Genomic DNA, 101,626 nt, shown 5'->3' with positions numbered 1-101,626 from the left:
TGCGCTATCCGCGCCCACTGTTCGTCCCGAAGGATCAGACGATCCAAAACACCCATGACTGCCTCCAAAAGACAGTCTTGAATCTGATTTGCTCAGCCTTGGAAACCCAAGAGTCCACACCTCCTAGTCTTTTGTGCATGTCGGTAAAATAAAGCTCGCTCCATCCTCTGACGCGCGGACGACGCAGGCCGGAACCTCGAAGGGCGAGGATGGCCTCAGGGGAGCCCATCCTTTTACCGCTGCGGATCGTTTTCCAGCGCGATCGGCTTACCATGCGGCGTCGCCTCCGCGGCACGTTGCCAACTTTGCTGCAGAGCCAGCATCACATCCGCGTCGGCAATGCCTTTCGCGACCAGCAGACCTGACAGCGCAGCCACCCAGCAATCGAAATAGTCGCTGCCATCAACAGCGCGGCCGGGCTTGTGCAATTCGGCCGACAGCCACTCCGCCCATTCGCTCCAGGCAAACAAGCCCTTCTCGTGCAGATGAACGGTCATCGCAAAAGCCTCAGCCGCCCAGGGCTCGGGAAAGACCGGCTCGCCATCGACTGACTTCGGCAATCCCGGCGATTGCGCCAGAGGCGATGCGACCTCACACGCGCTCAAGATAGCTCTCCCAGGCGTCGATCGAGACGGTCAGCGAGGGATCGGCACCCTCGCCCCATATCTCGGCACCATCAAAGACCACCGTGTAGACCCATTGCGGATTTTCGCCCCGGCCATGGGCGTTGTCGTCGGGGAAGACGAAGGAGCCCTGCACCGCTTCGATGACACCCGTCTTGGCGCGGGCGTAGCGCGGCAATCTCGTATGGCCGGTCGGATTGAAGTTCTTGGTGCGGACATGATCGCCGACGGCAAAGAGCGGCGTGGTATCGAGAGGCCGGTCGCAAGGGCCGCCCTTGGCCAATACGCCGTCGACCATTTCAGCCTTCAGCACCCGCTTCGGAACCCTGCCCTGTTCGAGCGAATGGCCAATGCGCAGCTCTTCGGCCGTGGCAAAACCGTGTCGCTCCAGTAGGGTGTCGATGGCGCGGGTCCAGATCTCGTAGTAGCTGGCACCAAGATAATCGGCCGGCGGAATGTTTTCGCGCGTATGCCGGCTCTCGTCGATGGTCCAGGCCCCAAAGGCGCCGCAGGAAAGCGTGATGCCGAGCGCCCTCTTTTCCCATTCAGCATGGAAATAGGGCTCGTTCGGTTCCGGAGCGACAAGGCCGAAGCCCATCTGGCCGCCGAGATCGTGCGGACCGTTCATCGTGCTGCCTCCGGCCTTTTGGCGACTGCCGTTCCGATCATGGCGTCGCGGCTGACGAGATCGGCCAGCGCCGCCTCATCCATGCCTTCCGAACCGGCGGGACGCTCCGGGATTACCAGATAGCGCAGCTCCGCCGTCGAATCCCAGACGCGGATCTTCGTCTCCTGCGGCAGCGTCAGGCCGAATTCGGCGAGCACCCCGCGCGGATCGATCACAGCGCGGGACCGGTAGGCCGGCGCCTTATACCACACCGGCGGCAGCCCGAGCACGGCCCACGGATAGCAGGAGCAAAGCGTGCAGACGATGAGATTATGCGTTTCCGGCGTATTGAAGACCGCGCGCATATGCTCTCCCTGGCGGCCGGTAAAGCCGAGACTGGCGATCGCCGCCGTCGCGTCGCGCCGCAGCCAGTCGGCAAAATCAGAATCGCTCCAGGCTTTCGCCACCACCTGCGCACCATTGCGCGGTCCGACCTTCGTCTCATAGGTCTCGACGATACGGTCAATTGCCGCCGGATCGATCAGCCCCTTTTCCGTCAGCAACGTTTCGAGCGCCTTCACCCGCGCCTGCATGTCCGAATAGTGGTTGTCGTGGTGATGGTGGTGATGATCGTCGTCATCATGCGAGTGTCCGTGGGACATGGCCGTCTCCCGTCTTTCCGGATTACTTTAGCATCGGCCAGAGACTGAGCACCAGCAGGACGGCCATGGTAATGTTGAACCATTTAAGCCGAACGGGATCGGCCAGCCAGTCGCGCAGCACGGAACCGAAGCCGGCCCAAGTCGATACGCTCGGAACGTTCACGGCGGCAAATGCCAGTCCGACGAGGAGAACAGTGAAGAGATAGAGCTGCTCGTTGGTGTAGGTCGCCATGGCGGTAACGGCCATCACCCATGCCTTGGGATTGACCCACTGGAACGCGGCAGCGCTCATGAAGCTCATCGGCTGCGCGGAGCCCTCGCTCTCCGTAATACTGCGCGACGTGCCGATCTTCCAGGCAATCCAGACGAGATAGGCGCCGCCGGCGAATTTCAGCCCGGTGTAGAGCACCGGCACGGTATGCAACAACGCGCCCAATCCAAGGCCGACGCCGAGCAGCAGGGAGAAGAAGCCAACACCGATGCCAAGCATGTGCGGAATGGTGCGCCGAAAACCGAAATTCACGCCCGAGGCAAACAGCATCATGTTGTTCGGCCCTGGGGTGATCGATGTCGTGAACGCGAAAAGTAGAAGAGCCAGAAATGTATCCAGCGCCATGATGCCTCCTGGGACACCGTGCGTGACAAATGGCGGTATCCAAAATTCTTCTCATGCGTGCCAGATGTAGCGACGCATATCCGCGCGACAATAATTCGCTCATAGTCTGAAAGCCATAGGACCTTTGTCACAGTGACATGAAGGGCATCGATTGAAATCCGCCAGGATGGATCTATCCTTCCGTTTTCCGCAGCGAGGACAGACCATGCGCGAGCCCATTCCCACCGTCACCCTCCCCTCCGGCATTGCGGTTCCCGCACTCGGCCAGGGGACATGGAACATGGGCGAGAATGCCGCGAGCGCCAGGGACGAGATCGCCAGCCTCAAGACCGGCCTCGATCTCGGCATGACGCTGATCGATACGGCGGAAATGTACGCCGACGGCGGCTCGGAGGAAATCGTCGGCAAGGCGATCGAAGGCCGCCGCGACGAAGTCTTCCTCGTCAGCAAGGTCTACCCCGCCAACGCCAGCCTCAGGGGTGCGGTAGAAGCCTGCGAACGCAGCCTGAAGCGCCTGAACACCGACCGCATCGACCTCTATCTGCTGCATTGGCGCGGCAACTATCCGCTCGAAGAAACGGTTGAAGCCTTCGAAGGCCTGAAGGCGGCCGGCAAGATCGAAGCCTGGGGCGTGTCGAATTTCGATATCGCCGACATGGATGAGCTGCTCTCTGTGCCGAACGGCGGCAATGTCGCCGCCAATCAGGTGCTCTACAATCTCTCCCGGCGCGGCATCGAATACGACCTCTTGCCCTGGTGCCAGGAGCGCAGCATTCCGATCATGGCCTATTCGCCGATCGAACAAGGCCGCCTGCTCCACCATCCCGAACTGATCCGTATCGCAAAGACCTATCAGGCCACACCCGCCCAGATTGCACTTGCCTTCCTGCTGGAGCGCGACGGCGTGATATCGATCCCGAAATCCTCGAATGCACAGCGCGTTGAGGAAAACCGCGACTCGATCGATGTCGATATCACCGATGAGGATTGGGCCGTCCTCGACGCCGCCTTCCCGCCGCCATCGCGAAAGAAGTCATTAGACATGCTATAGGTTTACGCAGCAGCCTTCTGCTGCGCGACGATCAGCTCGATTGCCCGGAAGACGTCGATTTCTCGCCAGTCGGCGGGATCGCGATAGGTCGGATAAAGCGAAAGGGCGGCGGCGGCGATCTGGTCGATTGTCCGTAGCTTCGTTCGCCGACCGGCAAGTACCGCCTTGGCGTAGACGCCGAAATAATCTTCGGTGATGCCCCAGCCGGCATAAAAGGGTGCGGCATAGCAGCGAACCGGAATGCCGCGCAGCAGCGCATCGAAGCCGAACTGGCTCGAAACCGTCCAGACCTCGTCAACGACTTCGAGGATGGAGGCCACCGACACGGCGTCGTCGAGCAACACGGCAGCGCCCTCGGAAACACCGTTCGTAAGATACCCCTTACGAAGTCCAGCCATGACATCCGGATGGGTGCGGATGAGACATTGCGCATCGCTCGCCAGCCCATCGGCGAGCATCTTCTCGAAGGACGCTTTTGAGCCGAGTGCCCTATCAACGGAAACGTCGCCAACGACCTGATCGACCAGCAGAATACGACGCTTTGTCGTCCGCTCGATGCGCGGCGCCAGATGTGGAAGATGATTGTATTTCGAAAGTTTGTTGAGAACGATCTGTTCGCGGATGGCGCGGCCGAGCTCTCCCGCCTCCCCAGCCTCCTCTATCAGCCGCTCAAGCCGCGACGGCCGGTTTGCATCGACGGGCAGGCCAAGATCGTCGATGACGATGGAAAGAGGAACGGCACCGGCCTTGCCGAGTCCCACGGACCGCAGGAAACCATCCTCCAAGTGCCAATGCGACAGCCGGCGGAGCCGCGCAATCTTCGCCGCCATCTTGGCCGGCGCGCGGCCACCCCACGAAACAATGCCGCCTATACCGGGCGCCAATGCACAAGCCAGCTTCCGCGATCCGAAATAATGTCCGAGCCAGGGAAAATCGCCACGGACGAAGAATGCAGCGCCGAGACGCATATCATCGGGCGGATGCCATGGCTTTCTGCCGATCTCAGGCATTGTTGCCGTGTTTCCCCTTCTCCCCTCGGGGAGAAGGTGCCGTCAGGCGGATGAGGGGGTGTCTGCCAGGAGTACGAAAATTCGTGAATTCAAATCGGAAAGTCCCCCTCATCCGACCCTTCGGGCCACCTTCTCCCCAAGGGGAGAAGGAATTTGGAGCGCCGATTTGCCTCACATGCGATCACCCCTCAACACCGCAGGTTTCTACATCCCTTGCGAGCCGCGGTTCATCGCAGCAATGCCGGTGCGGCAGACTTCGATAAGGCCGAGCGGCTTGATGATGGCGATGAACTGATCGATCTTCGAGGACTTGCCGGTGATCTCGAGAATGAAATGCTCGACGGTCGCATCCACCACCTTGGCATGGAAAGCATCGGCGAGCCGCAGCGTTTCTGCGCGCATCTCACCGCTTCCGGTCACTTTCAGCAGCGCCACTTCGCGCTCGATCGGCCGCTCCTGGCCGAGTTCGCGGGCGCGCACCGTCAGATCGACGACGCGGTGAACCGGAATGATGCGCTCAAGCTGCGCCTTGATCTGCTCCAGCACCTGCGGCGTGCCGCGCGTTACCACAGTGATCCGCGACAGATGCGCCTGGTGCTCGGTCTCCGAAACGGTCAGGCTTTCGATGTTGTAGCCCCGGCCGGAGAAGAGGCCGATGACGCGGGCGAGAACGCCGGGCTCGTTGTCGACGAGTACCGAAAGCGTGTGGCTTTCCGCCGCCGCCGTTTCCGGCGAAATAAAATAGGCGGAGCCCGTGGGTTGAAGGTGTGCGTTCATTATCCTTGTTCCGTTTCCTCTGTTCTTGTTCGATATGCCAGCGAGATCGGCGGCCGGGGCGCAGCTCCTGCTGCGCCACCGGCTAGCGATCAAACCAGCTGGCGACCCTTGGCATCGATGGCGTTGGCGACGGCCTCGTCGGTTGCTTCGTCCGGCAGCAGCATTTCGTTATGCGCCTTGCCAGAGGGGATCATCGGGAAGCAGTTGGCGAGATTGGCGACGCGGCAATCGAAAATGACCGGCTTGTTGACGTCGATCATCTCCTGGATGGCGGCATCGAGATCACCCGGCTTTTCGCAGCGCAGGCCGACGGCGCCATAGGCTTCCGCGAGCTTGACGAAATCGGGCATCGCTTCCGTATAGGAATTGGACAGGCGGTTGCCGTGCAGCAGCTGCTGCCACTGGCGAACCATGCCCATATACTGGTTGTTCAGGATGAAGATCTTGATCGGCGCATTGTGCTGGATGGCCGCCGACATTTCCTGAATGCACATCTGGATCGAGGCATCGCCGGCAATGTCGATGACCAGGCTTTCCGGATGGGCGATCTGCACACCGAGCGCTGCCGGCAGGCCATAGCCCATGGTGCCGAGGCCGCCCGAGGTCATCCAGCGGTTCGGCTGTTCGAAGCCGTAGAACTGCGCCGCCCACATCTGGTGCTGACCGACTTCGGTCGTGATGTAGGTATCGCGATGCTTCGTCAGCTCATAGAGGCGCTGGATCGCATATTGCGGCATGATGACATCGTCGCTCGGCTTGTAGGCGAACGAGTTGCGCGCACGCCAGCGGGCAACATCAGCCCACCAGTCGCCCAGGCGCTCCGTCGCAGGCTTCTGCGGCAGCGCACGCCACAGGCGAACCATGTCTTCCAGAACATTGCCGACATCGCCGAGAATGCCGATATCGACGCGGACGTTCTTGTTGATCGAGGAAGGATCGATGTCGATATGGATCTTCTTCGAATTCGGAGAAAAGGCATTCAGGCGGCCGGTAATGCGGTCGTCGAAGCGCGCGCCGATGCAGACCATGACGTCGCAATCATGCATCGCCATGTTGGCTTCGTAGGAGCCGTGCATGCCGAGCATGCCGAGCCAGTTCTTGCCGGATGCCGGATAGGCGCCGAGGCCCATCAGCGTCGAGGTGATCGGGAAATCGGTGAGCTCGACCAGCTCGCGCAGCAGCTTGCAGGCCTCCGGGCCGGAATTGACGACACCGCCGCCAGAATAGATGACGGGACGACGAGCATTCTTCATCAGCTCGATCGCTTGGGTGATCTTGTTGAGATCGCCCTGGATCTTCGGCTGATAGCTCTTCTGGGCATGATGCGCTTCCGGCGGCGTATAGGTGCCGGTCGCGAACTGGATGTCCTTCGGGATGTCGACGACGACAGGACCCGGACGGCCCGATTGCGCGATGCGGAAGGCTTCGTGAATGACGGCCGCCAGCTTGTTGACGTCCTTGACCAGCCAGTTGTGCTTGGTGCAGGGCCGGGTGATGCCGACCGTATCGCACTCCTGGAAAGCGTCGGAGCCGATCAGCGTGGTCGGAACCTGGCCGCTCAGGCAGACGAGCGGGATCGAATCCATCAAGGCATCCTGCAGCGGCGTAACCGCATTCGTCGCGCCCGGGCCGGAAGTAACCAGCATGACGCCGACCTTGCCGGTGGACCGGGCATAGCCTTCGGCCGCATGGCCGGCGCCCTGCTCGTGACGAACGAGAATATGCTGGATGTCGTCCTGCTGGAAGATCTCGTCATAGATCGGAAGCACAGCGCCGCCCGGATAACCGAAGATGTGTTCGACGCCATTGTCCCTGAGCGCCTGCAACACGATCTCCGCGCCTGTCATTCGATTGCCGCTCGCCTGATTATCTGTGCCGGTCATACGTTTGTTCCGCTGTCTGCTGGAGGTTTGGAAAGATGAAATCTCGATTTCGGGCATAAAAAAAGGCCCCTTGGGGAGCCTGTCATCTAGCGCATGGGTGGCTGTCGCCGGATGGTTACACCATCCTGCCCATGCGCTTTCCCACCACGATAAGAACGATCGAGTTTTTCATGGGGCGAAGTGATAGACAGAAAATTTCGAAGCGTCAACGCGTGAAGCAATAAAAAATCGCGGCCCCGCCAAAACCCCATAAGCCTGGACCCTTTAAAAAGCATGGGTGACAGACAGGATTTTGTTAAGCCACCGTCTCTATGCTCCGGCATCGGATAATTGGGGTAGCTGTTTGCTGAATAATGATCTGCAGACGTCCGGCAAAGCTGGAGATTTAGATCGCCGCGATAGACTGAGGCCGGGAAATCGCTTCCTCGGCCGCGTCGTCGCGTGCAACGGCTCGAGAGCAACGATCGCCGCTGTCGCCGAAGCCGGCGGTACCGATCTTACCGAACTCTGGTCGGTCGGCAGGCTGATTTCCATCAGCGTCGGCTCGAACCGCGTGGCCGCCCTCGTCTACTCGATGAATACTCAAAGCGTCGGCTGGGGTGAAGAGCAGGACAACCTCTTCCGCATCGAAGTCGAACTTTTGGGTGAGGTCCATGTCGGGCCGGATGGCCGCGAGGAGTTTTCGAGCGGCATTACCGCCTATCCCTATCTCGGCGCGATCGCGCATCGTATCCGTGCCGCCGATCTCATGCGCATCTTCGATGCAGGCAAGGGCAGCAGCTGCGTCATCGGCAAGCTGACGCAGGATGAAAGCATCGACGCCGCCATACATATTCCCTCGATGCTGTCGAAGCATTTCGCCGTCGTCGGTTCCACCGGCGTCGGCAAATCCACCGCCGTCTCGCTGTTGTTGCACAAGGCGATCAGCGCCGATCCAAAACTGCGCGTGCTGATCCTCGATCCGCACAATGAATTTGCAGCCGCCTTTCCCCGGCATGCCGTCGTCATCGATACCGATACGCTCGACCTGCCCTTCTGGCTGATGCGGCTGGAAGAATTCAGCGAAGTCGTCTTTCGTGGCCGCCCGGCGATCCCGGAGGAGCTCGATGCGCTGCGCGATCTCATTCCAGAGGCAAAGCGCGCCTTCCGCGGCAGCGATTCAAGCCTGATGCGCCGCCAGACGGAAAAATCCTCGGTGACGGCGGATACGCCGGTTCCCTACCGCATGGCCGATCTGCTAGCACTGATCGACGAGCGCATCGGCCGGCTGGAGGGCCGCCAGGAAAAGCCGCATCTGCGCTCCCTGAAAATGCGCATCATCTCGGCGATCAACGATCCGCGCTATCACTTCATGTTCTCCAACAATACAATCACCGATACGATCATGGAGACGATCGCCAAGATCTTCCGCATTCCGGGCGACGGTAAGCCGATCTGCACCTTCCAGCTCGCCGGCATACCCTCGGAAGTGATCAATTCCGTCGCTTCGGTTCTCTGCCGCATGGCATTCGAGCTGGCGCTCTGGAGCGATGGCGCGATCCATATGCTCGTCGTCTGCGAGGAGGCGCACCGCTACATTCCCGCCGATCCGAACCTCGGCTTCTTCCCGACGCGCCAGGCCATAGCCCGCATCGCCAAGGAAGGGCGCAAATACGGCGTATCGCTCGGCATCATCACGCAGCGCCCCGGCGAACTGGACCAGACGATCCTGTCACAGTGCTCGACGCTCTTCGCCATGCGACTTGCCAATGATCGCGACCAGGAAATCATCCGCTCGGCCATTCCGAACTCCTCGATTTCGACGACCAGCTTCCTGTCCTCCATAGGCAACGGCGAAGCCATCGCGTTCGGCGAGGCCATTGCCGTGCCGATGCGCATGCGCTTCTCCCGCGTGGAAGATCATCTGCTGCCGAAAGCCAGCGGCGGCACGGCGAAGGTCAGCGAGGATTCGCCGGATACTGTCGATCTACGCACGATCATCAGCCGCATGCGCTCGATTACGGGTCCCGATATCAGCGCCTTGCAACAGAACTACGGCGCCGCGACGGACGCGGTAACCGGGATCAGGAACGATTTCGACGATCCGACCGTCGAGCAGACGCCACAGCGTGCAGCGGAAGTCGATGCGCCACCGATCGAACCATATCGTCCCGACATGTTGCCCCGCCCGGCCACCCAGCAGGCCGCGCCGCCGCTGCAGACATCGATCGACAGCAGGCTTGCGGACCTGCGCCGCGAATACCGAGGCGACGACACCGACGCACGCCCGATGCCGCCGAGAGAACCCCTGCCATCGCTCAGGCGGGAACCCGGCCTTTCGCTGCGGGACAGCATCCTGAAAAAGCCGCCGAGCAGCCTTTACGACAAGGATTGAAGCGTTGGGCTTACGGGGCTCAGGCGCTCCCAGCTCTCATCCATCTGATTGCGAAACCAGGTCATCTGCCGCTTGGCATATTGCCGAGTTGCCGCCGCGCCGGTTTCGATGACCTCTTCCCGCGTCATCTCGCCCTTCAGCATCGCGGCGATCTGCGACACGCCGATCGCCTTCATGACCGGCATCTCCGGCGGCGAGTCCAATGCCAGCAAAGCCCGCACCTCTTCCTCCGCCCCCATTGCCAGCATCTTTTCGAAGCGGCTGTTGATGCGCTGGTGCAGCAGCGCGCGCTCAGGCAGCACCACGATCTTGCGCGCGCGGTCCGGATCGACAACCGTCTGCCCGGCCTTGCCCTGAAAGGCCGCAATCGATCGGCCCGTCGCCTCGACCACCTCCAGAGCACGCACGATACGCTGCCCGTCCTGTGGGTTCAGCGTATCCGCGACGGCGCTGTCGCGTTCCGTAAGCTCGCGATGCAGAGCTTCCGCCCCCTCCGCCAGCAGCCGACTGCGAAGCCTGCTGCGGATATCAGCCGGAATTTCCGGCATGTCGGAGAGCCCACCGGTGAGAGCCTTGAAATAGAGCCCGGTGCCGCCGACGAAGACAGGCAATCGCCCCTCGCCGCGCAGGCGCTCGACCAATATGCCGGCATCGCGCAGCCAGACGCCGGTGGAATAGGCCTGGCCCGCCGGGACATAACCATAAAGATGATGCGGAATGCCTTCCATATCGGCCTCGGAGGGCCGCGCCGTCAGCACGCGCAGGGTGTCGTAGACCTGCATGCTGTCGGCATTGATGACGACACCATCATGTAAACGGGCTAATTCTACCGCCAGCGCGGACTTGCCGCTGGCGGTCGGCCCGGTTATCAGGATCGCGTCGATATTGCTCATAAGGTTTCTGCTCATGGCCTTCGTTGCCACGCTTATTGCCAATCCGTCAAACCCCGTTCTTGTTCCGGCCATTGCTGAACAGGCTGCTGAGGCCGTCAAGGCGTCCGGGCTTTACTGGCTGGCCGACGGCATTGCCTGCGATATCGCGCTTCGCGACAATACGGACCTGCAGGCCGCGGAAGCCAATATCCTGGCCGTGATCGGCAGCGAGCCGATCGATCTCGTGATTCAAGACGCCGACACCCGCCGCAAGAAGCTTCTGATTGCCGATATGGATTCCACGATGATCGCTCAGGAATGCATCGACGAGCTTGCCGCCGAAGTGGGTCTCAAGGAAAAGGTCGCCGATATCACGGCCCGCGCCATGAATGGCGAGATCGCCTTCGAGCCGGCCCTGCGCGAACGTGTGGCCCTGCTGAAGGGATTGCCCATTTCCGTCGTCGATGATGTCATCGCCAAGCGCATCACGCTGACACCCGGCGGTCCAGAGCTCATCGCGACGATGAAGACAAAAGGCTATTACACCGCCCTCGTCTCCGGCGGCTTCACCGTCTTCACCAGCCGGATCGGCGCGACGCTCGGCTTCGATGAAAACCGCGCCAATATCCTGCTCGAAGAAAACGGCATCCTGACCGGCCTCGTCGAGGACCCCATCCTCGGCAAACAGGCCAAGGTGGATGCGCTGAACGAAATCGCCGAGAAGCTCGGCATTTCGACCGATGATGCTCTCGCCGTCGGCGATGGTGCCAATGATCTCGGCATGCTTCAGCTCGCCGGCTCCGGAGTGGCGCTCCACGCCAAGCCGACGGTCTCGGCACAGGCCAGAATGCGCATCGACCACGGCGACCTGACCGCCCTGCTCTACATCCAGGGCTACCGCAAGACGGACTTCATCAAACCATAGAACGGCGCAATCGCCGGCATCGAGGCCTCCGATGATCATCACTGAAACCGACCGTCTTATCATCCGCAACTGGCGGGAGACGGACCGCGATCTGGCCTACGAGATCAACTCCGACGAGACCGTCATGGAGTTCTTTCCGTTTCGTCGCAATCGTGCGGAAGCGGACGCCTTCTTCGATCGCGTCCGCTCGATGATTTCAGAAACCGGGCTTGGCCTCTACGCCCTCGAGCTGAAAGAAAGCGGCGAAGCGATCGGTTATTGCGGACTGATGCGGACGGATCATCTGGAACCCTTCGTCCCAGTCGGAACGATCGAGATCGGCTGGCGGCTGGTTGCACAGCAGTGGGGCAAGGGATTTGTCAGCGAGGCGGCACGAGCGCTCCTCGCTCACGGCTTCGGAAAGCTCGACCTGGATCAAATCGTCTCCTTTGCCGTACACAACAATATCAGGTCGATCGCAGTCATGGAACGGATCGGCATGCACCGCGTCGAAGGCGGCTATTTCGATCACCCAAACGTCCCCGACACCCATCCCCATCTGCAGCGGCATGTCCTCTACCGCCTGACCGCAGCCGAGTGGCGGGCACAGCAGGCAAAACGAGCCGGGCGCTGAACCTCTACTCCAGCGCGACGGCGATGAAGCGCAAGTCACCGTTTGGAGACGCGACCATCATCTGCGCATTGCGGCGGCCCTCGCGCTTCAGCGAGGCCACCTTCTCCGAGGCGGCACTCGGCGTCTGTACGAATTCCTGCGCCACTTCCACGACGACGTCGCCGGGTTTCAGGCCCTTGTCCGCCGCCGCCGAACCGGGCGCCACTTCGGTGATGACGACGCCATCGACGCTATCGGCGATGCCGAAGCTCTTGCGGTTCTCGGCGGTCAGCGTCGCGAGCTTCATGCCAAGTATGTTCGAGGTCGCCTGGGCTGGTGGCTGAGCCTGCGGCGATTGCTGCGGATCGCCGCTCTGGTCCTGCCCATCCATGCCGTCATCGCCACCCTCATCGCCCTCGTCGGGATTGATGACACCGCCATTATTGCCATTATCGTCGGGCGCAAGCTGCGGCTTCTTGGTCTTGTCGGTGCTGGCGGCCGCCGCCTGATCGCTGTCTTCCAGTCGACCGAGGGTTACCTTGACGGTCTGTTCCTTGCCTTCCCGGAAAACGACGACATCGACTTCCTTGCCGACAGAGCTCTCGGCAACGACGCGCGGCAGATCGCGCATCTCGTCCACATTCTTGCCGTCGAATTTCAAGATGACATCACCTGCCTTGATCGAACCGTTGTCGACCGGGCCGCCCTTGATGACACCGGCGACGAGCGCGCCCTTGGCAGTCGAAAGACCGAGGCTGTTGGCAACATCATCCGTCACCGGCTGGATGCGCACGCCGAGCCAGCCGCGGCGCGTCTCGCCGAAATCCCTGAGCTGGTTGACCACACCTTCCGCCAGTTCTGACGGCACCGCAAAGCCGATGCCGATCGAGCCACCGCTCGGAGAGATGATGGCGGTATTGATGCCAATCACTTCGCCCTTCATGTTGAAGAGCGGGCCACCGGAATTGCCCTTGTTGATCGCCGCATCCGTCTGGATGAAATTATCATAGGGGCCGGCATTGATGTTGCGGCCGCGGGCAGAGACGATGCCGACGGTGACGGATCCGCCGAGGCCGAAGGGATTGCCGATCGCCATCACCCAGTCGCCGATCCGCATCTTGGAGGAATCGCCGAACTTGACCGCCGTCAGCGGATGCTTCGGCTCGACCTTGAGGACCGAAAGATCGGTCTTCGTATCGGTGCCGATCAATTTCGCCTTCAGCTTGGTGCCGTTCGGGAAGATCGCCTCGATATCGTCTGCGCCTTCGATGACGTGATTGTTGGTGACGATGTATCCGGCCGGGTCGATGACGAAACCGGAACCGAGCGAACTCACCTTGCGATTGCTGTTGTCGTCTTTCTTGTTGTTGAAGAAATCGTTGAAGTAATCCTGATAGGGCGAATTATCCGGCACCTTCGGCGTCGCCGGCCCATCGCCCTCATCCTTCACCTTCTGCGATGTGGAAATATTGACGACGGCATCCAGCAATCCCGAAGCAAGATCGGCAACCGAAGCCGGACCGGCGTTCATTCCCGGTGTCATCATGCCCGGGTTCATTGTGCCCGGGTTCATTGTGACGGTCGGCGATGCAGCCGGAGGCGTCTGGTTGTTGGTGGCCGGCGCCTGGGCACCCGCCGTCGCGCCGCTATTCTGCGCCTGCGCATGAGCCTGTTCGGTAACGCCCACAATGGGGCCGGCAATCAATGCCATGCTGGCCAGCAAGGCAAACGAACGGCTGAAAGGCAGGCGATTGGTCGAAGCCATCAGGCATCCTCATCGAGAAAGGGGAAATCTTGTATAAGCATCAACATAAGGCGGAATGATGAAGCGTGAAATCACCTTTTTGCGAAATCCCCGCACTCCGCGCCGACGATGCGACATGGTAAAGGTGATGCGATCTACCATAAGGAAAAGGGCCGCCGTGAGGCAGCCCTTCCATTCCTTGATTTGACGCCTTACTTCGCGGGCGGCGTCGGATTGGCAAGCGCCGGCGCCTCGGAATTGGGCGTAGAACCCAAGGGACTGTCGAAAAACTTGAAGAAAGCCGATTGGTTCGGCGGCAGGACAAGCGTCTTGCTACCCGATACAAACGCCTTGTTATAGGCGGCCATCGAGCGATAGAACTCGTAGAAATTCGGATCGCGCTTCGAGGCATCCGCAAAGATACCGTTGCGCTCCGCCTCGCCCTGACCGCGCAAGACTTCCGAATCCTTCTGTGCATCAGCAACGATCTCGACAACCTGACGGTCAGCGATCGCGCGTCGCTTCTGGCCTTCTTCGTTACCCCTGGCGCGGATGAGTTCGGCTTCCGCCAGACGCTCGGCCTTCATGCGATCATAGGTCTGCTGCGACACTTCCTGGGTCAGGTCGGTGCGGCGGATGCGGACGTCCTCGATGTTGAGACCGAGCGTTTCGGCATCGCGATGCAGATCGTTGCGCACTTCCGTCATCATAGAGGCGCGTTCCTCGGAAAGCGCCGCTTCGAAACCGCGCAGACCGTAAACACGGCGCAATGCGGCGTCGAGGCGGGTTCTCAGGCGTGATTCCGCCGCGTCGCGATCGCCGGAAACGGTCTCGCGGAACTTACGTGCATCCATGATCTTGTAGACGACGAAGGCATCGACTTCATAGAACTTGCCGCCGGAGACCTGGACGCGGATATTGTCCAGATCAAAGCGAAGCTCCTGCAGCTGCACATACTGGACACGATCGGCATCCATGAAGGCGAAAGGCAGCTTGAAGTAGAGACCCGGTTCCGTCTTGACCTCACGGATCTGGCCGAAGCGCAGAACGATAGCCTGTTCGCGGGCATTGACCACGAACACCGACGAATAAACGAGCAGCAGCACTACCGCGAGCGCGATGAGAATGGCTGGCAAACGGCTGGATGTCATTATTTGGCCTCCGGCTGAGTTGCAGCGGCGGGCTTGCCCGCCGGCGCCGTGGACTGCTTGCCGATTTCATTCAGCGGCAGGTAAGGCACGACACCCTGCTTATCGTCGATGATGATGCTGTTGGAATTGCCGATGACGGACTCCATGGTTTCGAGGAACAGACGCTTGCGGGTGACTTCCGGCGCCTTGACGTACTCGTCATAGATCGAGATGAAGCGCTGCGCCTCACCCTGGGCTTCCTTCACCACACGGTCCTTGTAGGCGGCTGCTTCTTCGCGGATCTGAGCCGCGCGACCGCGGGCCTGACCGAGCTTCTGGTTGGCGTATTGATTGGCCTCTTCCACCTGCTGGTCTTCATTCTGCTCGGCGCGCTGCACTTCATCGAAGGCATCCGCCACTTCACGCGGCGGCGAAACATCTTCGATCGGCACAGCGTTGATGGAAATACCCGAACCATAGCGATCCATGGTATCCTGGATGATACTTCTCACTTCGGTCGCGACTTCCTGGCGCTTGTCGCGATAGATGTCCTGGGCAGGACGGCGACCGACAATCTCGCGCATGGCGCTTTCGGCAACCTGCTGCAGCGTCTCGTCGGGGGTCTCGAGATTGAACAGATAGGATTGCGGGTTGGTCACCGTATAAAGAACCGAGAACTGCACGTTGACGATGTTCTGATCGCCCGTCAGCATTAGGCCGGCGGTCGAGCCGGCGGTTGAACGGCCGCCGATATTGCGCTGCTGCTCGGTTACCTTGACGAATTCGATGCGGTCCATCGGCCAGATATGGAAATGCAGGCCGGGCATCGAGACTTCCTCACGCGGCTTGCCGAAGCGCAATTCCACGCCGCGCTCGTCCGGCTGCACCGTGTAGATGCACTGGATCAGCCAGAAAACGGCGATTACTGCGATGATGATAAGGACGACGCCTGCGTTGAAGCCACCGGGCACGAAACCTTTCAATCGGTCCTGACCACGGCGAATGATATCCTCAAGGTCCGGAGGCCCTCCGTTGCCGCTTCCCCGCGGCCGGTTTGGTCCTTGCCCCCAAGGTCCCTGATTATTTCCGCCGCCACCGCCGCCCCATGGGCCACCGCCGCCGCCATTCTGATTGCTCCAAGGCATCAAAACCTCTTTGTTTGTTGACTCCCGAAATCGCGCCGAACCTGCAAAATTCATGTCTCGAAATCTGCAGGCGGCAGCGATTGTTTCCCGTTATAGGTATCGAAGCACCTGCTTTCAACGAGACTTGAGGAAGTTCGTCGGATTCATTGGAAAATATTTGATTTTCGAGGCCAGCTCTTATGCTTTTCGCCTGAAATAGCTGACGAAACGTGTCGGATACGTGTCCTTCTCGCCGGCCGGCACTGCAAGCTCGCTTTCGGCCTGCCATATGGCGGGATCAACCGCTGGAAAGGCGGTGTCACCCTCCACATCAGCCTCCACATGGGTAATCAGTAAACGATCGGCAACTCCAATAGCCTGTCGATAGATCTCACCGCCGCCAAGGATACAGATTTCGTCGACATCGCTCTCGCGCGCAAGACGCGATGCAGCCTCGATACCCTCTTCAAGCGAATGCACCACCGCTATCCCTTCGACCGAGAAACCGGTGTCGCGGGTGATGACGATATTTGGCCGGCCGGGCAAGGGCCGGCCGATCGATTGGAACGTCTTTCGCCCCATGACCACGGGTTTGCCCAGAGTCATTGCCTTGAAGCGCTTGAGATCGGATGACAATCGCCAGGGCATGTCACCTTCGCGCCCGATGATGCCGTTGCGCGATACGGCAACGACGATGGTCTTGATCGGCTGGGTCATGCGTCTCCCTCACTCCATCTCCATGTCGCCGACACCAATCGAGTCGGCGCGGCGACTTTACATCAGGATGGCGGCCACGGGAGATGGAAGACGCCTCGCCGCTCCCGCCTCACACACCATTGTTGAATTTGTCGAGCTGGCCGGCCAGAAGACCTCCGTCGTCCCGATCCTCAGCCATCTTTCGATAGAGCCCGGCCATGCCCCTGAATATCAGCGCAGCGGGATCGTCTTCGCCAAGGAAATCCGAAATCTCCTCCATCTCGGCGACCCAACGATAGGCTTTGGGATACATGTCCGGAAGACCCAGCACGAATTTCGCATCGAGATCCGGCAGACTCTCCTGAAGCTCGCGTTTCAGGGCTGCATCCGCGCCCGAACGGATCGCCGCAAGCAGCATGGCCGTACCGAGACCGGTCACGCCCTTGTTGATGCCGGCATAGCACATCTTCAAGGCCGAAGCCGCGCCGATCGGCCCGTCGATGCGGCGAACCTGAAGTCCATGCTCCACAAGCGCGCCGCTATCGTTGGCCGCGTCGCCGCTGACATAGAGCTTCGGCCCCTTCTGGCCGGGCTTCGGCGGACCGCCAATGATGGAGCCATCGAGAACCACGCCGCAGTCGCTGCCGAAAATCGCCGCAACCTCGGCCATGGTCTTAGGCGAAATCGCGTTGCAGTCCATGAACGTCGTCTTACTGCCGTTTCGGCGCAGCTCGCCGGCGATCTGCTTGGCGACCGCAATCGCCTCAGCCGGTGGTACGATGGAAAGAATAAGAGGGGACGCAGCGACAACGTCCAGGCCGACCGGCTCCATCCCGGCTGCTTTCGCCCGCTCGATGGTCGAAGCCGAGCGTCCCTCGAGATAGGTGACCACCCTCGCCCCATTCTCGGCCAAACGCCGGCCAATGGCACTCCCCATTGCGCCGGCTCCGATGACTGCGATCTCCAAGGTCAATCTCCTTCTCCGCAGAGGAAGATGGCAGCATATCGCCCATCGCTCGGCCGGACGAGCGCAATGCCGCGCGGTAACGCCAAGTTTAACGCCACCCCTCATGCGCTGCGCAGCACGAGGACGGCATAGGTGCAGGGCATTCCGCTTTCATTCCTGAAGATGCAATCCGTCGGCGGCCCGAGCTCGAGGCAGTCGCCCGCCGACATCGAATGTCTCACATCTCCTTCGACAAAGGTCAGCCGCCCCTCCAGCACCCAGATGAGCTGCCGCATGAAGGCATAGGCCGATGCGGGCATCGGAACCTCCGCTCCCGCAGGCAATTCGATGCGCACGAGATCCAGCGGCAGATCGGACTTCGGGGAGACATGCCGCCGCTCGTAACCGGTCTGCGGATCGACCCAGACCGGTTGGTCCTCCTTTTTCAGGAAACGGCCTTGCTGCATCTCCGCACGCGCCATCAAGGTCGACATGCTCAAGCTGAAGGCGCCGGAAAGCTTGCCGAGCAGCGTCGCCGTCGGGCTGCTCTCGCCACGTTCGATCTTGTGGATCATGGCGCGGGACACTGTCGAGCGTTCGGCGAGCTCCGTCAGCGACCAGCCACGGCTTTCCCGTTCGATGCGAATGCGCGAGCCGATACGCCTATCGATATCATCAAGTTGAGACATGTGTTTACTATAGTGGACTTTCACAGTGGTGACAATCGCCGCACGCAGCTTTCCAATTTGAAGCTACACACATACTACCGATAAGCGCCCTCAATATTAGTCAAAAAACCTCCATTATCCGTTGATAATGGTGGTGGATTTTGATACGTCGACCACGACGCAAGCCGCTATCGAATTTTGCCGGCTACAGGATTTTTGTAATAATATAGTAGACAGATATCGAAATCGGTGTATGACAGCATGAAAGAGCAAGACCACACGCTCATCCAATTTAGTGGATAGCCCACGGAGCCGCCGATGCAAATTCGCGATGCGAGAGACGAGGATCTCGCGGGAATTACCGCGATCTACAATGACGCCGTCGCAAATACCGCCGCGATCTGGAACGATACGCAGGTCGATATCACCAATCGCAGACAATGGCTGCGGGATCGGCACAAGCTCGGTTATCCGGTACTGGTGGCGATCGACGATAGTGGCGACACCATCGGCTACGCCTCCTTCGGCGACTGGCGCGCCTTCGACGGCTATCGGCACACGGTCGAGCACTCCGTCTATGTCCGCAACGATCAATATCGCGGCGGCATCGGCAAGGCGCTCATGGTCGAGCTGATCGGGCGTGCCCGGGCGATCGGCAAGCATGCCATGGTCGCGGGCATCGAGGCCGGCAATGAGGCCTCGATCCGGCTGCACGAAAAGCTCGGCTTCCAACAGGTCGGCCTTCTTCCGCAGGTCGGCACCAAATTTGGACGCTGGCTCGATCTTGCGTTCCTGCAGCTTTTGCTTGATGAGCGTATCGATCCCGACTCCAAGCCGACCACCTGAAGGCGCAAGTATCATGCCGATCACGGTGGCAACGCTCATTCTCGCCGGCATATCGCTGGTTCTGCAGAACGCATTGATGGTGCGGATCACCCAGTCAGTATCGACCGTGCTTATCACGCTCGTCATCAACTCCTCGGTCGGGCTGACGGCGCTGCTCGTGATCCTGATTTCCCGCAACGGTATGGCCGGCCTTACGGAAGCGGCCGGTGCCATCAGGCCATGGGCCTTGCTGCCAGGCCTTCTTGGCTCCTTCTTCGTCTTTGCGGGCATACTGGGATATCAGCGCCTTGGCGCCGCACCCACCATTGCCGTGCTCGTCGCCAGCCAATTGCTGGCGGGCCTCGCCTTCGACGCCGCCATCTCCGGAAAGACGATGGCCGGTTTCAGCATGTGGCAGCTTGTCGGCGCCTTGCTGCTCGTCAGCGGCGCCGTTCTCGTTGCCGGCCGAAACGCCTAAACCGCAACCTCGGCCGCGATCGCGGCATGCGGCTCATAACCGACAACCTCGAAATCCTCGATGCGATAGTCGTCGATGCTGTCGGGCCGGCGCAGCAGACGCAGTGTCGGGAACGGCTTCGGCTCTCGGCTGAGCTGTTCGCGGATGGCATCGAGATGATTGAGATAGAGGTGCACGTCGCCGCCCGACCAGACCAGTCCTCCCACATCCATGTCGACCTGCTGCGCGACCATGGCTAACAAAGCCGCCTGCTGGGAGATGTTGAAGGGATTGCCCAGGAACAGATCGCATGAGCGCTGGAACACCATCAGGCTAAGGCGCGGCCGTTTGCCCCCCTCGGCCGAAATGTTCACCACATGAAACTGATAGACCATGTGGCAGGGATGCAGCGCCATGTCGGCAAGCTCTCCGACATTCCAGGCATGGAAAATCATCCGGCGGCTGCTAGGGTTGGTTTTGAGATCCTGGATGACAGAGGCCAGCTGGTCATGCACCCGCCCCTCGGCATCGCGCCACTGCCGCCACTGCTTGCCATAGACCGGGCCGAGATCGCCCCATTGAAGCGCGAAAGCCTCGTCCTCGAGGACCCGCTTTTCGAAGGCTAGCTGATCGATATCCTCTCCGGTGGCCTTGCGATATTTCGCCAGCGGCCAGTCGGTCCAGATCCGCACGTTCTCCTTGAGGAGATTGCGGATATTGGTGTCGCCGGTCAGGAACCAGAGCATCTCCTTGACGGCAAGTTTCCAGTAGACGCGCTTCGTCGTGAAGATCGGGATCTGCCCCTTCGAAAGGTCGAAGCGCATCATCGCGCCGAGGCCGCTCAAGGTGCCGACGCCCGTGCGGTCGATCCGGCGATCACCATGCTCGAGCAAGTGCTCCATCAGGTCGAGATATTGATACTCCGGGTGACGAGCCATCTTCCGCTCCGAAATCGCTTGAAATTTGCCGGCGGCACGGATGCCACCAGCGGCCGATTGCCGCCGTGTCCGGCCGATTCCTTTCTGGCGATTTTAATGACAAGCCGGGACGAAACCAACTGTAGAGAAACTTAATTCAGGCAAATCTCGCGCCCTCCAGCGCAAAGCGATGTTTCGGCGAAGCATTTATGACAATTGCCCTTCCCTTCGCGCGCGGAAAACACTATATCAGCCGTGCCGGTCTTCGGGCCGGCTATGGCGATAAATGAGCGGTGTAATAAACCTATTGGACCCGGGGGCGGTACCCGGCGCCTCCACCAAAAACCGGCCGGCAAGACTGGCGTCAGACCGGCTTTTGATGGGGGCGAAACAGGATCGACAAGGGTGTAAAGATCGACTTTTCGCTCGGCATTGTACCGCCGTTATCGGGCTAAAATTGTAGTTGCAAACGACAACTATGCGGAAGCTCGTCTCGCTGCTTAATCGCGGTGTGACACTTCAAATAAAGTCCTAAGGGGTCGCACTCTTAGGCGGGGTTCGAAGGCACCTGGCAACAGAAGCCTTCACCTTCTTCTCCATTGCTATATTATAGATCGTCAGGCGATGACTCGCGCATAGGGCTTTTCCGGCGACGTTCAGCGTGGCATAAGCCTATAAAAAACATGGCCAACGAAAGACAGGAAAGCATGGGGCAGGATCATATCCGCTACGACATTTTGGCACAGGACGCCTTGCGTGGAGTCATCCGCAAGGTGTTGACCGAGGTCGGCGCCACAGGTCGCCTGCCCGGTGACCATCATTTCTTCATCACTTTCCTGACAGGCGCTCCCGGCGTGCGCATCTCGCAGCACCTGAAGACGAAGTATCCCGAGCAGATGACCATCGTCATCCAGCATCAGTTCTGGGATCTGAAGATCACCGAAAGCCAGTTCGAGATCGGCCTCTCCTTCTCCGACGTTCCGGAAAAGCTGGTCGTCCCCTTCAATGCCATTCGCGGCTTCTACGATCCCTCCGTCAACTTCGAGCTGGAGTTCGACGTGCCGCTGGCCGACGAGGAGGAACTCTCCTCCAGCGAAATCACCGCCTATCCGGTGCCGGTCGAAGGCGAGGAAGCTCCGGCGGCAGCGGCCAAGGACGGCGAGGAAAAGAAACCGGGATCGGTCGTCTCTCTCGACGCGTTCCGCAAGAAGCAGTAGGCATGGATGGGGAGGCATTTGCCTCCCTTCGCATTTCATGGGTGATCGATGAGCGCCGAAATCGTCAATCTGCGTCAGTTTCGCAAGAAGCAGGCCCGCTCGGTCAAGGAAAAGCAGGCAGAGCAGAACCGTGTTACCTTCGGGCGGACCAAGACCGAAAAGAGCCTGACGAAAGCACTCAACGAGAAGAGCGTGAAAACGCACGAAGCGGGCCGAATGGAGACGACGGAGACCGAAGACTAATTTCGGTCCTGAGATAAAAAACTTCAGAAATCAGTTGCTTACTTCCGCGTTTTGAATCACTTTCAGACTTTATCCCACCATTTCCGATTTTTGATCGATCCGCCGATGATCCGTAAACATTCCGCGACGCTGCATGGCCATCGCACAAGCTTTTCCCTGGAAGACGCCTTCTGGACAGAACTGAAGGCCATTGCCAATGCGCGCGGCACCTCGCTCGCGGCACTGATCTCCGAGATCGACGACGGTCGCGAGGCCGGCAGCAACCTCTCCTCCGCACTCCGCCTCTACGTTCTCAAATGGCTGAAGGATCGCAACTAGAGCACATAGCGCAAAAATGCGCAGCGCGTTGCCTCCGGAATTACACAAAACAATTACATAAAACAAAGAGATGGAGCGGTTTGCCGATTCCGTGAAGCGCTGAACCACTCCAGCGAATTTCGCTAGGCCCGACGGTCGCAGACGCTTCGGAGGTTCGGCAGCCCTCGTTGCCCGCGAAGGCGTATGTTATTGCGCAATTCCGGGCAGCTCATTGAAATTCAAGGGGCCATTCGTTTGCGGCGGCTGGCCGTTGGGTGCAGGGATGCGCTGCGTTTCGGCCCTGGTCCTGGCTTCAGCGGCCGCCCTGGCCTTTGCTTCTTCTTCCGCCTGCTGCTTGGCCCTTGCCTCTTCTTGTGCCTGTTTTTGTGCGGCGGCCTGCCGGGCCAGATCGCGCAGGCGGATTTCCTCGGCACGGCGCTGCTGCTCGATGGCAGCATCACGCTGGCGTTGAGCTTCTCGTGCGATAACAGTAAATTTGTAGAGCGCCACCTCGCGCCGGAGCCGCTGCTTCTCGAGCACATTGGCCTGCAAGCGCTCGACACGCCGGCGCTCGCGCTCGAACGCGCGCACCGACAGGAAACTGGTCACATCGGTCACATCCATCGTTCGGCCCGGCGCCGTGAGCGGCCCGGCAAAATCGAGACGCAAGGCAGGCTCGGCGCCGCTCAACGCCTCGGCTCCCGCATTGAAATCGATGCCGAGGGATCCGCGCATGCGCTCGTCCGGCAGGCTCATTTCGGCATTGCCGGAGAGCTTCGCCACATCATTGCCGGCTGCAATATTCGTCGCGCGCGCCACCCCCGCGGAAATATTGAAGGGTATGCTCGTGGCCGGAAGCACCGCTTCGCCATTGTTGAGCAGCGTCTGCACGATCGGTAGCACCTTGGCAGCGGTGATATCGCCCTGGATCTGATCCGTCGCCGAAAGCAGGGGCGACAGGATGGAGAGATTGAGACCGCGCACATGCGTTTCGCCAAGCTTGAGCTCTCCCGAGCCGCTGGCATTGGCCGCAAGCTCGGCAACGCTCCTACCGCTCGCTTCCGCGTTCATGGCAAAGCCGAAACGACCACTGGCGAGCGGTGCGCCATCGCGCTGCCAGGCGACGGCAGCCAAATCGCCATCGATTAGACTGAGCTTGGCCTGCAGCAAGCCTGTGCCATCGGAATTGGCAAGCATGACGCTGCCGTTCAGCGTACCGCCGTTCCAGCCGCCAGCCAGATCATTGAGCCGTAATTCCTCACCCTTATACGAGGCATTGGCGGTAAAGTTCGAGATGGGACCGAATATGCCGGGCCAAACCTGCTTGGCTGAAAGCTTGACGCCGATATCAAGCCCGGTGAAAGCCGGCAAGCCGAGCTTGTCCTTGTCGAGACCCCCCGTCTTCGCGTCCGCGATCGGCCCATAGATCGCCTCCGCCAGCCAGCCGAAATCCGCCTTATCGAGCGACAATTCGCCCGATGCCTTGATATTCGGCGCCTTGCGATCGACGGTAAGCACGCCCGACATGGTGTTATCGGCAAGCAACCCCTTCATGTCGGAGAATACGATCTTGTCCGGGCTCAGCGCGACATTGGCCTGGAATTTCACCGGCAGGCCTGCTCCCATCTGCGGGATGCCGATGCCGTTCATCACGAAATAGGGGTCGAGATCGGTACTTTCGAGCGACAGGGCAATATTGCCGTTGAGGAAGGTATCGGGACGCACGTCGACCTTGCCGTTCGCCGTGAACGAGGTCTTGTCGGTAGCAAAGGTCAGTGCCGCATCGGCCGGATCGGTACCGTTGGCGGATACTTTCAACGTCAGGCGGCCATTGGCATCGGCCTCGACCGGCAGCGGATCAAGGCCGGCCTGGCCGAAGAGGATGGACGTAACGGAGTTTTCCAGCGTTCCCTCGAGCGTCGTCGTGCCCTTGCCCGTGAAGGCCGAGAGATCGGACATACGGTAATCGAAATTGACGCGGCTGCCGTTGGAGACGCCGGCCAGCGTCACCGTCAGCGCGTTGTCCTGGTCGCCGCCAAGCGTGACCGCTCCGCGAAGCGCTGTATTTCCGTACCATGCGGCGTTGCGCACCAATCGATCCATGACGGGATGATGCGGCAGATGCTGGCGCAGCATTTCGAAAAATGGGCCGGGATCGGCGGCCTTGAAGGTGATTTCGCCCGAGCCCTTATAGTGCGAAGGCTCACCGTCGGCGCGGCCGGTGGCGGTGATTTCAGCGCCTGCGACGTTGCGCACGGAAAGCTTGTCCAGTGTCAGCGCGCCGCCCGCTATGGAGAACGACGTGTCGACATTGTCGGCCGGCACGCCGAAGGCCATGAACTTGCCGGCCTGGAGATGCGCGGTGATCCGGTGATCGAACAGAGTTTCGTCGCTGTCCTGGCCGGTGAACAGCCCGGTCAGCGCCCTCAGCGCGTCGAGATCGAGCGCATCGCCGGCGAGATCGACCGCAAGTCTCGGCGGGTCCTTGTCATTCGGCACCTGGCGGTCAAGCCGGCCCTTGAGGATCGCCGAACCGACGGCGATCTCCAGATTTTCGAAACGCTGCTCTTCGTGCCGCAAGCTGACATCGGCGGAAAAACCGGCTTGGCGCAACTGGCGGATCGACGGATCCACGGACCCCACTAGCCAGGATGCCAGCCCCGACGGTTGGTTAGAGGCGACCACCAGATTTCCGATGAAATTCGGTTCGCCCTGCAGCATCAGATTGCCGCGGGCTTCGACCTGCGTACGTCCCGGCAGCGCACCGATCGCATGGTCGATCTTCCACCCCGTTCCCGCCGGTTCGAGATCGAGCTGCACGTCGCGGATCGTCGTGTCGCCGGCAACGATCGCCGGCAGGCGGAAGGTCGCCTTGCCCGGCACCTGCGGCACGGGAACTGCGGCGGCGATCGCAATTAGACTGTTCAGGCGCTGACGCGCGGAGACGGTCGGATTCCGGTTCGTCTTGCCGTTGGAGCCCTTGTTGCTGCCGAGCCGATTGACGTCGATCTGCTGACCATCGGCGGTCAACAGAAACTCCGGCTTGGAGCCCGTATCCAGGGTTGCCTCGCCGGTTACCACATAGGGATCGTCGTCGGCGCCGACTTCGAGGCGATATTCCGGAACGCGAATGCGATCATTCGTGAGCTCGAACCGGCCCTTGATGCGGGGCTCCACCTTCTGATCGGCGGAATCGTGGGCCTGCTTGTCACTGACACCAGCCGTGAAGGAGCCCATGTAGTCCGGCTTGCTGTCGACAAGCTTCAGCTCGCCGTCGAGATCGACATTCACGGGATGGCGGTCGGGCATCAGCCGGGTGCGGACGCGCAGGACGCCGTTGTCGTCGGGCTGGCTGCTGGAAACGGTGAAGTTGCCATGCTCGCCGTCCAGCGCCGCATCGCCTTCCATGCGCCATGGCCCGGCCAGCGACCTCGCCGACATTTGGGCATTGAAGCCGGTGACATGCCGGGTGCGGCCCGTCTGCTCGTCGATGAAGAGGATATCGCCCTCTTCGACGTGGACGCTTTCGAGCACCACCGATTTTGCCGGAATCTCGGGCAGGCTGCCGCGCATCCAGTCGAGCGTCCCATCCTTCAACAGACGCAGACGTACATTCGGCTTCGATACGCGCATATCGAAGATCAGCGCTTCGCCGGAAAGGAAAGGTGCCAGTTCGGCGTCCATCGAGAATTCCGCTATCTGCACCAGCGGCGTCCCATCGGCTTCCTGGCCGACGCGGACATCGTGCAGCGTTACCGACGGAAACGGCAGAATGCGGGCATCGACGGTGCCGTGAACGGTCACCTTCTTGCCGATGATGCGGCTCGCCTGATCCTCGAAATTCTTGCGAAAATCGGTCCAGTCTATGAAGAGCGGAGCAAGCAGCGCCACGAACAGCGCCACCACGAGCAATCCACCCAGAAAAACCAGGACCTTACCTAACAACGCGTATCGTCTCCAATCTTCATTCCCAACTTCCGCCAAGATGTCTCTTGTCAGAGCGCATACACGGCATAACCTAGAATATGCACAGTTCTACCCGATCCCCGCCCGTCACAGCAGCTCTTTTTAAGAGCTATGCCCCATCTAGCGCATACATGTGGCTTTTCATGAAAAAAACCGCCTAAGTGCGGCTGCAGCCTAGCGTCATTCGCACCTGTAGCAAGCCAAGATCATGAAAATATTCCATCTTTCAGTGCCTGCGGAATATCTTGCCGGGATTGAAAATAGCATCCGGATCGAGCGACTCCTTGATCTGGCGCATTAGATCGACCGCATCGCCAAGTTCCTGCTCGAGAAATGCCATCTTCCCCTGCCCTATCCCATGTTCGCCCGTGCAGGTGCCATCCATGGCAAGCGCACGCGCATTGAGGCGCGCGACGAAATCCTCGACCACGGCGATCCCTTCCGGCGTCTTGTCATCGAACAGGACAAGCACGTGAAAATTGCCGTCGCCGGCATGGCCGACGATCGGTGCCAGCAGGCCATGCGCTTCGATATCGGCCTGGGTTTCCGCGACGCATTCGGCAAGGCGTGAGATGGGTACGCAGACGTCCGTCGACAGGGCAGCCAGCTCCGGCGCCAGCGCCCGGCAGGCCCAATAGGCGTCGTGACGCGCCTTCCAGAGCTTGTTGCGTTCCTCCGCATTGCTAGCCCATAGAAACTCGCCACCGCCGCATTCGGCTGCGATCTCGGCAAATTGCGCCGACTGCAGCTCGACGGTCTCGTCCGTCCCGTGAAATTCGAGGAAAAGCGTGGGCTTCTCATCGTAGCTGAGGCCGGAATAGCGGTTGCAGGCCCGCATCTGCATGGCATCCAGCAACTCGATGCGCGCGACGGGCACGCCCATCTGGATCGTCATGATCACGGCATCGCAAGCCGCCTTGACATCCGGAAAGGCGCAGGCGCCGCCGGCGATCTTCTGCGGAATGCCCTGCAGGCGCAGCGTGATCGAGGTCAGCACACCGAGCGTGCCTTCCGCTCCGACGAAGAGCCGGGTTAGATCGTAGCCGGCGGATGATTTTCTGGCGCGGCGGGCGGTGCGGATTTCCTCGCCATTGGCGGTCACGACGGTCAAGGACAGCACATTGTCCTTCATCGTGCCGTAGCGCACGGCATTCGTGCCCGACGCGCGCGTCGATGCCATGCCGCCGATCGAGGCATTGGCGCCAGGATCGATGGGGAAGAACAGGCCGGTATCGCGCAGATAGGTGTTAAGCTGTTCACGCGTGACGCCGGGCTCGACCGTACAATCCAGATCCTCGGCATTGACCTCAAGGACGCGGTTCATCCGGCTGAAATCGATGGAAATCCCGCCTTGCGGTGCATTTACCTGCCCCTCCAGCGAAGAGCCGGTGCCGAATGGAATGATCGGAACCCTATGCTCGGCGCATGCCTTGACGACGGTCTGCACGTCTTCACGCGTTTCGGCGAACACCACGCCGTCAGGAAGCTGCGGTGGGATATAGGTCGTCGTGTGAGCATGTTGGCCGCGAAAGCTTTCACCGGTCTGGAAACGCTCTCCGAAGGTCTGCTTCAGAATGCCGACAACGGCCGATATGCCAGCCTCGTTGCGTGTTCCCGCCTTTGCATCAGCCAAAACCATAGTCCGTATCCCCGATCGCGGTCACCAAGGGCGTTAACCCCTTATTGGTTCTATGAGGCATTTGGGGCGGAACTGTCCAGTCATGAAGTGAACCATTTCCGGCGCATGGGTTCGGCGGCATTCAAACAAGCACGGGAATAGCAATTGCTCATTTTTTAATCACAATTGATCCGGCCGCAGTGAGAGATGAAGCACTCTCATGGCGATATCTGCAGCCGATGGAGCAATATACCATCGACTGGCATAGGTCTTGCCTTCTGCTTTCCAGACTTGAAACGCCACGACTGGAAGGACATTCGATGAAGCGCAGACAATTGCTCATGGCACTCGGTATCGCGATGCTGGCGACGGGGTCGCTTTCCCCGCACGCGGCTCGGGCGGATGCCTTGAGCGACATAACCTCGCGCGGCACCCTCCGCGTCGCCGTCCCGCAGGACTTCCCGCCGTTTGGCAGCGTCGGCCCGGACATGACGCCGATGGGTTATGATATCGATATGGCCAATCTGATCGGCGAAAAGCTCGGCGTGAAAACCGAACTCGTACCGGTCACCAGCGCCAACCGCATCCCCTACCTGCAGACGAACAAGGTCGACCTGGTGATTTCGAGCCTGGGCAAGAATGCCGAGCGCCAGGCGGTCATCGATTTTTCCGATCCTTACGCACCCTTCTTCAATGGCGTCTTCGGTCCGGGCGACGTCGCCGCCGCCAAGCCGGAAGACCTTTCCGGCAAGACGATCGGCGTCACCCGCGGCGCAATCGAGGATCTGGCGTTGACAAAGGTCGCGCCGCAGGACGCCACGATCAAGCGCTACGAGGACAATAACGGCACCATCTCCGCCTTCCTGTCCGGGCAGGTCCAGCTGGTCGCGACCGGTAACGTTGTCGCCGCGGCCATTCTCGCCAAGAACCCGCCGAAGAAGCCGGAGATGAAATTCCTCGTCACCAACTCCCCCTGCTACATCGGGCTCAGCAAGAACGAACCGGCCCTGCAGAAAAAGGTCGATGAGATCATCGCCGCAGCCAAGGCCGATGGAACGCTGAACAAGATATCGCAGAAATGGCTGGGCGCCGACCTGCCGGCTGGCTTCTGATGAAGGCGCGGCCGACTTCACCGTCAGCGGGCGATGCAGTCGGTCCCCGGCAAGGCTTTACCTCATGCGCTATCATTTCGACTTCGGCTGGCTCGCCGACTATTATCCAGCCCTAATCAAGGGCGTTTTCGTCACGGTGGAATTGACCCTGATCGGTGCCGTGTTCGGCATTCTGCTCGGGATAGCCTGCGCCTGGGCGCGCGCGCTCGGTCCGCGCTGGCTGAAACCCTTCGTCGCTGCCTATGTCGAGCTGATCCGCAACACGCCGTTTCTGATCCAGCTCTTCTTCATTTTCTTCGGCCTGCCCGGCATCGGCGTTCAGATGAACGAGATGACGGCCGCCAATCTCGCGATGATCATCAATCTCGGCGCCTATAGCTGCGAGATCATCCGAGCCGGCATCCAGGCGACGCCGCGCGGTCAGTTCGAAGCCGGCGACAGCCTTGCCATGACCAAGTTCGAAACCTTCCGACACGTCGTCCTCGCGCCATCCTTGCAGCGCATCTGGCCGGCGCTGTCATCCCAGGTCGTCATCGTCATGCTCGGCTCCTCGGTCGTCTCGCAGATCGCTGCCGAAGATCTGACCTTCGCGGCAAACTTCATCCAGTCGCGCTCGTTCCGCGCCTTCGAAGCCTATTTTGCCTCCACGGCGATCTACCTCGTGCTGGCGATCCTACTCCGACAGGCACTCGCGGCCGTGGGGATGCTGATCTTTCCACGCAGGACCCGCCAATGATCCAGTTCACCACATGGGATATCCTGCGCGGCCTGCTTCTGGCCGCACGCTGGACGCTATTGCTGTCGCTTGTCTCCTTCGCCGGGGGCGCCATCGTGGGCGCGATCCTGCTGTTTTTGCGCATCGGAAAGGCCAGGGCCGGCCGCATCGCGGTCAAATACTTTGTCGAGCTATTTCAGGGCACGCCGCTGCTGATGCAGCTCTTCCTTGCCTTCTTCGGCCTCGGATTGTTCGGCATCGACGTGCCGGCATGGCTTGCCGCGGGCGCCGCACTCACCCTCTGGTCATCGGCCTTTCTGATCGAAATCTGGCGCGGCTGCGTCGAGGCCGTCGCTAAGGGGCAATGGGAGGCCTCGGCCAGTCTCGGCATGGGCTATCTGCAGCAGATGCGCTACGTCATCTTGCCCCAGGCGCTGCGCATCGCCGTGCCGCCGACCGTCGGCTTCTCCGTGCAGGTGGTCAAGGGCACGGCCCTGACCTCCATCATCGGCTTTGTCGAACTGTCCAAGGCCGGCACCGTCATCACCAATGCGACCTTCCAGCCGTTCACTGTCTATGGCTTCGTCGCGCTCATCTATTTCGCCCTGTGCTGGCCGCTGTCGAAAAGCAGCCAGATCCTGGAGAGGAAGCTCAATGTCGCTCATCGAAATCACTGAAGTCCACAAGAGCTTCGGCGCCAATGAAGTCCTCAAAGGCATCAATCTCGATGTCGAGCCCGGCGAAGTCATCGCCATCATCGGTAAGAGCGGTTCGGGAAAATCGACGCTGCTGCGCTGCATCAACGGGCTGGAAACGATCAATGACGGCTCGATTTCCGTGGCCGGCGCACAGCTTTTGCCTGACGACCTGCACCTGAAGGCGCTCCGGCTAAAGGTCGGGATGATCTTCCAGCAATTCAATCTCTTCCCGCATCTGAGCGCGGGACGCAACGTCATGCTGTCGCAGATGGTCGTCAAGAAGACCGCCAAGGCCGACGCCGAGGCGATGGCGCGGCGGATGCTCGATCGCGTCGGCCTCGGGCACAAGTTCGATGCCTATCCGGATGAACTCTCCGGCGGCCAGCAGCAGCGCGTCGCCATCGCAAGAGCGCTTGCCATGCAGCCGATCGCACTTCTCTGCGATGAAATTACCTCCGCGCTGGATCCGGAACTGGTGGCGGAAGTTCTCGCCGTCGTGCGCGAGCTGGCGGGCGAAGGCATGACGCTGCTGATGGTGACGCATGAGATGAAATTCGCTCGTGACGTCTGCTCGCGCGTGGTTTTCATGCACCAGGGCCGCGTACACGAAATTGGCCAACCCGGCGAAGTCTTTGCCAATCCCCGGACGCCGGAACTCAGGCAGTTCCTCGGCGTTCATTGACGGCCGGCAGGCGCTACCCGGCTCTCTGCACCATATTGTTCCAGGCACCCGGCGCGATGCCGAACGCTTTCTTGAAATGCCGGGTCAGATGGCTCTGGTCGGCAAATCCGGTCGCGGCGGCAACCTCCGCGATCGGCTCGCCCGCGCCGATCATCGCCTTTGCCTGCTGCAGCCGCCGCATCAGCAAGAAGCGGTGCGGACTGGTGGCAAACGCGGCGCGGAAATGCCGTGCCAGCGCAAAACGGTCAAGTCCCGTGATGCGCTCCAGTTCCTGAGAGCGCACGCCGCGCGTGACATGCTCTTCGAGATAGTCCCGTGCAGTTTTCACCTGCCCCCAGGCAATGCTGCCCAATGGCCGCTGCGGCAGGCGGGCATGCTGGACGAGGCCATCGGTCAGTCGAGAGAGGAAATCATCGACGAAGAGGTCGTCCAGCTTACGATCAAGCTCGCCGAGCGCCGCTAGCAACAACCCGGCAAGCCGATCATCCCTCACGATCGGATCATCGACGAAAGGCAGACCGATCCGCGCCGCCTCCAGACATTGAAACAGCACCGAAGGTTCCAGATACAGCATGCGATAGACGAGCCCGTCCTCGGTCGCCGCCCCGCCGTCATGCAGCTCGTCCGGATGAAGGATGATTACCCGTCCCGGCAGGCTGTAGCGCTGTTCACCGCGGTAACGGAACGTCTGCACGCCCCGCATGGTGACGCCGAGCGCATAGGTGTCGTGCCGGTGCAGTTCGAATGCATCACCCCGAAACTGAGCCTGAATGCGCTCGATGCCCGGATAGGCCGGCGCGGACAGGATGCGGTTGGCGTCGGGCGCCACGCACAAACGTTCAAGACCCTCGAAGATCTGTCCGGTTACATCCTCGCGCAACGTCCCATTCCCAGACTGCATGAAAGTGACCACCGATGTTCGATACCAAAATCGCGATCGTGCTGCGAAGCGATCTTCAATCCTGGCAGAAGCTGAATGTAACTGCCTTCCTGTCGACAGGCATAGCCGGACAATATCCCGATATCATCGGCGAACCCTATCGCGATCGCACCGGCAACGTCTACAATGCTTTGTCGATCCAGCCCATTATCGTGCTTTCGGCTGAGCCGGAGAACATTGCCGCCATTCATCGCCGTTCGCTGGAGCGTGGCGTTACTTCTTCCATCTTCATCGAGGAAATGTTTTCAACCGGCCATGACGTCGCCAATCGCGCAGTCTTCTCCGAATTCGCGCCGGAGGACGCCAAGGTGGTGGGCATCGCGCTGCGCGGCGAAAAGAAAATTGTCGACAAGATCACCAAGGGCGCCAGCATGCACGCGTGATCTGTCATACAATAAAAACGGCCGGATCGTGAGACCCGGCCGTCGTCGTCGAAAAAGACTTATCCGTTCTGCGTGATCGGCGCGATCTGGATTTCGACGCGGCGGTTCTGGGCGCGGCCAGCCTCGCTCGCATTCGATGCGACCGGCTGCGACGGGCCGAAGCCGATGGCCGACATGCGGCGCTGGTCGATGCCCTGGCTGCCGAGGTAGGAGGCAACCGATCCGGCGCGGCGTTCGGACAGATCCTGATTATGCTGCAGGCTGCCGGTCGAATCCGTATGTCCGTTGACGTCGATGAGGGTGCGGTTGAACTTGCGCAGAACGATCGCGACGGAATTCAGTGTCGAGAAGAACTCCGGCTTGATCGCATCCTGGTCGATGTCAAAGGTGATCGCCGACGGCATGTTCAGGATGATGCGGTCGCCGGCGCGGGTCACCGAAACGCCGGTGCCCTGCAGCTGCGCACGCAGTTCGGATTCCTGCTGGTCCATGTAGTTGCCGATACCGGCGCCTGCGAGCGCACCGACGCCAGCGCCGATCAGCGCGGCATTGCGGCGTGAGGCCGGCGAATGGCCGATCAGAAGACCGGCAACGGCGCCGACACCGGCACCGAGCGCTGCACCGCCGGCGGTATTGGAGACTTTCTGCTCACCCGTATAGGGATCGGTGGTGGTGCATGCGTTCAAAAAGGCTGCCGCTAGGGCAAGAATGGCAATTTTCTTGATCATGGAATCGTCGCTCTCCGGTTCGATGGCCGCAGCAGATATGAAGCATTAAGGCGATATCATGAAGAGGAATCTTATTCGGACCATTATCCCCTGTGCATAGGGCGGGAAGGAAGCTTTTGATGAAGCCGATTGAAATCCGGATATGAGAAGCCGTCCATCAACACGGCTCCTCCGGACCCCATCGGAAATCAAAAGCTCTTGAAGAGCTGCAGAACCGTATTGTAGCTCGCATTGGCAATCGAGAGCGATTGCAATCCGAGCTGCTGCTGGGCCTGCAGCGCCAGAACCTTACTCGACTGCTGCTCCATATCGGCATCCACGAGCTTGCCGACACCGCTGGTCAAGGAATCGCTGAGGTTCTTGGCGAACTCGGTTTGGAGATTGATGCGCGATTCGAGTGAACCGAAGGCGGATCCGATCGTCTGGAGCTGGTTCAGCATTCCCGTCACGGTGTTGACCATGTCGGCGATAGAGCCTTGCGTCGTATTCGCATCGAGCGAGATCTCCACCTGGCCGCTGGTGTTGCCGTTCTTGCTGTTGAGCAGCACGTAGTTTTTCGCAGCGCCGGCCTCGGTCGCAAAGGCCGTCGAGGTCAGGACGCCGTAACCGCCGGTGCCGCTTGACTGATCGTCTATCAGGTAACGCGCATCGCTCGAGGTGATGGGGCCGGTCGTCGAACTTACGCCTTCATAATTCAGCATGCCGATCGTGATGGTTCCGTTCGTACCGCGAATGAGGGATCCAGGAACCTCATGTGGCGCGGTGGGGTCCGCTCCGTCCTGCAGTACGGTCCAGTTGACGCCATTGAAGGTCGCCGACTCCCCGACGCTGCGCAACTGCTCTTTCAGCTGGGTAAGCTCGTCGTTGAGCTTCGTCTTGTCGACACTGGTTTCATAGGCGCTGACAAGCTTCGTCCTGATTTCGGTCACGACGTCGATTGCACTGCTCACGCCTGTGGAAGCGGTGCTGACGGTCGAGACGGCAAGACCGAGCGCATCCTGCACCGACGAGATGGCCCCGACGTCGGTATGCGTCAAAGTCGAGATTTTCCAGTATGTGGCGTCGTCTTTGACTGACTGCACCCGCAGGCCTGATGACATCTGCCGCTCGGCATTGGTCAATTTGGTCTTGGTATCCCTCAGCACTTCCAGTGCTGTGTTCATAGAGGGACTGACCCTGATGAAGGTCGAAAAAATACTCACGGCACATGAACTCCGGACGCAACAATACGCAACAAATACAAGGAGACATTGGAACCTTGCCGCGAGCGCTCATGCGCGCGGGCCGAGCGTGTCGGCGAACGGGGAGCAAGGCAAAACAACACCTTCGCTCCAGCGGTTACATATCGCTATGATTAGCAAACATGCTTAAAAAAGCGCTAAACGAAACGCCTAATTTACCATAAATAAGCGCAACGCCTGTACGGGCGCAACCTGCCTATTCCGCCGCGCGAAGATTGGTCAGCTTCGAACGCAGCGCCGCATCGGACATTTCGTCGTGCAGACGCTGCTCCTCATGCGTCTGCGGCTTTGCAAAGCGGGCAATCAGGAGGTAGGCGACCGGCGTGATGTAAAGCGTGACCAGCGTCGCAAAACCAAGGCCGCCGACGATTACCCAGCCAAGCGCAATGCGCGCTTCCGCGCCCGCGCCTTCCGCAAAGACAAGCGGCACGCCGCCGAGGATGGTCGCGATCATCGTCATCATGACCGGACGCAGACGCAGCGCACAGGCTTTTTCGATCGCCTCACGCACGCTCTCGCCCTTGTCGCGAAGCTGGTTGGCGAATTCGACGATCAGGATGCCGTTCTTCGCCATCACGCCGACAAGCAGCACCAGGCCGATCTGGCTGTAGATGTTGAGGCTCGATCCTGTGATGACCAGCGCGAAGACAGCGCAGGCGAGGCCGAGCGGCACCGTCGACATGATGATCAGCGACGACAGCACGCTTTCGAACTGCGCCGCAAGCACCAGGAAGATGATGACGATGGCAAAGCCGAAAGTGAGTGCCATGCCGCTGGAATTCTCCTCGAGTGTCGCGGCTTCGGCGAGCGGCATCAACCGCGCGCCGGGCGGCAACAGCGGTGTAGCGACCCGCGTGATTTCCTCGACAGCTTGTCCGAGCGACATGCCGCTCTTGAGACCGGCGGTGATCGCAACCGAGGCCAGTTGCTGCTCACGGGTCAATTGCGGCGCGACGGCATTCTCTTTCAGCGATGCGATGACCGACATCGGCACGATCTTGCCGTCGCCGGTCTTCAGATAGACGTTTTCGAGATCTGTCGGATCGTCGATCGGCCGCATCGTCGAGGTCAGCAGCACCGGATAGGATTCACCTGCGACGAAAACGTCGACGACGGAGCGCCCCTCGAGCAACGACTGCAGCGCCATCGAAAGCCCCGATATATCGATACCGAGATCGGACGCCCGCTCCCGATCGATGGTGACGGAGACCTGGGCCTGCGTCGGCTCGTTGTTGAGCCGCGGTGTGTCGAACTGCCCCGTCTTGTCGAGCTCCTGAACGAGCTTGAGAGCCGCCTCGGTCAGCGCCTCGTGATTGTTTCCGATGAGGGCCATCTGCACGCCGCTGCCGGCGCCGCGGATGCGAAGGCTGTTGGCCTGGATGACATTGCCGCGAAGCGCCGGCACGCCGGCCATGGCACGGTTGATATCGGTGACGATGTCCTGCTGCGTGCGATAGCGCTCGCTCCATGGCGCGAGGGTCAAGACCATGAAGCCGCTGTTCTTCTGGCTGTTCATGCCCGAGATTGCGTAGATATTGCGGATATCGCCGCTATCCATCAGCGGCTGCAGACGCTCCTCGACACGCTGCAGCTGATCCTTCGTATAATCGAGGCCAGCTCCCTGCGGCGTGGTGAGACGCAGCATGACCATAGCGCGATCCTCGCTTGGCGTCAGCTCGCTTTTGACATTCACGAAGGCCAGAACGGCGGCGGCCGAAAACATCACGCAGAAAACGATGACGATAAGCGGTGCGTTGAGACAGGCCCGGAGCGTGCGGCGATAGACGCCGGCAAAAAGCTCGCCGAAACGGCCGAGCACTCCGTGTTCCTCGCGCATTTCCTTGGTCAGCATGCGCGAGGCAAGCATCGGGCAGAGCGTCAGCGCCACGATCGAGGACAGCCCGACGGAGAAGGCGAGCACGAAGCCGAATTCGCGGAAAAGGCCCCCCACCTGTCCCGGCAGGAAAGACAGCGGAATGAACACGGCGGCAAGCGTTGCCGTCGTCGCAATCACGGCGAAGAAGACCTCGCGCGCGCCGAGCACGGCAGCCGCGCGCGGCCCGATCTTCTCCGCCCTGCGCCGCACAATGTTCTCAAGCACGACGATGGCGTCGTCGACCACGAGGCCCGTCGCAAGCACGATTGCGAGCAGCGTCAGGATATTGACCGAGAAGCCGACCATATAGAGCGCGGCAAGCGTGCCGATCAGCGCCACCGGCATGGTGACGACCGGGATCAACGTCGCCCGCCAGTCGCGCAGGAAGAGATAGATGACCACCGTGACGATCAGCGCCGACAGGACAAGCGCCAACACGACCTCGTGGATCGCTCCCTGAATGAACTGGGCGTCATCGCTGGTGACGACGATGCGCGTGCCTTCGGGCAGCGATTTCGACAGTTGCACAACGACGGCTTTGACGCCTTCGGAAATATTCAGCGTATTCGATTGCGCCTGGCGGATGATGCCGAGGCCGACGCCCTGCACGCCGTTCGAGCGCAGCGCAGTCGTGCCGTCTCTCGGCCCGAGCGTCACGGTCGCGACATCGGAGAGCCGCACGCGATTCCTGATGATCAGCCGGGAGAAATCCTCCGGCGTCTGCAATGCGGCCGTCGCTCGCACGACGATATTCTGTCGGGCGCTCTTCAGCGATCCCGCCGGCACATCGAGCGCGGCGGTCGCAAGCGCCGTCGTCAGATCGCCGATCGTGAGGCCTCGGCTGGCGAGGGCAGCCTGGTCGACGTCGATGCGGAAGATTTTCTCCTGATCGCCGTAAAGCTCGACATCGGCGACGCCTTCGACGGAGGCCAGCCGGTCGGTGATCTCCTTGTCGACGAGCTGCGTCAGGTCGTCCATCGTCATCGTACTGGAGGTGACGGCAAGGCGCATGATCGGTTGCGAATCCGAATCCGCCTTGACGATCTGCGGCGCGTCCGCCTGATCAGGCAATTGTTCGGTGATGCGGCCGATGGCATCTCGGACATCGTTGGCCGCAACCGAAAGATCGGTCGCATCGGAAAATTCAAGCGTCACCCTGCTCTGACCGAAGGACGAGCTGGAAGAGACCGATTTCAGGCCGCTGACGCGGGCAACGGCCCCTTCGATGATTTTCGTCAGCTCCTGATCCACCGTCTGCGGCGATGCGCCATCGAACATAGTTCGAACAGTCACGACGGGACGGTCAACATCGGGCAGCTCGCGCACCTCAACACCGAAATAGGCGGCAAGGCCGGCAACGACCATCAACGTGTTGAAGACCAGCGCCAGGATGGGCCGGCGCACGAACAGCGCCATGAAGGATTGCTTGGCGGCAGTCGAGCCGGCATCCGCAGTGTCATCGCCCTGCGTCATCATTGAGTGATGACCTCCCTGGCCTCGGCGACATCACGGGCAAAGCGAACGTCGCCGCCTTCCGTCATGCGCTGCAATCCCTCGATGACGATGAGATCACCATTGCAGAGTTCGCCCCTGACCAGCACCGCATCCGGATTGCGCTGCACGATGCTGACGCGCACCTTCGAGGACTTGCCATCGACGACGCGCCAGACATGCGCACCGGCACCATCCCATTGCACCGCCAGCGGATCGACGGAAGGATAGGTTTCGCCGGAAAAGCGCATGCCGACATTGAAAGACATGCCGGCGCGCAATTCGTCGGAGGCATTATCGATGCGGGCGCGCACGCGCAGCGTCCGGCTGGCGCCGTCGACGCGATTGTCGACCGCCTCGACAGCGCCCGAGAAGACGCGTCCCGGCAGCGCGACCGAGGTCGCTTCCACCGGCTGATCGACCTTCACAGTGTTGGCGAAGCGCTCCGGCACCCAGTAATCCACCAGGATTTCCGAGCGATCGTCCAACATCACGATATTGGTCGTCGTCGTCACATTGTCACCGACGACAACGGGCACGATGCCGACGATGCCGTCTATCGGCGCGACGATATCGCGGCGCTTCAGCGCCAGCTCCGCCGATTGCAGCGCCAGCTTCGCGCCCTGCTCGGCGATCTCCGCATCGAAAACATCGATGCGCGACACGCTGGACTTGATGTTGCGGTAGAGTTGGGATTTCTCGGCCGCGCTCTTCAGCGCCACCTCCGCCTGGCCGCGGGCGATGATCTGCTCGTCGTCGTCGAGACGCGCCAGCACTTGGCCCTGCTTGACCCTGTCACCGGACTTGATGAGGATTTCCCGGATCGTGCCAGCCGCCTGCGGCATGACGACGACCGAACGGATGGCGTCACCCGTGCCGATCGCGCTGAGGCGATCGTTGACGACGCCGCTGACGACGGCTTCCGTCACGACAAGCGGTACATTCCGGCCGCGCCGCGCGCCGTCATTGGCCGTGTCGCCGCTCTTCTCCGCCTTGGCATCTTGGTCGCGCGTGATTGCCGCCACAATCGTCTCGGGAATACCGACCTTCTGCAACAGACCGGCGGCGCTGGGCACAAGAGCCACGACGGCAACAATGCCTGCCGCCAGCAAGAGAAAAGACAAGAAAAGCTGCTTCCAGGCGGTCATGCACGTCTCCGGCTCATTGTGTCAGAGGCGATGAAATCGCGTCGTTGGTTTTTGTACGGCCCCTACACACCCAGCGCACTTACCGGGGCCAAATTCTGATCAGGCGGCTCTATAATGCAAGATTGTGCCCGATTTGCTGCAATATCGTGTTTTGAGCATATGCGGCAAGTTTTGCCGCTGATTATGACAAAGTTGTAATCTTGGGATCGACAACGGGACGTTTCACCGGCGCACCGGCTGATCGATTCCGATATGGAAGACGGCCCTCAAGCGAGCACTATGCCCTGTGAATGTGCACTTTTTGTTCTAGTTTCGGCCCGTTTCTTTTGCCTTTCGGGGTAGAATCATTACATTGGGCCGCATGACCATTGGACATGACGATATTCCCTTCTTTGACGAGGAGCCGGAGCACACTGCGCCGCGCCGTTCAGCGCCGGCTGCCGGCGGCACCGGCGGCGGTATTGCCGCCCGCGCCATGGCGGCGCGCGACAGCGGCCGCCGGCCGGATTATCTCGCAGGCCTCAACTCGGAACAGACGGAAGCAGTCGAGACGCTTGACGGCCCCGTTCTGGTGCTTGCCGGTGCCGGCACCGGTAAGACGCGCGTGCTGACGACCCGCATCGCCCATATCCTGTCCACCAACCGCGCCTTCCCCAGCCAGATCCTCGCCGTCACCTTCACCAACAAGGCGGCCCGCGAGATGAAGGAACGCATCGCGCTGCTCGTCGGCGGTGCGGTCGAAGGCATGCCCTGGCTCGGCACCTTCCATTCGATCGGCGTCAAGCTTTTGCGCCGCCATTCCGAGCTGGTCGGCCTTTCTTCCAGCTTCACCATTCTCGATACGGACGATGTCATCCGCCTGATCAAGCAGTTGATCCAGGCCGAGGGCCTGGACGACAAGCGCTGGCCGGCCAAGCAGTTCGCCGGGATGATCGACACCTGGAAGAACAAGGGGCTCAGCCCCGCCGATATTCCGGAAGGCGATGCGCGGGCCTTCGCCAACGGCAAGGGCCGCGAACTCTACAGTGCCTATCAGAACCGCCTGAAGACGCTGAACGCCTGCGACTTCGGCGATCTTTTGCTGCATCCGATCAATATGTTCCGGCAAAATCCTGATATTCTGAAGGATTATCACCAGCGCTTCCGCTACATCCTGGTCGATGAGTATCAGGACACCAATACGGCGCAATATATGTGGCTTCGCCTGCTAGCCCAGCGACAGAAGGGCGAGCCACAGAACGTCTGTTGCGTCGGCGATGATGACCAGTCGATCTATGGCTGGCGCGGTGCCGAAGTGGACAACATCCTGCGCTTCGAGAAGGATTTTCCCGGCGCCAAGGTCATCAAGCTCGAGCGCAACTACCGCTCGACGGAGCATATTCTCGGTGCCGCCGCGCATCTGATCGCCCATAACGAGGGCCGGCTCGGCAAGACGCTGTTCACCGATCGCTCAGACCCCGACGACATTAAGGTGCAAGTGCACGCCTCCTGGGATTCCGAGGAGGAAGCGCGCGCGATCGGCGAAGAGATCGAGCAGCTTCAGCGCAACAAGCATAATCTGAACGACATCTCGATCCTCGTGCGCGCGTCTTTCCAGATGCGCGAGTTCGAAGACCGTTTCGTCACGCTCGGCCTGAATTATCGCGTCGTCGGCGGCCCGCGCTTCTACGAGCGCCTCGAAATCCGCGATGCCATGGCCTATTTCCGCCTCGTCTGCCAGCCGGCTGACGATCTCGCCTTCGAACGCATCGTCAATACGCCGAAGCGCGGTTTGGGCGACACCACGGTCCGCGCCCTGCACGATTACGCCCGTGCTCGCGATATCCCGATGCTGGCGGCAGCAGCGGATATCATCGAGACGGACGAGATGAAGCCGAAGGCGCGCAAGGCGCTGTTCGATGTCGTGCAATCCTTCCGCCGCTGGCAGGGCCTGCTTGAAAACACGCCCCATACCGAGCTTGCCGAGCAGATCCTTGAAGAGTCCGGCTATACGGACATGTGGAAGAACGACAAATCGGCGGAAGCGCCGGGACGCCTGGAAAACCTCAAGGAACTCGTCCGCTCCATGGATAGTTTCGAATCCATGCGCGGCTTCCTCGAGCACGTCTCGCTTGTCATGGATGCCGAGCAGAACGAAAATCTCGACGCCGTTTCGATCATGACGCTGCACTCCGCCAAGGGTTTGGAATTCGATACGGTGTTCCTGCCCGGCTGGGAGGAAGGCCTGTTTCCGCATCAGCGCTCGCTCGACGAAAACGGCCGCGCCGGCCTGGAGGAAGAGCGCCGCCTCGCCTATGTCGGGATTACCCGCGCCAAGCGCCGTTGCCACATCTGGTTCGTCTCCAACCGCCGCATCCATGGCCTCTGGCAATCGACTATTCCGTCCCGCTTCCTCGACGAACTGCCGGAAACGCATGTTCAGGTTGCCGAGGTCGAGCAGTCCTACGGCGGATATGGCCGCGGCGGCTACGGCCAGTCACGCTTCGACAAGGCCGATCCCTTCGCCAATTCCTATTCCACCCCCGGCTGGAAGCGCGCCCAGGCAAATCGCAACGATGCGACCCGCGACAACTGGGGCAGCCGCTCCGGCCACGCCGTCGAGCGCATCGGCTACGGCGAAAGCGGCCCGAAGGTGCGCACCATCGACGGTGAGCTGGTGGCCAAATCCACCTCCTCCGAACCCTCCAAATTCGCCATCGGCGACCGCGTCTTCCACATCAAGTTCGGCAACGGCAATGTCTCCGAGATCGAGGGCAACAAGCTGACCATCGAATTCGACCGCGCCGGGCAGAAGCGGGTGCTGGACGGGTTTGTGGAGAGGGTTTGATCGGCGAGGCCGATTATCTCGCTTGGGATAAGAGGGGCGGCCCCAATGCATCCGCGAAGACTTGGTTGATTGTGGCTCTCCTTCTCTCCCACACACTCCGTCATCCTCGGGCTTGACCCGAGGATGACGGAGTGTGGGGTATGGCAGGGTGGCAAACGCGAACCCCATTCTTTGCCAACCATAGGTCATCCACCATCCATAGCTCTTGACGGCTATCATCTCCGCCAGCATCCTACACGCATGGGTGGATATACTTACATTATCACCAACCACAAACGCGGTACGCTGTACATCGGCGTCACTGCCGATCTCGAACGCCGCATCTACAAGCATCGTGAAGGCCTGACACCCGGCTTCGCTTGGAAATATGGGTGCACGCGGTTGGTCTGGTATGAAGACCACGCGGACATCGTTTCAGCCATACAGCGGGAGAAATCCCTGAAACGCTGGTATCGCCAGTGGAAGATCGAGCTGATTGAAAAGACCAACCCCGATTGGCGGGATTTATACTACGAGCTCTGGTGACGTCTCATGCTCCCCGAGCAATCGCGCATCCCGATCCTTCAGCCACAGCCCGAACTCCTTGACCACGGCCACCACTTTCTCCAGCCGGGTCCCATCCTTCGTCAGCGAATATTCGACCTTCACAGGAACAGTCGGATAGACCGTGCGCCGGATAAGGCCTGCCTCCTCCAACGCGCGGAGGTCAAGCGTCAGCATTCTCTGCGAAATGCCAGGCATCAGCCGTCGCAGCTCGTTGAAGCGCTTGGGTCCGTCGACCAGATAGGAGACGATCAGCAGCCGCCAGCGGCCTCCCAGCAAATGCATCGCCTCCTCGACAGAGCAACCGGTCACGGTCTTTTTCATCACGCATTCCTCATGCTTGAGGCGGTATAATTTTTGAACCTAGATGTCAAACTTTTCCGTTCTTACGATTCTATACCAAAGGGATTACCTGGTTCGGCAGCCAGCCTTCCAAGGGGAGGCTGGCACTGGAAACACCATGGAGACCTTCAGTGAAACTATACTACATGCCGGCAAGCTGCTCGCTCTCGCCCCATATCGTCATCAACGAACTCGGCCTGGACGTGGAACTGATCAAGGTCGATCACACCAGCCACAAGACCGAGGCTGGGCTGGATTTTCACGGCGTCAATCCGCACGGCTATGTCCCCGTTCTCGAACTCGCCGACGGCAATCATCTGAGAGAGGGACCGGCGATCGTCCAATATCTGGCGGACTTGAAGCCCGAGGCTGGATTGTTGCCGGCCGCCGGCACGATGGCGCGCTACAAGCTGCAGGAAATGCTCGGCTTCCTGTCGACGGAAATCCACAAGGGCTTCATTCCGCTTCTCTATGCTCGGCTGGCGGGAGGTTATGTCGAGACGGCAAGGCCGAAGCTCGAAAAGCGATATCAATGGATCGACGCACATCTTGCCGACCGCCTCTTCCTGATGGGCGACAGGTTTACGGTTGCCGATGCCTATCTTTTTGCGCTGACGGGCTGGGGCCAGGCGGCATGGCTGAAATCCTACTACAAGGCAGGGATCCACTTCGATGAACTCGATCATCTCAAGGCCTGGTATCTGCGCATGAGGCAACGCGATGCCGTGCGTAAATCCATCGTGGAAGAAGGATTGGCATTCGACTGACCACCGCGGCGGCGGGCAAGAGGAATGCCATCGCGAGACACAGACGGTCTCGCGATGGCGCGATTTGATACCATGCTACTTCTGTCGATGGAGGATCATGCCGCCGTGATGGAGCACGTCGTCGATGAAATCTCCATCGGCGGTGAAACCTGTATCGTCCCAATAGTCGATGTGATTGCCGCGAACTTCATAGCGCCCCTGATAGGCGCTTTCGCGCTGGCCGCGCGCTTCGTCATAGCGGCCGTTCGGCAGCAAATTGTGACGCACATAGCCATCGGCGGTAACCCACATGCCGGCATAGGGATGGCTTTGCTGGATGGTCGCGGATGCATTGGGCTTGTTGTTCATGGTGGCGTAAACCTCTGATGTGACGATGAATATGGCGCTGGCGGCAAGAGCCACGGTGAGACTTTGGATTGTGGCCATGTCTCGCGCCGCTAGGTGTTGGCCGTCGGGCGCACGACGATCTCGTTGACATCGACATCCTCGGGCTGCTCGATGGCGAAGCGCACGGCGCGGGCGATGGCATCGGGCTTCAAGGCGATGGCGCGATAGGTTTTCATCGCCTCGGCGGCGACGGGATCGGTGATTGTGTCGGCAAGCTCGCTTTCGACGACGCCGGGATGGATGCAGGTCACGCGCAACGTCTTGTGTTCCTGGCGCAGTCCATCGGAGATCGCCCGCACCGCATGTTTCGTGGCGCAATAGACCGCAGCGGTCGGTGAAACCGCAAGCGCTCCGATCGATGCGATGTTGATGATCTGGCCGGAATTGCGCGCGATCATCTCGGGCAGAACTGCGGCAATGCCATACAGCACGCCTTTGATGTTGACGTCGATCATCCGGTCCCATTCCTCGACCTTCAGCGACGCCATCAGCGACAGCGGCATCACCCCGGCATTGTTGACGATGACATCGACGCGTCCCCATTTCTGTCGAGCGGCGCTGACGGAAGCCTCGAAGCTCCGGCGGTCCGTCACATCAAGGGGATGGGCGAGCACGGTACCGCCTGCCGCGCTCAATTCGGCCGCCAGCGCCTCCAGGCGTTCCACCCGCCTCGCGCCCAGCGCCACTTTCGCGCCGGCGGCGGCAAGTTCGCGGGCAATGGCCTCACCGATCCCGCTCGAAGCCCCAGTAATCAGAATGACCTTATCAATCGGCACGACCTCATCCTTTCTTGGTCTATGTCATGAGGCCTTGACTGTAAGGGTCAGCTATTGTTTCGATAAGCCATCATTCCCTTGCCAGATTGGAAAGAAAAAATAACCAATGGAGCCGGATCTGAATGCGCTTGCCGTTTTTGCGCTCGTTGCGGAGGAACGGAGCTTCCGGGCTGCGGCGACGCGGCTCGGCGTGACGCGTTCCGCCGTCAGCCAGACGATCCGTCGCCTTGAGGAAAATCTCGGCATCGCGCTTGTGCTCCGTACGACGCGGAGCGTCAGCCTCACCGAAGCCGGCGAGCGGCTCTATGAGAGGGTCGCTCCGGCAGTGGCGGACATGCGCGCGGCACTGGAGGGGACCAAGGCGCTGACGGAGCTTCCGCGCGGACGTCTGAGGCTTGCGGTCTCCTCGATTGCCGAACGTTTTCTGGCAGGGCCGCTCCTCGCCGGCTTCGTCCACCAATATCCCAAGGTGGAGCTTGATATCACCGTCACGGACGAGGAATTCGACATCGCCGCCGAAGGCTATGACGCGGGCGTGCGGCTGGGAGAAGTCATCGCGCAGGATATGATCGCCGTGCCGATCGCGGGCGCCGAGCGGCAACTGGCCGTCTGTGCCCCATCCTATCGCGAACACTTCGGCGTGCCATCACACCCGGCAGACCTTGCCGGGCATGCCTGCATCGGCTGGCGCCCTTCCCCGAAATCGGCGCCCTATCGCTGGGAATTCGCCGAAGCGGGCAAGGAGTTCAGCGTCGCGGTGCCGTCGACGATCACCACCAACGACATGGGCCTGATGATCAAGCTCGCCGTCGCAGGGGCCGGCATCTCATTTGGAATGGAGGAAAGCTTCCGCCCCTTCATCGGCCGCGGGGAGTTGCAGCCGATCCTGGAGGATTATTGCCCCTACTTCGCGGGCTTCTATCTCTATTATCCGAGCCGCCGAAACACTGCTCCGAAGCTTCGCGCGCTGATCGAGCATGTCAGGCGCTTTCCCGCCGGCGGCGAAGGACGGGCAAGCGGCAAGTAAACCGGATAAGTCCCTTGCCGTCTTGAGCGATCACCACCCTCAATTGCGCCCGCCATTCGCGCGGATGATCTGCCCATTGATCCAGCCGCTCTGAGCACCGGCGAGAAACGATACGATCTGGGCGATCTCTTCCGGCAGCCCGAGTCGCCCGAGCGGAATATCGTTGATCAGCCGCTGGATCAGCTCCTCGGACCGTCCCTTGAACAACAGTTCCGTGGCGATCGGTCCAGGCGCGACGGCATTGACTGTCACGCCGCGCGTGCCGAGTTCCTTGGCGAGCGTATGCGTCATGGCTTCCACCGCCGCCTTCGTCGCCGCATAGACGCCGTTGCCGGGAGAATAATGGCCGATGATGCTCGTGGAGAGGTTGATGATGCGGCCGCCATCCCTCACCCGCTTTGCACCTTCCCGCATTCCGTTGAACGTGCCTGTGAGGTTGACGGCAATCTGCTGTTGAAAATCCTCATCGCTCACCTGCGCCAACGGCGAGAATTTGCCGATCCCGGCATTGTTGACGAGCACATCGACCTCTCCGAACTCGGCTTCGGCACGATCGAACAACGCCGCAACAGCCGAAGCGTCGGCCACATCCGCACGGACCGCAATCGCGCGGCCGCCCGCCGCTTCGATGCAGGCGACGACGTCCTCAGCCTCTCCCATGCTCGATGCGTAATTGACGATGGTCTGAAAACCATCGGCGGCAAGCTGCCCCGCAATGGCGGCACCGATGCCCTTCGATGCTCCGGTGACGATCGCGGTTTTGATTTCGCTGGACATGCATTTATCTCCATTTGTCTTTCCGGCCCGAACGGCGAGCGTCGCGCACGCATGCGCGCTGGAACACGCCGGGGACTTCAATCTCCGGATGTTGCTGGAACGCTTGTTTCGTTGGGCTACGACCTGTAATATGAGCGATAATTCGCTTTTTACCACTCGCATTCCAGGAACATGTCCGAGAGCCCTCTGAAGAGCCGCCCGGCGCCGAGAAAAACACCGAAGCAAGCCCGTTCGCTCGCGACCGTCGAGGCAATTGTCGAGGCTGCGGCTCGCATTTTGGAAGAGCGCGGCCATGAAGCCTTTTCCACCAATGCGGTGGCGGAGAAGGCCGGTGTCAGCGTCGGCTCGCTCTATCAATATTTTCCACGCAAGGATGCGCTGATCGGAGCCTTGATCCTCAGAGAAACGAGCCGCCTCGTCGAGGATGCGGAAAGCGCAACCGACCAGCCCACCGGCAGTCAAGCCCTGTCGGCACTCATCCTCCCCTGCGTCGAGCAGCAGCTTCGCCGGCCGGCTCTTGCCCGCCTGCTCGACTTTGAGGAAGCACGCCTGCCGCTCGACGACACTACGGAACGAGTGAAGATGCGGTTCTTCGAACTCACGCGCGCAACGCTTCGGCGACCGGACCTGCCGCCGCAGGCCGATATCGATGTTGCAAGCCGCGACGTGGTGGCGATCATCAAGGGAATGGTCGACGCCGCCGGAGAACACGGTGACGGAGATAAAGGTCAATTGGCGCTTCGCGTGAAGCGCGCCGTGTTCGGCTATCTAGCCAACAAGGGCTGATGCCTGCGGATCAGACGCGCCGTAAGGGAGGCTGAATTGCTTCGCTCGATGTCTTCAGCCTTTGCTGCAAACCGCATTGCTGCATTGCAAAATCCGCATTCCTAGCAAGCTACCAATAATGATCCAATCGATTATATCGATTTAAGCGGCTTCGGGATTCCGTGCTTCTTGCGGGCGTCTCGGCAAGCCGCTGCCAGTCCTTCCGGCCCGTTCGGGCTTTTCGCCCGGGTCGAATCTCGAAGCCTGGCAACAACAAGAACCGAGGATAAAAAGTGGCTGGCTCAGCAACAAGCTCTGCGCCCACCAGCGCCCGTGCATCCGCACGCCAAGGCCAGGGCAGTTACCAATTCGCGCTTATCGCACTCACCTCACTCTTTTTCATGTGGGGCTTCATCACTTGCCTGAACGATATTCTGGTCCCGCACCTGAAGAGCGTCTTTCAGCTCAACTACACTCAAGCGATGCTCATCCAGCTCTGCTTTTTCGGCGCATACTCCATCGTATCTCTGCCGGCTGGAGCGATCGTGAAGCGCATCACCTACAAGTGGGGCATCGTCGTCGGCCTTACCATCGCGGCAGTCGGCTGCGCCCTGTTCATCCCCGCCGCCAGCTATCGCGTTTATGCGCTCTTCCTGGGCGCGCTCTTCGTGCTCGCCACCGGCATCACAATCCTGCAGGTGGCCGCAAATCCCTATGTCACCGTATTGGGACCGCCGGATACGGCAGCCAGCCGACTGAACCTGACGCAGGCCTTCAACTCCCTCGGCACGACGATCGCACCTTACTTCGGCGCGATGCTGATCCTGTCTGCCGCAACCGTTGCAGCCGCTAACGCTACCCCGGAACAGCTCGATGCCATCAGGCTTGCCGAAGCCGGCGCGGTCAAGTTCCCCTATCTGCTCCTCGCGGCCGCCTTCCTGGTGCTCGCAGCGGTCTTTGCTGCGTTGAAGCTGCCCGAGGTCGAAGACGAGGAAACGGTCGAGCCGATGCGCGGCGGCGGTTCCGCCTGGCAGTACCGCCACCTCGTGCTCGGCGCCGTTGGCATTTTCCTCTATGTCGGCGCCGAAGTCAGCGTCGGCAGCTTCCTCGTCAACTTCCTGAGTCAGCCCGATATCGCGCATCTCTCCGAAGCCGATGCCGCCCACTACGTCTCTTACTTCTGGGGCGGCGCCATGATCGGACGCTTCATCGGCTCGCTGATCATGCGTCATATCGATGACGGCAAGGCGCTTGCCTTCAACGCCGCTGCAGTCATCATCCTGCTCGTGGTCACCGTGCTGACAACGGGCCATGTCGCCATGTGGTCCGTGCTGGCGATCGGCCTGTTCAACTCGATCATGTTCCCGACGATCTTCAGCCTGGCGCTGCACGGCCTCGGCAAATATACGAGCCAGGGTTCGGGCATTTTGTGCCTTGCCATTGTCGGCGGCGCCATCCTGCCGGTCATCCAGGGTGGCCTCGCCGATACCATCGGCATTCATCTCGCCTTCCTGATGCCGATCATCTGCTACGTCTATATCGCCTTCTACGGGCTCAAGGGCCACAAGCCGGCCTGAGACTGACTAGGCTTTGCGCTCCGCCGGTTTTCCAGCGGAGCGCAAAGGGCTTGATCCGAGGCGCGCCGCTTGGCATCGTGCGGCACAACAAACCTGAAGGACTGGCCTCATGAAAGCACTGCTGCTCATCGACATCCAAAACGGCTTCTGCCCCGGCGGAAATCTCCCCGTGCCGGATGGAGATCAGGTGGTGCCCATCGCCAACGAGCTCATCGACAGCCGCAAATACGATCTGGTTGTCGCTTCGCAGGACTGGCATCCGGCTGGCCACGGCAGCTTCGCCTCCTCCCATCCCGGCAAGAAGCCCTTCGAAATGGGTACGCTATCAGGCAAGCCGCAGATGATGTGGCCCGACCACTGCGTCCAGAACACTAAAGATGCCGAATTCCATCCCGGCCTCCATGTCGCGGCCGTCGATTTTATCCAGCAAAAGGGCCAGAACCCCGCGGTCGATAGCTATTCCGCTTTCCGTGACAACGATCAGACAGCCCTTACCGGACTGGCCGCCTATTTGCGCAATAAGGGCGTCACGGAGCTCGATCTTTGCGGGCTGGCGACCGATTACTGCGTGAAGTTCTCGGCGCTCGACGCCGTCGAAATGCTGCCCGGCGTCACCGTTCGCTTCATTGAGGATGCCAGCCGAGGCATCGACCCGGCCGGTGTCAAGGCGGCGGTCGACGATATGCGAGCCCATGGTGTCGCGGTCATCAGCAGCAAGGATGCGCTTGCCTAAAATCGCGTCGACCGGGCTAAACCTTCTCTAAACAAAATGGTGCAAGCTAGTCCTGATCAGTAAGATATCGGGACCCTTAGCGTGCAGTCGATTGTCATCAATGGGCGTTTCCTTGGCCAGTCCTTGTCGGGCGTGCAGCGCTTCGCGCGCGAGCTCACCCTGGCGCTCGACCGCAAGATCTCCTCAGGCGCCCTGCCCGCCTCGCTGAAAGGCGCGCGCTGGCGTCTGGCCGTACCACGCAATACACCCATCGATATAAGGCTCTCCACCATCGAAATCGATAGTTTCGGTTCCGGTCCCGGTCACGTCTGGGAGCAAACATCGTTGCTTTCGCGCTCGCGCGGCAGCCGGCTTATCGGCTTCGGCGGCAGCGGCCCGCTGCTGCATCGCCGCCAGGCGGTCGTCATCCACGACGTGACGATCTTCCGCCATCCGCAATCCTTCAAGCGCAGCTACCGCCTGCTGCACGGTGCGCTTGGCACGGTGCTGACGCGCACCGCCAAGATCGGCACCGTCTCCGAATTCTCGCGACAGGAACTGGCCTCGGTGTTCCGGGTTCCCTCGGCCGGCATCGACGTCGTCTACAATGCCGTCGATCACTTCGCCGCCATCGAGCCGGACAACGCCGTGATGCACCGGCTTGACCTGAAGACGAACGGCTTCTTCCTGCTTGTGGGAACGATGAAGCCGAACAAGAACCTCGATTTCGCCATCCGCGCTTTCAAGGCGCTCAAGGATGACAACCAGAAGCTCGTGGTCGTCGGCGGCTCCGCGCCGACCGTCTTCAAATCGGAAGGCCAGCAATCGAACGACAGCTTGCTCTTTCCCGGCAGGCTTACGGATGCGGAAATCGCCGCGCTGGAGCGACATGCCACCGCCTTCGTCTTCCCGAGCCTTTATGAAGGCTTCGGCATCCCGCCCCTGGAAGCGATGACGCAGGGCTGTCCGGTGCTCGCGGCCGATATCCCCGCCGTGCGCGAGGCGTCGGGCGATGCCGCGCTCTATTTCGACCCTTTCCAACAGGATGAACTCATCACCGCCATGCGAAGGATCGCAACGGACGACGGGCTACGCCAGGATCTGCGGCGGCGTGGCCACGAGAACGTCACGCGTTTCTCCTGGGACGGCAGCGCCGACCGCGTGCTCTCTATTCTCGAAGATCTCTGAGAGACTTCACGATCGGGCCTGCGGCCGGAACATGGTGACGAAGTAGCTATAGAGGCCAAGCAGGCAAAAGAGCGCGCCGCCGGCGACACCGACCGCCACCGATATCCAGAGCGAACAGCCGAAACCGGTCGTCGCCAGTACCGGCACCGCAAGACCAATGGCGGAGAAGACCACCGGCGGCCAGACGAAATCGAAGGCAAGGGACATCATCACCTTGACGCCGATCGCCGTGGCGCAGAGCGCGCCGATCATGCCACCGGCCATAAGAGCAGCATCGCCGAAAGAGCCGAGGTAACCGCCGATAAGCGTGCCGGCGTTCAGCAATACGCAATCCAGCGCTGCGAGCAGGAAGATCGTCAGCAGCCGATGCTGCAGATGCGCCGGCGTCGGCATCATGTTGGCGGTCAGGGCGCGGCATGTCGCAAGACCGATGACGAAGGGGGCAACGGCAAGAAATTCGTTGCGCAAACCGGCGGCGATCACCAATTGGCCGACCGGCTGCAGCAACGCGAAGATACCGGCAGCCGTCATGAGTGTAAGGCCGGTCAGCAGCGAGTAATATTCCCCAAGCTGCTTGGCAAAAACAGGCGTCGCCCCGTCGCGATCATAGGTCGTGACGACATCGGGATATTGAATGGCCTGCAGGGCGGAGACGATCAGCACGAAGGGCCGTTGCAGCAGGTCGAGCGCCAGCAGCGCACCGGCGGCGGCCCCCGCTCCCAATGTGGCCGTGAGGATGGATTTCAATCCCAGCGGCGTCAGCATGCCGATAACGGAGGCGCTGGCGGCAACGCTGCCATAAACGAAGTGCTTGCGGATCAACGACGGCTCGAAGGGTGCCGCCTCGCGCAGGCTGTCACGGGTCAGAAACACAGCCAATAAACCGTAAGCGATATAACCGGCCATCAGACCTATGACGGTGCAAGTGAAATTGGGGGCAACGGCAGCACCCGCGAGCGTGCCGGCTGCGAGAATGGTGGCGCGTGAACCCTGCAGCCGCGAGAAAACACGAAACTCCTGACGAAAGCGCAACATGGTGAGATGCAGGTCGCTGCCGCCCTGGAAGATCGCGACCAAGCCGCCGAGCACGGCAATCTCCGCCGAAACAGAAAAGAAGATCGAAGCGGACGCGGCAATCAGGCAAATTGCCGAGCACGCCGCAAACTCCATCGTGAGTGCCTTTCGCTCCAGCGCTTCACTTCCAGGACCCTGCCCCGGATAGAAACGGCTGCAAGCAAAGCGAACCCATTCGAAACAGAAAATCGCCGCGAACTGGCTGATCGAGATGAACAGCGAATAGGCTGCGTAATCCGCCGGAGCCAGCAAATGCGCGACAGCGATCAGCAGCCCAAAAGCCACCGCCGCCTGATAGAAATATGCAGCCAATGCCACGATCTTCGCCATTCAGGCAGCTAACAGCAAAAGATTGAGGAAACCGCTAATCCTTCGAAAGGATAGTTATCGTACCAGCCCGAAAAGTAACTATCGCCGGTGGACGGCCGAACCGGCGCAGGCAGGGCCAGCGGCCTTGAATTGCCTTTTTGCACCGCACACGTTAGAAGAGCCGCCAAAATTAAAAGACGAAAGACGGACATGCACCGGGCGGCGCGTCCGGGGAGGAGCATCATGGAGACCATCAATACGATAGCCGCCCTGCGGGAACGGCTCGGCGAACATCGCGCGGCTGGCAGGCGCATCGGCCTGGTTCCCACAATGGGCTACCTGCATGCCGGCCACATGGAACTGGTCTCCCGCGCCAGGGCCGAGAACGGCATCGTCGTTACCTCCATCTTCGTCAATCCGCTGCAGTTCGGCGCCAATGAGGATCTGGCGAAATATCCGCGCGATATCGAGCACGACGGCGCGATGCTACGCGACGCCGGCGTCGATTTCCTCTTCGCACCCGCTGTCGCCGACATGTATCCGCGCCCGATGGAGACCGTCGTCGACGTGCCGAAGCTTGGGGCGGAACTGGAGGGCGCGGTTCGCCCCGGCCATTTCGCCGGTGTTGCCACGGTCGTCACCAAGCTCTTCAATATCGTCCAGCCCGACAGCGCCTATTTCGGCGAGAAGGACTATCAGCAGGTGGCGATTATCCGCCGCATGGTCGAGGACCTCGCGCAGCCCGTTCGTGTCGTGCCGGTGCCGACCGTTCGCGATATGGATGGGCTGGCTCTCTCCTCGCGCAACGTCTATCTCTCGAAAGAGGAGCGCGCAGCCGCCGTTATCGTGCCGAAGACGCTGGCGGAAGCCGAGCGGCTCTACGATCTCGGCGCGGACGATCCCGCCGCCCTCGAGGAGGCCCTGCGCACTTTCATCGAAAAGGAGCCGCTGGCAACAGCGGAAGTCGCCGCCGTTCGTGATCCCGATACGCTGGAGCCGCTGACGAGCTTGCAGGGCCGGCCCATTCTGATCGCGCTTTTCGTACGCATCGGCACCACTCGCCTGCTTGACAACCAGGTCATCGGCCGCAAGCCATCAAACAACGAAAAGGCCGCCTGAGATGAGCACCGTTGGACACACTAAGCGCATCACGCCCGCTGCGATCGAAACCATGAAGGGTACGCGTCTGATCGTCAGCCTGACGGCCTATACGACGCCGATTGCCCGCCTGCTCGATCCGCATTGCGACCTGCTTCTGGTCGGTGATTCCCTCGGCATGGTGCTCTACGGCATGGAAACGACCGTCGGCGTTACGCTCGATATGATGATCGCCCACGGCCAGGCCGTCGTGCGTGGTGCCAAGCACGCCTGCGTCATCGTCGACCTCCCCTTCGGCTCCTACCAGGAATCGAAGGAGCAGGCCTTCCGCAACGCCGCGCGCGTCCTGAAGGAAACTGGCTGCGATGGCGTGAAGCTGGAGGGTGGCGAGGAAATGGCCGAAACCGTGGCGTTTCTCACCTCTCGCGGCATTCCGGTCTTCGGCCATGTCGGGCTCATGCCGCAGCAGGTGAATACCACCGGCGGCTATCGCTCGCTCGGCCGCTCGGACAAGGAGGCAGACAAGATCCGGCGCGACGCCATGGCGGTCGCCGAGGCCGGTGCCTTCGCAATGGTGATCGAAGGCACGGTCGAACCGCTCGCACGCGAGATCACCGCCGCCGTCGCCATTCCCACCATCGGCATCGGCGCATCGGCCGCCTGCGACGGACAGATCCTCGTTTCCGACGACATGCTCGGCCTCTTCAATGATTTCAAGCCGCGCTTCGTCAAGCATTTCGCGGAGCTGGCGCCCCTGGTCTCAAAGGCCGTGGAAGCCTATGCCGAGGAAGTGAAGGCCCGCACCTTCCCGGCTATTGAGCATACGTTTCAACCGAAGAAGTAGCCAAATAGCTGCCAACTTATCCGCGGCCAGTTTTGCTCTTCGGCTCGAATGTTCGATAGAATGCCTTCGGGCAACGATCTGAACGAGGTTAGCGCGATGATCTCCAGCGAACGTGGAAGCCTCCTTGGGGCCGGCAAGGAGGCGGAAGTCTATGAATACGGCGAGCTGGTCCTGAAATTATGGAAGGTCGACGCATCGAAGGCCGCGGCTTTTCGGGAAGCGGCGACCCTCGCAATCCTGGAGAACTTGGAAGTCAATGCTCCAAGAGTCCGAAGTGTTGGCGAGTTTGAAGGTCGCTGGGGCTTGGTCATGACACGCGTCGAGGGCCGAACCTTTGGTGACGCGATCGCCCAAAAGCCATTGCAGGCACTAGCCCATCTGAATGTTTTGGCAGCTACGCATCGAAAAATCCATGAACACAGCGGGGTTGGTCTTCCTGCTCTGAAATCGCGCTTGCATCGTGACATTGAGCGCGCCGTGCAATTGAACGAAGCCCAGCGACAGCATCTCTTGTTTAGGCTTCATCGCTTGCCGGATGGCGACAGGCTTTGCCATGGCGATTTTCATCCGTGGAATGTGCTCGGATCGCTCGAGCGGGTAACCGTGATCGATTGGCTCGATGCTTGCTGCGGAGATCCCTTTGCCGATGTCTGCCGGAGCTATGTTCTTATACATTCCTATGACAACGGCCTGGCGGCGGCCTACCTCGATGCCTACGGCGATGAAAACCGTGCCGCCATTTTGGGTTGGCTTCCTTACGTCGCGGCGGCGCGATTGTCCGAGGGCGTTTCGGATGAAGCGGACAACCTTATGAAGATGATCAGCCGTAACTCACCGGATTGAGCGTATATCGCCTTACGGCTTCGCCGACCGGGAATGGACGCTCTCTTCCTTCTCCAGCAGATAGATTGCCTCACCGAAGTCTTCCATCTTGCTTACCAATGCGGCATGGGCATCCCGAAGACCTTGATTGTAATAATACGGCCCGAACTCGGCGGTGAAGAAATCGAGCAGGAACTCGGTGGGCAACGAGCCGAGCGTCTGGTCCAGTTCATCAGCGAAATAGCGCTGAAGGCGCGCGACCATGGCTGCCTTCTCCTCCTTCGAAAAGGTGATCTTCTTCATCTGTTCATCTCTCATTTTGTGAGCGGTCTCAAAGCGCTGGATCAAAGAAATCAATTGATCCATCAAGTAAATTCAATTGCTGGCCCGGCGCACACGGCTTACACGTCCCGCCATTGAACAGCGCGGAAGCAAATGCGCAAGGGTGCAACGTCGTCGTTCCCCATGCGGGATCCGCGCCCTCGACACCGCATCCGGAGCAAAGCCGGTTTTTCCACGAAGGACAGAGCGGACCATGAGTCGCGCGGAATTTCTTGACGGATTGAAGGGCGGCATTCCCGTCGGCCTCGCCGCAGCGCCTTTCGGCGCCCTGTTCGGTGCGTTGGCGCGCGACCAAGGCATGTCGCTCGGCGAGTTGACCCTGATGAGCGGCACCGTCTATGCCGGCGCCAGCCAGATGGTCGGGCTGGACCTCTTCGGCAACCATGTCCAGGCTTGGCTCATCGTGCTGTCGATCCTGGCGGTGAACTTCCGCCACGTCCTCTATTCGGCGGCGATCGCCCGCTATATCAGGCATTTTTCGGCGGTGGAGAAGTTCTTCACCTTCTTCCTGCTGGTCGATCCGCAATTCGCCGAGACGATCAAGCGCCATGAGAGCGGCAAGACCGTGAGCTTCGCCTGGTATATCGGCTTTGCCGCGGTGATCTATGTTCCCTGGGTGCTGATCAGCCTGATCGGCGGCCTTCTCGGCAGCTTGATCGGCGACCCGAAGGCCATCGGTCTCGATATCCTGCTGCCGGTCTATTTCCTAGGCATCGTCATGGGCTTCCGCACGCGCGACAACTTTCTGCCGGTCGTCGCCGTCAGCGCAGTCGCATCAGCCATCGCCCATCGCTATGTCGGCTCGCCCTGGCATGTCAGCATCGGTGCATTGGCAGGCGTCGCACTCGCTGCAATGCTGCCGCCGGTAAAGGCGAATCGCAAGCCGGATATCGCGCACGAAAGCCACGAGGTCTGACCATGCTCGATTTCAATCCGCATATGGTCGTGCTGATTGCCGCAGCCGCTGTGGTGACTTTCCTGACGCGCATCGGCGGCTATATCCTGATCGTCAAGATGACCCGCATTCCGCCGCGCGTCGAAGCCGCGTTGAATGCCGTGCCCGCCGCCGTGCTGACGACCCTCGTCGCCCCCGCCTTTTTCATCGGCGGCTGGGATACCAAGGTGGCGATGCTCGCGGCCCTTCTCGTCGGGCTGCGCTACCCCTCGACCTATATGCTGGTCGCAGGATGGATCGTCGTCATGGCGTGGCGCCATTCCATCGGCGCTTGAGACCCGAAAAGACCCCATCCCGTTTCGAAGCGGGATGGGGTTCGTGTTTCTCAGTGACTGAGCGCGAGCGTGGCGTTTTCCAGCCATGCCCGGACGTCGTGATCATGGATCAGCGGCATCAGCGCCTCGCGCGTCTTCGCGTGATAGTCGTTCAGCCAATTTAGCTCTTCATGCGTCAGCAGCTCGACCAGAACCAGGCCGCGATCGATCGGGCAGAAGGTCAAGGTCTCGAAACCCAGCATCGGCATGTCGCCGCCCTCGATCTCCTCCGGATCGCGGATATAGATCAGGTTTTCGATGCGGATGCCGAAGTGACCCGGACGATAATAGCCGGGCTCGTTGGAAAGGATCATGCCGGGAAGCAGCTCTTGCACCGCAAGGCGCGCGATGCGCTGCGGCCCCTCGTGCACCGAAAGATAGGAGCCGACGCCGTGGCCCGTGCCATGGGCGAAATCGACGCCCGCCTTCCAGAGGGCAATACGCGCCAGTGGATCGAGATCGCAGCCACGCGTGCCCTTCGGGAAACGCGCCGTGCTGATGGCGATCATTCCCTTGAGCACCAGCGTGAAGAGACGCTTCTGCTCTTCTGAGACGGCACCGATACCGACGGTGCGGGTGATATCCGTCGTGCCGTTGATATATTGCGCGCCTGAATCGATGAGAAACAGTTCGCCGGCCTGGATCAGCCGGTCGCTCGCTGTCGTCACGCGGTAATGCATGATGGCCGCATGCTCGCCGGCGCCGGAGATCGTATCGAAGGAGATGTCCTTCAGCGGGTTCTGCATGCTTTCGCCGACGCGGGCGCGGCAGGCTTCCAGCCGTTCAGCCGCGCCGATTTCCGTCACCGTCCCCGGCTTGCTCGTCTCCAGCCAGTAAAGAAATTCGACCATGGCGGCGCCATCCTGCAGATGGGCGGCGGCCGATCCATTGATTTCAGCGGCATTCTTGCAGGCGCGCGGCAGCTTGGCGGGGTCATTGCCCTCGACGACTTCGCCGCCCTGCTGACGAACGATATCCGTCAGGGCATAGGAGGCGAGATCCGGATCGATCAGGATTCGCCCGCTATTTGCAGCCGCCCCTCCCAGTCGCTTGACGAGTTCGGACGGCGGCAGCTGCTTGCAGATCTGCGTGAGGTAAGCCTCCGCTTCGACCTTCGTCTTGCGCTTGTCGAGGAAGAGTTCGGCCTCGCCTTCCGCGTAAATGATGGCGCGCGCCAGGGGATGCGGCGTGTGCGGCACGTCGCTGCCGCGGATATTGAAGATCCAGGCGACCGAGGACGGATCGGTAATCAGCACCGCCTTGAGGTTCTTTTCCTTGAGATTGGCTGCGATCTTCGCAAGCTTGTCCCTGGCCAGGACGCCGGCCTGGCCGATATCCTGGATGATGACGCCGCCAAGCGGCTCGGCCGGCCGGTCCGTCCAGAGCTTGTCGAGCGGATTGTAGGGGAGGAAAACGAGCTTGCCGTCGATCTCAGCCAATGCCTTTTCAAGCCGGCGTACTTCCGCGCCCGTATGCAGCCACGGATCGATGCCGAGCCGGAAGCCCTTTTTCGCGTGGCGCGGCAACCAGATATGCGGCGGCTCGTTTACCAGATCGCCGCCGGTGAAAACACTTTGGTCCACTTGCTCGGCAAGCTGCGTCACATAACGGCCATCCACGAAAACCACGGCCTGGGAGTGTGTGATAAGCGCAACACCTGCCGATCCAGTGAACCCCGTGAGCCATGCCAGGCGCTCCGAGCATTTGGGCACATACTCGCCCTGATACTCGTCAGCACGCGGCACGAGGAAGCCGTCGATGCCGAGATCGCCGAAGGCGGCACGCAAGCCGGCGACACGCTCGCGACCGAATTGCGGAGTGGAGGTGACGTCGAAAGACTGAAACATGAGCTGATCCGAGACTGATGGAGATCCGTGAAACCGAATGGTGCCAGTATGTTAGAGCATGATGGCCGGAAGCGCGACGGGATTTTCGGTCGTAGCGGCGATATGCGCGGCAGCGAGCCATCGGACCCCTCTCAAGTGCCGCAGCTCCCCTCTTTGCCGTTAACGAATCCGCCCATTTCGTGAGCATCACCGATCAAATATGACAACTTCACGGCACGAAATATGCATATCGCGCATAGCTCCCATGAAAGTGCCCCCCTGCCACGCCGGCGAGCGAGTCGCTATATCCGCCGCATCAAACGGGGTTCACGACGAACCCACTCGAACAAGGACTTGAAGACAATGCCTATCACCCGCTCCGCATATGTTAGCCCGGCGCTGGCTGGCGAGCGTCGCACCGTACGCCACTCCGTCGGTTCGCTTCGTCAGCTCGAAGTCGAAACCTCGAAGGCAATCGGCGCAAGCCGCGGCGGTCGCCGCTAAGAAATTTACGAGCTACGCGTTCTATATCGATCGCAATCCGGTTCTCCTCCTCCCTTCCGGATCGTGACCAGAGCGCTAGAGCCCGCTTGAGCACTCCTCCTCCACACGCTCGCGGGCAAGATCGGTGAAAGCCGATCTTCAAGGCGGTGCCTCGGCACCGCCTTTTTTTATTACCTGCGATCTTATTACCTGCGATTGGGATAGCGGGAAGCGACCGGCTCAAGGCCGGTCGAGATGGATTGTGACCCAGCCGTTGCGCCAGATCGTGCGCACATGGCGCATGTTCGCGCCGTTATAGGCAGCCAGCACCTTCCAGCGCTGCTCCGCCAGGATACCCGATAGGATGACCGAGCCACCCGGCGCCAGATGTGCCACGAGCTGCGGTGCCATCTTGATGAGCGGGCGCGCCAGAATATTGGCGATGACCAGATCGAACGGTCCATGGCGGGAAAAGGCCGTGGAATGAAAGCCCGGCGCCGTCTCCAGCGCGATACCCGAGGCAATCCCGTTGCTGCGGACATTTTCCCGGGCGACGCGAACGGCGACAGGGTCGATATCCGTCGCCAGAACCGGAATGTTGCGCAGCTTGCGCACGGCGATCGCCAGCACGCCGCTGCCGGTGCCGAGATCGAGCGCGTTGCGCACGCGGCGGCTGACGAGAACCTTCTCGATCGTCTCCAGGCAGCCCGCCGTCGTCCCATGATGGCCGGTGCCGAAGGCCTGTCCGGCCTCGATCTCGATGGCGATATCGCTGGGGCCGACCTTGTCGCGGTCATGCGAACCATGCACGAGGAAGCGGCCGGCGCGAACCGGCTTCAGCCCTTCCAGCGACTTGGCAATCCAGTCGATGTCCGGAAGTACTTCCTTTTGAATGGGGAGTTCGGCGAAGGTGGGCTTCAGAAGCGCTTCAAAACGACCGCGCACTTCCTCTTCATCCACGGCATAGAGATAGATCGACGCTTCCCAGATGTCGTTCTTTTCGTCGATTTCCGTCGTTGCGATCGGCAATTCTTCGTCTTCGAATACCGGCGTCATCAGATCCAGGACCTGCGCGGCCTTTTTCTCGGTCGTCGTTACATAAAGGCGGATTTCGCTCAACTCGTCGCTCTTTCTCGTTCTTATTCGGCCCAGTCGATCCAGGGTGGTCTCGGCGTATCATAACCGGCAACGCTTCGAAGCAACGTCCGACGCGCCGGGCGAAAGCGCAGGAATAGCGGCGCAAACAAATTGCGCGCCGCAATTGCCAGCGGATTTCTCATGGTCACCAGTCGCGTCAGGCCGTAGGTCTGCTTCAATACCAGCGTCACGGCGGGAATTCTCAAGGCCGAATACTCCTGTTCGCGGCCTTCCGCAATGAGCCAGGCAAGCCAGCAGGCATCTTCGATGCCGAGATTCATGCCGCGTGCGCCGGCTGGCGAGTGGATATGCGCGGCATCGCCGGCCAGGAAGACATTCCCTTTCGCCATCGGCTCGACATGACGGAAACTGATGCGAAACTGCGAAGCCCAGGTCCTCTGTGCAATGGTGGCCGGATGGACGATGCGGCTTTCGAAATCCTCCAGCGTCGAGATATAGCGGAGGATCTCGGCCGCAACAGGCAGGCGCCCAATCATGCCGGGATCGAAGAGCGAGATTTCGCCGTAATGGGTATCGACCGGCTCCGCATAGCGAAAATCGGCAAGATAGAAATAGGCCTCCAGAGCCTCGCCCGGGAAGCCGGCGCCCATCGCCTTGCGAACGGCCGAATGCGCGCCGTCGGCACCGATCAGGATATCCGGTCGCACCGTCTCCGGCATGCCGTCGCTCCGGCGCAGTGTGACCTCCGGCTTCCGGAAGTCCGATATGGCTTCCGCAACCACGGCCGTCTGCCATTCGGGTGAGATGCCGTAGGCCGAAAGCGCCTCCATCAACAGGCACTCGGTGGCGCCCTGCGACAAGGCTTGAATTGCGCTGAAGCGGCCCTTCACCTCTCGGGTATCCAATTGGACAAGGATTTTCTCGTCCGAGCGGACGCGAAAGCGCTCGATCGGCTGGGCGGCGGCGAGGATGCGTTCTGCAACGCCGGAGGGAGACAGCAACGTCAGCGTGCGGGCATTGACACCGAGCGCCCGGCTCTCTTCCGTGGGTGTCGGGCCGGCGCCATCGTCGACGATGCGGGGCCTATAGCCGCGTCGGGCGAGTTCAAGCGCGGCGGTCAGGCCGACCGGCCCTGCCCCTGCAATCAGGATGGATCTGGATTTTCCCTGTTCGCCACGCCCCTCGCCCATGCAGGCCCTATCCCTTCTTGATCAGGTTCTCCAGCTTCTTCGTCGCCACGTCCGGGTCTTCTTCATAGGCGATGGTTCCGGCAAAGCGGCCTGCCGAATCCAGCAGGAATACGGAAGCCGTGTGATCCATCGTATAGTCGCCGTTCGGCTGCTTTTCGTCCGCCGGCACTTTCTTGGCGTAGACGCGGAATCCCTTGACCATGTCCATCACCTTGGCGGGATCGCCGGAAATGCCGGTAATCCGCTTCGACACATTGGAGACATACTGATCCATCACGGCGGGCGTATCACGCTCGGGATCGACGGTTACGAAATAGGCGTTGAGTTTGCTGCCATCGGGATCGACCTTCTGCAGCCAGCCGTTCAGCTCGAACAGCGTCGTCGGGCAGACATCCGGGCAATGCGTATAGCCGAAGAAGATGGCCGACGGCTTGCCGCGAAACGCCTGTTCGCTGATCGGCTGACCGCTTTGAGAAACGAGCGTGAAAGGCACGCCATAGGGACCGGATGCCGCCACCTCGGGCGACTTGCCTCCACCAAAGCTCAGCCAGCCCAATATTCCGGCCACGATCAACACCGCCACCCAAATCGCAATCCGCACGTTTCTCATGACTGCCTTTCCTCATCATTTCCGGCGACCGCACTCGACAGGCAGCGCGATCCGCCCTCCAGCCGATGTAACGGCTCGACGTGGAGGACGCAATTCAAGAAGATGTTCGCAAGGGACCGAAATCGTCGCAGCATGCGCTTTGGGGTTTCCCAAGCCTTGCTTGCTTTGTTTCTTGGCTTCACTCAGGCTCGGCGAAACAAAATCTGCGATCATGTTAAACCAATCCTAACCTGTCCGCGCCAACATCTCTTTCAAAGGTCGAACTCGACTTCGCCCGCCGCCCGAAACGCGGCAAACTCTTTGTTTCAGAAGGGCATGACGCCCGCCGGAAAGCCAGGCGTTTTCGCGCCGAAGCACCGGATGCTGCCGCTGCCCAAGCCGCTCCAGCCGATCTCTTTTTCAATCGCGAGCGTCGCTTGCCGGCGATGCCAATCGGGAAGTCCTCGAACATGACGAACGCCATCACGCAATCGGGCGCCTATCTGGAAATCGTCTCCTTCCACCTCGGCGATCAGGAATTCTGCATCGATATCATGGCCATCCGCGAAATCCGCGGCTGGGCGCCGGTGACGCCGATGCCGCATACGCCGCCTTACGTGCTCGGCCTCATCAACCTGCGCGGCGCAGTGATCCCGGTCATCGACATGGCCTGCCGCCTCGGCATGAAGATGACGGAGCCATCCGAGCGTTCGGCCATCATCGTCACGGACATTGCCGGCAAGCTCGTCGGCCTTTTGGTCGAGCAGGTCTCGGACATGATGTCGATCAAGAGCGAAGACCTGCAGCCGGCGCCGGAAATCGTCCCGGAAGCACAGCGCGCCTTCTGCCGCGGCATCGTGGCACTGGAAAAGACCATGGTCTGCTTCCTCAACCTCGATACGGTTATCGCGGATCAGCTGGCCCAAGCGGCCTGATTTCAATAAGTTAGAAGTTGGTCCTGAAAGAAGATCGCCCTGAAGCTCGGCTCCAGGGCGATCGTTTTTCATGTAACCGGCTTTGGCAGGGGTGTAGCCAATGATGCCGGTCTAGCAGGCCGTGAACAGGGGCAAGAGTCGCCTCCGTGTTCGCTTTCAAAATTGCATCAAAAAGATGCAAACCGAAAGCAACCAGAAGCAATTCGACAACCCAAGAGTATGACTTTTTTTGGTATTACCTCTTCGCGAGTTGTGATTGCGGTATCCTGGTAACGACGAAGCACCTCATGCAAAGTCGCGGTCCGCTTTAGTTGGGCTTGCCCTTCTTCCATGTAACCTGTTGACCAAACAAGGGTATCGTCGAAATCGCCATCTTGGCCGAACCGTCCACTAGCTGGCGTGAATGGATGAGGTAGATCAACGTGTCGTTCTTCTTGTCGTAGATCCGGGTGACGACCAGCTTTTTCCAGATGAGCGACAATCCTGCGCGAAACACCTCCTCGCCGCCTTGCGACAGGTTGATATCGCCGATTTCGATCGGTCCGGTCTGGCGGCAGGCGATGGAATTGTTGGAGGGATCCTCGAACCAGTTGCCCTTGCGCAGCCGGTCGATGACGCTGCGATCGAAATAGGTCACATGGCAGGTCACGCCGGAGACTTCCGGGTCCGGCACGGCATCGACCAGAATGTCATTGCCCGTCCAATCCACGCCGACCTTACCGACGACCTCGGCGGAAGCGGAAACGGGCGCCATGGCCAGAAGAGACGCGGCAATGGCGGCAAGCAATTTCGGTGAACGCATCAATCATCCTCCAACAGCGGCCGCGGGGAGCGAAGCGGCATGGCTAAGGTAAGGTGGCCGATGAACGATGCAAGATAAGGCCGGCAATCCGTATCGGATGCAGCCGGGACGCCACCGCCAAAGCGCCGGCGTCCCAACGAAAACTTGAGGCGTTGCAGCTTACTTCTGGCTGATCGTAACGGCTCCGGTCTCCAGCAGCGACTTGAGGTTCGACAGAATTTTAGGCCAGCCGCCCGAAACAGCCTCGATGAACTTGGAGTTCTCCACATCGATCGCATGGGTGACGGTCAGCTTCACGGCGTTATCCGCGGGCTCCAATTCCATTACGCAGCGCGACCAGCCCTCGGCTTTCAACTCGGGGCGAAATTCGTTGCGCCATTTGAAAGCCAGCCGGCGAGGCGGATCGAATTCCGCAATCTCTCCGGTGTCGGCGACGCGACCATCCGGAAAGAGCATTTTCCATGGCGCACCGACCTTCCACTCCGTGTCATGGACCATGTCGAACCAATATTGCTTGATGAATTCCGGCGTGGTCAGCGCCGACCAGAGCTTCTCCGGCGTGGTGCGGATGAAGGTGACGTAGACGAATTTGCTTTCAGCCATGTCATTTCTCCTTGTTTGAATATCTGTGCCTGTCGCGGTTACTGACCGCCCTCCTCTTCCAGCGCTTTCTTCAAGGCCGAAAGCGCGCCCAGATGACGGCGTTCGAACTTGCTGATCCAGCGCTCGGCAATACCGTTGATCGGCACCGCGTTGATGAAATGCAGCTTCTCGCGGCCATGCTTCTCCGAGGAGACCAGGTTGGCCTCTTCCAGAATGGCAAGGTGCTTGGCCACAGCCTGGCGGGACATCTCCAGATCTTCGCAAAGTGCGCTCAGGGTCTGCCCGTTGCGCTCGTAGAGCCTGTCGAGCAATTGCCGCCGGCTGGCATCCGCCAGCGCCTTGAAAACTGCATCATCATTCACGGATACGGAACCATCTAGTTGCCTATTTGTTATATATAGGCAACTAGATGGTTGCCTGTCAAGTTGCCGATGGAAGGCAAGCAGAGGGAATTCCGCCTGGAATGATTGACAATAGCGCCACCGCATCGGATCATTCGCGCATGATCGCAAACCGCACCGTCACGATGCACCTTCACATCATCTCCCCCCTTGCAGGGCGAGTGGAAACTGTGTTGCGCTGAGCTAACCGCGATCCATCTCAACCCTGCCGAGGCGAGCAGGGTTGAAGCCTCCTTGCTCTCCTCCCCTTGACATCAAAGGAGAGCCCATGAATTCCGACCAAGACGACCCAAGCAAGCGACGACCGGGCAAAATCGGTCCGATCGAGATTCGCGCAACGCGGCCGTCGGATGCCGAAGCAATTGCGGCGATCGCCAATCTCCCCGGTTTCCGCGCCGGCACCTTGCGCCTGCCCTTTCAAAGCCTCGAGGAAACGCGGGGATGGCTGGAAAAACCCGCCCCAGACTCAACACGCCTTGTCGCGGAGGTAAACGGGCAGGTCGTCGGCAATGCCGGCCTGAACCGCCTTGCCGGCCGGCGGATTCACACCGGCAATATCGGTATGGGCGTGCATGACGATTTTACGGGCTGCGGCATTGGGTCGGCACTGTTGGGCGCCCTCGTCGATACCGCCGACAACTGGCTTGCGATCAAGCGTCTGGAGCTGAGCGTCTACGTCGACAACGCACCGGCCATCCGGCTCTACGAAAAATTCGGGTTCGAAACCGAGGGCCGTTTGCGCGCCTTCGCATTCCGCAACAGCGAGTATGTCGATGCATTCACGATGGCGCGGCTGAAATTCTGAGCGATAAGGGCGGCGGATTACGATTCCGCCGCCATGCTTAACCGCCGATAAGCTCGAGCCATTCGTCCTCGGTCATGACCTGGACATCGAATTCCCGCGCCTTGTCGAGCTTCGAGCCGGCGCCCGGCCCCGCCACGACGATGTCGGTTTTTTTGGAAACCGAGCCGGATACCTTCGCACCCAGGCTCTCTGCCTTCGCCTTGGCCTCGTCGCGGGTGAACTTTTCAAGCGAGCCGGTAAACACGACCGTCTTGCCTGCCACCGGGCTGCCCGAGGTCACCGGCTGCTCCGCTTCTTGGGGGCGAACCTCCTCCAGCAGCTTTGCGATCACCTGCGTATTGCGCGGCTCCTTGTAGAATTCGACGATCGCGCGCGCCACCACTTCGCCGATGCCCTCGATATTGTTGAGGTCGTTCCATGCGTCGCCCGCAAGCGGCGCTGCCTCCTTCATGGCAGTCTCGAAAGCCTCATAGGTGCCATAGGAGCGCGCCAGCAGCTTGGCCGTCGTCTCACCGACATGGCGGATGCCGAGCGCAAAGATGAAGCGATGAAGGGCGATTTGCCGCCGCTCGTTGATCGCGGCGTAGAGCTTGCCGACACTGACCTTGCCGAAGCCGTCGATATTCTCGAGCTTCGCAAGCGACGACTGCTGACGTCTCTCCAGGGTGAAGATGTCGGGCGCGGTCTTTATCTGCAGTGCCGGATCGTCGCTCTCGAAGAAGAAATCGATCTGCTTCGAACCCAGACCCTCGATGTCGTAGGCATTGCGCGAGACGAAATGCTTGAGATGTTCGGTCGCCTGCGCGCGGCAGATGAAGCCGCCGGTGCAGCGCGTGACGGCGTCGATCTTGCCGGTCTTCTCGTTGATGTCGCGCACCGCGTGACTGCCGCAGACCGGGCAGACCTTGGGAAATTCGTAAGGCGCGCTCGACGCTTCGCGCTTTTCCAGCACGACATCGACAATCTGTGGGATGACGTCGCCTGCCCGCTGCACGATCACCATGTCGCCGACACGAATATCGCGGCCGTCGCGGATCGGCTCGCCCTTGTTACCGATGCCCTTGATATAGTCGGCATTGTGCAGCGTCGCATTGGTGACGACGACACCGCCGACCGTGATCGGCTCGAGCCGCGCGACGGGCGTCAGCGCCCCAGTGCGGCCGACCTGGATGTCGATGCCGACCAGACGCGTGAATGCCTGTTCCGCCGGAAACTTGTGCGCCGTCGCCCAACGCGGCGAGCGAGAGCGGAAGCCGAGGCGGGCCTGCAGCTCCAGGCTATCGACCTTATAGACGACACCATCGATGTCATAATCGAGATCGGGGCGCTGCAGGCCGATCTCCTCGTAATGCCCGAGAATATCGGCAACCGAACTCAGGCGCTCCATGAGCGGATTGACCGGGAATCCCCAGGATTTGAAGGTCTGCACCATGCCATATTGCGTATCAGCCGGCATGTCTGACATCTCGCCCCACGCATAGGCAAAGAATTTCAGCTTGCGGCTGGCCGTAACCTTCGCATCGAGCTGACGCAGCGAACCCGCCGCCGTGTTGCGCGGATTAACGTAGGTCTGCTTGCCTTCCGCCTCCATCTGGGCGTTAAGCGCCAGGAAGTCGCTCTTGGCCATATAGACCTCACCGCGCACCTCGACGACCGAGGGCGCACCTGCAGGCAAGGTCTGCGGTATCTCCTGGATGGTCCTGATATTGGCGGTGACATTCTCACCGGTCGTGCCGTCGCCACGCGTCGCGGCGCTCACCATCCGGCCATTCTCGTAACGGATCGACATCGAGAGCCCATCGATCTTCGGCTCGGCGGTAAAGGCAATCGAATTGTCCGGAAGGCGGCCAAGGAAGCGATAGACGCTGGCGACGAAATCCTCGACGTCTTCCTGCGAGAACGTGTTGTCGAGCGACAGCATCGGCCTTGCGTGGACAACAGGCGCGAAGGTTTCCGACGGCGCGGCACCGACCCGGCGTGACGGGCTGTCGGCGCGAATGAGTGCCGGAAACCGCGCCTCGATGGCATCGTTGCGCCGCTTCAGCGCGTCGTAATCCGCATCCGAAATCTCCGGCGCATCCTTGCCATGATAAAGCGCGTCGTTGCGCGCGATCTCCGCGGCCAGATAGGCAAGTGCCGCGGCCGCTTCCTCTTCGGTCAAATCTTCGACGGGCTTCTGTTCGGTGCTCATGAATCGACACTCCCCGATTTTGGAGATGTTTTAGAGCAGTTAGAGCAAAAGTGCGAAGCGGTTTTTCCGTCCGGCCCGGGTAAAATAAAGAGAAAAATCAGACGGTCAAAGGAGCAGCGATCAGCCGTTGCCGGCCAGCAAGCGCTTGGCGGCCGCCCTCGCCTCTTCGGTCACCGACGCGCCTGCGAGCATGCGCGCGATTTCCTCGGTGCGGTCCTTCGGCTCCATTGTCGCCACGCGCGTGGAAATCTTTTCGGAACCGTCCGCAACCGGTCCCTTGGAGATCAGGAGATGCGTCGCGGCGCGGGCGGCGACCTGCGGTGCGTGGGTGACGGACAGCACCTGCACGCGGTCGGAGAGGCGCTTCAGCCGCTGACCGATCGCATCCGCGACCGCGCCGCCGACGCCGGTGTCGATTTCGTCGAACACCAGGGTCGGCGCCGAACCGCGATCGGCGAGCGCCACCTTCAGCGCCAGCAGGAAGCGCGACAGTTCGCCCCCGGACGCAACCTTGGTGATCGGCCCCGGGCGTGTGCCCGGATTGGTCTGCACATGGAATTCGACGACGTCGATGCCATCAGCCGTGCCGGCTTCGGGATCGCTTGTTATCTCCACCATGAAACGTGCTCGTTCGAGCTTCAGCGCCGGCAATTCCGCCATGACGGCCTCGGCAAGGGCTTCGCCGGCATGGCGGCGCTTTTCCGAGAGGCTGCGCGCCGCCGCGTCATAGTCCGCCTTGGCAGCGGCAAGCTCGGTGGCGAGCCGCGCCAGCCGCTCCTCGCCCGCATCGAGATCAGCGAGATCCGAAACCATGCGCTCGGCCAATGCCGGCAGTTCGGTGACCGGCACCGAATATTTGCGCGAGGCGGCCCGCAGCGCAAACAGGCGCTCCTCGACCCGCTCCAGTTCGCGCGGATCGTACTCCGTCTTGCGCAGCGCCGCCTCTACTTCCATCTGGGCGTTGGAAAGCTGGTCGAGAGCGGCATCGAGCAGCGCCACCGTATCCTCCAGCAGCCCCGGCGCTTCATGGCTCTTGCGCTCCAGCCGACGCACAAGCGAGGCAATATGCGGAACGGGCGATGCATTGCCGTTCAAGAATTCCGAAGCCTCAGCAATATCGCCGGCAATACGCTCGGCCTTCATCATCCGCGAGCGCTTTTCAGCCAGCTCATCCTCTTCGCCATCCTGCGGCGAGAGCTTTTCCAATTCCTCGACGGAAGCGCGAAGATAGTCCGCCTCGCGCGCGGCCTTCTCCACCTGCTCCTTGTGCCTCTTCAAGGTGCGGTCGGTATCGCGCCAAACCTTGTGAAGTCTGCCGACCTCTTGCGCCTCTTCGGCAAGGCCGGCGAAGGCATCGAGCAATGTGCGGTGCGCGTCGGTATCGACGAGCGCGCGATCGTCATGCTGCCCATGAATTTCAACGAGAAGCTGCCCGATCTGGCGCATGAGCTGGACGCTGAGCGCCTGATCGTTGACAAAGGCCTTGGTACGGCCGTCGGCCGACTGGACGCGACGGAAGATCAGGTCGCCGTCATCGTCGATGCCATTCTCGCGCAGGAGCTTGCGGGCGGGATGCTGCGTGCCGACGTCGAAAACCGCGGTCACCTGGCCGCGGTCCTCTCCATGACGTACGAGATCGCCATCGCCGCGCCCGCCAAGCGCCAGCGACAGACTGTCAAGCAGGATGGATTTGCCCGCGCCGGTCTCGCCGGTCAGTACCGAAAGCCCGGACTCGAAGGCAAGATCCAGCCGCTCGATCAAAACGATATCGCGGATCGAAAGCTGGATCAGCATCTGCGCTCAATCTCACGTCCCAAGAAGAAGTTTCTTACCCGCTCTGGAAATCCAGGAGCCCGAATTTTCGCTCGGCTCTACGCCACCCTTCTGCAGCAGCTGATAGGAATCCTTATACCAGCGGCTGTCCGGATAGTTGTGGCCGAGAACGGCGGCTGCCGTCTGTGCTTCCTGAACGATACCCATCGCGTAGTAAGCCTCGACCAGGCGCGCCAGAGCTTCTTCGATCTGGTTGGTGGTCGGATATTGCTCCACGACAATGCGGAAGCGCGAGATTGCCGCTAGGTAATCCTTGCGCTCCAGATAGTAGCGGCCGATCTGCATTTCCTTGCCGGCGAGCTGATCCTTGGCGAAGCGGATTTTTTCCTGCGCGTCGCTGACATATTGCGACTTCGGATAGGTGTTGACGAGCTTGGTCATCGCCTCGATCGTCTGTTGTGCCGCGCGCTGGTCCTGCGTCACGTCGACGATCTGCTTGGCATAGGACGAGCCGACCAGATACTGGACATAGTCGGCGTCTTCCGAGCCGGGATATTGCTTGAGGTAGCTGTTACCCGTCTGCACCGCATCGTCGTAACGACCCGTGCGGTACTTGACGAATGTGCTCATGACAAGCGCTTTGCGAGCCCATTCGGAGAATGGCTGCTGCTGGTTGATGGCGTCGAACTTCTTGCCGGCTTCCGTCATGTTGCCGGCCTTGATGTTGGCCAGACCCTGATTATAGAGCATTTCCGGAGGATCGGTCTCGACACCGAGCTTGGTGATGTCGATATCCTTTTTGGTATTACAACCCGTCACCACCGCACCGGTACCGGCCAGAAGGAGCGATACGAGCAAAGCCCGTGCTGTAATATTCATGCGTTCAGACCTTGCAAAACCCATCGGATAACTGTCCCACTAGCCGTCGTTGCGGAGACGGCGTTCTCTCGCTGGCGTTTCTAGCCGCAAAAACACCATCAGGGCAACGCATTGATGATGCATTAACGCATTTTTGTGGCAAGGCCGCATATCCGCAGTCTTTAATCACTGTTTTGACAGGGAATTCTCATATCAGCCCCCGCAGCCTCGCCCTCGCGCAAAGACTGACGGCAACCCGCGTGAGTCGCCTGTCAAAAAAAGAGCCGCTCCTCATCGGAGCGGCGGCTTTTCTCATTCAAATTCCGCAGCGTCACGCCGACCAGGGAGCGAATTCAGGCGCATTGACCGGCACGAATTCGCGGCTGTGGGCGCGCTGGCGCGGCGCCGACGTTTCGACGACATCATAGGCGCTGGGGTCGCTGAGCAATGCCTTCAGGGCATTCGCGTTCATGCGATGACCGCCGCGATAAGAGCGGTAGCAGCCGATGAATTGCGCGCCGGCCAGTGCCAGATCGCCGACCGCATCCAGCGTCTTGTGACGAACGAATTCGTCCTTGGCGTAACGCAGACCCTCGACGTTGATAACGGTATTGTCGTCGGAAATGACGACGGAGTTTTCCAGCGACGAACCCAGCGCATGACCCGACGCCCAGAGACGTTCGACATCGCGCATGAAGCCGAAGGTACGAGCGCGCGACAGTTCGGTCTTGAATGTCTCGGCGGTCAGGTCGCCTTCCCACTTCTGCCGGCCGATCAGCGGGCATTCGAAATCGATCTCGACTTCGAAGCGCGTGCCGTCATACGGGCGGAATTCGCACCAGGAACCGCCGGCTTCGATACGAACCGGCTTGGTGACGCGGATATAGCGGCGCTTGACACCAAGCGACACGACGCCGGTCTGCTCGATCGCTTCGATGAAGGGATAGGAGCTGCCGTCCATGATCGGCATTTCAGCACCGGTCACTTCGACGACGACGTTATCGAGACCTATCGCATAGATGGCGGCCATCACATGCTCGACCGTGGCGACGGAACGCGCCGGAGAAAAACCGAGGACGGTGCAGAGATCCGTATTGCCAACCTGCGAGGAAACGGCGCGCAGTTCGGTCACATCGCCATTGTCGTGCAAGCGCTGGAAAACGACACCGGTGCCGGCTTCGGCCGGATAGAAGGTGATCGACACATTGGCACCGGAATGAACGCCGATACCCGAAAGTGTCACAGGGTTTGCAATGGTGGTCTGAAAACCAAGCAATCCGATTGCCATATAATTCTGCCTTCGTCTGTCTGATCCAGGCCGGGCGGTCATCTTCGGACGCTTACCCTTATTGCCGGTTCAGTCTGTTAACTATGCCGCGCACACCACATACATTCGTCATTGAATGTGAGTCCGCAGGCTTGCTTGGTATCTACATACGCGCCGAGGCATCGCATTCCAAATCACTGTTTCTTTCGTTTTGTTACGAAAGCAGCCAATTGAATTTGTTGGGTAATTTCAAATATAACAACAGGTCTAAAATAAGGAAATCCGGGGCCTTTCGGCCCCGGATTTCATCAAGATGGTTAGCAACCTATTAAAAGGCCGTCCAACATCGGGTCAGTTCGATTGCCGGCGCAGGAACGCCGGAATCTCGAGCTGATCATCTTCATGGCTCGTCATGCGCGCCTGCGGAACCTGCCGGCCCTGATCGTCCAGAGTGCCGCGACGCGGAGCGTAGAGGCTCGCTTCCGGCGACGGTGCGCGGCGCTGCGGAGCCGCGTTGTTCGTCGAAGCCATCATGTCGTCGAAAGCCGGGTCTTCTTCGCGGCGGCCGAGCGAATTGGTGATTCGCTTCAGCAAGCCCATCGGCCCCCGCTCTTCGGAAGCCTGACCGGCGGCCGGCTGGGCGCGGTGTTCCATCTCGGCCTTAACGACCGGCGGGAAATCCTCGACCTTCGGCATGCGGACCTGCTCGGGAGCCTGACGGATGACCGGCTGCTGATGCATGACCGGCGCCTGCTGCTGAGGCTGCGGCAGAACCGGAGCCTGACGGACGGGCTGGGCTTCCGGGGCGGCTGCGAAGATGCGGCTCTGCGGACGGAAGTTATCTTCCGGCGCTGCGGCCTGCGGCATCACCGGCTGCTGCTGGACATGGGCCTGGCGGCCCATCTGGAATTCCAGTTCGCGCTCGAGATCGGCCTCTGCTGCACGAATGGTCTGGGCAACCGGATCGACAGTGCGTGGAGCCGGAGCGGCAGCCTGTGCGGTCTGGGCCTGCGCGACGTGGGCAGGCTGAGCTGCGGCCGCTGCCGGAACGGCGGCCGCGGAAGGACGCATAGCGGGCTTCGTGGCCGGGCGGAATTCCATGCCTCTGTCGGCCGCCTCGTTCATCGCGCGGTCGATACCGGTTGCGACGACGGAAACGCGGATGATGCCCTCAAGCGATTCGTCGAAGGTGGCGCCGAGGATGATATTGGCGTCGGGATCGACTTCTTCGCGGATGCGGGTCGCAGCTTCATCGACTTCGAACAGGGTCAGGTCACGGCCGCCGGTGATCGAGATCAGCAGGCCCTGAGCGCCCTTCATCGAGGTTTCGTCGAGCAGCGGGTTGGCAATGGCGGCCTCGGCGGCCTGCATTGCACGGCCCTGGCCGGAAGCCTCGCCGGTACCCATCATGGCGCGGCCCATTTCGCGCATGACCGAACGGACGTCGGCGAAGTCGAGGTTGATGAGACCTTCCTTCACCATCAGGTCGGTGATGCAGGCAACGCCCGAATAGAGAACCTGGTCGGCCATCGAGAACGCATCGGCGAAAGTCGTCTTGTCGTTGGCGATGCGGAAGAGGTTCTGGTTCGGGATGACGATCAGCGTGTCGACCGACTTCTGCAGTTCCTGGATGCCCATCTCGGCGAGACGCATGCGGCGGCCGCCTTCGAAGTGGAACGGCTTGGTGACGACGCCAACGGTCAGAATGCCCTTGTTGCGAGCAGCCTGTGCGACGACGGGAGCGGCACCCGTGCCCGTACCGCCGCCCATGCCGGCGGTGACGAAGCACATATGCGTGCCGTTCAGGTGATCGATGATTTCATCGATGCATTCTTCTGCAGCTGCACGGCCGACTTCCGGCTGCGAGCCGGCGCCGAGACCTTCCGTGACGTTGACGCCGAGCTGGATGATCCGCTCCGCCTTCGTCATGGTCAGTGCCTGAGCATCCGTGTTGGCGACGACGAAATCGACGCCCTGCAGGCCTGCCGTGATCATGTTGTTGACGGCATTACCGCCACCGCCACCGACACCGAACACGGTGATTCGCGGCTTAAGCTCGGTGATATCTGGCTTATGCAGCTTGATAGTCATTGTACCCGTTCCTTCTCTTTATGGCCGCATCGCCACGCCGGCCAATTCACTCGATTTCACTTGCCTGACGCTTGCCCCGGAATGAACTCCGGGATCAGGCACTCAAAAACTCTCTTTCAGCCATTGGCCGACGCGGCCGATCCGGCTGTTATTGCCTCCAAACGACGAGAGCAGACCGCCGCTCGGCGCATGTGTTTCCATGTCTGCGACCTGCGGATAGATCATCAGACCGACCGCGGTCGAAAAAGCCGGACCCTTGGCTGCCGTCGGCAAACCAGACACGCCCATCGGACGACCGATGCGGACATTGCGGGCAAGAACACGGCGCGCCACATCGGGCAAACCGGTCAGCTGGCTCGCGCCGCCCGTGAGGACGACGCGCTTGCCGACGATTGGGCTGAAGCCCGAACGCTGGATGCGATCGCGAATGAGCTCGAGGGTTTCCTCGATGCGAGCCTTGACGATGCGCGACACCAGCGCCTTCGGCACTTGTGTCGGCTGGTCACGCTCGTCTTCGCCGATCGGCGGGATGGAAATCAGTTCACGCTCTTCCGAAGAATTCGCGAGCGCCGAAGCATGGACGACCTTCAAGCGCTCCGCATCCTCGATGCGGGTGGAAAGGCCGCGGGCAAGGTCCGTGGTGACATGATGGCCGCCAAGGCTGACGGCATCGGTATGCACGAGCTTGCCCTCGGCAAAGACCGAGATCGTCGTCGTACCGCCGCCCATGTCGATCGCGGCGCAGCCGAGCTCGACTTCGTCATCGACGAGAGCTGCAAGACCGCTGGCATAAGGTGTCGCCACCATGCCCTCGACCGAAAGATGGGCGCGGTTGATGCAGAGCTCAAGATTGCGAAGGGCTGCGCGCTCCGCGGTCACCACATGCATGTCGACACCGAGCGCGTCTCCGAACATCGCCAGCGGATCGCGAATGCCGCGCTCGCCATCAAGGGAGTAGCCCGTTGCCAGCGAGTGCAGCACGGCACGCTCCTGGCGGACCGACTGCTGGCAGGCCGCAGCCAGAACCTTCTTGAGATCGTTGGCTTCGACTTCCTGACCGCCGAGATCGATGGTCGCGGTGTAGATATCGCTGCCGAGGCGTCCGGCCGAAACGTTAACGATCAGGCTGTCGACGGTAAGGCCGGCCATGCGCTCGGCCGCATCGACGGAGAGCCTGACGACGCTTTCCAGCGCGTCGAGGTCGGCGATGACGCCGGTTTTGATGCCGCGTGAGCGCTGGTGGCCGATGCCGATGATCTCGATATTGTGGGTGCGGTTCGGGAGAACCTGGCTCTCCTCGCGCGGCGTCAGCCGGCCGATCATGCAGACGACCTTCGTCGAGCCGATGTCGAGGACCGACACGATGTGCGACCGCTTCGAAGAGAGCGGCTTCAACCGAGGCAGGCCGAAATGGGACGAACCGAATAAGCTCATGTATCCTGCCCTGCTTTCTTCAAAGCCTTGTTTCTCGCATCGACGGCGGCCTGACGACGAACTGCGGCATCCGGGGTGAGTTCTATTGCTGTACGATCATCGAGACGGAGATCGATGGCGGCGATGTCGCGCTGCAAAAGATTCTCGTCCTTGTCGAGCTTGGTCAGCCGCGCGAGCGCGCCGTCGACGTTGTCTTCCGGCAGTTTGATGATCACGCCATTGTCGAGGTAGAGATCCCAGCGACGGCCGGCGACGCGGACGAAGGCCTTCACATGACCACGGACATCCGGCCACTTGGCAAATGCATCCTCGACCGAAGCGGCTGCTGTTTCGGCATCGCGACCGACGAAGAGCGGCAGCTTGGCGAACTTGTTGTCACGTAGCGGCGCGATCACGCTACCGTCTTTCTGGATCAGCGAAAGCTCGGAGCCGTGCTGCCAGATGGCGTAAGCCCTACGCTCCGTCAGCTTCACCTCGACAGCCCTCGGATAGACCTTGCGAACTTCCACATTTTCGACCCAGGGCAGGTTCGCGATTTTCAGGCGAGCCGCGTCGGCATCAAGGGCAACGAGCGAGGTCGTACCGTCAAGGCCAAGCAACTGCAGGATCTCGATTTCCGAGGTCTCGTCATTGCCCGAAACCTTGACATCCTCGATCGCGAAGCCGGCGGCAGACGTCGTCGCCTCGGCGACAGCCTGGGTGTGCCCGCCGAGCGACATGCCGTAAAGACCGGTCGCGGCGAGAAGCATGAAGACGGACACCGTGCCCGTATGCGCGGGGATATTGACGCGACCCGAGCCGAGACTGACCAGGAAGCGCACCGTACGGCGCAGCGGACGCGGCAGGACGAATGCGTCCTCGACATCATCGATGGCAAGCGGGACGCGATGACGGGACCGCCTCATATTTTTGACCGTCAGCGCAAACAAGACGCGTCCTCCACCATCCACCGGAGAAATTCACCAAAAGAGTAGCCGGCATGCGCCGCCATTTCAGGCACCAGGGAGGTAGGAGTCATGCCGGGCTGGGTATTGATCTCCAGCCAAACAAGTTCGCCCTCTTCGGAAAAGCGATCGTCAAAACGGAAGTCAGATCGACTAACACCGCGGCAGCCGATAGCCTCATGCGCCCTTAACGATAATGTTTGTATCTTTTGGTAAAGATTCGGTGAAATTTCCGCCGGCAAGACATGTTTTGACCCACCCTTGGCGTACTTGGCGTCATAATCATAGAAGCTGTGACCGAGCGGCACGATCTCGGTAACGCCAAGAACCTTGCCATCCATGACCCCGCAGGTCAGCTCCCGACCGTGGATATAGCGCTCGACCAGCACCTCGTCGCCGTAGCGCCATTCGGATGAGGTGACGATCTGCGGCGGATGCGCCTGATCCTCCTTGACGATCACAACGCCGAAGCTCGAGCCCTCACGCACCGGCTTGACCACGTAAGGCGGCTTCATCGGATGCTCGCCGACGATGTCGAAGCGGTCCATGACGATCGAGCCCGCGACAGGAATGCCGGCCGCGGCGGCAACCGTTTTGGCGCGGGACTTGTCCATCGCAAGAGCCGATGCAAGCACGCCGGAATGCGTATAGGGAATCTGCAGATATTCCAGAATGCCCTGAATTGTTCCGTCTTCACCAAAGGGACCATGCAGCGCGTTGAAGACGACATCAGGCTTTAGCTCGGCCAGACGACTAGCAACATTATGCTCTACATCGACACGGGTAATCCGGAAGCCTTCAGCTTCGAGGGCATCGGCGCATGCCTTTCCCGAAGAAAGGCTGACAGGCCTCTCCGAGGAAAATCCGCCCAAAAGGACAGCCACATGCTTGCCACCCATTAATACCCCCGACTTCACGGTCTTTGCTCTGCGTTTGCGGGCCTCGCCTAACAGCGATTCTCGCCCCGCTTTCAATAGGCTGATTAGAACGACATTAAGGTTAATGAAGCGTTTACTTTCGTTAACTTTCGGCCGCTCCGCCGATGATCGAATGGTTCGAATCAAACCGACCTAAAGAATTCTGCCATTAGAATCAGAGAGTTGCTACTTTTGAAATCGCTACATTTAGATTTTTTAAACAAAGAGGCCCGCATCGAGGGACTCGATGCGGGCCTGAAGGTATTAAAATCGTTGTGATTTCACTCGCTGTCGTCGACCAGTTTCCAGACGAGTCCGCCCAAGGCGCCGCCGACGATGGGAGCGACCCAGAACAGCCAAAGCTGCTGCAAGGCCCAACCGCCGACGAACAATGCCTGGCCTGTCGAACGCGCCGGGTTCACCGACGTATTGGTGATCGGGATCGAAATCAGGTGGATCAGCGTCAGCGCCAGGCCGATGGCGATCGGCGCGAAGCCGGCCGGCACCTTGCTGCTCGTCGAGCCCAGAATCACGACGAGGAAAAACAAGGTCAGCACGATCTCGGCCACCACTGCCGAGACCAGCGAATAGCCACCCGGCGAATGCTCGCCGTAACCATTCGCCGCAAAGCCGCCGAGTTGGAAATCGGCCTTGCCGCTGGCGATCAGATAAAGCGCGGCTGCAGCCACGATGGCACCGACAACCTGCGCGACGATATAAGGAATGAGCTGCCCGCCCGGAAAGCGGCCAGCCACCGTCAGCCCCACCGAGACGGCTGGGTTGAAATGCCCGCCTGAAATGCCGCCGACCGCATAGGCCATCGTCAGCACGGTCAGACCGAACGCAAAAGCAACCCCCAGAAAACCGATGCCGAGGCTCGGAAATGCCGCCGCGAAGATTGCGCTGCCGCAGCCACCAAATACGAGCCAGAACGTCCCAAGAAACTCAGCAATGAGTTTTTTCTGCATGAAAGCCTTCTCCTTTGCCCTCAACCAAAGCGAAAATCGACCATCTATGAAAAAACTCCGGGCAAGGACTCGCCTGAAGCACGCCCACTTAACGGCAAACGTTCGCCCAACTGTTTGCGAATCAACAATTGCGGCTAAATAGTAGCACACAACCGCTGATTTCTTGCGCATTTGGCGTTTGCGCCGAACGAAAATTACGCTAAGGACACGCCTTACCTAATAAGGAAACCTTAGCACCTTCTAAATTGGTGGGATTATGACTGACGCGATATCTCCTTTATCGCCGACCCCCTCGTCATCGAACAATGCTGTTGCCAATTCCCCGGCACGTGTTCTGATCGCGAGCCTTATCGGCACAACGATCGAATTTTTCGATTTCTATGTTTATGCAACAGCAGCGGTTATTGTCTTCCCGAAGCTGTTTTTCCCCGCGAGCGATCCGACCTCGGCAACGCTGCAGTCCTTCGCGACCTTCTCCATCGCCTTCTTTGCGCGTCCGATCGGCGCGATGATCTTCGGCCATTTCGGTGACCGGATCGGCCGCAAGGCGACGCTTGTCGCGGCCTTGATGACCATGGGTCTTTCGACGGTCGTAATCGGCATGCTGCCGACATACGAATCGATCGGCGTTCTCGCACCCGTGCTGCTGGCGCTTTGCCGCCTCGGTCAGGGCCTCGGTCTCGGCGGCGAATGGGGCGGCGCGGTGCTTCTGGCGACGGAAAACGCACCTGAAGGCAAGCGCAGCTGGTACGCCATGTTCCCGCAGCTCGGTGCCCCGATCGGCTTTATCCTGTCGGCGGGTCTTTTCCTCATCCTGCGCGAAACCATGGCCGATGCCGATTTCCTCAACTATGGCTGGCGCGTCCCCTTCCTGATCAGCATCGTGCTTGTCGCCGTCGGCCTCTATGTCCGTCTGAAGATTACGGAAACCCCGGAATTCCAGCGCGCCATCGAAAAGGAAGAACGCGTTTCCGTCCCGATCGCGGTCATCTTCCGCTCGCATCTCCGCAGCCTGATTCTCGGCACCATCATCGCGGTGGCCACCTTCGTGCTGTTCTATCTGATGACGGCCTTCACGCTGAGCTGGGGCACCAGGCCTCCGGGCAACGGTCCGCTACCGGCAGGTCTTGGCTACTCGCAGGGCCAGTTCCTCGTCGTCCAGCTCGCCGGCGTCGTCTTCTTCGGCCTGATGATCCCGATCTCCGGCCTGTTGTCGGACCGCTATTCGCGCCGGCTGGTTCTGATCCTGACGACGATTGGCATCCTCATCTTCGGCCTGTTCTATTCGTCGCTGCTAACGGCCGGCCTTGCGGGCGCTTTCGCCTGCTCGATCATCGGTCTTGCCCTGATGGGCTTCACCTACGGTCCGATCGGCGCCGCGCTGGCGGCACCCTTTCCGACCACCGTGCGCTATACCGGCGCCTCGATGACCTTCAATCTCGGCGGCATCGTGGGTGCATCCTTGGCTCCCTACATCGCCACATGGCTCGCGACGACCTACGGCCTGGTCTATGTAGGCTATTATCTGGCGGCCGCCGCGCTGCTCTCGCTGGTCGGTATCCTGCTCTCGGGCAACGACGAAGTCTGAGGACTTCACGATAACCAATTGAAAAGGCCGGGTGAAAACCCGGCCTTTTTGTTGAATCATTGCCTGAAGTTCGAGCGTAGAGCGGTTCACTTTTTTGCGGACTCTGAACCGCTCTATCTCTTTGCTTATCGCAATTCCGGACGGAAAACCGCTGCGCACTTTTCCTGGAATTGCCCTATGACAGCGTAAGCCTACTCGGTCGTGACACCCTGGAACGGGCGAACCTCCCGGCCGGACATGAAGTAGCCGAGGCGCTTGATTTCCCACTCCAGCTTGATGCCGGAATTCTCGAACACTTCACGGCGCACCTGCTCGCCGAGATATTCCAGATCGTAGCCCGTCGCCTGCTCCATGTTGATCATGAAGTTGCAATGCAGCGACGACATTTGTGCGCCGCCGATGACGAGACCGCGGCATCCCGCCTCATCGATCAATTTCCAGGCGGAATGACCTTCCGGATTCTTGAAGGTCGAACCGCCGGTCTTTTCCCGAATCGGCTGCACGGTTTCGCGATGGGCGCGCACGGCATCCATCTCGGCGCGAATCTTGGCGCGATCTTCCGGATATCCCTCGAAAAGCACATGCGTGAAAATCAGATCGTCAGACGCATCCGAATGCCGGTAGCTGTAGCCCATCTCGGCATTACTAAGCACATGCTTGTCGCCCTTGCGGTCGACCGCATGCACTTCGACGACGCGCTCGCGCGTCTCGGCGCCGTTGGCGCCCGCATTCATCCGCGCGGCACCACCGATGCTGCCTGGAATGCCGTAGTAAAAATGGAAACCGCCGATGCTGTTGTCCATCGCCATGGCCGCGACATGCTTGTCGGGGCAAATGGCGCCGGCCAGGATACGATTTTCGCCGGCAAGCTCGACCGCGCCGAATCCCTTGGCGGAAAGCCTGAGGACGACGCCTGGAATGCCGCCGTCGCGCACCAATATGTTCGAACCCACGCCGACGACCGTCAGCGGCACCTCTTCCGGCAGTATCTTCAGGAAGGCGACGAGATCGTCCGTGTCATGCGGCTGGAACATCAGTTCCGCCAGCCCGCCGGCGCGGAACCACGTAACACGATCCATCGGCGCGTCTGGCGTCAGCCGGCCCCTGATGTCCTTTACACTGTCGCCGAGCGACGCCAGAAGCTTTTCCCCATTTACCTGTTTCATGCGGACTTACCCGAGAGGCCTTCCAATTCCTTTGGCAATGATGCTGCCCAATATGTGATACTGCCAGCCCCCAACAAAACCACAAAATCACCCGGTTGCGCAATCTCTGCAACCATGGCGGCAAGATCTTCCTGCGATGGCAGATAGCGCGCATCCCGATGACCGCTAGCCTTGATGCGCGAAATCAGCGCCTGCGAATCGATGCCTTCGATCGGATCCTCGCCAGCCGCATAGACGGGCGCCAGGAAGATGCTGTCGGCATCGTTGAAGCAGGCGGCGAACTCTTCGAATAGGCTCGACAGACGCGTATAGCGATGCGGTTGATGAACGGCGATGATGCGGCCCTTGCAGGCTTCACGCGCCGCCTTCAGCACCGCCTTGATCTCGACGGGGTGGTGGCCGTAGTCGTCGAAGACCTTCACGCCGTTCCATTCGCCGGTCAGCGTGAAGCGGCGCTTGACGCCGCCGAAGGATGCCAGCCCCTTGGCGATCGCCTCGCTGGAAATGCCAAGCCGATTGGCAACGGCAACGGCCGCCGTCGCGTTGGAAATATTGTGACGACCGGGCATCGGCATGACGAGATCCTTGATCTGGATCACCTTGCCCGTACGGCGCCTGCGGATTTCGATATCGAACAAGGAGCGCGTACCGTCGATGCGCACATTCGAGAAACGCACGTCCGCCTGCGGGTTTTCGCCATAGGTGATGACCTTGCGATCCTCGATGCGCCCGACCAGCGACTGCACTTCCGGATGGTCGATGCAGAGGACGCCGAAACCGTAGAACGGCACATTCTCGACAAACTGCCGGAAGGCGGCGCGGACGGCATCGAAATTGCCGTAGTGATCGAGATGCTCCGGATCGATATTCGTAACGACGGCGACGTCGGCCGGCAGCTTCAGGAAGGTGCCGTCCGATTCGTCGGCCTCGACCACCATCCACTCGCCGGCGCCCATGCGCGCATTCGTGCCGTAGGCATTGATGATGCCGCCGTTGATGACCGTGGGGTCGAGCCCGCCGGCTTCCAGAAGCGTCGCTACGAGGGACGTCGTCGTGGTCTTTCCGTGCGTGCCGCCGATGGCGATGGCGCTGCGGAAGCGCATCAATTCGGCCAGCATTTCGGCGCGACGCACAACCGGCAGCAGCTTTTCGCGCGCGGCGGCGAGCTCGGGATTGCTCTTCTTGATGGCGGTGGAGACAACAACGACTTCTGCATCGCCGAGGTTTTCCGCCTTGTGGCCGATATGGACCGGAATGCCCTTGTCGCGCAGCCGCTGCACGTTGGCGCTTTCCGATTGATCGGAACCCTGCACGCGATGACCGAGGTTATGCAGCACCTCGGCGATACCGCTCATTCCGATGCCACCAATACCGATAAAATGCACAAGGCCGATTGCCTTCGGCAGCTTCATGCGCCCGCCCCCTTGAATTGCTGAATTGAACGTCCCGCGGCAATAGCCTCAACCATGTCGGCAAGCAAGTTTGCCGCATCCGGCTTGCCTGCCTGCCTGGCGGCCGCAGCCATCTTTGCGAGCTTTTCCGGCATGGTCATGGAGCCGCGCAGGATGGTGGAAAGCTTTTCCGGCGTCAGCTCCGATTGCGCGATCACCTTGACGCCGCCGGTCGCCGCCAGCGCGGCCGCATTGGCGGCCTGATCGTGATCGAGCGCGTGCGGATACGGCACGAGGATCGCCGGGCGGCCGATGACGGCAAGCTCCGATACGGTCGAGGCCCCCGAGCGGCAGAGAACCAGATGCGCGGCGCCGATGCGCTCGGCCATATCGGTGAAGAACGGCGCGACATCGGCGCCCATGTCAAGCTTTCTCGTGCAGCTGTTGACCGTCTCCATATCCTCGGGGCGCACCTGCTGCGTGATCCGCAGGCGCTTGCGCAGCGGCTCCTCAAGCAGGCTGATCGCCGTGGGCACGGCCTTCGAGAAATACTGAGCGCCCTGGCTGCCGCCGAAGACGACCAGATTGAACGGATCATCCGGCCCCGACGGTATATACGGCCGCTTCGCGGCCTCGATGACGGCCGGGCGCACCGGGTTTCCCGTCGTTACCGTCTTCTCGGCAAACGTACCGTTATCCGTGAGGAACCCGCCCGCAATCGCGCGGACGCGCGTCGCCAGCATCTTGTTGGCGCGGCCCATGACAGCGTTCTGCTCGTGCAGCATGGACGGCACGCCCATGCGCGTAGCCGCCAGAAGCGGCGGAACCGTCGGATAGCCGCCGAAGCCGACGACGCAGACGGGCTTCAGCCTCTGGATCAGCTTGCGGGCGGCGCGCATACCGGTCCACAGCGTCCAAAGCGCGCGCGCGACCTTCAGCGGGTTCTTCGAACCGATCGTTGCCGAGGGCACGACATGGATCTCATCGGCCGGAAACTTGCCGGCATAGCGTTCGGCGCGGCTGTCGGTGACGAGGTGCACGGAATAGCCGCGCTCCTTCAGTTTATAGGCCAACGCCTCGGCCGGAAATACGTGGCCGCCGGTTCCGCCGGCGGCTAGAAGGACAATGCCTTTACTCATAATTTTCGCTCCCGCGAATACCCACTACTCGGGGCATTTCCCTAATATAGGAAGTCGCCCCGACCGCGTCATCGGCGCGGACCAAAGCCTCCTCATAGACCGCTGCTTCCTGAAAAGCGACCGAAGAATGAGAGGGAAACGGGAGATGGAATAACGGCAAGTCCACGATGTCACTCCGCCGGCAAACCATGCGTCACGCGGAATTGGCTGCGGTCCTGTGCACGCTTTTCCGGGCGATGACGCGTCAGCGCCAGAATGAAACCGGCGGTCACGCAGATCGCGGTCATTGACGAGCCGCCGTAGGAGATCAGCGGCAAGGTCATACCCTTGGCCGGCAGGAGCTGCAGGTTAACGCCGATATTGATGATCGACTGAATGCCGATCTGCAGCACCAGGCCGGCAACGGCGAAGCGGTTGAAGTCGTTCTTCTCCTTGTAGGCATGCGACAGGCCGCGCAGCACCAGGAAGCCGAAGATGCAGACCAGAACCATGCAGAAGATCACGCCGAATTCTTCGGCTGCCACCGAGAAGATGAAGTCGGTATGAGCATCAGGAATGATGCGCTTGACGATGCCCTCACCGGGACCGACGCCGAACCAGTTGCCGTGAACGATCGCCTCCTTAGCGGTATCGACCTGGAACGTGTCGCCCTCGCCCGTCATGAACTTGTTCACGCGTTGCGCCACGTGATCGAAGACGTAATAGGCCGCGACGAAGCCGCCGGCGCCAAGGCCGCCGAGCACGATGATCCACAGCCAGGGCATGCCCGCCATGAAGAACATGCCGCCCCAAACGGCTGTCGTCAGGATGGTCTGCCCAAGATCCGGCTGGGCCACGAGCAATGCGACGACGATGCCGAAGAGGATGATGGCGAAGAGATTGCCCGGAATTTCCGGCTGGCGCGCATGTTCGGAAAACAGCCAGGCGCAGACGACGACGAAAGCCGGCTTCATGAATTCGGATGGCTGGATCGACAGCGCCGCGATATTGACCCAGCGCCGCGAGCCCTTGACCTCGATACCGAAAAACAGGGCAAAAAGCATCATCGCCAGCGAAACAATCAGCAGGATGCCCGCCGTGCGCCTGACCTGTCGGGGCGTCATGAAGGAGATGCCGATCATCGCCGCGATCGCCGGGACGAGGAACAGGGCGTGACGCTTGACGAAGTGGAACGGCTCAAGCCCGATGCGCTCCGCCACCGCCGGCGACGCCGCAAAGGAAAGCATGAAGCCGATACCGATCAACAGGATGAAAAGGGCAAGAAATACACGGTCGATGGTCCAGAACCATTCGGCCAAGGCCCCACGTTCAACGCGGCTTACCATATCATTTGCCTCCAGCTGCTGAACCGATCAGCATGGTGATGCCCTCGATCGCAGCTACATGGCTGACGAAGGCGTCGCCCCTGACCTCGAAATTCTTATACTGATCGAAACTTGCGCAAGCCGGTGACAACATCACCGCCGCGGACGCATGCTCGTCCTTGTCCGCATCGGCTGCCGCATGCGCGACGGCTCGTTCCAGCGTACCGGAAATTTCGTAGGGCACCTGCTCGCCGAGCGTTGCGGCAAAAGCGGGTGCGGCCTCGCCGATCAGATAGGCCTTGGCGATACGCGGAAAAAGTGGCGCAAGGGTCGTAATCCCACCCTCTTTCGGCAAGCCTCCGGCGATCCAGTAGATATTCTCGTAGCTCGAAAGCGCAGGCGCTGCCGCATCCGCGTTGGTCGCCTTGGAATCGTTGACGAAGATCACCCGGCCCCGCTTTCCGACCGGCTGCATGCGATGCTTGAGACCGGGGAAGGATCTCAATCCGGCCCGAATTTCATCGGCTGAAACACCGACGGCGAGACAGGCGGCAATTGCCGCCGCTGCATTCTGTGCGTTGTGGCCGCCGCGCAAGGTCTGGATGCCGCCGAGATCGGCAATCTCGCTTGCCGCACCGCTCGATGCCTGCATGATATGGCCGCCTTCGGCATAGAGGCCATCCGCCAAGGCATGTCGGCGCGAAATCCGCATCACCTTGCCGCCCGCCCTTTCGATGCGATCGGCAACCAAGGAAGAATGACTGTCGTCGATGCCGACAACGGCAACATCGCTGCCCGCGACCAGCCGCTCCTTGATGTCGGCATAGTGCTGCATCGTGCCGTGCCGATCGAGATGATCAGGCGTCAGGTTCAGCAGAATGCCGGCGGAAGGATTGAGCGTCGGCGCCAGATCGATCTGATATGAAGAGCACTCGACCACATAGAAGCGTCCAGCCTTCGGCGGATCGAGCGTCAGCACGGCTGTCCCGATATTGCCGCCGAGCTGCGTGTCGCGCCCGCTCGATTGCAGGATATGGGCTATCAGCGCCGTCGTCGTCGATTTGCCGTTCGTGCCGGTAATGGCGATGAACGGGCAATCCGGCGCATGAGCCCGCCGTTCCCTAACGAAAAGTTCGACATCGCCGATGATCTCGACACCGGCGCCATGAGCGAGATCGACGGTCCAATGCGGTTTGGGATGCGTCAGCGGCACGCCGGGCGACAACACGAAGACCGACTGGCTGTTCCAGTCGATCGTCCTGAGATCGGCAACCGCTATTCCTTCTGCAGCCGCCTTGGCCACGCTGTCCGGATTGTCGTCCCAGGCCGTGACCTCGGCGCCACCGGCGACGAGCGCCCGCGCCGTGGCGAAACCCGAGCCGCCGAGGCCGAAGAGAGCGACCTTCTTTCCGTTCAGCGTGGTGACTGGGATCATCGTTGCCTCACCGCAGCTTCAGGGTGGACAAGCCGACCATCGCCAGGATGACCGCAACGATCCAGAAACGCACGACGACCTGGCTTTCGGTCCAGCCCTTCTTTTCGAAGTGGTGATGGATCGGCGCCATCAGGAAGACACGGCGCTTGGTCATCTTGAAAAAGCCGACCTGGATGATGACGGAAAGCGCTTCCAGCACGAAAAGACCACCGATGATCGCCATGACGATCTCGTGCTTGGTGGCGACGGCGACCGAGCCTATCATGCCGCCGAGCGCCAGCGAACCGGTATCGCCCATGAAGATAGCGGCCGGTGGCGCATTGAACCAGAGGAAGCCAAGGCCCGCCCCGATAACCGCGCCGAGGACCACGGCCAGTTCGCCCGTGCCGGGCACGAAATTGATCGCCAGATAATCGGCGAAGACGAAGTTGCCGGCCAGATAGGAAATGACGCCGAACGAGGCTGCGGCAATCATGACCGGCACGATGGCAAGCCCGTCGAGTCCGTCGGTCAGATTGACGGCGTTGCCGGCGGCAACGATGACGAATGCACCGAAGAACACGAAGAACATGCCGAGATTGAGCAGCAGGCTCTTGAAGAAGGGGAAGGCGACGGACGAGCCGAAGGTCGAGCCGGCCGGCCCGGAGGACAGCGCGGTCGTCATCATGAAGTAGACGGCGATAGCGGCGATGACGAACTCGATGCCGAGGCGCGCGCGGCCGGAAAAGCCCTTGTCGCTCTGCTTGGTCACCTTGAGATAGTCGTCATAGAAGCCGATCGCCCCGAAGCCGAGCGTTACGAGCAGGGTGGCGACGACATAGACATTGGCAAGATCCGCCCAAAGCAGCGATGAGACGACGATGCCGGCGAGAATCATCAGCCCCCCCATCGTCGGAGTGCCGGCTTTCTTGAAATGCGTCTGCGGACCGTCGGCGCGGATCGGCTGTCCCTTGCCCTGACGCACGCGCAATGAGGAGATGATTCGCGGCCCGAAGAGGAAGACGATGAACGCTGACGTAAACAGGGCGCCGCCGGTGCGGAACGTGATGTATCTGAACAGATTGAGGAATCTGAAATGAGTACTGAAAAAATGAATATGGTCCGACAGTTCGGCAAGCCAGATCAGCATAAGAGCCCTTTCTAAAGCCCCTGGTGGGCGTGATGGCCCATGTCGGAAAATGCGGGAAACTTGTCAAGCAAGCCCGCCACTATCTTTCCAAACCCCAATCCCAGCGACGATTTCACCATCAAGACGTCGCCAGGTGCGACTGCATTGAGCGCGAATTCCGAGAGCTCCTCCGTCGTCTCCCGATATTCGACATGAACACTTTCCGGCAGCTCATCCCTTAAAGCCGCCATCTCCGGACCCGCCAGCCAGACATGCTCGATACCGGCCGCCAGCAGCGGTCCGGTAAGGTTGGCATGCACGCGCTGGGCATAATCCCCCATTTCCAACATGTCGCCGAGCACGGCGATCCGCCGGCCCTGCCGTCCGCCCAGCCCTGCATGTGGCGAGGTCGTCGCCAGCAGCTCAATGGCCGCGCGCATGGATGCTGGATTGGCGTTGTAGCTTTCGTCGATCAACGTGAAGTAGCCATTGCCGATCGCGCGCTTGTGGCGCTGTCCCCGGCCCTTTTCCGGCCGCAGGTCCGCCAATGCATCGACAGCTCCGTCGAGATCGGCTTCCACGAGCATGACCGCGCCGAGCACCGCAAGCGCGTTTTCGGCGATATGGCGGCCCGGTGCGCCGAGCGCCACTTCCATGGTCTCGCCGCCGATCGTCAGCCAGAGCGTCGAATTTTCTTCCGAGGCGTTGAATTCGGCGAGCCGCACATCCGCCTTGGCATGCTGGCCGAAGCTGTGCACATGCTCGATACCGGCCTCCAGCGCCGCATGTTCCAGCATTTCGAACTGGTCGCTGTCATGATTGAGAATGGCGTGGCCACCCGGCACAACACCCTCGAAAATTTCCGCCTTCGCGGCAGCGATTTCGCTGATGCTGTTGAAATTGCCGAGATGAGCCGGAGCAACCGTTGTGATGATCGCCACGTGCGGCTGCACCATCTTGACCAGCGGGCGAATTTCCCCGGGATGGTTCATGCCGATTTCGAAAATACCGAAATCCGTATCTTCAGGCATGCGCGCCAGAGTAAGCGGGACACCCCAATGATTGTTGAACGAGGCGACCGAGGCATGCACCTTGCCCGAAGGTGTGAGCGCCCGCCGCAGCATTTCCTTGGTGGTCGTCTTGCCGACCGAACCCGTAACAGCGATGATCTTGGCCTGTGTGCGCTCCCGGGCGGCGACGCCGAGCCGCGCAAGTGCGGCCAGCACATCGTCCACCACGATCTTCGGTACGGTCAGCCTGCCCATTGCCGGCAGGCGCCCCTCGCTGATCACGATAAAAGCCGCACCATTCGCCATGGCCAGATTGGCATAATCATGGCCATCGACGCGATCGCCCTTGATCGCAAAAAAAGCCTCGCCGGGCTGAATGGAACGACTGTCTATGGAAATGCCCGTGATGCCTTCCGGCAGCGCTCCGAAAGAGCGACCCGAGATCGCGGCGACCATATCCTCAGTTGTCCATAACCAGCTCAAGACTTCAAATCCTCCAATGCTTTGCGCAATTCGGCATGATCGGAGAACGGCAGCGTGACACTGCCGATCGTCTGACCTTCCTCATGCCCCTTGCCGGCGACGATCAGCGTGTCGCCGGATGTCAGCATGCCGACCGCCGTGCGGATCGCTTCGGCGCGATCACCGATCTCGGTCGCACAGACAGCTGCCGCCATGATCTCCGCGCGGATCGTTGCCGGATCCTCGGATCGTGGATTGTCGTCGGTAACGACGACGACGTCGGCAAGACGGCAGGCAATCTCGCCCATGATCGGCCGCTTGCCGCGATCGCGATCGCCGCCGCAACCGAAGACGACAATGACGCGGCCCGTCGTGAACGGCCGCACCGAATTCAGAACATTTTCCAGCGCGTCCGGCTTGTGAGCGTAGTCGACATAGGCCAGCGCGCCGTCATGTGTGTGACCGACAAGCTCCAGGCGGCCGGATGCACCAACAAGCCTTTCCAATGCCGCCATGGCGACCGGCGCCGCTACGCCCGTCGAGATGGCAAGACCGGCCGCGACAAGCGCGTTGGCGATCTGGAAGTCCCCGGCCAACGGAATGTGAATTTCGAAGATATCGTCGCCGACATGTACCTCGGCGATCTGCTTGTGGCGGAAATGCTCGACGCGCTTCAACGTCAGGAAATCACCCTTGCGCCCGACGGTGCGCACATCCTGCCCGGCCTCGCGGGCGGCGGCGATGGCCTGAGCCGACCAGGCGTCATCGGCAAAGATCACAGCTGGAGAACCCTTCGGCAGCAGATCCCGGAACAGCCGCATCTTGGCGGCCATGTAGTCCTCGACCGTCGGATGATAATCCATGTGGTCACGGCCAAGATTGGTGAAAGCGGCGGCAGCGAGCCTCACGCCATCGAGCCGGAATTGATCGAGGCCATGGCTGGAGGCTTCCATGGCTGCATGGGTCACCCCTTCCCCGGCAAGCTCGGCCAGCAGCTTGTGCAGCGATACCGGATCAGGAGTCGTCAGGGCACCATATTCGTTGCGGGTCGGCGATACAACGCCGGTCGTGCCGATCATGGCGGCCGGATGACCGGCATAGGCCCAGATCTGGCGCGTAAAGGAAGCAACGGAGGTCTTGCCGGCAGTACCCGTTACCGCCACCATCGTTTCCGGCTGCCGTCCGTAGAAGCGCGAAGCCGAGACCGCAAGAAACCGGCGCGGCTCGGAAACCGAGAGCACGGGCACACTGCCGGCATCGGTCTCATGGCCTGCAACCACAACCGATGCCCCGCGCGAAACGGCATCGGCGATAAAACTCGCCCCATCGGCTTTGGTACCGGCCACGGCGACAAATGCCATGCCGGGCAACACCTTCCGGCTGTCGGCGGAAATGCCGATTATCTCAAGATCGCCAAGCGTCCCGCCAATCTGTGTGTTGAGTTCCGGAAATACATTTCCGGCAATATCCCGCAAGTTCATCGAATGTACTTTTCGCCTTCTCGATCAGTCCGCCCCTCGCGAATCGACGTGTGTATTCTTTCACGCTTAATAAGACACCAGCAAGGCCGAGTTGCCGTTTCCAAAACTTGGCTGAATGCCGAGGATCGGTGCGGCCCGGGCGATGATGTCGCGCGCGATCGGCGCGGCAGTATAGGCCGAGATCGTCCCGCCATGCTCACCGGTCTTCGGCTCGTCGCAGAAGGTCATGATGATATATTGCGGATTATCGATCGGGAACGCGGCCATGAAGGTGTTGAAATTCAGCGTATTGGAATACCGACCGTTGACCACCTTGTCGGCCGTACCGGTCTTGCTGCCGACATCGTAGCCCGGCACGCGAGCAGCGCGACCGGATCCCTTCGAGCCGTTGAAATCGAGGAGGAAGCGTACGTTGTCGCTCGTGCTTTTCTTGACGACGAGCTTGGCGATCTCATCCGCCTGGTCGAGGGTGCGAGGCAAGAAAGTCGGCTCGATCAGCTTTCCGCCGTTGACAAGCGCCGCACCGGCAACGGCCGTCTGCAGCGGCGTCGTCGAAACACCGTGGCCGAAGGAGATCGTGATCGAATTGATCTTCTTCCAGACGCGCGGCTGCGTCGGCATCTTCACCTCAGGCAATTCGGTCTGCATCTTGCTAAGCAGGCCGATACGAGTGAGGAATTCCTTATGCGCATCGATACCGACAAGGTCGGCAATCTTCGCCGTGCCGATATTGGACGAATATTGGAAGATTTCCGGAACGGTCAGCACGCGATGCTGACCATGGAAATCCTTAATGGTGAAGCCGCCGATACGGATCGGGTTGGTGGCATCGAAGGCATCGCGCAGCGTGACCTTGCCGGAATCGAATGCCATCGCCATGGTGAAGGTCTTGAAGGTCGACCCCATTTCGAACGTGCCGTTCGTCATGCGATTGAGCCAGCCTTCGGAAGCACCTTCGTTCGGGTAGTTCGGATCGAAATCGGGCGCGGATGCCATGGCAACGACTTCGCCCGTGTGAACATTGATCACCGCCGCGCCAGCACCCTTCGCCTGGAAATTCTTGACGGCGTTGACGACGGCATCATGGACGATGTCCTGGACGCGCAGATCGATCGACAACTTCACCGGCTGCAGCGGCTGGTCGTTGGTCATGCCCGCGGCAGCGAGATCGGCGAGCCCCTGGTCGTCGATATATTTCTCCATGCCGGCAACGCCGCGATTGTCGATATTGACGTAGCCGAGAATGTGAGCCGCGGTGGAGCCACCGGGATAAAAGCGGCGCTTCTCCGGACGGAAGCCGATACCGGGAATGCCGAGCGCCAGGATCTGGCTTTGTTGTTTCGGCGTCAGTTGCCGGCGCAGCCAGGCGAAGTGCGAGCTCTTTACCGAAAGCTTCTTATAGGTGGATTTGGCATCGAGATCCGGCAGGACCTTGCGCAACTCCTCGACGGCTTCATCCGGATCGATGATCTTGTTCGGCTCGGCAAACAGCGAGACGGTGCGGATGTCCGTTGCCAGAAGAGCACCGTTGCGATCGACGATGTCGGGCCGCGACGCCATAAGGCGATCCGGCGGCAAAATGCTTGACGTCGTATCCGGCGGCGTCATGGCGAACTGCGCAAGACGAGCACCGATCACGCAATAGACCGCGATGAAGCTTGCTACCAGCAGAACGACGCGGCTCCTGGCCTGAGTAGCCTTGCGCTTGCGAGCGCCTTCAAAAGTCGAGCGCGAAAAGCCGTCGCTCGGTCGATTGTTGCCGTCGGTGGAGAAGTGCGCCTTGCTCTTCAGGACCATGATACGAGAAAGAAAAGACATTATTCCTCCACCGATCCCGTTGCGATGTTGTCGACATTCGGCTTCTTGCGCTTCACCAAGGCGGGCGCCTTCGGCCGCGGCGCGGGAGCGGCAGCCACATCAGCAATGGCCTTTCTGATCTGCGCGTCGGTCGTATCGCCGTTCTTGGCGGCAGCAGATACATTGCCCTTCACGGGTTTGCCGCTCTTCGGATCGTTGGATGCGGTCACCGTCGGCGGCGGAAGCTGCGAGCGCAGCATCGGCAATTCGCTCGGCTGAACGATCGCGGTCGAAAGGGTCGGCTGCAGCTGTAGCTCGCTACTGTAGTTGTTGACGAGCTTTTCAAGACGGTTCGGCTGCGAGACCAGCGCCCAGTCCGCTTTCAGAAGCTCGATCGTATCCCTCTCCAGCTTGATTTCGGATTCGAGACGTCGAACCTCCTCCAGTTTCAGCTCGGCGCGATGCTTGATCGTATAGGTCACGCTGGCCATGGCCGTCATGACGCCGATCAGCACGATGTCAAAAGTTTTCAGCATCTCAACCCCCGAGCTTTCCGAGACTGGCGAGATTGGGCAGATCGAAAATCGAAAGATCTGCGGCCTCCGCCGGAGCCAAAGTGCGAACCCCCGCGCGCAATTTGGCTGAGCGAGCGCGCGGATTGGCTTCCGCCTCGGCATCGCTCGCAGAAATCATCGACTTGCCGACCGGCTCGAAGGTGGCGGGCCGCTCGCTCACGATCGGCATGTGACGCGACCCGGCCGCACGGCCCGAGCGATCGGCAAAGAACTTCTTGACGATCCGGTCTTCCAGCGAATGGAAAGTCACGACGACAAGGCGCCCGCCCGGCTTGAGGGCGCGCTCGGCGGCAAACAATGCCTGAGCCAGCTCGCCGAGTTCGTCATTGACGAAAATGCGCAAGGCCTGAAATACCCGCGTCGCAGGATGAATTTTGTCCTTCGCCTTCCGCGGCGTCACGATCTCGATCAACCCGGCCAGATCGCGGGTGGTCACGAAAGGAGCTTCCGCACGCCGTTTCTCGATCGCATGCGCGATGCGCGGCGCCTGCTTTTCCTCGCCTAGGAACACAAAGATGCGAATGAGATCGGCCAGCTTGGCGCGATTGACGACATCGGCGGCCGATACGCCGCTGGCCGACATGCGCATGTCGAGCGGGCCGTTCTTGTTAAAGGAAAAGCCTCGCTCGGCCTCATCGAGCTGCATGGAGGAAACGCCGATATCGAGAACGACGCCATCGAGGCCGCGTGCCGGCACATGATCGGCCAGCTGGGAAAATTGCGACTGAATGAGATTGAGATGACCGGCATGAGCAGAAACGAGCGCCTGCCCTGCCGCAATCGCCGTCGGATCGCGATCAAGCGCGATCACATCGGCGCCGGCGGCAAGAATGGCCGACGTATAGCCGCCCGCGCCGAACGTTCCATCAAGGATGATCCGGCCGGGCGCGGGAGCCAGCGCCTCGAGCACCTCGGAAAGAAGAACCGGAATGTGGCGAACTGGTCCGCCACCGGCATCAGAAGAACCTCCGCCTGAATTCGCCGCCATTCCGTTTCCCCATTCTATTCCGAGCGCCTGCCCGCCAGCCTGCGCTCCTCTCGTGCCTGCGCCTGCAAAGCCAGGAAGGCCTCCGGTCGCCACAATTGAAAATGATCCGCCCGTCCGACGAAGGTCACTTCGCCCGAAATTCCGGTGAAATCGCGGATGAAATCCGTGACCATCAACCGCCCTTCCGCGTCGAGCTTCATAAAGACCCCGCCCCCATGAATGAGGAGCGACATCTGATTTGCCGCCGGCGAAAACGGATCCTCCGCCGCAATCTGCCGCTCGAAGCGATCGAGCAGATCGAGACCGCCGACACTGATCGCCGGGAACACAAAATCCTGGAAGCAGTACAGCTCCTGAATATTGCGCTCGGCCAGCACGGAACGAAATACCGCCGGCACGGAAACCCGCCCCTTGGTATCGATCCGGTTGGTCGCATTTGACAGGAAGCGGTTCATGACGCGAAACACCCGTCCCCCATGACCCGCAAGCAGCTACACACTGGCAGGCACAGCCAAAATCGGACACAGCTTCGCAAGCCGAAAGAGCCAACGCCCCTTCGACACTTCCAGAACGGAAGCAATCACGGCCTTGCGATGATTGGGCACTGATTTGCCCGTATGCAGTGTTCTTTTGGGATACCATGGGACCATATGGGCGTCAATGGGATGAAGCCACGTCCGGCATGGCATCAGCTCGAATATTCATAAGCCGTTAAGTTTAACGAAAGGTTAGGATTGGCTTCAGCCGACGTGTCGAAACGGATTGTTTTCATAGGCGAAAAGCCTCATTCGCCAAGGCCTCAGCCCCCGGAAATACGGGGCATCCCGCTCCCCTTGAAATTATTTGCGGAAAGCGGGAAACACGCCTTTCGGACAAGCGTGATGATTTGCCAGTTGGCCTGTAAGCCGGGTTCTGTATGGCTCCGGCCGAGACCGGAACGTGGCAGCCATTCATCTGGGACGGCGCTTGCGCGACGCCTCATGCAACCCACCCGGATGACCGGCCCGGAAACGGGCTGGAGCGCTTGCGCGCCCCGCGTCATCCCTATTCGGTTTTGCTCCCGGTGGGGTTTTCCGTGCCGTCGCTGTTGCCAGAGACGCGGTGGGCTCTTACCCCACCCTTTCACCCTTACCCGGCGCGAAGCCGGGCGGTTTGCTTTCTGTGGCACTTTCCCTGAGGTTGCCCTCGCCGGACGTTATCCGGCACCGTGTTTCCGTGGAGCCCGGACTTTCCTCACCCCATCGCCTTTCGGCATTGATGAAGCGCGGCTGCCCGGCCAACTGGCACTGGCTCATTAACCGAGACCGCCCGCAATTGCCACCGAAATATGCGGCTACATGAAGAGCGGATGTCAGTTGCGGAAATGCGCTGAGAAATCCGTGCCGTAGCCCTCGTCCTTGATTCGGCCTGCGAGCAGCAGCTCAGCTCCCAGGCGGCCGATTTCATCGGAACTCTTGGCAGCCGTGCCGCAGCCGCCCGTCAGAACAGCAACGCGCGGCGACGACGTATAACCGATCATCGGATAACCCGTCGGCGAATAGGAAACGGCACAGGAATTGGTGAAAGCCGGAGGGCGCTTCACCCCGGGGACGAGCTCGTGGAAAATCCGCACTAGGTGTTCGCGGGCTTTGTCGCGCCCAGCCGTGCGAAACCAGGCGCGCAATTCCGTCTCGGTCTCGAATTGAAGATCATCGGGATCGCCGCCGATCTTGATATAGTGCCTGCCGTCGGGATAGCGGATCGGCGGCAGCATATAGATGCTGTCCACGTCATCGGGCGTCACGGATATCAGCGAGGGCATGCCGGAAAGAGCCTCTGCTTCCGCTTCGCTGACCTCGAAGAAAGTGACGGTGCGGCCATAAACCTTCATCTCAACAGGTCGCGGCAAGAGATTCTCCGCAATGGAGAAACCGCCGGCGGCCAGCAGGATTTTTTCCGCGCTGAAGGTCTCTCCCTCTGCGGTCGTGACGACCGCCAGACCACCCTCTTCGCGGATCGACAGCGCCGTCTGCTTGATGACCCGGGCGCCGGCTTTTTCCGCCAGCAGCGACTGTGCCTTCACCAGCCGGCGCGGACTGATGTGACCTGCGCCACGCGGTTCAAAGACGCCTTCGCTTCCCGATACGAATGAGAAGAAGGGGAACTTCTTCCTAAGCTCCGCGTCGGCGAGGATTTCCGTTTGAACGCCGAGCCGCTCCGCTGCGTCGACGACATCTCCGACATAGCCGTTGCCGCCGCCGCGCTTGGGACCAACGACCAGGCAGCCGACGGGCGCATAGAACTGGATGCCGCTATCCCGTTCGATTTCCGCATAGCGGCTGATCGAACGGTTCGCGAGGCGGGCCCAATCGGCATCGGGATCGATCGTCCGAGTAATGCGGCCTTCGTCGTAATGGCTGCCGAAGACACCCCGATGGCTGGCGCGATCTTCGGGTTCATCCGGCCCGATGACGGCAACGCCGTCGGTTTGCCTGGCCAGGTGACGGGCAGCGGCCGCCCCCATCATGCCCCGGCCGACGACGATGAATTTGAAATCCGCTGCCATGCTATGATCCTCGCAAACAATAGCGGTTCGATAGCATGAAAAGCGATTCCGCCCTACCCGTAATCCCTGGCTCCGTGGATGTCAGTCCAGAAGCGCCAGTACCTTGCCGCAATAACGCTTCGAGATCGGATTCATGCGCGTGGCGCCGTGGCCGGCATTGTATTTGAGAATGGTGTTGCAGGTCGGACCGCCGCCGAGATCCTGCGCCATGGCAAGATATTTCATGCCGAACTTGATGTTCGTCTCGGGATCGTAGAGCCCCTTGGCCCCTCCGGCATATCCCATAAGCCGCGCAGTTGCCGGCTTGATCTGCATGAGGCCGATCTCGCCTGCACTGCCCCTGGTTTTCGGATTGAAATTGCTTTCGATCCGAATGACGGCGGTCGCCAGTTCGACAGCAACGCCGTTCTGCTTGGCATATTTGGCAATCAGGGCGGAGTAACGATTTTGTCGTGCGAAGGAGGTGTCAGCGTCACGCAATTCGGCGGGAACGTTTGGCATCGGAAAGCCGGTGGTGCGGCTGACGATCTTGAGTGGAACTGTTTTCTGCTTTGCGTCACGCTGGCCCGCAAAGGCGCAATCATATCCCGCCAGCAGCACGCCCACGCATGCTGCAGCCGCAACAATCAAATTTTTCATGTAGTCTTTTGTCTCCAGGGGCGGGACCGCGGACGGCACAAGCCGTCACGTCCGGCTGGAGGCAAAAAGAGCCGCCGGAATGTACAGTCCCCATTAGTCGTCTACGGCCGCGCGACACACAAACCCAGACGGCGCGACCGCCGTTCAGCGAGCGTCGTTAGACCAATGCAATGCGGAGATAATAGGGAAAAGATGTGGCGTAGCAGGGGGTTACGCATTTTCTCATCAATAGCCGGCTATAAACATAAGCAGCGACGGCCGCGAGGCTACGAATAGCGGGGCAGCGCGGACAGGAGGCGATGAAGCGTATCGATCGTGGAAAAATCGGCAATGCCATCTACGCGCTCCTGGCGGAAATGGCGCTGAAAGGCTTCGACGTCCCCCTTCAGCTTCTCCGAGAATTCCCCCGTTATTTCAGTGCTGTAGCCATAAAGCGAAAGCATGGACTGCAGCGCCTCGATCGGTTGGCCGACATCGCCCTTCTGGAAGAACCTGCCGCCGGTGATCGGCGTCGGTTCCACCCAGTGTCCCACCCCTGCCTTAGCCAGCTCCGCCCAAGGAAATTTCTCGCCCGGATCCACCTTCCGCACGGGCGCCACATCGGAGTGTCCGAGCACGCGTTCAGGCGCGATTGCCCAGCGTTGGCCGCAATCGCGACACAGTTCGACGACCGCTTCGACCTGCGCATCGGGGAAATCCGGCAGCCCGCCCGGATGGCCGGCATTGGCGATCTCTATGCCGATCGACCGCGAATTGATATCGATATCACCATGCCAGGAGCTCTTGCCCGCATGCCAGGCACGACGCTCTTCCGGAACGAGCTGCACGATACGGCCGTCCTCGAAAACGAAATAATGGCTCGACACCTGGCTCTCCGGGCGACAGAGCCAATCGAGAGCACCCTCGGCGGTACCCATGCCGGTATAGTGCAGAAGAATGATGTCAGGCCGACGCCCATCCCGCCGCTCGCCATGGTTCGGCGAAGGCTGCACATGGGCGCGAGTGAAATCGGCCTTAAATGCACTCATGCGGCGCGGCGTTCTTTCTCGATCTCGGCATAAGCCGCATTCAGGGCTGCCATGCGCTCATTGGCGATGGCATGAAACTCTTCCGGAACCCCACGCGACACGAGACGATCCGGATGGTTCTCATAGACGAGGCCATGATAGCGGCGGCGGATCGTCGGAAAATCGTCCTGCCGCGATACGCCGAGCACCTTGTAGGGGTCACGGCCGCCGACACTCACATGGCGGGCCATGATCTGCTCGAACCGCTCTTCGCTCATATGGAAGATTTCGGCGACATGCTGAAGGAATGCCGTTTCCTTCTCATGGATCAAGCCGTCGGCCTTGGCGATATGGAACAGGCCGTCCAGCACGTCTTCCAGCACCGGGCAGTTCTTCGTGCAGGTCTCGCAAAGCGAAGACAGTCGCTCCGCATAGGCCTCGTAGCCGGCCACGTCCTGACGCGCCAGATTATAAAGGCGTGCGACATTCTTGGCCTGGTCGGGAGGAAATTCGAAGATCTCGCGAAACGCATTGATCTCGTTTTCCGTCACCACGCCGTCGGCCTTCGCCATCTTGGCGGAAAGCGCGATAATGGCGACGGAAAAGGCCACTTTGCGCCGGGTTTCCGGGTCGCCTTCGAAGACGGTGCGAATAGCCTCGACCACCGCGGACAGGGCATTGCCGGCAGTGCTACCGATAGCATTCAGCAATTTTTCCCAAAACGACATGGTGGTTCCAGCAGCCTCTAAACAGTAGAACACCTTGATCAAATTATGGTTGCCATTGCAAGCAGTCCATTCGTCGCAAGGCGGAAAACTCTTTTCACAATTTGGTAATGATTGCGTACTTCGCACCTCATCCAATTGTGCACGATCTGCCGTCCAACGGCCAAACAAACCGCGGATTTCTTAAATTCTTTACTTTACACCCATGCCCGCCTGTCGCATCCATTCCCACCGCAACCTTTGAAATGAAGCAGCTTGACTGCAAGGAGGATCTCCATGGCCAAACAGAAAGTCGCAATGCTCACCGCCGGCGGATTGGCGCCCTGCCTTTCTTCCGCGGTTGGCGGGCTGATCCAGCGCTACAGCGACGTGGCACCCGATCTCGACATCATCGCCTATCGGTCCGGCTACCAGGGCGTCCTGCTGGGAGACAGCGTCGCAGTGACCCCGACCATGCGTGAACAGGCCTATTTGTTGCATCGCTATGGCGGCTCGCCGATCGGCAACAGCCGCGTCAAGCTCACCAACATCGCCGATTGCGTCAAGCGCGGCCTGGTCAAGGAAGGCGAAAACCCGTTGCGCGTCGCGGCCGAGCGACTGGCTTCCGACGGTATCACCATCCTTCATACGATCGGCGGCGACGACACGAATACCACCGCGGCCGATCTCGCCGCCTATCTCGGCGCCAACGGCTACGATCTGACCGTCGTCGGCCTGCCGAAGACTGTTGATAACGATGTCGTGCCGATCCGCCAGTCTCTTGGCGCCTGGACGGCAGCCGAGGTCGGCGCGCATTTCTTCGACAATGTCAGCAACGAACAGACTGCCGCGCCGCGTACGCTGGTTATTCATGAAGTGATGGGCCGCCACTGTGGCTGGCTGACGGCCGCAACGGCGCGCGCCTATATCCAGAAGACCAGCGCCAACGAATATGTCGAAGGCTTCATGATGAATGCCGAATTGAAGCGCATCGACGGTCTTTATCTGCCGGAAATGGTATTCGACATCGAGGCGGAAGGCGAACGCCTGCGCGCCATCATGGAAAAGACCGGCCAGGTGACGTTGTTCGTGTCGGAGGGCGCCGGTCTCGACGCCATCGTCGCCGAACGCGAAGCCGCCGGCGATGCCGTCAAGCGTGATGCCTTCGGCCATGTGAAGATCGATACGATCAATGTCGGCGGCTGGTTCCAGAAGCAGTTCGCCGCGATTATCGGTGCCGAACGTTCCATGGTGCAGAAGTCGGGTTATTTCGCGCGCTCCGCGCCCGCAAATGGCGAAGATCTCCGCCTGATCCAGGGCATGGTCGATCTCGCGGTGGAAAGCGCGCTCAACAAGGTATCGGGCGTCACTGGCCATGACGAAGGTCAGGGCGGCAAGCTGCGTGCCATCGAATTCCCCCGCATCAAGGGCGGCAAGGCATTCGACATCACGCAGCCATGGTTCGCCAACGTGATGGACCATATCGGGCAGAAATACACACAAGCCTGATTGATCGGCGATCAATCGGACTGATCTGGGACCAAGCGGACTGATCTGTGATCAAGCGGCCTGATCTTCGATCAAGCGGATTGACGGATCGCAAATCCGGTGTCTTTGCTGACGGCGGAAGAGGAATAGAGGAGGATTCCATGTCCATCGAAACCTGGCTCGCTTTCGCCGCCGCGTCCTGCATCATGCTGGCCATACCGGGTCCCACCATTCTCCTTGTCATATCCTATGCGCTGGGCCACGGCCGCAAGACGGCCTTGGCAACCGTGACGGGCGTCACTTTGGGCGATTTTACGGCGATGACCGCCTCCCTGGCTGGCCTCGGCGCCCTTCTCGCCACTTCGGCGGCATTGTTCACGATTCTTAAGCTGATCGGCGCCGCCTACCTCGTTTTCCTCGGAATCAAGCTGTGGAGAGCGCCGATCGTGACGGGTCCGCTGGGCGACAATGACAACCTCCCCGAGGAAAAACCGTTAAAAATCATGTTGCACGCATATGTTGTAACGGCGCTCAACCCAAAGAGCATCGTGTTCTTCATCGCCTTCGTGCCGCAGTTTCTCGACTTATCGAAGCCATTTCTTGAGCAAACGCTTATTTTGGAGGCGACATTTCTCACTTTGGCGGCATTGAACTCGCTCATCTACGTGTTCGTTGCCGACATGGCCCGCGGCTTCATCCGCAAGGCAAGCGTGCAACGTGCCGTCAACAGAACGGGCGGCACCCTGTTGATTGCCGCCGGTGCGGTGACCGCCGGATACCGCCGGATGGCCGCCTGAGGCGTTGCAGGGTTGCGGGCCGATCACGGATAGGTTAATGGGGATTCATAATTTTATCGATCCCGTGACCGAATTTGGCGGTCCTGTGGCCGAATTACATCGAAATTACGTTTGGCTTTTCGAAAGTGACAGAATGGTAGCGATCGGATTTCCCAGCCTGAAGCGCAGCGTTGCCTTGTCGGCGATGATGTGCGGCGCGCTCGCCGGGTGCGCAAGCACTCAGCAGCAGACGTCTCAGGCAGAACTCCCGTCGGCACACATCAACGTGCCGCATCCGAATACAACCCTGACCGCAACCGGCACTCCCTCGTCGACGGGCGGCACGGTAATCGCCGCAGCGGCGCCGACATTTATCGGGCCGCAGCAACCGCAACAGACGGCACTGGCAAAATCCGGCCGTATTGCCCCGGGCACGGTAAACACCGTTGCCGGCACCGTGAACCAGCAGCAGGTCGATGCAGCGCAAGCGCGTTTCGGCACCCCGGCGGCAAACGCGCCCAACCAGGGAACGGTCGCAATTGCCGCGGCAACCGGTGCGCCTGCCGCCAATACCACGACAGCCGCGGCCTATGCCGCATCCGACGTGCCGCTTGTGCCTTCCGTGGTCGCGATCCCGATGCCTAATCCGGCACGCCCCGGCGACGCCGCCCTGACGCCGGTCTCGGCCTCCGCCGCGCAAGGCGGGCCGACCATCCCGATGACCTCGGATGTTGCCGCTATTCAGGTTGCCGTGCCGACGCCGCGTCCCGGATCTCAAGCGCAGGCCGAAGTCGCTTTCGCGACACCGGCACAGATCGGCCAGCCACGCTATGCGGACAACCGCATGCATTATGACTTCAATTTCGACACCAGCGGCCCGACCGTCGTTCCCGCAGTGATGACCACGACCCCGAATTACGATTCAGACGTGCCGGCCGAGGAAAAAAGCTACGTCTCCAAGCTCATCCAGAAATACGCCAAGCTCTACGAAATTCCGGAATCGCTGATCCATCGCGTCGTCCATCGCGAGAGCCGCTATAATCCGAAAGCTTACAACCGGGCGGGATATTTCGGCCTGATGCAGATCAAGTATAACACGGCGAAATCCATGGGCTACGAAGGCCCGGCGTCCGGCCTGCTCGATGCCGAGACGAACATCAAATACGCCGCAAAATATCTGCGTGGCGCCTGGATGACGGCAGACAGCAAGGCCGCAAACAAGGAAAGCAATGCTGTCCAGCTTTATGCCCGGGGCTACTATTACGATGCCAAGCGCAAGGGCCTGACGGATGTCGCCAACGGCAATTACTGATTTTACCGAGACATTTTGAAAGCCGGCTTGGAACGGTTCGACATTTCACGAAATTGCCGAACCGTTCCATGGCTTTTATGCAATTTCGGGCAAAACCGCTGTCCACTTTCACAGTACACGACTCAAACTTTACTCGGACTTCTCAGGGGTCTTCTGGGGGCATTTTGCGTCCATGCAGAGAAGGCTTTTTCCGGATTGTGGATGATCCACTCCCTGAGAGCGTCGAGACCGATGCG

The 101,626-nt window shown here is 60.5% G+C and carries 94 protein-coding genes and 2 other RNA genes; 35 read left to right on the top strand and 61 right to left on the bottom strand.

The window, feature by feature from the left end; all coding sequences use genetic code 11:
• Nucleotides 1-233: 233 nt before the first annotated feature.
• The 4 genes from HGP16_RS30515 to HGP16_RS30500 are packed head-to-tail and all read right to left on the bottom strand — an operon-like array spanning nt 234 to nt 2,508.
• Nucleotides 234-605, bottom strand: coding sequence for a nitrile hydratase accessory protein (locus HGP16_RS30515; protein ID WP_168843688.1), 372 nt, complete (start codon nt 603-605; stop codon nt 234-236).
• A complete protein-coding gene (nthB, locus tag HGP16_RS30510) occupies nt 592-1,251 on the bottom strand; it encodes a nitrile hydratase subunit beta (RefSeq protein ID WP_168843687.1) in 660 nt (219 codons plus the stop codon). Before nthB ends, HGP16_RS30515 begins: the two co-directional genes overlap by 14 nt.
• Nucleotides 1,248-1,892, bottom strand: a complete 645-nt coding sequence (nthA, locus tag HGP16_RS30505; protein ID WP_168843686.1) for a nitrile hydratase subunit alpha — start codon at nt 1,890-1,892, stop codon at nt 1,248-1,250. The genes nthB and nthA overlap by 4 nt, the downstream gene beginning before the upstream one ends.
• A 22-nt stretch (nt 1,893-1,914) precedes the next feature.
• The gene (locus HGP16_RS30500) at nt 1,915-2,508 is read right to left on the bottom strand and encodes a LysE family translocator (protein ID WP_168843685.1); all 594 of its coding nucleotides are present in this window, start codon (nt 2,506-2,508) and stop codon (nt 1,915-1,917) included.
• A 205-nt stretch (nt 2,509-2,713) separates the two neighbouring features.
• On the opposite strand from HGP16_RS30500, the gene HGP16_RS30495 reads away from it, so the two are divergent.
• Nucleotides 2,714-3,559 carry an aldo/keto reductase gene (locus HGP16_RS30495; protein ID WP_168843684.1) on the top strand — a complete coding sequence of 282 codons (846 nt, stop codon included), beginning with the start codon at nt 2,714-2,716 and terminating at the stop codon, nt 3,557-3,559.
• Nucleotides 3,560-3,561: 2 nt separating this feature from the next.
• On the opposite strand, the gene HGP16_RS30490 is transcribed toward HGP16_RS30495, so the two are convergent.
• The 3 genes from HGP16_RS30490 to HGP16_RS30480 form a co-directional block, all read right to left on the bottom strand.
• A complete protein-coding gene (locus HGP16_RS30490; RefSeq protein ID WP_246703225.1) occupies nt 3,562-4,569 on the bottom strand; it encodes a capsular biosynthesis protein in 1,008 nt (335 codons plus the stop codon).
• A gap of 204 nt (nt 4,570-4,773) precedes the next feature.
• Complete coding sequence (gene ilvN / locus HGP16_RS30485) at nt 4,774-5,346, bottom strand: acetolactate synthase small subunit (RefSeq protein ID WP_168843683.1); 573 nt, start codon at nt 5,344-5,346, stop codon at nt 4,774-4,776.
• A gap of 89 nt (nt 5,347-5,435) precedes the next feature.
• On the bottom strand, nt 5,436-7,229 hold the full coding sequence (locus tag HGP16_RS30480) for an acetolactate synthase 3 large subunit (protein WP_168843682.1): 1,794 nt from the start codon (nt 7,227-7,229) through the stop codon (nt 5,436-5,438).
• Between the two features lie 343 nt (nt 7,230-7,572).
• On the opposite strand from HGP16_RS30480, the gene HGP16_RS30475 reads away from it, so the two are divergent.
• Entirely contained in the window at nt 7,573-9,603 is a 2,031-nt protein-coding gene (locus tag HGP16_RS30475) for an ATP-binding protein (protein WP_168843681.1), read from the top strand.
• On the opposite strand, the gene miaA is transcribed toward HGP16_RS30475, so the two are convergent.
• Nucleotides 9,588-10,496 (bottom strand): tRNA (adenosine(37)-N6)-dimethylallyltransferase MiaA, encoded by a 909-nt coding sequence (gene miaA / locus HGP16_RS30470; RefSeq protein WP_246703224.1) that lies wholly within the window; start codon nt 10,494-10,496, stop codon nt 9,588-9,590. The two genes, HGP16_RS30475 and miaA, sit on opposite strands and share 16 nt — an antisense overlap.
• A 13-nt stretch (nt 10,497-10,509) precedes the next feature.
• On the opposite strand from miaA, the gene serB reads away from it, so the two are divergent.
• Nucleotides 10,510-11,400: a phosphoserine phosphatase SerB gene (serB, locus tag HGP16_RS30465; RefSeq protein ID WP_168843679.1), complete on the top strand. Its 891-nt coding sequence runs from the start codon at nt 10,510-10,512 to the stop codon at nt 11,398-11,400.
• 31 nt (nt 11,401-11,431) lie between these two features.
• Nucleotides 11,432-12,013 (top strand): GNAT family N-acetyltransferase, encoded by a 582-nt coding sequence (locus HGP16_RS30460; RefSeq protein ID WP_168843678.1) that lies wholly within the window; start codon nt 11,432-11,434, stop codon nt 12,011-12,013.
• A gap of 4 nt (nt 12,014-12,017) precedes the next feature.
• Here the strand turns inward: HGP16_RS30460 and HGP16_RS30455 are convergent, their stop codons facing one another.
• The 6 genes from HGP16_RS30455 to HGP16_RS30430 all read right to left on the bottom strand — a co-directional run bounded on the left by HGP16_RS30455 (nt 12,018) and on the right by HGP16_RS30430 (nt 18,321).
• Nucleotides 12,018-13,757, bottom strand: coding sequence for a Do family serine endopeptidase (locus HGP16_RS30455; RefSeq protein WP_168843677.1), 1,740 nt, complete (start codon nt 13,755-13,757; stop codon nt 12,018-12,020).
• A gap of 191 nt (nt 13,758-13,948) precedes the next feature.
• Complete coding sequence (gene hflC / locus HGP16_RS30450; protein WP_168843676.1) at nt 13,949-14,887, bottom strand: protease modulator HflC; 939 nt, start codon at nt 14,885-14,887, stop codon at nt 13,949-13,951.
• Nucleotides 14,887-16,011, bottom strand: coding sequence for an FtsH protease activity modulator HflK (gene hflK / locus HGP16_RS30445; protein ID WP_168843675.1), 1,125 nt, complete (start codon nt 16,009-16,011; stop codon nt 14,887-14,889). The genes hflC and hflK overlap by 1 nt, the downstream gene beginning before the upstream one ends.
• 177 nt (nt 16,012-16,188) lie before the next feature.
• Nucleotides 16,189-16,707 carry a dihydrofolate reductase gene (locus HGP16_RS30440; protein ID WP_168843674.1) on the bottom strand — a complete coding sequence of 173 codons (519 nt, stop codon included), beginning with the start codon at nt 16,705-16,707 and terminating at the stop codon, nt 16,189-16,191.
• A 109-nt stretch (nt 16,708-16,816) separates the two neighbouring features.
• Nucleotides 16,817-17,653 (bottom strand): NAD(P)-dependent oxidoreductase, encoded by an 837-nt coding sequence (locus tag HGP16_RS30435; protein ID WP_168843673.1) that lies wholly within the window; start codon nt 17,651-17,653, stop codon nt 16,817-16,819.
• A 101-nt stretch (nt 17,654-17,754) separates the two neighbouring features.
• Entirely contained in the window at nt 17,755-18,321 is a 567-nt protein-coding gene (locus HGP16_RS30430; RefSeq protein ID WP_168843672.1) for a helix-turn-helix domain-containing protein, read from the bottom strand.
• Between the two features lie 297 nt (nt 18,322-18,618).
• Between HGP16_RS30430 and HGP16_RS30425 the strand changes: the two genes are divergently transcribed.
• Together HGP16_RS30425 and HGP16_RS30420 are read left to right on the top strand one after the other, a co-directional pair.
• Nucleotides 18,619-19,146, top strand: coding sequence for a GNAT family N-acetyltransferase (locus HGP16_RS30425; RefSeq protein WP_168843671.1), 528 nt, complete (start codon nt 18,619-18,621; stop codon nt 19,144-19,146).
• A gap of 13 nt (nt 19,147-19,159) precedes the next feature.
• A complete protein-coding gene (locus tag HGP16_RS30420) occupies nt 19,160-19,603 on the top strand; it encodes a DMT family transporter (RefSeq protein WP_168843670.1) in 444 nt (147 codons plus the stop codon).
• Here HGP16_RS30420 and HGP16_RS30415 read toward each other — a convergent pair.
• Nucleotides 19,600-20,520: a thymidylate synthase gene (locus HGP16_RS30415; RefSeq protein ID WP_168843669.1), complete on the bottom strand. Its 921-nt coding sequence runs from the start codon at nt 20,518-20,520 to the stop codon at nt 19,600-19,602. The genes HGP16_RS30420 and HGP16_RS30415 overlap by 4 nt on opposite strands.
• Before the next feature lie 197 nt (nt 20,521-20,717).
• On the opposite strand from HGP16_RS30415, the gene ssrA reads away from it, so the two are divergent.
• From ssrA to HGP16_RS30395, 4 genes are all read left to right on the top strand, one after another.
• Nucleotides 20,718-21,088: a transfer-messenger RNA gene (ssrA, locus tag HGP16_RS30410) on the top strand.
• Nucleotides 21,089-21,206: 118 nt separating this feature from the next.
• Entirely contained in the window at nt 21,207-21,716 is a 510-nt protein-coding gene (locus HGP16_RS30405) for an SspB family protein (protein ID WP_168843693.1), read from the top strand.
• A 48-nt stretch (nt 21,717-21,764) separates the two neighbouring features.
• Entirely contained in the window at nt 21,765-21,959 is a 195-nt protein-coding gene (locus HGP16_RS30400) for a DUF4169 family protein (RefSeq protein WP_168843668.1), read from the top strand.
• 105 nt (nt 21,960-22,064) lie between these two features.
• Complete coding sequence (locus HGP16_RS30395; protein ID WP_041677915.1) at nt 22,065-22,277, top strand: ribbon-helix-helix domain-containing protein; 213 nt, start codon at nt 22,065-22,067, stop codon at nt 22,275-22,277.
• A 186-nt stretch (nt 22,278-22,463) separates the two neighbouring features.
• On the opposite strand, the gene HGP16_RS30390 is transcribed toward HGP16_RS30395, so the two are convergent.
• Together HGP16_RS30390 and HGP16_RS30385 are read right to left on the bottom strand one after the other, a co-directional pair.
• The gene (locus HGP16_RS30390) at nt 22,464-26,201 is read right to left on the bottom strand and encodes an AsmA family protein (RefSeq protein ID WP_168843667.1); all 3,738 of its coding nucleotides are present in this window, start codon (nt 26,199-26,201) and stop codon (nt 22,464-22,466) included.
• 247 nt (nt 26,202-26,448) lie between these two features.
• Nucleotides 26,449-27,861: an FAD-binding oxidoreductase gene (locus HGP16_RS30385; protein ID WP_168843666.1), complete on the bottom strand. Its 1,413-nt coding sequence runs from the start codon at nt 27,859-27,861 to the stop codon at nt 26,449-26,451.
• Between the two features lie 320 nt (nt 27,862-28,181).
• Between HGP16_RS30385 and HGP16_RS30380 the strand changes: the two genes are divergently transcribed.
• From HGP16_RS30380 to HGP16_RS30365, 4 genes are all read left to right on the top strand, one after another.
• The gene (locus tag HGP16_RS30380; protein WP_409526872.1) at nt 28,182-28,952 is read left to right on the top strand and encodes a transporter substrate-binding domain-containing protein; all 771 of its coding nucleotides are present in this window, start codon (nt 28,182-28,184) and stop codon (nt 28,950-28,952) included.
• Nucleotides 28,953-29,016: 64 nt separating this feature from the next.
• Entirely contained in the window at nt 29,017-29,688 is a 672-nt protein-coding gene (locus tag HGP16_RS30375; protein ID WP_168843664.1) for an amino acid ABC transporter permease, read from the top strand.
• A complete protein-coding gene (locus HGP16_RS30370; protein WP_168843663.1) occupies nt 29,685-30,344 on the top strand; it encodes an amino acid ABC transporter permease in 660 nt (219 codons plus the stop codon). Before HGP16_RS30375 ends, HGP16_RS30370 begins: the two co-directional genes overlap by 4 nt.
• Nucleotides 30,322-31,047, top strand: a complete 726-nt coding sequence (locus HGP16_RS30365) for an amino acid ABC transporter ATP-binding protein (protein WP_168843662.1) — start codon at nt 30,322-30,324, stop codon at nt 31,045-31,047. Before HGP16_RS30370 ends, HGP16_RS30365 begins: the two co-directional genes overlap by 23 nt.
• A 13-nt stretch (nt 31,048-31,060) precedes the next feature.
• On the opposite strand, the gene HGP16_RS30360 is transcribed toward HGP16_RS30365, so the two are convergent.
• A complete protein-coding gene (locus tag HGP16_RS30360) occupies nt 31,061-31,948 on the bottom strand; it encodes an AraC family transcriptional regulator (RefSeq protein ID WP_409526871.1) in 888 nt (295 codons plus the stop codon).
• Between the two features lie 14 nt (nt 31,949-31,962).
• On the opposite strand from HGP16_RS30360, the gene HGP16_RS30355 reads away from it, so the two are divergent.
• Entirely contained in the window at nt 31,963-32,370 is a 408-nt protein-coding gene (locus tag HGP16_RS30355) for a DUF2000 family protein (protein ID WP_168843660.1), read from the top strand.
• Nucleotides 32,371-32,429: 59 nt separating this feature from the next.
• On the opposite strand, the gene HGP16_RS30350 is transcribed toward HGP16_RS30355, so the two are convergent.
• From HGP16_RS30350 to HGP16_RS30335, 4 genes are all read right to left on the bottom strand, one after another.
• Nucleotides 32,430-33,098 carry an OmpA family protein gene (locus tag HGP16_RS30350; protein WP_168843659.1) on the bottom strand — a complete coding sequence of 223 codons (669 nt, stop codon included), beginning with the start codon at nt 33,096-33,098 and terminating at the stop codon, nt 32,430-32,432.
• 188 nt (nt 33,099-33,286) lie between these two features.
• Complete coding sequence (locus HGP16_RS30345) at nt 33,287-34,261, bottom strand: flagellin (RefSeq protein WP_168843692.1); 975 nt, start codon at nt 34,259-34,261, stop codon at nt 33,287-33,289.
• A 274-nt stretch (nt 34,262-34,535) separates the two neighbouring features.
• Nucleotides 34,536-37,691: an efflux RND transporter permease subunit gene (locus HGP16_RS30340; protein ID WP_168843658.1), complete on the bottom strand. Its 3,156-nt coding sequence runs from the start codon at nt 37,689-37,691 to the stop codon at nt 34,536-34,538.
• The gene (locus tag HGP16_RS30335; RefSeq protein ID WP_168843657.1) at nt 37,688-38,854 is read right to left on the bottom strand and encodes an efflux RND transporter periplasmic adaptor subunit; all 1,167 of its coding nucleotides are present in this window, start codon (nt 38,852-38,854) and stop codon (nt 37,688-37,690) included. Before HGP16_RS30335 ends, HGP16_RS30340 begins: the two co-directional genes overlap by 4 nt.
• A 361-nt stretch (nt 38,855-39,215) precedes the next feature.
• On the opposite strand from HGP16_RS30335, the gene HGP16_RS30330 reads away from it, so the two are divergent.
• Both HGP16_RS30330 and HGP16_RS30325 read left to right on the top strand, forming a co-directional pair.
• Nucleotides 39,216-41,681 (top strand): ATP-dependent helicase, encoded by a 2,466-nt coding sequence (locus tag HGP16_RS30330; RefSeq protein ID WP_168843656.1) that lies wholly within the window; start codon nt 39,216-39,218, stop codon nt 41,679-41,681.
• 240 nt (nt 41,682-41,921) lie between these two features.
• Nucleotides 41,922-42,206, top strand: coding sequence for a GIY-YIG nuclease family protein (locus HGP16_RS30325; protein ID WP_168843655.1), 285 nt, complete (start codon nt 41,922-41,924; stop codon nt 42,204-42,206).
• Here HGP16_RS30325 and HGP16_RS30320 read toward each other — a convergent pair.
• Entirely contained in the window at nt 42,186-42,548 is a 363-nt protein-coding gene (locus HGP16_RS30320) for a winged helix-turn-helix transcriptional regulator (protein ID WP_168843654.1), read from the bottom strand. The genes HGP16_RS30325 and HGP16_RS30320 overlap by 21 nt on opposite strands.
• Before the next feature lie 149 nt (nt 42,549-42,697).
• Between HGP16_RS30320 and gstA the strand changes: the two genes are divergently transcribed.
• Nucleotides 42,698-43,333 carry a glutathione transferase GstA gene (gene gstA, locus HGP16_RS30315; RefSeq protein WP_168843653.1) on the top strand — a complete coding sequence of 212 codons (636 nt, stop codon included), beginning with the start codon at nt 42,698-42,700 and terminating at the stop codon, nt 43,331-43,333.
• A gap of 75 nt (nt 43,334-43,408) precedes the next feature.
• Here gstA and HGP16_RS30310 read toward each other — a convergent pair whose 3' ends face one another.
• Both HGP16_RS30310 and HGP16_RS30305 read right to left on the bottom strand, forming a co-directional pair.
• Complete coding sequence (locus HGP16_RS30310; RefSeq protein ID WP_168843652.1) at nt 43,409-43,759, bottom strand: Atu4866 domain-containing protein; 351 nt, start codon at nt 43,757-43,759, stop codon at nt 43,409-43,411.
• 11 nt (nt 43,760-43,770) lie between these two features.
• On the bottom strand, nt 43,771-44,496 hold the full coding sequence (locus tag HGP16_RS30305; protein ID WP_168843651.1) for an SDR family oxidoreductase: 726 nt from the start codon (nt 44,494-44,496) through the stop codon (nt 43,771-43,773).
• Nucleotides 44,497-44,602: 106 nt separating this feature from the next.
• Between HGP16_RS30305 and HGP16_RS30300 the strand changes: the two genes are divergently transcribed.
• The gene (locus HGP16_RS30300) at nt 44,603-45,523 is read left to right on the top strand and encodes a LysR family transcriptional regulator (RefSeq protein WP_168843650.1); all 921 of its coding nucleotides are present in this window, start codon (nt 44,603-44,605) and stop codon (nt 45,521-45,523) included.
• A 39-nt stretch (nt 45,524-45,562) separates the two neighbouring features.
• On the opposite strand, the gene HGP16_RS30295 is transcribed toward HGP16_RS30300, so the two are convergent.
• Entirely contained in the window at nt 45,563-46,300 is a 738-nt protein-coding gene (locus HGP16_RS30295; RefSeq protein WP_168843649.1) for an SDR family oxidoreductase, read from the bottom strand.
• A 171-nt stretch (nt 46,301-46,471) separates the two neighbouring features.
• Here HGP16_RS30295 and HGP16_RS30290 point away from each other — a divergent pair, with 171 nt between their 5' ends.
• The 4 genes from HGP16_RS30290 to HGP16_RS30275 all read left to right on the top strand — a co-directional run bounded on the left by HGP16_RS30290 (nt 46,472) and on the right by HGP16_RS30275 (nt 50,542).
• Nucleotides 46,472-47,086, top strand: coding sequence for a TetR/AcrR family transcriptional regulator (locus HGP16_RS30290; protein WP_168843648.1), 615 nt, complete (start codon nt 46,472-46,474; stop codon nt 47,084-47,086).
• Nucleotides 47,087-47,358: 272 nt separating this feature from the next.
• Entirely contained in the window at nt 47,359-48,642 is a 1,284-nt protein-coding gene (locus HGP16_RS30285; protein WP_168843647.1) for a sugar MFS transporter, read from the top strand.
• 109 nt (nt 48,643-48,751) lie between these two features.
• Complete coding sequence (pncA, locus tag HGP16_RS30280; protein ID WP_168843646.1) at nt 48,752-49,375, top strand: bifunctional nicotinamidase/pyrazinamidase; 624 nt, start codon at nt 48,752-48,754, stop codon at nt 49,373-49,375.
• 81 nt (nt 49,376-49,456) lie between these two features.
• On the top strand, nt 49,457-50,542 hold the full coding sequence (locus HGP16_RS30275) for a glycosyltransferase family 4 protein (protein ID WP_168843645.1): 1,086 nt from the start codon (nt 49,457-49,459) through the stop codon (nt 50,540-50,542).
• A gap of 6 nt (nt 50,543-50,548) precedes the next feature.
• Here HGP16_RS30275 and HGP16_RS30270 read toward each other — a convergent pair whose 3' ends face one another.
• Complete coding sequence (locus HGP16_RS30270; RefSeq protein ID WP_312862838.1) at nt 50,549-51,934, bottom strand: hypothetical protein; 1,386 nt, start codon at nt 51,932-51,934, stop codon at nt 50,549-50,551.
• A gap of 234 nt (nt 51,935-52,168) precedes the next feature.
• Here HGP16_RS30270 and panC point away from each other — a divergent pair, with 234 nt between their 5' ends.
• The 3 genes from panC to HGP16_RS30255 all read left to right on the top strand — a co-directional run bounded on the left by panC (nt 52,169) and on the right by HGP16_RS30255 (nt 54,710).
• Entirely contained in the window at nt 52,169-53,044 is an 876-nt protein-coding gene (panC, locus tag HGP16_RS30265) for a pantoate--beta-alanine ligase (RefSeq protein ID WP_168843643.1), read from the top strand.
• Between the two features lies 1 nt (nt 53,045).
• A complete protein-coding gene (gene panB / locus HGP16_RS30260; protein WP_168843642.1) occupies nt 53,046-53,867 on the top strand; it encodes a 3-methyl-2-oxobutanoate hydroxymethyltransferase in 822 nt (273 codons plus the stop codon).
• Nucleotides 53,868-53,963: 96 nt separating this feature from the next.
• Complete coding sequence (locus tag HGP16_RS30255; protein ID WP_168843641.1) at nt 53,964-54,710, top strand: aminoglycoside phosphotransferase family protein; 747 nt, start codon at nt 53,964-53,966, stop codon at nt 54,708-54,710.
• Between the two features lie 12 nt (nt 54,711-54,722).
• Here the strand turns inward: HGP16_RS30255 and HGP16_RS30250 are convergent, their stop codons facing one another.
• The gene (locus tag HGP16_RS30250) at nt 54,723-54,992 is read right to left on the bottom strand and encodes a DUF2164 domain-containing protein (RefSeq protein WP_168843691.1); all 270 of its coding nucleotides are present in this window, start codon (nt 54,990-54,992) and stop codon (nt 54,723-54,725) included.
• A gap of 232 nt (nt 54,993-55,224) precedes the next feature.
• Between HGP16_RS30250 and HGP16_RS30245 the strand changes: the two genes are divergently transcribed.
• Together HGP16_RS30245 and HGP16_RS30240 are read left to right on the top strand one after the other, a co-directional pair.
• A complete protein-coding gene (locus HGP16_RS30245; RefSeq protein WP_168843640.1) occupies nt 55,225-55,947 on the top strand; it encodes an AzlC family ABC transporter permease in 723 nt (240 codons plus the stop codon).
• A 2-nt stretch (nt 55,948-55,949) separates the two neighbouring features.
• On the top strand, nt 55,950-56,261 hold the full coding sequence (locus tag HGP16_RS30240) for an AzlD family protein (protein ID WP_168843639.1): 312 nt from the start codon (nt 55,950-55,952) through the stop codon (nt 56,259-56,261).
• A gap of 50 nt (nt 56,262-56,311) precedes the next feature.
• On the opposite strand, the gene HGP16_RS30235 is transcribed toward HGP16_RS30240, so the two are convergent.
• Nucleotides 56,312-58,147 (bottom strand): aminopeptidase P family protein, encoded by a 1,836-nt coding sequence (locus tag HGP16_RS30235; RefSeq protein ID WP_168843638.1) that lies wholly within the window; start codon nt 58,145-58,147, stop codon nt 56,312-56,314.
• Nucleotides 58,148-58,489: 342 nt separating this feature from the next.
• Here HGP16_RS30235 and HGP16_RS30230 point away from each other — a divergent pair, with 342 nt between their 5' ends.
• Nucleotides 58,490-58,630 carry a hypothetical protein gene (locus tag HGP16_RS30230; protein WP_168843637.1) on the top strand — a complete coding sequence of 47 codons (141 nt, stop codon included), beginning with the start codon at nt 58,490-58,492 and terminating at the stop codon, nt 58,628-58,630.
• Nucleotides 58,631-58,849: 219 nt separating this feature from the next.
• Here the strand turns inward: HGP16_RS30230 and HGP16_RS30225 are convergent, their stop codons facing one another.
• Genes HGP16_RS30225 through HGP16_RS30215 form a run of 3 tightly spaced genes read right to left on the bottom strand, consistent with a single transcriptional unit; the run spans nt 58,850 to nt 61,507 of the window.
• On the bottom strand, nt 58,850-59,728 hold the full coding sequence (locus HGP16_RS30225; RefSeq protein WP_168843636.1) for a 50S ribosomal protein L11 methyltransferase: 879 nt from the start codon (nt 59,726-59,728) through the stop codon (nt 58,850-58,852).
• Between the two features lie 20 nt (nt 59,729-59,748).
• Nucleotides 59,749-60,897: an NAD(P)/FAD-dependent oxidoreductase gene (locus HGP16_RS30220; protein WP_168843635.1), complete on the bottom strand. Its 1,149-nt coding sequence runs from the start codon at nt 60,895-60,897 to the stop codon at nt 59,749-59,751.
• A 7-nt stretch (nt 60,898-60,904) separates the two neighbouring features.
• Nucleotides 60,905-61,507, bottom strand: coding sequence for an SCO family protein (locus tag HGP16_RS30215; protein ID WP_168843634.1), 603 nt, complete (start codon nt 61,505-61,507; stop codon nt 60,905-60,907).
• A 449-nt stretch (nt 61,508-61,956) separates the two neighbouring features.
• Between HGP16_RS30215 and HGP16_RS30210 the strand changes: the two genes are divergently transcribed.
• Nucleotides 61,957-62,421 carry a chemotaxis protein CheW gene (locus HGP16_RS30210; protein ID WP_168843633.1) on the top strand — a complete coding sequence of 155 codons (465 nt, stop codon included), beginning with the start codon at nt 61,957-61,959 and terminating at the stop codon, nt 62,419-62,421.
• 307 nt (nt 62,422-62,728) lie between these two features.
• Here the strand turns inward: HGP16_RS30210 and HGP16_RS30205 are convergent, their stop codons facing one another.
• From HGP16_RS30205 to HGP16_RS30195, 3 genes are all read right to left on the bottom strand, one after another.
• Nucleotides 62,729-63,223, bottom strand: a complete 495-nt coding sequence (locus HGP16_RS30205; RefSeq protein ID WP_168843632.1) for a CreA family protein — start codon at nt 63,221-63,223, stop codon at nt 62,729-62,731.
• Nucleotides 63,224-63,382: 159 nt separating this feature from the next.
• Nucleotides 63,383-63,826, bottom strand: coding sequence for an SRPBCC family protein (locus HGP16_RS30200; protein ID WP_168843631.1), 444 nt, complete (start codon nt 63,824-63,826; stop codon nt 63,383-63,385).
• 38 nt (nt 63,827-63,864) lie between these two features.
• On the bottom strand, nt 63,865-64,188 hold the full coding sequence (locus HGP16_RS30195) for a helix-turn-helix transcriptional regulator (RefSeq protein ID WP_168843630.1): 324 nt from the start codon (nt 64,186-64,188) through the stop codon (nt 63,865-63,867).
• A 307-nt stretch (nt 64,189-64,495) separates the two neighbouring features.
• On the opposite strand from HGP16_RS30195, the gene HGP16_RS30190 reads away from it, so the two are divergent.
• Entirely contained in the window at nt 64,496-65,032 is a 537-nt protein-coding gene (locus HGP16_RS30190) for a GNAT family N-acetyltransferase (protein ID WP_168843629.1), read from the top strand.
• Between the two features lie 37 nt (nt 65,033-65,069).
• On the opposite strand, the gene ligA is transcribed toward HGP16_RS30190, so the two are convergent.
• The 9 genes from ligA to aqpZ form a co-directional block, all read right to left on the bottom strand.
• Nucleotides 65,070-67,223 carry an NAD-dependent DNA ligase LigA gene (gene ligA / locus HGP16_RS30185; RefSeq protein ID WP_168843628.1) on the bottom strand — a complete coding sequence of 718 codons (2,154 nt, stop codon included), beginning with the start codon at nt 67,221-67,223 and terminating at the stop codon, nt 65,070-65,072.
• Nucleotides 67,224-67,343: 120 nt separating this feature from the next.
• Nucleotides 67,344-69,017 carry a DNA repair protein RecN gene (gene recN, locus HGP16_RS30180; protein ID WP_168843627.1) on the bottom strand — a complete coding sequence of 558 codons (1,674 nt, stop codon included), beginning with the start codon at nt 69,015-69,017 and terminating at the stop codon, nt 67,344-67,346.
• A 12-nt stretch (nt 69,018-69,029) separates the two neighbouring features.
• Nucleotides 69,030-69,899 carry an outer membrane protein assembly factor BamD gene (locus HGP16_RS30175; protein WP_205926283.1) on the bottom strand — a complete coding sequence of 290 codons (870 nt, stop codon included), beginning with the start codon at nt 69,897-69,899 and terminating at the stop codon, nt 69,030-69,032.
• A 286-nt stretch (nt 69,900-70,185) separates the two neighbouring features.
• A complete protein-coding gene (lpxC, locus tag HGP16_RS30170; RefSeq protein WP_168843625.1) occupies nt 70,186-71,142 on the bottom strand; it encodes a UDP-3-O-acyl-N-acetylglucosamine deacetylase in 957 nt (318 codons plus the stop codon).
• A 330-nt stretch (nt 71,143-71,472) separates the two neighbouring features.
• Complete coding sequence (gene ftsZ / locus HGP16_RS30165; protein ID WP_168843624.1) at nt 71,473-73,212, bottom strand: cell division protein FtsZ; 1,740 nt, start codon at nt 73,210-73,212, stop codon at nt 71,473-71,475.
• Between the two features lie 102 nt (nt 73,213-73,314).
• Nucleotides 73,315-74,646 (bottom strand): cell division protein FtsA, encoded by a 1,332-nt coding sequence (gene ftsA, locus HGP16_RS30160; protein WP_168843623.1) that lies wholly within the window; start codon nt 74,644-74,646, stop codon nt 73,315-73,317.
• Complete coding sequence (locus tag HGP16_RS30155; RefSeq protein ID WP_168843622.1) at nt 74,643-75,575, bottom strand: cell division protein FtsQ/DivIB; 933 nt, start codon at nt 75,573-75,575, stop codon at nt 74,643-74,645. Before HGP16_RS30155 ends, ftsA begins: the two co-directional genes overlap by 4 nt.
• A complete protein-coding gene (locus tag HGP16_RS30150; RefSeq protein ID WP_168843690.1) occupies nt 75,563-76,489 on the bottom strand; it encodes a D-alanine--D-alanine ligase in 927 nt (308 codons plus the stop codon). The genes HGP16_RS30155 and HGP16_RS30150 overlap by 13 nt, the downstream gene beginning before the upstream one ends.
• Nucleotides 76,490-76,788: 299 nt before the next feature.
• Entirely contained in the window at nt 76,789-77,475 is a 687-nt protein-coding gene (gene aqpZ, locus HGP16_RS30145; protein WP_168843689.1) for an aquaporin Z, read from the bottom strand.
• Nucleotides 77,476-77,731: 256 nt separating this feature from the next.
• On the opposite strand from aqpZ, the gene HGP16_RS30140 reads away from it, so the two are divergent.
• Nucleotides 77,732-79,063, top strand: coding sequence for an MFS transporter (locus HGP16_RS30140; protein WP_168843621.1), 1,332 nt, complete (start codon nt 77,732-77,734; stop codon nt 79,061-79,063).
• Between the two features lie 191 nt (nt 79,064-79,254).
• Here the strand turns inward: HGP16_RS30140 and murB are convergent, their stop codons facing one another.
• The 17 genes from murB to HGP16_RS30055 form a co-directional block, all read right to left on the bottom strand.
• Entirely contained in the window at nt 79,255-80,229 is a 975-nt protein-coding gene (murB, locus tag HGP16_RS30135; protein WP_168843620.1) for a UDP-N-acetylmuramate dehydrogenase, read from the bottom strand.
• On the bottom strand, nt 80,226-81,641 hold the full coding sequence (gene murC, locus HGP16_RS30130; protein ID WP_168843619.1) for a UDP-N-acetylmuramate--L-alanine ligase: 1,416 nt from the start codon (nt 81,639-81,641) through the stop codon (nt 80,226-80,228). The genes murB and murC overlap by 4 nt, the downstream gene beginning before the upstream one ends.
• Nucleotides 81,638-82,759: an undecaprenyldiphospho-muramoylpentapeptide beta-N-acetylglucosaminyltransferase gene (gene murG / locus HGP16_RS30125; RefSeq protein ID WP_168843618.1), complete on the bottom strand. Its 1,122-nt coding sequence runs from the start codon at nt 82,757-82,759 to the stop codon at nt 81,638-81,640. The genes murC and murG overlap by 4 nt, the downstream gene beginning before the upstream one ends.
• Before the next feature lie 170 nt (nt 82,760-82,929).
• The gene (gene ftsW / locus HGP16_RS30120; RefSeq protein WP_168843617.1) at nt 82,930-84,084 is read right to left on the bottom strand and encodes a putative lipid II flippase FtsW; all 1,155 of its coding nucleotides are present in this window, start codon (nt 84,082-84,084) and stop codon (nt 82,930-82,932) included.
• A gap of 1 nt (nt 84,085) precedes the next feature.
• Nucleotides 84,086-85,498: a UDP-N-acetylmuramoyl-L-alanine--D-glutamate ligase gene (gene murD / locus HGP16_RS30115; RefSeq protein WP_168843616.1), complete on the bottom strand. Its 1,413-nt coding sequence runs from the start codon at nt 85,496-85,498 to the stop codon at nt 84,086-84,088.
• Nucleotides 85,499-85,505: 7 nt separating this feature from the next.
• Nucleotides 85,506-86,627, bottom strand: coding sequence for a phospho-N-acetylmuramoyl-pentapeptide-transferase (gene mraY, locus HGP16_RS30110; RefSeq protein WP_168843615.1), 1,122 nt, complete (start codon nt 86,625-86,627; stop codon nt 85,506-85,508).
• An 11-nt stretch (nt 86,628-86,638) separates the two neighbouring features.
• The gene (locus HGP16_RS30105; protein WP_168843614.1) at nt 86,639-88,099 is read right to left on the bottom strand and encodes a UDP-N-acetylmuramoylalanyl-D-glutamyl-2,6-diaminopimelate--D-alanyl-D-alanine ligase; all 1,461 of its coding nucleotides are present in this window, start codon (nt 88,097-88,099) and stop codon (nt 86,639-86,641) included.
• Complete coding sequence (locus HGP16_RS30100; RefSeq protein ID WP_168843613.1) at nt 88,096-89,559, bottom strand: UDP-N-acetylmuramoyl-L-alanyl-D-glutamate--2,6-diaminopimelate ligase; 1,464 nt, start codon at nt 89,557-89,559, stop codon at nt 88,096-88,098. The genes HGP16_RS30105 and HGP16_RS30100 overlap by 4 nt, the downstream gene beginning before the upstream one ends.
• 66 nt (nt 89,560-89,625) lie before the next feature.
• Nucleotides 89,626-91,377 (bottom strand): penicillin-binding protein 2, encoded by a 1,752-nt coding sequence (locus HGP16_RS30095; protein ID WP_168843612.1) that lies wholly within the window; start codon nt 91,375-91,377, stop codon nt 89,626-89,628.
• The gene (locus HGP16_RS30090) at nt 91,377-91,892 is read right to left on the bottom strand and encodes a hypothetical protein (RefSeq protein WP_168843611.1); all 516 of its coding nucleotides are present in this window, start codon (nt 91,890-91,892) and stop codon (nt 91,377-91,379) included. Before HGP16_RS30090 ends, HGP16_RS30095 begins: the two co-directional genes overlap by 1 nt.
• 1 nt (nt 91,893) lies before the next feature.
• Complete coding sequence (gene rsmH, locus HGP16_RS30085) at nt 91,894-92,919, bottom strand: 16S rRNA (cytosine(1402)-N(4))-methyltransferase RsmH (protein WP_168843610.1); 1,026 nt, start codon at nt 92,917-92,919, stop codon at nt 91,894-91,896.
• Between the two features lie 14 nt (nt 92,920-92,933).
• On the bottom strand, nt 92,934-93,374 hold the full coding sequence (gene mraZ / locus HGP16_RS30080) for a division/cell wall cluster transcriptional repressor MraZ (protein ID WP_168843609.1): 441 nt from the start codon (nt 93,372-93,374) through the stop codon (nt 92,934-92,936).
• Nucleotides 93,375-93,804: 430 nt separating this feature from the next.
• An RNA gene (rnpB, locus tag HGP16_RS30075) (RNase P RNA component class A) lies at nt 93,805-94,203 on the bottom strand.
• A gap of 67 nt (nt 94,204-94,270) precedes the next feature.
• Nucleotides 94,271-95,464 carry an NAD(P)/FAD-dependent oxidoreductase gene (locus HGP16_RS30070; RefSeq protein WP_168843608.1) on the bottom strand — a complete coding sequence of 398 codons (1,194 nt, stop codon included), beginning with the start codon at nt 95,462-95,464 and terminating at the stop codon, nt 94,271-94,273.
• Between the two features lie 81 nt (nt 95,465-95,545).
• Complete coding sequence (locus tag HGP16_RS30065) at nt 95,546-96,103, bottom strand: lytic transglycosylase domain-containing protein (RefSeq protein WP_168843607.1); 558 nt, start codon at nt 96,101-96,103, stop codon at nt 95,546-95,548.
• Nucleotides 96,104-96,369: 266 nt separating this feature from the next.
• The gene (locus HGP16_RS30060) at nt 96,370-97,131 is read right to left on the bottom strand and encodes an N-acetylmuramoyl-L-alanine amidase (RefSeq protein WP_168843606.1); all 762 of its coding nucleotides are present in this window, start codon (nt 97,129-97,131) and stop codon (nt 96,370-96,372) included.
• Nucleotides 97,128-97,838: a DnaJ family molecular chaperone gene (locus HGP16_RS30055; protein ID WP_168843605.1), complete on the bottom strand. Its 711-nt coding sequence runs from the start codon at nt 97,836-97,838 to the stop codon at nt 97,128-97,130. The genes HGP16_RS30060 and HGP16_RS30055 overlap by 4 nt, the downstream gene beginning before the upstream one ends.
• A gap of 273 nt (nt 97,839-98,111) precedes the next feature.
• Between HGP16_RS30055 and HGP16_RS30050 the strand changes: the two genes are divergently transcribed.
• The 3 genes from HGP16_RS30050 to HGP16_RS30040 all read left to right on the top strand — a co-directional run bounded on the left by HGP16_RS30050 (nt 98,112) and on the right by HGP16_RS30040 (nt 101,390).
• Nucleotides 98,112-99,323: a pyrophosphate--fructose-6-phosphate 1-phosphotransferase gene (locus HGP16_RS30050; RefSeq protein ID WP_168843604.1), complete on the top strand. Its 1,212-nt coding sequence runs from the start codon at nt 98,112-98,114 to the stop codon at nt 99,321-99,323.
• 140 nt (nt 99,324-99,463) lie between these two features.
• Complete coding sequence (locus HGP16_RS30045) at nt 99,464-100,099, top strand: LysE family translocator (protein WP_168843603.1); 636 nt, start codon at nt 99,464-99,466, stop codon at nt 100,097-100,099.
• 133 nt (nt 100,100-100,232) lie between these two features.
• Complete coding sequence (locus HGP16_RS30040) at nt 100,233-101,390, top strand: lytic transglycosylase domain-containing protein (protein ID WP_168843602.1); 1,158 nt, start codon at nt 100,233-100,235, stop codon at nt 101,388-101,390.
• The last annotated feature ends 236 nt before the right edge of the window (nt 101,391-101,626 follow it).

Origin of the sequence: Rhizobium sp. P40RR-XXII (genome assembly GCF_012641405.1) — a bacterium.
GTDB lineage: Bacteria > Pseudomonadota > Alphaproteobacteria > Rhizobiales > Rhizobiaceae > Rhizobium.
This window is presented reverse-complemented; position numbering and strand designations above follow the sequence as displayed.

Excerpts from the sequence above, each read along its gene's own strand:
- nthB (WP_168843687.1), bottom strand. The coding sequence starts at position 1,251 with ATGAACGGTCCGCACGATCTCGGCGGCCAGATGGGCTTCGGCCTTGTC.
- nthA (WP_168843686.1), bottom strand. The coding sequence starts at position 1,892 with ATGTCCCACGGACACTCGCATGATGACGACGATCATCACCACCATCAC.
- HGP16_RS30500 (WP_168843685.1), bottom strand. The coding sequence starts at position 2,508 with ATGGCGCTGGATACATTTCTGGCTCTTCTACTTTTCGCGTTCACGACA.
- HGP16_RS30495 (WP_168843684.1), top strand. The coding sequence starts at position 2,714 with ATGCGCGAGCCCATTCCCACCGTCACCCTCCCCTCCGGCATTGCGGTT.
- HGP16_RS30490 (WP_246703225.1), bottom strand. The coding sequence starts at position 4,569 with ATGCCTGAGATCGGCAGAAAGCCATGGCATCCGCCCGATGATATGCGT.
- ilvN (WP_168843683.1), bottom strand. The coding sequence starts at position 5,346 with ATGAACGCACACCTTCAACCCACGGGCTCCGCCTATTTTATTTCGCCG.
- HGP16_RS30480 (WP_168843682.1), bottom strand. The coding sequence starts at position 7,229 with ATGACCGGCACAGATAATCAGGCGAGCGGCAATCGAATGACAGGCGCG.
- miaA (WP_246703224.1), bottom strand. The coding sequence starts at position 10,496 with ATGAGCAATATCGACGCGATCCTGATAACCGGGCCGACCGCCAGCGGC.
- serB (WP_168843679.1), top strand. The coding sequence starts at position 10,510 with ATGGCCTTCGTTGCCACGCTTATTGCCAATCCGTCAAACCCCGTTCTT.
- HGP16_RS30460 (WP_168843678.1), top strand. The coding sequence starts at position 11,432 with ATGATCATCACTGAAACCGACCGTCTTATCATCCGCAACTGGCGGGAG.
- HGP16_RS30455 (WP_168843677.1), bottom strand. The coding sequence starts at position 13,757 with ATGGCTTCGACCAATCGCCTGCCTTTCAGCCGTTCGTTTGCCTTGCTG.
- hflC (WP_168843676.1), bottom strand. The coding sequence starts at position 14,887 with ATGACATCCAGCCGTTTGCCAGCCATTCTCATCGCGCTCGCGGTAGTG.
- hflK (WP_168843675.1), bottom strand. The coding sequence starts at position 16,011 with ATGCCTTGGAGCAATCAGAATGGCGGCGGCGGTGGCCCATGGGGCGGC.
- HGP16_RS30440 (WP_168843674.1), bottom strand. The coding sequence starts at position 16,707 with ATGACCCAGCCGATCAAGACCATCGTCGTTGCCGTATCGCGCAACGGC.
- HGP16_RS30430 (WP_168843672.1), bottom strand. The coding sequence starts at position 18,321 with ATGTCTCAACTTGATGATATCGATAGGCGTATCGGCTCGCGCATTCGC.
- HGP16_RS30425 (WP_168843671.1), top strand. The coding sequence starts at position 18,619 with ATGCAAATTCGCGATGCGAGAGACGAGGATCTCGCGGGAATTACCGCG.
- HGP16_RS30420 (WP_168843670.1), top strand. The coding sequence starts at position 19,160 with ATGCCGATCACGGTGGCAACGCTCATTCTCGCCGGCATATCGCTGGTT.
- HGP16_RS30415 (WP_168843669.1), bottom strand. The coding sequence starts at position 20,520 with ATGGCTCGTCACCCGGAGTATCAATATCTCGACCTGATGGAGCACTTG.
- HGP16_RS30405 (WP_168843693.1), top strand. The coding sequence starts at position 21,207 with ATGGGGCAGGATCATATCCGCTACGACATTTTGGCACAGGACGCCTTG.
- HGP16_RS30400 (WP_168843668.1), top strand. The coding sequence starts at position 21,765 with ATGAGCGCCGAAATCGTCAATCTGCGTCAGTTTCGCAAGAAGCAGGCC.
- HGP16_RS30395 (WP_041677915.1), top strand. The coding sequence starts at position 22,065 with ATGATCCGTAAACATTCCGCGACGCTGCATGGCCATCGCACAAGCTTT.
- HGP16_RS30385 (WP_168843666.1), bottom strand. The coding sequence starts at position 27,861 with ATGGTTTTGGCTGATGCAAAGGCGGGAACACGCAACGAGGCTGGCATA.
- HGP16_RS30380 (WP_409526872.1), top strand. The coding sequence starts at position 28,182 with ATGGCACTCGGTATCGCGATGCTGGCGACGGGGTCGCTTTCCCCGCAC.
- HGP16_RS30375 (WP_168843664.1), top strand. The coding sequence starts at position 29,017 with ATGCGCTATCATTTCGACTTCGGCTGGCTCGCCGACTATTATCCAGCC.
- HGP16_RS30370 (WP_168843663.1), top strand. The coding sequence starts at position 29,685 with ATGATCCAGTTCACCACATGGGATATCCTGCGCGGCCTGCTTCTGGCC.
- HGP16_RS30365 (WP_168843662.1), top strand. The coding sequence starts at position 30,322 with ATGTCGCTCATCGAAATCACTGAAGTCCACAAGAGCTTCGGCGCCAAT.
- HGP16_RS30360 (WP_409526871.1), bottom strand. The coding sequence starts at position 31,948 with ATGCAGTCTGGGAATGGGACGTTGCGCGAGGATGTAACCGGACAGATC.
- HGP16_RS30355 (WP_168843660.1), top strand. The coding sequence starts at position 31,963 with ATGTTCGATACCAAAATCGCGATCGTGCTGCGAAGCGATCTTCAATCC.
- HGP16_RS30350 (WP_168843659.1), bottom strand. The coding sequence starts at position 33,098 with ATGATCAAGAAAATTGCCATTCTTGCCCTAGCGGCAGCCTTTTTGAAC.
- HGP16_RS30345 (WP_168843692.1), bottom strand. The coding sequence starts at position 34,261 with ATGAACACAGCACTGGAAGTGCTGAGGGATACCAAGACCAAATTGACC.
- HGP16_RS30340 (WP_168843658.1), bottom strand. The coding sequence starts at position 37,691 with ATGATGACGCAGGGCGATGACACTGCGGATGCCGGCTCGACTGCCGCC.
- HGP16_RS30335 (WP_168843657.1), bottom strand. The coding sequence starts at position 38,854 with ATGACCGCCTGGAAGCAGCTTTTCTTGTCTTTTCTCTTGCTGGCGGCA.
- HGP16_RS30330 (WP_168843656.1), top strand. The coding sequence starts at position 39,216 with ATGACCATTGGACATGACGATATTCCCTTCTTTGACGAGGAGCCGGAG.
- HGP16_RS30325 (WP_168843655.1), top strand. The coding sequence starts at position 41,922 with ATGGGTGGATATACTTACATTATCACCAACCACAAACGCGGTACGCTG.
- HGP16_RS30320 (WP_168843654.1), bottom strand. The coding sequence starts at position 42,548 with ATGAAAAAGACCGTGACCGGTTGCTCTGTCGAGGAGGCGATGCATTTG.
- HGP16_RS30310 (WP_168843652.1), bottom strand. The coding sequence starts at position 43,759 with ATGGCCACAATCCAAAGTCTCACCGTGGCTCTTGCCGCCAGCGCCATA.
- HGP16_RS30300 (WP_168843650.1), top strand. The coding sequence starts at position 44,603 with ATGGAGCCGGATCTGAATGCGCTTGCCGTTTTTGCGCTCGTTGCGGAG.
- HGP16_RS30295 (WP_168843649.1), bottom strand. The coding sequence starts at position 46,300 with ATGTCCAGCGAAATCAAAACCGCGATCGTCACCGGAGCATCGAAGGGC.
- HGP16_RS30290 (WP_168843648.1), top strand. The coding sequence starts at position 46,472 with ATGTCCGAGAGCCCTCTGAAGAGCCGCCCGGCGCCGAGAAAAACACCG.
- pncA (WP_168843646.1), top strand. The coding sequence starts at position 48,752 with ATGAAAGCACTGCTGCTCATCGACATCCAAAACGGCTTCTGCCCCGGC.
- panC (WP_168843643.1), top strand. The coding sequence starts at position 52,169 with ATGGAGACCATCAATACGATAGCCGCCCTGCGGGAACGGCTCGGCGAA.
- panB (WP_168843642.1), top strand. The coding sequence starts at position 53,046 with ATGAGCACCGTTGGACACACTAAGCGCATCACGCCCGCTGCGATCGAA.
- HGP16_RS30255 (WP_168843641.1), top strand. The coding sequence starts at position 53,964 with ATGATCTCCAGCGAACGTGGAAGCCTCCTTGGGGCCGGCAAGGAGGCG.
- HGP16_RS30250 (WP_168843691.1), bottom strand. The coding sequence starts at position 54,992 with ATGAAGAAGATCACCTTTTCGAAGGAGGAGAAGGCAGCCATGGTCGCG.
- HGP16_RS30245 (WP_168843640.1), top strand. The coding sequence starts at position 55,225 with ATGAGTCGCGCGGAATTTCTTGACGGATTGAAGGGCGGCATTCCCGTC.
- HGP16_RS30240 (WP_168843639.1), top strand. The coding sequence starts at position 55,950 with ATGCTCGATTTCAATCCGCATATGGTCGTGCTGATTGCCGCAGCCGCT.
- HGP16_RS30235 (WP_168843638.1), bottom strand. The coding sequence starts at position 58,147 with ATGTTTCAGTCTTTCGACGTCACCTCCACTCCGCAATTCGGTCGCGAG.
- HGP16_RS30230 (WP_168843637.1), top strand. The coding sequence starts at position 58,490 with ATGCCTATCACCCGCTCCGCATATGTTAGCCCGGCGCTGGCTGGCGAG.
- HGP16_RS30220 (WP_168843635.1), bottom strand. The coding sequence starts at position 60,897 with ATGGGCGAGGGGCGTGGCGAACAGGGAAAATCCAGATCCATCCTGATT.
- HGP16_RS30215 (WP_168843634.1), bottom strand. The coding sequence starts at position 61,507 with ATGAGAAACGTGCGGATTGCGATTTGGGTGGCGGTGTTGATCGTGGCC.
- HGP16_RS30210 (WP_168843633.1), top strand. The coding sequence starts at position 61,957 with ATGACGAACGCCATCACGCAATCGGGCGCCTATCTGGAAATCGTCTCC.
- HGP16_RS30205 (WP_168843632.1), bottom strand. The coding sequence starts at position 63,223 with ATGCGTTCACCGAAATTGCTTGCCGCCATTGCCGCGTCTCTTCTGGCC.
- HGP16_RS30200 (WP_168843631.1), bottom strand. The coding sequence starts at position 63,826 with ATGGCTGAAAGCAAATTCGTCTACGTCACCTTCATCCGCACCACGCCG.
- HGP16_RS30190 (WP_168843629.1), top strand. The coding sequence starts at position 64,496 with ATGAATTCCGACCAAGACGACCCAAGCAAGCGACGACCGGGCAAAATC.
- ligA (WP_168843628.1), bottom strand. The coding sequence starts at position 67,223 with ATGAGCACCGAACAGAAGCCCGTCGAAGATTTGACCGAAGAGGAAGCG.
- recN (WP_168843627.1), bottom strand. The coding sequence starts at position 69,017 with ATGCTGATCCAGCTTTCGATCCGCGATATCGTTTTGATCGAGCGGCTG.
- HGP16_RS30175 (WP_205926283.1), bottom strand. The coding sequence starts at position 69,899 with ATGGGTTTTGCAAGGTCTGAACGCATGAATATTACAGCACGGGCTTTG.
- lpxC (WP_168843625.1), bottom strand. The coding sequence starts at position 71,142 with ATGGCAATCGGATTGCTTGGTTTTCAGACCACCATTGCAAACCCTGTG.
- ftsZ (WP_168843624.1), bottom strand. The coding sequence starts at position 73,212 with ATGACTATCAAGCTGCATAAGCCAGATATCACCGAGCTTAAGCCGCGA.
- ftsA (WP_168843623.1), bottom strand. The coding sequence starts at position 74,646 with ATGAGCTTATTCGGTTCGTCCCATTTCGGCCTGCCTCGGTTGAAGCCG.
- HGP16_RS30150 (WP_168843690.1), bottom strand. The coding sequence starts at position 76,489 with ATGGGTGGCAAGCATGTGGCTGTCCTTTTGGGCGGATTTTCCTCGGAG.
- aqpZ (WP_168843689.1), bottom strand. The coding sequence starts at position 77,475 with ATGCAGAAAAAACTCATTGCTGAGTTTCTTGGGACGTTCTGGCTCGTA.
- HGP16_RS30140 (WP_168843621.1), top strand. The coding sequence starts at position 77,732 with ATGACTGACGCGATATCTCCTTTATCGCCGACCCCCTCGTCATCGAAC.
- murB (WP_168843620.1), bottom strand. The coding sequence starts at position 80,229 with ATGAAACAGGTAAATGGGGAAAAGCTTCTGGCGTCGCTCGGCGACAGT.
- murC (WP_168843619.1), bottom strand. The coding sequence starts at position 81,641 with ATGAAGCTGCCGAAGGCAATCGGCCTTGTGCATTTTATCGGTATTGGT.
- murG (WP_168843618.1), bottom strand. The coding sequence starts at position 82,759 with ATGAGTAAAGGCATTGTCCTTCTAGCCGCCGGCGGAACCGGCGGCCAC.
- ftsW (WP_168843617.1), bottom strand. The coding sequence starts at position 84,084 with ATGGTAAGCCGCGTTGAACGTGGGGCCTTGGCCGAATGGTTCTGGACC.
- murD (WP_168843616.1), bottom strand. The coding sequence starts at position 85,498 with ATGATCCCAGTCACCACGCTGAACGGAAAGAAGGTCGCTCTCTTCGGC.
- mraY (WP_168843615.1), bottom strand. The coding sequence starts at position 86,627 with ATGCTGATCTGGCTTGCCGAACTGTCGGACCATATTCATTTTTTCAGT.
- HGP16_RS30100 (WP_168843613.1), bottom strand. The coding sequence starts at position 89,559 with ATGAACTTGCGGGATATTGCCGGAAATGTATTTCCGGAACTCAACACA.
- HGP16_RS30095 (WP_168843612.1), bottom strand. The coding sequence starts at position 91,377 with ATGTCTTTTCTTTCTCGTATCATGGTCCTGAAGAGCAAGGCGCACTTC.
- HGP16_RS30090 (WP_168843611.1), bottom strand. The coding sequence starts at position 91,892 with ATGCTGAAAACTTTTGACATCGTGCTGATCGGCGTCATGACGGCCATG.
- rsmH (WP_168843610.1), bottom strand. The coding sequence starts at position 92,919 with ATGGCGGCGAATTCAGGCGGAGGTTCTTCTGATGCCGGTGGCGGACCA.
- mraZ (WP_168843609.1), bottom strand. The coding sequence starts at position 93,374 with ATGAACCGCTTCCTGTCAAATGCGACCAACCGGATCGATACCAAGGGG.
- HGP16_RS30070 (WP_168843608.1), bottom strand. The coding sequence starts at position 95,464 with ATGGCAGCGGATTTCAAATTCATCGTCGTCGGCCGGGGCATGATGGGG.
- HGP16_RS30065 (WP_168843607.1), bottom strand. The coding sequence starts at position 96,103 with ATGAAAAATTTGATTGTTGCGGCTGCAGCATGCGTGGGCGTGCTGCTG.
- HGP16_RS30060 (WP_168843606.1), bottom strand. The coding sequence starts at position 97,131 with ATGAGTGCATTTAAGGCCGATTTCACTCGCGCCCATGTGCAGCCTTCG.
- HGP16_RS30055 (WP_168843605.1), bottom strand. The coding sequence starts at position 97,838 with ATGTCGTTTTGGGAAAAATTGCTGAATGCTATCGGTAGCACTGCCGGC.
- HGP16_RS30050 (WP_168843604.1), top strand. The coding sequence starts at position 98,112 with ATGGCCAAACAGAAAGTCGCAATGCTCACCGCCGGCGGATTGGCGCCC.
- HGP16_RS30045 (WP_168843603.1), top strand. The coding sequence starts at position 99,464 with ATGTCCATCGAAACCTGGCTCGCTTTCGCCGCCGCGTCCTGCATCATG.
- HGP16_RS30040 (WP_168843602.1), top strand. The coding sequence starts at position 100,233 with ATGGTAGCGATCGGATTTCCCAGCCTGAAGCGCAGCGTTGCCTTGTCG.